The sequence below is a fragment of the Pseudomonas sp. P97.38 genome (genome assembly GCF_001269745.1).
GTDB lineage: Bacteria > Pseudomonadota > Gammaproteobacteria > Pseudomonadales > Pseudomonadaceae > Aquipseudomonas > Aquipseudomonas chlororaphis_E.
Genome location: NZ_LHVJ01000022.1, coordinates 1 through 114,278 on the forward strand (window position 1 = coordinate 1; position 114,278 = coordinate 114,278).

Sequence of the window (114,278 nt, forward strand, 5' to 3'; positions counted from 1 at the left end):
CAAGCTGCCTTCCTGATAAAGCTTGCGCCAAAGGAAAAGCTGGTTGGCATTTATGCCGTTGCGCCTGGCGACCACCGAGACGCTTTGCCCGGGCTCCAGGCTTTCGCGCACCATGGCCAGCTTTTGCTCGGGACTCCAGCGCCGACGGCGCTCCTGGCCAAGCAGTTCGCCGCCACCCTTGTCGTTGCTGTTAGTCATAAACATACCCGTTTGCCTATCCCTTATCCTAAGGGGGAAACGGTGTCCTGTCTTTCAAGGGGCTCGTTCAGACTAGTCCTCCACGTGTCGAAGGATAAGGATGGCTGAACAGAGGAAGGGTCGCTAACCGGCCAGAAGCGGGCAGTCCTTCCGATTAATAAATCCGTCCCCTTTTGTCCGTCCCCTTTTGTCCTGCCTTTTGTCCTTTTGTCCGCTCAACATAGATGCAAGCAGACTCACCGCTATCGCGAGCAAGCTCGCTCCCACAGTTTTTCCAGGCTGTTTACAGGCATTGCATCCGTCATAAATCCCTGTGTGCGAGCTTGCTCGCGATAGCGCCCTAACAGCCGCCACATAACTAACTGACTTCACCTCACGCCATCTCCCTTCCTAAAGCTCGGTCCCCGGCTGTCGATAACCCGATGTATCCGCCAATCATGGACCGATGAAATGGAACTCACCCTTAGCGCCGCCTCTATTGCACCCGCCAACACCCACCTCACCCGCTCCGATCAGACGTTGGTCACTCATCCTCCAACAGGCTCTGTAAAGGAGCTGGCAAGCGCTGGCCCAGCAGCCATCTACCACCCCAGTGAAGAAACCCAGACCGTGGAGCAACCCCTAGTGGCCATTACCACCTGGGTCGGTCGATCCCAATCGCCAGATTTTCCTCGCTATGCCGCGATCGCCGAGAGCGCGAAAAACACGTTGAAAACCTCCTTCGAGGCATTCCAGTCAACGCTGTCGGCAACCCACCCGGATTTGGCCAGCAAGAAATTCGGATTCACCGTCGAGGCCGATGGCAAGCTGAAAGTGCTCAATACCGCCGGGCAGCTCAGCACCTCGGAAACCCAGCGCCTCACCGATCTGCTCAATGAATCCACTGATTTGAAAGCCACTGCCAGCGCCTTGCGCGACGCCTCCATCGACATGGTGGATGCCGACTCGCCTTGGTCTGGCAGCTACCTGGGCCGCTACAATCTGACCAAGGAAAATTTCGCCAGCACTATCGACCTGGCACCGCTGCTCAAGCGTGCCGGTTCGGTGCCGCCGCAGGAATTTTCGGACGGGCTGTTTTTCAACCAACTGGCGCACAAAGGCGAACTGGCGACCCAAGAGACGGAAGCCGCGATGCTTGAACGGCGTGCCGCGCAGCGATTCAGCGCGCAGGCCTGAAAGCCGGCTCTATCGAATCGTGAGGTGAGGTAGCTTGCTCCCGCCGGGCTGCGCAGCGGCCATTCCCATGATCAGCTATGAGCTGGCGGTGCGGTCGGCTTCCTGAAGGTTGTTTGATCACGAGGAGGCGCAAAGCCTCAATCGTGTCCATGATTAAGGGCCTGCGATATCGGCGACGTTGGGACGGAAAAGCCATCTCTAAATCCGTCGGACTACCGTTCAGTCAGAAATATCGCACTTCCTCTGGTTCATTAATCAAGGAGTTCCCCCTCATGAACATCGATTTCACCGGACGTCAGGTCCTGGTCACTGGGTCCACCAGCGGTATCGGTTTTGCGACCGCCAAAGGTTTTCTCGACGCCGGCGCTCATGTAGTCATCAACGGTCGCAGCCAGAGCAGCGTGGATGACGCATTGCAGCGCCTGGGTGGCCTCGCCGCCAAAGCCGAAGGCTTCGTTGGCGACCTCAGCAACGAGGCAGGCTGCCGGGTATTGGTTGCCAAGTACCCGCGCTTCGATGTGGTGATCAACAACCTGGGCATTTTCAAGCTGGAAGACTTTTTCGAAACGCCGGACAGCGAATGGCAGCGTTTCTTCGAAACCAACGTGATGTCGGGCGTGCGGGTTTCCAGGGCCTATGCGCTGGGGATGGTCGAGCGTGGCTGGGGGCGGATTGTGTTTGTGTCGTCGGAGTCGGGCGTGAATATTCCCGCCGACATGATCCACTACGGCTTCACCAAGACCGGCCAGCTTTCAATTGCCCGCGGCTTGGCCAAGCGCCTCGCCGGCACGGGCGTCACGGTGAACTCGGTGTTGCCTGGGCCGACGCTTTCCGAAGGCGTTGCCCAGATGCTCCAGGCCGACGTCGAGCGCACCGGGGACAGCCTGGAAAAGGTCGGCGCGGATTTCGTCAAACAGCATCGGAGTACCTCGATCATCCAGCGGGCGGCGCGTGTCGAGGAAGTTGCCAACATGATCATCTATGTCAGCTCGGAGCAGGCTTCGGCGACCACCGGGGCGGCGCTGCGCGTGGATGGCGGCGTGGTGGACAGCATTGTCTAGCGGGGTGCAGCGGTAGACCTGTGGATAACTGCCGGTTTACGACGGCTGCGCCACCGCCACTTGGTTACGCCCCAGCGCCTTCGCCTGGTACAGCGCCTTGTCCGCGTTGTTCATCAGGCCATTAAGGTCTTTATGCCCCGCCGCCGTGGAGGCAACGCCAAGGCTGGCGGTGATGCGTTGGACGGGGTCGACCTTCAACCCGGCAATCGTCGATACGAGCGTCTGCGCAATGTCGATGGCCACTGCCAGGGAGGTGTTGGGCAGCAAAATGGCGAATTCTTCGCCGCCGAGCCGGCCGTGGATATCCGTGGCACGAAACGACGAGCTGATGACCACGCCCATCTGCCGCAAGACCTGATCCCCCACTTGATGACCGTAGGTGTCGTTGATGTGCTTGAAATGGTCCATGTCCAGCATCACCACGCACAGTTCCAGGTGATGGATCTTGCAGTCGTGGTAGAGCCGCTGGGCGTGTTCGAAGAACGCTCGCCGGCTCTTCAGGCCGGTCAGTTCGTCGGTTTGGGCGGCACGGGTCGAGATGCTGTTGGCCTGCTCCATTTCCCGGGTCAGGCGGAAGGCGGTTTCCAGGGCCTTGGACATTTTCCGGGTGGCGCGGGCGGCGAAGGCGGCGAACACCAGGATCGAAAGGGCCAGGCCCATTTGCATCGTGGACGGCTGGACCAGCAGCCAGGCGGTGCACGGCAACAGCACCAGGCCGATGGAAACGAGGGTCATGTCGCGGTAGGCCGAGTAACAGGCCACTGCGCTGACGGACATGCCGACCGAAAAGAGCATGACCAGCGCCTGGGACAACAGATCGTCCGCCGGCATGATCACGAAGGCCCCGCCCCCCCAGACGCTGGCGGACAGCACCAGCGTGGCCCAATACCGGCGCTCCCAGCGTTGCGGTGTGCGCTCACTTTGGGTGCTGCGGAAATAGGCCACGAACATCGACAGGCGCAGCAGCGTCGTACCGGTCAGGATGCCCAGCCACCAGAGGATGACGCTGTGTTCAAGGCGGTCCCAGCACAACCAGCTGAGCATGATGGCCGCCAGGTAGCTGCCCAATACCGCTGAAACCGATTGGCGGAAGAGTTGCTGTAATCGATCGGTTCGCACCTGCTCGGCGATGAAGAAATCCTGGTCACTCCGAGATCCTAGGCAATCCATGTGATTCACCTGAGCCTGACGCAAAAAAAGAACGATTGTGGCACCTCGCCAGCAACGCAAACAACCGAATTACGCACGTAGCCTGCGCAAAGTCGCGCGGCTGGGAAACCACCTGGGCAAAGGGCGCCGACAGTCAGGCTGGAATCAATCCCGCTTCCTGGTAACTGGCTATCAGGTCATCGAACAGGTCGACGTCCATTCGCGTTCGCGCAATCAACTGCGCGCCCGCGACGGCGGTGTAGATGGCCAAGGCTCGACGCTCGCAGGCTTGCGGGGTGCCGGCGCCGGCATCGACCAGCACTTGGGTCAGCCACGCCACGTTGACGTCCGCATATGCCTTGACCTCTCGCATCACTTCTTCGGGCAGGTCTTCGGATTCGGCCGCCATGAAGCTGGACAGGCACAGCCTGTTGCCGTTCTTCAGCGAGCTGCGAAAAATGGAAGGGTAGCGCCGCAGGCACTCAGCCGGATCGGGGTGGGCGGCGCGTATCTGCTCCAAAGCCTGGCGCGTGTCTTGCCAATAGCGTTCGGCGACCGCGGCACCCAGACCGGCCTTGCTCGGGAAGTGGTAGTAGATGCTCGCATTCTTGATGCCGACTTCTTCGGCAATGCTACGGAAATTGATCCCGCTGTAACCGTGCAGTTGGGCGGCTGATCGGGCCGCCGCCAAAATGGCCTCTCGAGCATTTTCGTTCACGTTTGCCACCTCGCTTCGAGATTCAAATGGATCAGAGGCAGGGATTCTACGCCCATCACCGCTTACCTGCCAATTGTCAGGTAGGGGCTTGACGAGGTAGAAAATAGGGCCCAGTCTTTGCCTACCAACTGACAGGCAGGGACACAATCATGACCGCTCCGCAGCAACGCCGTGACGCTTCTTCAACGCCCGCTACGCTGAAAATCTACGACTGGTTCAACGGCCCCTACCCCGCCCGCGTGCGCATCGCGCTGACGGAAAAGGGCTTGCTGTCGAACGTTGAGTTCGTACCGATCAATCTCTGGACCGGCGAGCACAAGGCACCTGAATTCCTGGCCATCAACTACTCCGGGACATTGCCCGTGCTGGAGCTGGATGACGTGACGCGAATCGCCGAGTGCACGGCCATTACCCAGTACCTGGATGGCCTGGACGGTGAGCCGACGCTGACGGGCAGGACGCCGCTCGAGCAAGGCATCATCCATATGATGACCAAGCGCGCCGAAATCGAATTCCTCGATGCCGTCAGCGCCTACTTCCACCACGCTACGCCGGGCCTGGGCCCGCAGGTCGAGCTGTACCAGAACGCTGAGTGGGGCCGCCGGATGGGCGATAAGGCTGTTCGTGGCATGCGTTATTTCGACAACCTGCTCAAAGACCAACCTTACGTGGCGGGCGACGCGTTTTCGATGGCCGACATTGCCGTGCTGGGCGGCATGATCTTCGCCTCGCTGGTGCAACTCCCCGTGCCCGAGGACTGCGCCGCGCTGCGCGCCTGGCACGCCAGGATGCAACAGCGCCCCAGCGTCCAGGCATGGCGTGCGATGGTCGAGCGCGGTGCCGCGTAGCAATGAAAATGCCTCGTCAGCGGCCACGGGCGAGTTGAGTGCCTGGCTGGCGAGTCGGGTGTTGGATCGCGGGTGAACCCGCCAAAGAAAAACCCGACGCTTACGTCGGGTTTCTCTTTGCGGCTTTTCGCTTGTCCCGCGAATGAGTCACGGGTGCGAAAGGGATGCAGCGCACCGTTGAATGAGCGAGAGCAAGCCCCGCATGCTCATTGTTTTACGGCTTACTCGACTTGCGACAGCTTGGCGTCGTCGCAACCAGCGGCACGGCACTCGCGCTCGACAGCCTTGAGTATGACGATACGCGCCTCGGTCTTCTCATTGGCACAGTCCAGGTAGAGCAGACCATCGTTGGAGCAAGCGCTGTCACGATTTTTGATCCACTGGATTTGCGCGGCTTTCACCTTTTTCTTCTGATCCGGGTTCAGCGCACTCATCGTCTTCTTGTACTGTTCATTGATCTCCTGATCCGACTGAACCATTTTCAGCGACGCGCAATAGGTTCTGTCGTAGGCGTTTCTAGGGTTATCGCAGCTCATCGCGAATGCAGATGCCGATGCCATTGCCAGCAACGCCCCAACCAACAAAGACTTGATCACTCACTTCTCTCCCTGAATGCCCTCTATTGATTAGAGGTCGCGGCGGGGAATCTATCATGAGGGTTGGAGAACAATGAAGTACAACTGCAACGCCCTCGCCGCCGCGCTGCCTGTCGTTACAGCTTTGACGCTCTCGACCAAAGATCGAGGTCGCTGCTGCACGCCGCGACGATGTAGTTCCCACACCAGGAGAATCCGAACGCCCTCACGTGGTCTTTGTAGATCACCGTGCAATCCTTTTGATGACCCTCCATCAGGGCATCCTTGAAGGGTTTGCTTAGAATAAGGCGGTTTTCAGGCCAATCCGGAGAAACCAACTCCAGCCCTTCCCCGGCCATGTTGCCGGTGGGCAAGCCACCGCCCTGTAGGCCACACAGCGGTACGACTTCATCGGCGATCACGCCAATGCCCTGGCAATGCAACCCGAGCTCACTCAAGCCCGCATATTCTTCATAGTCGCGCTCAATTTTTTCTCCTGTGTCGCCGTGCACAACACTCCGACCCGAGCTTGAGACAACCAGCAAATAAGGACCTTTCTGCGAGAAACCTACCGATAGCAGCCCGCCGACGGCTATCGAGGTGACATGAGTCCAACCCTCGGGGTTCGCGTTAACCGGGATCTGGTCGATGAGTCGTATCAAGCGCTTTCGATTGTCTTCGTGTAGTGAATTCATGCGGGCACTCGGGTTAAAAAGGAGCAAGTTCATTCGCGACTGCAATTTGCCCTTTGCCCCTCTTTAGAGCAACGCTACGTATCGGCGCGTCGGATTCGTTCTGGCTGTCGTGTAGCCTTATGGCTTGGCTTTGCCCAGTTGCTTGCCGGTCTCGGCGACGATGGTTTTGAGGCCCTGCTCGTTGATCTTTTTCCAGTCACCGTCGGTGGCCATCTGCATGCTATCGCGCGCAGTGGTAATCACCTCAAGCGGCGCTGCGCCAGGGGTTTCGATTTTCAAGTGGGCCTTGTTGTTCACCGCCACGGTGAATGCACCGGGAGAGAACCACGTCCAGTACTCGATAATGTGCACATTCACCGCTGTGGCGCTCGGCGTTGGCGTTGTCACAACCTGATAGCCGGCCTGCTGATAGGCCGTCGCCACTGCATTGCCCACCAGTTGCGAAACGGTACGACCCGAGGGCAGCACCACATCGCCCAGCCCTTTGCCGAAGCCGTTGCGCTTTCGGCCAATAGCACGATGAGTGACGCTGGTATCGTTCACTTCTTCATCGTTTTTCAGCGAAGGGATATCGGCGCTGGGTGGGTCAATCTGGAAGACCCGTTCGTCCAAGGCGTTGATGTACACCTGCTGACCTTGGGCCGACGTGCCCGCTTGCGGCGCGGGGCCGGTTACGTCGACCTCGGATCGGTTTGTCGCGCATCCCACCAGCGAAGCAAAGGCAATAACGACGGCGGTTGCTTTGAAATAAGACATGGTTGCTCCTGAGTTGTGCTTGTCCTGAATGCCAGGCTTCTACATTGGCCGGGCGAATCTTGGTGAACCACAGCCATTCTGGCACCGTGCCATCATCACAAACAACCGAATGACCGCTGCCGGTGACAGCCAATCCAATGAGATCAACCGTGGCGAGGAGATTTATCCCCGGCGGCAGCATTGCAGCCCCAATCCTCTGAACAACTCACACCCCGTGGCGAGGGAGCTTGCTCCCGCTGGGCTGCAAAGCAGCCCCAACCCTCTGAACAACTCACACCCCGTGGCGAGGGAGCTTGCTCCCGCTGGGCTGCAAAGCAGCCCCAACCACCCTGAAAAACTCCTACAGACAAAACCGCAAAGCCAATTCAAACCCCAAGCGCAAACCCACCTAGTCCCAATTTTCAGGCCAAACCCAAGCCCTGTTTATCCTCCCGCCGCTAACCGACCGCCAGGCTACCCAACCTTGCGTCATTGCCTACAACTACGCCAGAATCCGCCCGCTTGTGCACCTTGCCTCTGGGCTCTATCGTTTTCCTGCCACTGCCCATCAGTGGTCGGGTTTAGTAGCCCGCGGTTGTGTCAGTAAAATGCATGAGCTCTCCATCCAGGCAGGTTCTCACTTTGCCCTTGATGGTGGCTGTGCGCAGGGCGCTTCGGCGCGCCGGCAATGCTGATCTCCCCGGTCTACTAACCTGCGTACAGCCGCCACCCTTCTTTTAGTAGGGAAGAGGTTGCGGCTTAACCATGGAGTAATCAGCACATGTTCAAACCTACACCGAATCCGCCAGAGGCGGACCAAGCTTCCTCGCGAACCAAACCCAAAGCCAAGAAACACGACGAAGCCACCAATCGCGTCTTGGATTATTACCTGCTACCAAAATCAGAAGATGCGTCCCAACCGGGCCAGCTCTTCACCGTCGCAAAAAACGCCGACAACGAATGCCTGCTCGCCAACCTCAGCGAAACCTTGGCGGCAGCCGACGCGATGGTCAGTAACCTGGCCTTCGACCTGGAAGGCTCACGCCGCCACATCGCTCTCGGTATCCAGCAATTGATTGAGTTGAGTTCGTTGCTGGCAAACCGGGTGTTAGATAACGTTGAGCCGCGGTAGCAGGTAAAATCCTACCAAAAAGCAAACCCGGCATCTTGTGTCGGGCTTGCTTCGTTTCATTTGAGTATCTATGTTCTCAACCATAGGGTGGGTCGCATGAAGGAGTAATGACTGTGAAAGCCGCACATTGCGAAAGGTAGATTGCGTCTTAAATTGGTACTAATCTCTACAGGTTGCTTCGGTTACGAAATCACGTTCGGGAATAGGCTATTCAGTAGCCATTTCTTAAACGCAGGTAACTGATAATTTGGCTCCTATCAGGTACCCCTTTGACGGAGTAAATTCCTCGGTTTTAGAGTTTTGCGGGATTTTGGCTACAGCTTGTGTTGATGCAATAGGTATAAATTCTGTTATATTGATTGGACAAGCGAATCATCCTTCAACCACCTAGTCTGCGAGAAAAAATGATATCTATAACACCATACCTTGACGGACTTAAGCTAGGAGATTATCAAGATAAGCTTGTGCATTTATATCAAACTGACTCACACCTAAATCAAAGTGTGCCTGCCTCTATTAGGGAATCCGTGGAGTGGCTCCTGCGGCAGGTAAACTGCTATTACAGCAATCGTATCGAAGGAAATCCTACGCATCCCAAAGAGTTATTGAAAATTCAGGCCCCACAAACACAGCCAATCAATAACCTTCCAGCCACTAGGTCTAAAGCCTTGCAAGAGCTTCTTGCTCATCTAGAAGTTCAGCTCAGGCTTAAGAAAAGACAAACGTCTGCAGACGAAATCACCACGCAGGATTTTATTAAAGAGTTGCACAGATCGTTTTATCAAGGATTGCCTGAAGATCAGTTAGTTGTCAGGAATCAGGATGGCGAAATAGCTTTAGATGAGCAAGGTAGCCCATTATTGGTCGTTCCTGGTGAGTACCGGAAGCATCTTGTGATAGTTGGAGGTCACGAACCACCGCCCGCCAGAGAGCTAACCTCTTATATGGATTGGTTGCAGAGGAGTTTCACTCTTTCGAAAATTCATGGAACAAATCGTGTTATAGCTGCAGCTTCATTGCATCACCGGCTAGCTTGGATTCATCCATTTCTTGACGGAAATGGTCGAGTAATTAGGTTGCTGACAGATTGCTACATGAGACACTCTGGCTTCGGCGGCTACGGCTTATGGTCTATAACTCGAGGTTTCGCCAGAGATACAAAAGCCTATTATAATGCATTGGCACAAGCAGACAAAGTCCGTCAAGGAATGACAGATGGGCGAGGAACACTATCTGACGGTGGGCTGGCTTATTTCATAAAATATTTTATTGATACTGCGCTAGATCAAATATCATATTTCTCTGAGCTGCTTGAGCCAAGGAAACTTAATTTACGAATCGATATATATTTTGAAATGCGTGCAAAGGGAGCTCTGCCGGCCGCGCCTGATGAAGAGCTCCCTCTTCTAAAGTTAGCAGCTCGGGATATATATAAATATCTACTGGACAGAGGCCCGCAGACAAAATCAGATATATGTGCCTATTTGGGAAAAAGCGAGCAGTCTCTTCGTGCAACGTTTAAACAAATGGAGTCTGAACGCCTTATCAATATTAGCAAAGATAAATATTATAAGGCTTCTTTGTCGACGCATGTGATTGAGTACCTATTCCCTCAGCTTTGGTAGTGCTGAGTTCCCGCACAGAAAAGTATGAGCGAGTTTTCTCGAGGACAGAAGAAAATCAGTCCCTTTCCAACATGATTATCCTGAAACTGGGCGCAGATCCTTGGTGAGAACTACGTCATCACCATAGCTTGGCGCGGATGCGACTTGTAACTATTTGGATGACTCCGGGACAAACGTCTCTAAAAATCTGCCCGTCGCCGGCTGAGCTAAGGAAATTTTAGATCGCCATCGGCGTTCGCTTTCGGATAGGCTACGCGCCATTCGCGTTTCTGGAACTGAAATGTCTATAGCTCCCTCCTTCGTTACTCCCCTACGTTACCCTGGCGGCAAAGGTCGTCTAGGGGCTTGGCTTGCTCAGCTCCTCAAGCACAACGCTCTAGACGGCGGACTCTACGTCGAACCCTATGCTGGCGGAGCCGGGGCTGCGATGTACTTGCTCACAAATGAACATGTTGAACGTATCGCCATCAATGATCTTGATCCGGTGGTTCATGCCTTCTGGTGGGCTGTCCTCAATGATACTGAGCGACTTGTCGAAATGATCAAGGAAACACCTGTGACTATGGATACGTGGCATGCGCAACGAGCTATTGTTGACGACGCCGGTGCAGTAGATCGTACGGTTCTGGGCTTTGCCACATTTTTTCTTAATCGGACAAATCGTTCAGGAATGATAAAAGGCGGAGTTATTGGGGGGATTAAGCAAACAGGTAAATATCTGATCGATGCTCGATATAAAAAGGAAAAACTGATCGAGCGAATAATTAGAGTTGCAAATTTTCGTGAACGCATCCAGCTTTTTAATATTGATGCTATGGAACTACTAGCCCACCCTGAGCTAGAAATTGGTCAAAAGTCATTAATCTATCTTGATCCCCCATATTATGAAAAGGGCAGCCAGCTCTATCGCAATCACTACCAACCGAATGATCATCAGCAGATAGCCACGATGGTGATGAATATCAATACACCTTGGTTGGTTACGTATGATAATTGCAGTGAAATCAATACTTTATATAAGCAAGCACGCGGGGTTGAGTTTTCACTTCACTACTCTACCCACATGCTAAGACCGAAGGCCACGGAGGCTATGTTTTATGGAAATATAGAACTACATACTCCTCCAACGCTGAGACGTTAATTTACCAACATTCAATAATGTACTGCTTTAACTCACTCCACATAGAATTTAGAGTCTCTCCATTTGGAAAATGAGCTGTTGAATGAAGATATTTTTGAAGTGTGCTAATTGTTAGCATTCCTCCATCTTCAGCACAGTGCCTTGAAACTACATCCAAGCTGTCTTGGCTTAGCTTGCCGTTTGCATGCATATGCCTAGCCGAACATTTTACTTTTTCCCTAAGTGGCGTATTTTGTTCAAGCCTCCGAATAGCGTTTGGGTTGCTGTTCAGGTAATTATCCGAGCTCAACTCCAGTAGAGCCCTCAAAAGAAACGATACGGATATAGGCGTTCCTTTTGTACCAGAGTGCTTCAGCGTTGCTAGTTCACGTAAAATATCTTGAACTTTGGTTTGGCTAGCAGGAACATCAAGACCATGACCTTTTACGACGAACAATCTATCTCGCGTGCCTGAACGAGGCTTTGCAGGATTCCCCGTTTTTTTCTGTTCGTCTCTTGTTCCTGATTCATTGGGGGATTCGTCCTCAGTCTCAGGGCTACCTATAGTGTTGAGATCAGCTGAAATCGGTTGAGGTGCCTGCTCATCATAATCCTCCCACCTACCAGCAATCTTCAATTCCTTTGCAAAATCCTCACGTTGAGTACGGCTCTTGAGCTTAGTCACAGATGCTTGGCCGCTAGCCATTGCTATCAACATTGTAGCCACTGCGCGATCAAAATACTCCTCATCGGCAATACGGAATACTTCACCCTTCGAAACATGACAACCTAGCTCTTTACGAACAGCAGGTGTGCTCAGCATTCGGTATAAAGTAGTCGCAGATATCTGATCATATTGAGCTGGTGTAACAAGCCCCTTAGATAGCGCATATGAAAGTAGATTCACTGCCGATCGGTTTGTACCTCTACTTCCTAGTCTCGCGAGGAAACTGTCGTACTCTTTCGGGCCCCACGAGGAAATGCCAATGCCGCCATGCTCCCCACCATGCCGCAACTGTATCCAATAAGCCGCCTCTGAAAAATCTTTAAACACCGCAAATTCAACGCGCAATGGTATTTGTGAGGAAGCCCTTTTTTTCAACTGCTCATATTGTTTTCGTAACTTCAAGTCAGGACAAATCTTAGGGTTATTCAAAAACTTAAGTGCTGCAACACGACGATTTCCCTCAACGACAATCCAAGGTTCTTTTTCGGTTTCTTTTGATGGAATCACTCCCATACCATCAAAAGGACTCAAGCCTTTTGTGGCAATGTCTGTTGCTAGCTTTATAACCTTTTGAGCAACAGCCCCAGAGGTCATCCACTTATAGATGTCGCGCTGAGATTGTTTTTCTCCATGCCTAGCATTTTCGGAATCGAGCAAAATGCTATTAATGGAAATGGTTTTTCTCGAGCTCATTTTCCCCACCCCTTGACTGTAATAAGAGACACGCGCTTGATGTCAATTCCGCAATGAGCCAGAACGCCATAGGAGTTCGTTGAACGGGCGCGGAATAGTGGCACCGATGGCTTTCATTCTTGCAGGTTGATGCTGCATCTTCTTGTTAGCTCAGCTGGAGAGAGGCGGAGCCGTCCACGTTTTCGAACAGTCCAGTGGTCCATAAGATATGGAGAGTAGTAAACGTCGGGTCACTGACATGAGTTGATACTCCTTTATGCTCTCAGGAGAGTTGATCATGCCAGCCTTTTGATATCTGCCACAACCACTCCAGATCCGCTCATCAAGTTTCGAGATAACAGCCGTTTTACTTCTATTATGCAGAATCGCTGGACATCCTTGCCCAACTCACGCCAAAGCGACAGTACTGCGCACGTTGCGGATGCGCTGGATTACCTCCCAACACCTTAGAAATGCTTGCGATCATCCTACGACGAGTACCATCTCGCCACGGTCCAGTACTATCTGGGCATAAAAAAACGGGCCTACATTCCCACGCAGCCCCGTTTTTTCACCACCTGATCAGCTCAAAACGCCGGCAATACCGCGCCTTTGTACTTCTCAAGAATAAAAGCCTTCACTTCCGGGCTATGCAGCGCCGCGACCAGCTTCTTCATCGCGTCACTGTCCTTATCATCGTCACGCGCTACCAGGATGTTCACGTAAGGCGAGTCGCTGCCTTCGATCACCAGCGCATCCTTGGACGGATCGAGCTTGGCTTCCAGCGCATAGTTGGTGTTAATCAGCGCCAGGTCGACCTGGGTCAGCACGCGTGGGATGGTCGCGGCTTCCAGTTCACGGAATTTCAGGTCCTTGGTGTTCTCGGTGATGTCCTTGATGGTCGACAGGATGTTGGTCGGATCCTTGAGCGTGATCACTCCGGCCTTGGCCAGCAGCAACAGCGCACGGCCGCCGTTGGTGGCGTCGTTGGGGATGACCACGTTGGCGCCGCCCGGCAGTTCGTCGAGTTTCTTGTACTTGCTGGAGTACGCGCCCAGGGGCTCCAGGTGCACACCGGCCACGCTCACCAAGTGGGTGCCCTTGGCCTTGTTGAATTCATCCAGGTACGGCTGGTGCTGGAAGAAGTTGGCGTCCAGGCGTTTTTCGGCGACCTGTACGTTGGGCTGGATGTAGTCGGTGAAGACCTTGACCTTGAGGTCCACGCCTTCTTTGGCCAATGCCGGTTTGACGAACTCGAGGATTTCCGCGTGCGGTACCGGCGTTGCCGCGACGCTCAGGGTCTCGGCGGCGTGGGCGGAAAAGGCTGCGACGGCAGCGAAGGCAACCAGTAACTTCTTCATTCAGCTAACTCCTTGTGAGTGCCCGCTTGCGGCACCTGCCAGCGAATGGCTGGCTCATGGTTTTGGCACGACGCCTTATTTTCTAGAGAAATGCACAACCAGCTTGTCGCCCACGGTTTGCAGGACCTGCACCAGCACCAGCAGCAACACCACTGTGACCACCATGACATCGGTCTGGAAGCGCTGGTAGCCGAAGCGGATCGCCAGGTCGCCCAAGCCACCGGCACCCACCACACCGGCCATGGCCGTGTAGGACACCAGCGTGATCGCGGTCACCGTAATCGCGGCAAAGATGCCCGGACGGGCCTCCGGCAGCAAGGCGTTGACGATGATCTGCCGGGTCGTTGCGCCCATGGCCTGGGTCGCCTCGATGATGCCGCGGTCCACTTCGCGCAGGGCGGTCTCCACCAGACGGGCGAAGAACGGTGTCGCACCGACCACCAGTGGTGGGATCGCCCCGGCCACGCCCAGGGAGGTGCCAGTGATCAATACCGTGAACGGGATCATCACAATCAACAGGATGATGAACGGCAGCGAGCGCAGGATGTTGACGATCAGCGACAACAGCGCATAAACGCCGCGGGCTTCGAGCAACTGGCGCGGGCTGCACAAAAACAGCAGCACCCCCAGTGGCAGGCCGAGCAGCACGGTGAACAACAGCGAGCCGAACAGCATCAGGAAGGTGTCGCCGGTGGCCAGCCAGATTTCCAGCCAGTCGATGTTTGCAAAGAAATTCGTCAGCAGTTCCATCAGCGCAGCACCTCCATGTGGACATCGGCCGCGGTGAAGCGGGCGAACGCCGCCTCCATGTCACCGCCGGTGATGGCGAGGGTCAGTTGCCCGTAGGGGGTGTCTTTGATGCGGTCGATGCGCCCGGCCAGGATGCTGTAGTCCACCCCGGTTTCCCGGGCGACGGTGCCGAGCAATGGGGCGTAGGTCGCATCGCCCTGGAACGTCAGACGCACGATGCGCCCGGGCACGTGGGCAAAATCGTCGCGCTGTTCGCTTTCGTCGATCTGCTCGTCTTCCTGGACGAAACGCTTGGTGGTCGGGTGTTTGGGGTGCAGGAACACCTGGGCCACCGGCCCCTGCTCGACAATCACACCGGCGTCCATCACCGCCACTTCATCACAGACCCGACGAATCACGTCCATTTCATGGGTGATCAGCACGATGGTCAGCTTCAGCTCGCGGTTGATCTCGGCCAGCAGTTGCAGCACCGAGGCGGTGGTCTGCGGGTCCAGCGCGCTGGTGGCTTCGTCGCACAGCAAGATCTTGGGCTTGGTCGCCAGGGAGCGGGCAATGCCGACGCGCTGCTTCTGGCCGCCGGACAGCTGCGCCGGGTATTTGCGGGCGTGGTCGGACAAGCCTACCCGCGCCAGCAGCTCGGCGACCCGGCGATCGATTTCGCCGCGCGACAGTTCGCCGGCCAGCGTCAGGGGCAGCGCCACGTTGTCGGCCACAGTCTTGGAGGCCAGCAGGTTGAAGTGCTGGAAGATCATCCCGACCTGCTGGCGAAAGCGCCGCAGGCCGCCTGCGTCCAGGGCGGTGACTTCTTCACCATCGACGATGATCTTGCCGCCGCTGGAGTCTTCCAGGCGATTGATCAGGCGCAGCAGGGTACTTTTTCCCGCACCGGAATGGCCGATGAGGCCGAAGACCTGACCGTTCTCAATCGTCAGACTGGTCGGGTGCAGGGCGGGGATATCCTTACCGGCGACCCGGTAGGTTTTATGGACGTTTTGAAACTCGATCACGTAGCGAACCTTGTGGGGCGCGTTGGAAAAAGATCAGCGGTTAGCCGGGCGCGCATTTTAGCCTGTCCGTATAGAGGTTCTTAGCATTTATTTGCGATCTGACCTGTCATTTGGCAATAACGCGATCAAAGGCATAAAAAAGGAACACCGCCTGGCGGTGCAGGTCACTCCTAAAGCAGCCACAGATCGCAAAGAGGAGTGACGCCTGATGAGCACCAACAAGCCCCCGGTCGACAAGAGCCAGTTGGCCGGGACCGACACCCTGGACCGCGGCAACACCAACGCCAAGCTCGATAGCCTGGAAACCTTCCGCTCCGACGCCACCGAACAGGCGTTGCGCACCAATCAGGGCGTGAAAATCGCCGACAACCAGAACACCCTGCGCGCCGGCGCCCGTGGGCCGTCGTTACTGGAAGACTTCATCATGCGTGAAAAGATCACGCACTTTGACCACGAGCGCATCCCGGAGCGTATCGTCCACGCCCGCGGCACCGGCGCCCACGGTTACTTCCAGAGCTATGAAGCCCATTCGGCGCTGACAAAGGCCGGTTTCCTACAAGACCCGAGCAAGAAAACGCCGGTGTTCGTGCGGTTTTCCACCGTGCAGGGCCCACGGGGTTCCGGTGACACGGTGCGGGACGTACGCGGTTTTGCGGTGAAGTTTTTTACCGACGAAGGCAACTTCGACCTGGTAGGCAACAACATGCCGGTGTTCTTCATCCAGGACGCGATCAAGTTTCCCGACTTCGTCCATGCGGTCAAACCCGAGCCGCATAACGAGATCCCTACCGGTGGCTCGGCCCACGACACCTTCTGGGACTTTGTCTCGCTGGTGCCGGAGTCGGCCCACATGGTGATCTGGGCGATGTCCGACCGGGCCATTCCAAAAAGCCTGCGCAGCATGCAAGGCTTTGGCGTGCACACCTTCCGCATGATCAACGCCGAAGGCCGCAGCAGTTTCGTCAAATTCCACTGGCGACCCAAGGTCGGCACCTGTTCCCTGGTGTGGGACGAAGCCCAGAAGCTGGCCGGTAAAGACACCGACTACCACCGTCGCGACCTGTGGGAAGCGATCGAGATGGGCGACTACCCGGAATGGGAGTTCGGCGTACAGATCGTCGCCGAGGAAGACGAGCACAAGTTCGACTTCGACCTGCTCGACCCGACCAAGATCATCCCCGAAGAGCTGGTGCCCATCACGCCCCTGGGCAAAATGGTGCTGAACCGCAACCCGGACAACTTCTTCGCCGAAGTCGAACAGGTTGCCTTCTGCCCTGGGCACATCGTGCCGGGTATCGACTTTTCCAACGACCCGTTGCTGCAAGGTCGACTCTTTTCCTACACCGATACGCAAATCAGCCGACTCGGTGGGCCGAACTTTCATGAGTTGCCGATCAACCGTGCCATCACGCCGGTGCACAACGGCCAGCGTGATGCCATGCACCGCACCACCATCGACAAGGGTCGCACGTCCTACGAGCCGAACTCCATCGACGGCGGCTGGCCGAAGGAAACCCCGCCCGGCCCGCAGGACGGCGGCTTTGAGAGTTATCCGGAGCGCATCGATGCCCACAAGATCCGCCAGCGCAGCGATTCGTTCGGCGATCATTTCTCCCAGGCGCGGCTGTTCTACAAGAGCATGAGCCCGCATGAGCAGGAGCACATCATCGCGGCCTATAGCTTCGAGCTGGGCAAAGTGGAGCGGGAGTTCATCCGGGCGCGGCAGGTCAACGAGATCCTGGCCAACATCGACCTGGAACTGGCCGGGCGAGTAGCGAAGAACCTGGGTCTGCCAGCGCCCACCGCTTGCACCGTGGACGTGCCGACGCCTTCGCTGGAGAAATCCCCGGCGCTGAGCCAGGCGAACCTGCTCTCGGGCGATATCAAGACCCGCAAGGTCGCGGTGCTGGTGGCTGATGGCGTCGATGGCGCGATCATCGATGCGCTCAAACAGGCATTGGAGGCCGAGGGCGCTCACGCCAAGGTCCTAGGGCCGACCTCTGCGCCGGTCACCACCGCCGATGGGCAAACGTTGCCGGTGGACGCATCCATGGAAGGGATGCCGTCGATTGCCTTCGACGCGGTGTTCGTCCCGGGCGGCGCGCAGTCCATCCAAGCGCTGAGTAGCGATGGCGTGGCGTTGCATTACCTGTTGGAAGCCTACAAGCATCTGAAGGCCATCGCCCTCAACGGGGAAGCCCGGCAGTTGCTGGTGCTGTTGAAGCTGGAGGCGGATGCCGGGCTGATTCCCGACGCGGATGCCAGCAAGTTCCAGGCGTTCTTCGACGCGATTGCGCAACACCGGGTGTGGGCGCGGGAGCCCAAGGCCAAGGCGATTCCGGCTTGAGGAGTGTCTGAAAAGGCTCTGTTGCCTGTCAGTACGCCATCGCGAGCAAGCTCGCTCCTACAGGGTCTTGTGATAAATCACTGAACCTTGTGGGGGCGAGCCTGCTCGCGAGGCTTTTTAGGATTTACGCGGTGTAAGAACCACCTGCGCCGGCACGCTGCGCAGGATCTGCTTGCGCAGCTTCAAGTCGAACTCAGGGTCGAGTTTCTTGACCCGCTTGGTCAGCAGTGTCGCCAACCACGGGTAGTCATCGGTGCGTGGTGCCTGGATGCTGATATCGCATTGGTAATTCACCACATCGGCGGCAATGGCATCCAGTTGGCGACGCATTTGCTGCACATCGGCAATGTTCAACGCCACGGTGGTGCTTTCGGCGCTGGGGTCGATCAGCTTGGCGACCGGCTTGGCTTCGGCCGCCTTGAGGGCCGCTTCGGCTTTGTCCAGGTCGGCCTTGCGCGCTTGTGCAATGGCGCTGTTGACCTCGCCGGTAAGCGCTGGGGCCTTGGGCATCAAGGCTCGGGCACGGCTCAGGGCGGTGGCGGCGGCGTTGACGTCACCCTTTTGCAGGTCGATCTGGCTGCGGCGCAGATACGCCTCGGCCAACTGGCGTTGGAAGGGTTCCAGCGACGCATCTTCAGGCGATTGGGCCTGCAAGGTGGCCAGTTGGTCTTCAGCGGTGGCCAGCTCATTGGCGGCCAGGCTTTGTTCCAGCTGCGCGATGGCCGGGCCCCGGGTATCGGGGGCCTCGGTGACCGGCGGCGTACTCTGGCAAGCGCCCAGTAGCACTGAAAGCGCGACAAGGAGCAGATAACGGGAGGCGAACGGCTTCATTCCTGCGACTCTCTATTTGCGCAAAAAGCGAGCAAGTCTACACCCCTCGACGAGGCAGGACAAAACTCAGCAGAAACAGCGCGGCGGCGCTGACCACGATCGATGGGCCGGCCGGAGTGTCCTTGAACCAGGAAAGGGCCAGCCCGCCGCACACCGCGAGCATGCCCAGCAGGCTCGCGCCCAAGGCCATCTGCTCCGGCGAGCGGGCGTGACGTTGTGCCGCAGCCGCCGGAATGATCAGCAACGAAGTAATCAGCAACACACCGACGATCTTCATGGCCACGGCGATGACCACCGCAATCAACAGCATCAAGGCCAGGCGCAACCCCGTCACGGGCAGGCCTTCGACCCGCGCCAGTTCCTCGTGCACGGTGACGGCCAGCAGCGGGCGCCAGAGCGCCACCAGCAGCGCCAGCACCGCGGCACTGCCCCCCAGGATCCACGACAGGTCGGCCGGGCTGATGGCCAACAGGTCGCCGAACAGGTAAGCCATCAGGTCGATGCGCACATCGTGCATGAAGCTGAGCACCACCAGGCCAAGGGACAACGTGCTCGGTGCCAGGATGCCCAGCAGCGTGTCGGACGCCAGCGGCTGGCGCTGTTGCAGCGTCACCAGCACCACCGCCAGCAACAGGCAGCCCACGGTCACCGCCACCGCCGGGCTGACGTCCAGTAAAAAGCCCAGGGCCACGCCGAGCAACGCCGCGTGGGACAAGGTGTCGCCAAAATAGGCCATGCGCCGCCAGACCACGAACGAACCCAGGGGCCCGGCCACCAGCGCGAGGGCCAGGCCTGCGAGCAGGGCATACAACAGAAAATCAGCCATGCTTGCAGCCATCTCCATGAATATGGGGGGTAACCGGTGCGCCAATGACCACCGAACCGTGCAGGTCGTGGGCGTGGTCATGGTGGTGGTGATAAATCGCCAGGCTTTGTGCGTTCTTTCCGAACAGCTCGACGAATGCCGGGTCGCCGCTGACCTGCTCGGGGTGCCCGGAGCAGCAGACGTGACGGTTGAGGCAGACCACCTGGTCGGTGGTGCTCATCACCAGGTGCAGGTCATGGGACACCATCAGCACGCCGCAACCGTGCCGGTCGCGCAAGCGGGTAATCAGGCTGTACAGCTCGGCCTGGCCCGCCACATCGACGCCCTGGACCGGCTCGTCGAGTACCAGCAGCTCCGGCTCGCGCAACAGCGCCCGGGCCAGCAGCACGCGTTGCATCTCGCCGCCGGACACGCTTTGCACCGGGCTGTCGATGACCTGTTCGGCCCCGACTTCGTTGAGCGCCGCCAGGGCGCGCTCGCGATCGACGCCGGGAACCAGGCGCAGGAAACGCAGGACCGACAGCGGCAACGTCGGATCGACGTGGAGTTTTTGCGGCATGTAGCCGATCCGCAGCTTCGGCTTGCGCCAGACGTTGCCGCTGTCGGGCTTGAGCAAGCCCAGCACGGCGCGCACCAGGGTGGTCTTGCCGGCGCCGTTGGGGCCGATCAAGGTCACGATCTGCCCGGGTTCGACGCTCAGGTGGATGTCATCCAGCACGTTCTGCCCGGCGAACTTGACGGCCACCTGTTCGAGGCGGATCAACGCGTCGCTCATCAGGCCTCCTGGCAGCCGGAGCAGAGGCCGACCACTTCGACGGTCTGGGTGTCGACCACGAAGCCGACGTCCTGGGCGCTGGCGATGATCGCATCGCTGATGGATTTCTGTTCCAGCTCGATGGCGGCGTGGCATTCGCGGCAGATCAGGAACTGGCCCTGGTGGGCATGCTCCGGGTGGTTGCAGCCGACGAAGGCGTTGAGCGAGGAAATGCGATGCACCAGGCCGTTTTCCAGCAGGAAATCCAGCGCCCTATACACCGTCGGCGGCGCGGCGCGGCGGCCATCCTGCTCGCTGAGTACCGCCAGGATGTCGTAGGCGCCCAGCGGCTTGTGGCTTTGCCAGACCAACTCCAGCACCCGGCGGCGCAACGCCGTCAGGCGCAACCCTTGGCGCGCGCAGATGGCATCGGCCTCGGACAGCGCGCTGTGTACGCAGTGGGAGTGATCATGGGGGCGACTGGCAAGGGGTGTAATAGGCATGGGCAGCGACGAGTTCAGTGAGAGACGTTATTATGTTACCCGTTCTCGCCTCTTCGAGTGGTCATCGTGTCCCGATTTTTTTTGCTCTTTGTCGCTTTTTTCGCCAATTTCCTGTTGATTGCCCCAGCCCAGGCCGAGGTCAAGGTCCTGACCAGTATCAAGCCGTTGCAACTGATTGCCGCGGCGGTGCAGGACGGCGTGGGCGTGCCTGAGGTGCTGCTGCCGCCCGGCGCTTCGCCCCATCACTACGCGCTGCGGCCCTCCGATGTACGCAAAGTGCAGTCGGTGGACCTGCTCTACTGGATCGGTCCCGACATGGAAGGTTTCCTGCCGCGGGTGTTGAACGGTCGTACGGCGCCTTCTGTCGCGCTGCAGGACTTGCCGGAACTCAAGCTGCGGCATTTCGCCGAGGACAGCCATTCCCATACCGACGAGGACGGTGACGAACACGATCATGATCACCGTCCCGGCACGATCGACGCGCATCTGTGGCTTTCGCCGCTCAATGCCCGAGTGATCGCCGCGAAAATGGCCGCGGACCTGAGCGCGGCCGATCCGGCCAACGCGTCGCGCTATCAAAGCAACCTCGCAGGCTTCAACCAGCGTCTCGACGCCTTGGACACACGCCTCAAGGGCCGTCTGGCCGGGGTCGCGGGCAAGCCGTACTTCGTCTTCCACGAAGCGTTCGATTATTTCGAAGACCACTACGGCCTCAAGCACACTGGGGTGTTCGCCGTGGCGGCCGAAGTCCAACCCGGTGCCCAGCACGTAGCGGCGATGCGTACGCGCTTGCAGGCCGTGGGCAAGACCTGCGTGTTCAGTGAGCCGCCCCTGCGGCCACGCCTGGCTGAAACCCTGGTGGCCGGGTTGCCGGTGAAGCTGGCGGAACTGGACGCACTGGGTGGCTACACGCCGGCGACCGCGCAAGGATACGAGCAACTGCTGGAAAAACTGGGCAATGACCTGGCGGGGTGCCTGGAGTCGCTATAAGGCGACGCGCTCCAGCGGCGTCAGGCTTGTCGATCGAGTTTCTTGATGAACACGGTCATTTCCTTCTCGGCCTGCTTGTCGCCATGGCCCCGGGCAGCGTCCAACCCTTGCTCCCAGGCCGTGCGCGCCGCCGCAAGATCCCCCCGGCCCTGGTGCGCCTTGCCCAGCAGTTTCCAGGCAGCCGAATACTGGGGGTCGAGCTCGACGCAACGTTGCAGGTGCTCGGCGGCACGGGGGAATTCGCCAAGGTCGAGATAGCCCTTGCCCAGGCCGAAGCGCAGCAACGGGTTATCCACACCCTTGGCGAGCATTTTTTCCAGGGAGTCGAGCATGGTTGGCGTCCTTGTGAGTTGTGGCAGGGATTGATCGGCTGCGAATCCTGGATCAGAAAAAGCTCAACCCCACATGGAACAGCTTCTCGACATCGCGAATGTGCTTCTTGTCCACCAGGAACAGGATCACATGGTCGCCCGCCTGGACCACCGTGTCGTCATGGGCAATCAACACTTCCTCATCACGGATGATGGCGCCGATGGTGGTGCCCGGTGGCAGGCCGATGTCGCGGATGGCCTTGCCGATCACCTTGCTGGATTTGGCATCGCCATGGGCAATCGCCTCGATGGCCTCTGCCGCGCCCCGGCGCAGGGAGTGCACGCTGACGATGTCGCCGCGCCGCACATGCGCCAGCAAGGTGCCGATGGTCGCCAGTTGCGGGCTGATGGCGATGTCGATGTCGCCGCCCTGGATGAGGTCGACATAGGCCGGGTTGTTGATGATGGTCATCACCTTCTTCGCCCCCAGGCGCTTGGCCAACAGTGACGACATGATGTTGGCTTCGTCGTCGTTGGTCAGGGCCAGGAAGATGTCGGCGTCGGCGATGTTCTCTTCCAGCAGCAGGTCCCGGTCCGAGGCGCTGCCCTGCAGCACCACGGTGCTGTCGAGGGTGTCCGAGAGGTAGCGGCAGCGGGCCGGGCTCATCTCGATGATCTTGACCTGGTAACGGCTCTCGATGGCTTCGGCCAGGCGTTCGCCGATCTGCCCGCCGCCGGCGATCACGATGCGCTTGTAGCTTTCGTCGAGGCGGCGCATTTCGCTCATCACTGCGCGAATGTTCGCTTTGGCCGCGATGAAAAACACCTCGTCGTCGGCTTCGATCACCGTGTCGCCCTGGGGCAGGATCGGCCGGTCGCGGCGGAAGATCGCGGCCACACGGGTCTCGACATTGGGCATGTGCTCGCGCAGTTGGCGCAGTTGCTGGCCCACCAGTGGGCCACCGTAGTAGGCCTTCACCGCCACCAGTTGCGCCTGGCCTTCGGCAAAGTCGATCACCTGCAAGGCCCCCGGATGCTCGATCAGGCGCTTGATGTAGTTGGTCACCACCTGTTCGGGGCTGATCAGCACATCCACCGGGATGGCTTCGTTGTCGAACAGGTCGGTACGGGTCAGGTAGGCCGCCTCGCGCACCCGGGCGATCTTGGTCGGGGTGTGGAACAGGGTGTGGGCGACCTGGCAGGCGACCATGTTGGTTTCATCGCTGTTGGTGACGGCCACGAGCATGTCGGCATCGTCGGCCCCGGCCTGGCGCAGTACCGTCGGCAACGAGCCCCGGCCCTGCACGGTGCGGATGTCGAGACGGTCGCCCAGGTCCCGCAGGCGTTCACCGTCGGTATCGACCACGGTGATGTCATTGGCCTCGCTGGCCAGGTGTTCCGCCAGCGAACCGCCGACCTGCCCGGCGCCAAGGATGATGATTTTCATCCGGTCACTCCTTTCGAATCGGTCTTAACCGCGCGCGGCGGCGATCTTGATCAGCTTGGCGTAGTAGAACCCATCGTGACCGCCCTCCTGGGCCAGCAACTGGCGGCCATGGGGCTGCTTCAGGCCGGCCTGGCTGGCGATGTCCAGCTCCCGGGCACCGGGGGTGCGGGTGAGGAAGGCCGCGATCACGTCGGTGTTTTCGGTCGGCAGCGTCGAACAGGTGGCGTACAGCAGGATGCCGCCGACATCGAGGGTCTGCCACAGCGCGTCGAGCAGTTCGCCCTGCAACGACGCCAGGGCAGCGATGTCGTCGGGTTGGCGGGTGAGCTTGATGTCCGGGTGACGGCGGATCACCCCGGTGGCCGAGCACGGCGCGTCCAGCAGGATGCGCTGGAACGGCTTGCCGTCCCACCAGGCACCGGTGTCGCGGCCGTCGGCGGCGATCAGCTCGGCGTCCAGGCCCAGGCGCTCGAGGTTTTCCTTGACCCGCACCAGGCGCTTGGCCTCCAGGTCGACGGCCACCACGCCGGCCAGCTTCGGCTCGGCTTCGAGAATGTGGCAGGTCTTGCCACCTGGCGCGCAGCAGGCGTCCAGTACCCGTTGGCCGGGCGCCAGGTCCAGCAGGTCGGCGGCCAGTTGGGCCGCTTCGTCCTGGACGCTGATCCAGCCCTCGGCAAAGCCCGGCAGCGCGCGGACATCGCCAGGGGTTTCCAGGACGATGCCGTCGTGGCTGTACGCGCACGGAGCGGCGGCGATGCCGGCTTCGCCCAGCAAGGCCAGGTAGGCATCGCGGGTGTGGTGCCGACGGTTGACCCGCAGGATCATTGGCGGATGGGCATTGTTGGCCGCGCAGATGGCTTCCCACTGCTGGGGCCAGAACGCCTTCAGGGACTTTTGCAGCCAGCGCGGGTGGGCGGTGCGCACCACCGGGTCGTGTTCCAGCTCGGTCAGCAGGGCTTCGCCTTCGCGCTGGGCGCGGCGCAGCACGGCGTTGAGCAGGGCCTTGGCCCAAGGTTTTTTCAGCTTGTCGGCGCAACCCACGGTTTCGCCGATGGCGGCGTGGGCGGGCACGCGGCTGTAGAACAGTTGATACAACCCTACCAGCAACAGCGCCTCGACGTCCGCGTCCGCACCCTTGAACGGTTTCTGCAGCAGCTTGGCCGCCAGGGCCGATAGCCGTGGCTGCCAGCGGGCGGTGCCGAAGGCCAGGTCCTGGGTGAAGCCGCGATCACGTTCTTCGACCTTGTCCAACTGGGTCGGCAAGGCACTGTTGAGCGAGGCTTTCCCGCTGAGCACGGCGGCGAGCGCCTTGGCGGCGGCCAGACGCGGGTTCATGAGGCGTCCGCCGCTTGGCTCAGCAGGGTGCCGACGGCGAATTTCTCACGGCGACTGTTGAACAAATCACTGAAGTTCAGCGCCTTGCCGCCGGGCAATTGCAGGCGTGTCAGGCACAGCGCCTGCTCACCGCAGGCCACCACGAGACCATCCTTGCTGGCGCCGAGGATTTCACCGGGAGTGCCCTTCCCTGCGCAAAGGCTGGCCGCCAGCACTTTCAGGGCTTCACCGTTCAGGGTGCTGTGGCAGATTGGCCACGGGTTGAACGCGCGCACCAGGCATTCCAGTTCTACCGCCGGACGAGCCCAGTCGAGGCGAGCCTCGTCCTTGTTCAGTTTGTGCGCGTAGGTGGCGAGGCTGTCATCCTGCACCTCGCCCGCCAACGTACCGGCGGCCAGGCCGGCAATGGCCTGGACCACGGCCGGCGGGCCGATGAGCGCGAGGCGATCGTGCAGACTGCCGCCGGTGTCTTCGGCGCTGATGGGGGTGCTGACCTTGAGCAGCATCGGCCCGGTGTCCAGGCCGGCTTCCATGCGCATCACGGTCACGCCACTTTCTGCGTCACCCGCTTCCACGGCGCGCTGGATCGGCGCCGCCCCGCGCCAGCGTGGCAGCAGCGAGGCGTGGCTGTTGATGCAACCCAGGCGCGGGATGTCCAGCACCACCTGAGGCAGGATCAGGCCGTAGGCGACCACCACCATCAGGTCCGGTTTCAGCGCGGCCAGTTCGGCCTGGGCTTGCGCGTCCCGCAGGGTCGGCGGCTGCAAGACCTGGATGCCGTTCTCCACGGCCAGTTGCTTGACCGGGCTGGGCATCAGTTTTTGACCGCGACCGGCCGGGCGATCGGGCTGGGTGTAGACCGCGACGATTTCATGCGGGCTGGCCAGCAGGGCCTTGAGGTGTTCGGCGGCAAATTCGGGGGTGCCGGCAAAGACGATGCGCAGTGGCTCAGTCATGGGAGGCTCTCAGTTACACAGCAGTCGCATAAAGAAAAAGGCTTGCCGTGGCAAGCCTTTGAAGGAGGGCATCAAGCATTCTGGCGATGAAGTTTTTCCAGTTTTTTCTTGATCCGGTCACGCTTGAGGGTCGACAGGTAGTCGACGAACAACTTGCCGTTGAGGTGGTCACACTCGTGCTGGATGCACACCGCCAGCAAGCCTTCGGCGATCAGCTCGTAGGGTTGGCCGTCGCGGTCCAGGGCCTTGATCTTGACCTTCTGCGGGCGGTCGACGTTTTCGTAGAAGCCCGGCACCGAGAGGCAGCCTTCCTGGTATTGCTCCATCTCGTCGGTGAGGGTCTCGAACTCGGGGTTGATGAACACCCGTGGCTCGCTACGGTCTTCGGAGAGGTCCATCACGACGATACGCTTGTGCACGTTGACCTGGGTCGCGGCGAGGCCGATGCCTGGCGCCTCATACATTGTTTCAAACATGTCATCGACCAACTGACGCACTTCGTCGTCCACTACGGCCACCGGTTTGGCGATAGTGCGCAGGCGCGGGTCCGGGAATTCGAGAATGTTCAAAATGGCCATAAGCTTGATAAATGCACGTGTGAGGTAAAGTCGGGTGGCTGGCCTGGCGTGTCTTGGGATGCAGGCTACCGTTGTAAAACGTTGTTCCGAAGCGCCGCCGCTTGAAGCCGCGCGCCTGACGGAGCGAGCCACGGGGGCTCTGGCGTTTTACGCGAACGCACATAATAAAGGGATTCACCGCATGAGGAAATCACTACTCGCCCTGCTGCTCCTGGCCTCGGCCGGTATCGCGCACGGGCAAGTGCAACTTCGGGAAGGTTTTCCCCAGCAATACACAGTGGTGACGGGGGACACGCTGTGGGACATTTCCGGCAAATACCTGCGCGAACCCTGGAAATGGCCAGAACTCTGGCAGGCCAACCCCCAGGTCGAGAATCCCAACCTGATCTATCCCGGCGACACCCTGTCGTTGGTCTACGTCGACGGCCAGCCCCGGCTGACCCTCAACCGCGGCGCTTCGCGGGGCACCATCAAGTTGTCGCCGCGGGTGCGCAGCTCGCCGGTGGCCGATGCCATCCCGAGCATTCCCCTGCAAGCCATCAACAGTTTCCTGCTGAGCAATCGCATCGTCGATCGGATCGAGGATTTCGATAAGGCCCCCTACGTCGTCGCCGGCAATGCCGAGCGGGTCTTGAGCGGCGCGGGTGACCGGGTCTTCGCCCGTGGCACTTTCGACCCGAACGAGACCGCGTACGGCATTTTCCGCCAGGGCAAGGTCTACACCGACCCCGAGACCAAGGAGTTTCTGGGCATCAACGCCGATGACATCGGTGGCGGCGAGGTGGTGGCCAGCGAGGGCGACGTCACCACCCTGGTGCTGCAACGCACCACCCAGGAAGTGCGCCTGGGGGACCGCCTGTTCAGCGGCGAGGGCCGCTCGATCAACTCGACCTTCATGCCCAGTGCGCCTGAATCGGCCATCAACGGGGTCATTCTCGATGTACCCCGGGGCGTCACCCAGATCGGCGCGCTGGATGTGGTGACCCTGAACAAGGGACGCCGCGACGGGCTCGTCGAGGGCAATGTGCTGGCGGTGATGAAGACCGGCGAAACCGTGCGCGACCGCATCACTGGCCAACCGGTCAAGATCCCGGATGAACGGGCTGGACTGCTGATGGTGTTCCGCACCTACGACAAGCTCAGTTATGGCCTGGTGCTGTACGCCTCGCGTTCGTTGGCGGTACTCGACAAGGTCCGTAATCCATAACGTCTCTCACAAGTTACCAACAGAGTTATCCACAGCTTGTTCCCGTTTACGCGGGGCTTATTACGATCAAGGATGATCCGATGTCATTGCCTGAATCTGCTCCGGTTTCCCCGGCGGAACTGGAGGCCCGGCTGCGCCTGCACCGCTTGCCGGAGCTGGGACCCAAACGTTTCATGACCTTGCTGCACGCCTTTGGCTCGGCGTCCAAAGCCCTCAGCGCGCCGGCCAGTGCCTGGCGTGCATTGGGCTTGCCCGTGGCGTGTGCCGAGGCTCGGCGCAACCCCCAGGTGCGTGACGGCGCCGCCCACGCATTGGCCTGGCTAGAGCGTCCGGGCCAGCATTTACGGATGTGGGACCAGGCCGATTACCCGGCCCTGCTGGCGCAGATCAGCGACCCACCGCCGTTGCTGTTCGTCGCCGGCGACGCCTCGATCCTGGAAAAACCCCAGTTGGCGATGGTCGGCAGCCGCCGGGCTTCGCGACCGGGAATGGACACGGCCGCGGCGTTTTCCCGAAGCCTGGCCGGGGCCGGTTTTGTCATCACCAGCGGCTTGGCCCTGGGTATCGACGCGGCGGCGCACCAGGCCGCGCTGGAGGTGGGCGGGTGCACCGTCGGTGTGCTGGGCACCGGGCTGGAAAATTTTTATCCACAGCGCAATCGGCGCCTGGCGGACGCGATGATTGCCCAGGGCAGCGCGGTGCTCTCGGAGTTTGCGTTGGACGCCCCACCCCACGCCAGCCACTTTCCGCGGCGCAACCGGATCATCAGCGGTTTGTCCCTGGGCGTGCTGGTGGTCGAGGCCAGTGTTGCCAGTGGCTCGCTGATCACCGCTCGCCTGGCGGCGGAGCAGGGGCGCGAGGTCTATGCGATTCCCGGCTCCATCCATCACCCCGGTGCCCGTGGCTGCCATCAACTGATCCGTGACGGTGCGGCGTTGGTCGAGACCGTCGAGCACATCCTCGAGGCGTTGCGCGGTTGGCAGCGCTTGCCCCTGGCGGCGGAACCCACGCCGGTCATCCATCCGCTGCTGCGCTTGCTCCATGCCGCGCCACTGAGCAGCGAGGCGCTGGCCGATGCCAGTGGCTGGGGCCTGCCCAGGGTATTGGCGGCGCTGACCGAGCTGGAAATGGAGGGACGAGCCATCTGCGACAGCGGACGCTGGTTTGCCCGCTAGGTTTTATGAGCAAGATGGGTAAACTGCGCACAGCCTTATCTTGTGTTGCGGAGAATCGTTCATGGTCAACAGTTGGCGTGTGCAACAAGCCGCGCGAGAAATTCGCGCCGGGGCGGTGATTGCCTATCCAACCGAAGCGGTCTGGGGCCTGGGGTGCGACCCGTGGAACGAGGAAGCGGTGGAGCGCCTGCTGGCGATCAAGTCGCGGCTGCCCGACAAGGGCCTGATACTGGTGGCGGACAACATCCACCAGTTCGACTTTTTGTTCGAAGACTTCCCCGAAGCGTGGATCGACCGCATGGCCAGCACCTGGCCAGGGCCCAATACCTGGCTGGTGCCGCACCAGGACCTGCTGCCGGAATGGATCACCGGCGTGCACGACACCGTTGCTCTGCGGGTCAGCGACCACCCCACCGTGCGCGACTTGTGTTCACTGGTCGGACCGCTGGTCTCCACCTCGGCCAACCCCCAGGGCCGTCCGGCGGCGCGCACACGGATTCGCGTCGAGCAGTATTTCCGCGGACAGGTCGACCTGGTGCTGGGCGGCAACCTTGGCGGACGCAAGAACCCCAGCGTGATCCGCGACCTGGCGACCGGAAAAGTGGTCCGGCCGGACTGAGCCGAAAACACCCTGCTCACAAGGATGTGGCGGTGGACGCGTATTCCGTGGCGAGGGGATTTATCCCCGCTGGGTGGCGAAGCCGCCCCCGCTTACGAAAAGTGCGTTATGAATCCCCCCCTTCGAAAATTCTTTTTGCTTGGCTCGGTCGCGGATATCGATCCCGTGAGCTATACCAAATGGCCATCATCGCCAAGCAAAGGGAGCCATGCGCCATGAAGGGGGCCTTATTAGCTGTCACCATTGTGTCGATTGCCGGATGCGCCAACCTGAATAGCATCTACCGAACATTTGATATTTCTCATGGGGAAAGCTCCATGAGCGATATTCGACAGAGAGCGATCCTGGTAGCCCCCAATGAGAACATAACAAAAACATACGATTCGACCGGAAAGCTTGTTTCGCAGGAGCACAAAAAGAACGGGATGTTTGTATGTGCCGAACCCAGCCCCGATGCAATGGCCTCTCTTGCTTATGAGGTAGCGGCAAAAGGGGGATATCCAGATAAGGCAAGTGGTGAATTGGCTTTCGCCATGCAGGATGGCGCCGCGTTCACAGGCATTCGTACGCAAAGCATTCAGTTGCTGCGTGATTTTGGCTATCGCCTGTGTGAGAGCTACATGTCTGGCGCGATCAGTGCCCCTCAATATGACCTGCTGATGAGGCGCTTCCAAAAAAACACGGTCGCCCTCTTGGCGATCGAACAACTGACCGGAACGATCAAATCACCCCCCATCGCCCTCACGACAAGCGGGCGGGCTGAAGCGACCAAGTCACTTTCCGAACAAAGAGCTGAAAGAGAGAAGGTCAGTGACAGAATTTCTGCCCTGGAAGCAGAGAAGACAGTTGTCGACAAGAAAATCAGCGACGCCAAAAAAGCGGACCCCAAGGCCGACACATCGGAAATGGATCAAACCGCATCGGGGTTGGCGGAAAAAATAAAAAACCTCAAAGACGACAAAAGTGTCATCGACAGCGCAATCGCCGAGACAAAAGGTGTCATTGCGGACGGAGAAATAAAGGTAAAAATAGAAACCGCCGGCATCGGCAGCCAACGATCAGATGCCCACATACAACAGATAGCCAAAACAGTCGAAGGCATCGTCAATAACATCGTTCTTTCCGATGACCAACAGCAATTGTGTATGTCGGCGCTTTTATTGCCCAACCCAAATACAGGTCAGAAAAATTTCTCGGATTGGTGCATTAAAGAAATGGATAACCAGGCTAATGCCCGGAAAGCCTTGATGGAAAACACAATATTCCAGCTAAAACGAGAGCAGGCGATCTTGCAAAGCGGAGCCAGCGCGCCAAAAAAAGAAGAAGCAAACAAGAAGTTCGATGATCTTCAGAAAGCGCTTGAAAGGTTTGGGAAAGACCCAGGGACATATAGCCTATCCCGACCTCTGCGTTGATCGATAATACAGCCAGAGCATTGCTGGCGATCCGAGCGCGGAATCACGTCGACCCGCGCTCGCCGCAACACCTCCGCGGCGAGGGAGCTTGCTCCCGCTGGGTGGCGGAGCCGCCCCAAAAAAGGCCGACGCGTTGTTCCAGACAAACCGCGTCAGCCGGTTCTCGAGGGCTGCGTACCCTTTGAATCAAGGCAACAGGATGGTCGACCCCGTGGTGCGGCGCGCCGACAGTTCTGCCTGGGCCTTGGCCGCTTCTGCCAGTGGGTAACGCTGGTTGATGTCCACCGTGAGCTTGCCGCTGCTGATCATGCCGAACAGCTCGTCGGCCATGCGTTGCAGGTTTTCGGCGTTGTTGGCGTAGGTCGCCAGGGTCGGGCGGGTAACGTACAGCGAGCCCTTGGCCGAAAGGATCCCCAGGTTCACGCCATCCACCGCCCCGGAGGCATTGCCGAAGCTGACCAGCAGGCCGCGAGGCGCCACGCAGTCGAGGGACGTCAGCCAGGTGTCCTTGCCGACGCCGTCGTACACCACTGGGACCTTCTTGCCGTCAGTCAATTCCAGTACGCGCTGTGCGACGTTTTCCTTGCTGTAGTCGATGGTTTCCCAGGCACCGTGGGCTTTGGCGACGGCGGCTTTCTCGGCGGAACTGACGGTGCCGATCAGTTTCACGCCCAGGGCCTTGGCCCATTGGCAGGCCAAAGAGCCCACGCCGCCGGCGGCTGCGTGGAACAGAATGGTTTCGCCGCCCTTGAGCTCATAGGTCTGGCGCAACAGGTACTGCACGGTCAGGCCCTTGAGCATCACCCCGGCCGCCTGTTCGAAACTGATGGACGCCGGCAGGTGCACCAGGTTGGCTTCGGGCAGCACATGCACATCGCTGTAGGCGCCCAGCGGACCGCTGCCGTAGGCCACCCGGTCACCGACCTTGAACCGTGTGACGCCCGTGCCGACCGCCTCGACCACGCCGGCCCCTTCGGCGCCCAGGCCCGAAGGCAGTGCCGGCGGCGGGTACAGGCCGCTGCGGTAGTAGGTGTCGATGAAATTCAAACCGATCGCCTTGTTGCTGACGCGCACCTGCTGCGGGCCCGGCTCGGCGGGCTCATAGTCCAGGTACTCAAGCACTTCGGGGCCGCCGTGGGAACGGAACTGGATACGTTTGGCCATCTTCACTTTCTCCTTGTCGCGGGACTTTTTACCAAGCCTGCTATCGGACTCCTAAGCCTGACCTTCGTCAACTGTGGCGTAGGCAAGCGCGGTGGTATCCTGTGCGCCCTTTTTGCCGCCGGCTCGTTACGCCGCGTAGCGTAGCCCTGATCAAGGTGATGTCATGTCCACTCGCACCGAGGCCGTGAAAGCCTACCTGCTCGACCTGCAAGACCGTATCTGCGCCGCCCTGGAAACCGAGGACGGTGGCACTCGCTTCGTCGAAGACGCCTGGTCCCGGCCTGCCGGTGGCGGTGGGCGCACCCGGGTGCTCGAAAATGGCACGGTGATCGAAAAGGGCGGCGTCAACTTTTCCCACGTCTTTGGCAGCGGTCTCCCACCGTCGGCCAGCGCCCATCGGCCGGAACTGGCCGGGCGCGGTTTCGAGGCCCTGGGCGTGTCGCTGGTGATCCATCCGCACAATCCCCATGTGCCGACGTCCCACGCCAACGTGCGCTTTTTCATCGCGGAAAAGGAAGGCGAAGAGCCGGTCTGGTGGTTCGGCGGCGGCTTCGACCTGACGCCCTACTACGGCGTGGAAGAAGACTGTGTGCACTGGCACCGCATTGCCGAGCAAGCCTGCGCGCCGTTTGGCCCGCAGGTGTATCCGCGCTACAAGGCCTGGTGCGACAGCTATTTCCACCTCAAGCACCGCAACGAACCACGGGGCATCGGCGGCCTGTTCTTCGATGACCTGAACGCCTGGGATTTCGACACCAGCTTCGCCTTCATGCGCGCCATCGGCGACGCTTACATCGACGCCTACCTGCCGATCATGCGGCGGCGCAAACATGACGCCTTCACCGCCAAGCAGCGCGAGTTCCAGGAATATCGCCGTGGGCGCTACGTGGAATTCAACCTGGTCTATGACCGCGGCACCTTGTTCGGGCTGCAATCGGGCGGACGTACCGAGTCGATCCTGATGTCCTTGCCACCGCAAGTGCGCTGGGGCTACGACTGGAAAGCGGAGCCGGGCAGCGAAGAAGCCCGATTGACCGAATACTTCCTGCAGGATCGCGATTGGCTGGCGACGGCCTGAACGAGGAGCGCTCATGGATCGCTACGTTGTAATGGGTAATCCGATCGGCCACAGCAAGTCGCCGCTGATCCACCGGTTGTTCGCCGAGCAGACCGGAGAGGCGTTGGAATACAGCACGCTGTTGGCGCCCCTGGAGGATTTTTCCGGGTGCGCGCGGGCATTCTTCCGCGAGGGCCGTGGCGCCAATGTCACCGTTCCGTTCAAGGAAGACGCCTTCCGCCTGGCCGACAACCTGACCGAGCGGGCGCAGCGCGCCGGGGCTGTGAACACGTTGAGCAAGTTGGCCGATGGGCGCCTGTTGGGGGACAACACCGACGGTGCCGGACTGGTGCGCGACCTGACCGTCAACGCGGGGTTCAGCCTCCAGGGCAAGCGCATCCTGCTGCTGGGCGCCGGCGGTGCGGTGCGCGGCGCCCTGGAGCCGTTGTTGGCGCAAGCGCCGGCCTCGGTGATCATCGCCAATCGCACGGTGGAGAAGGCCGAGCTGCTGGCCGAGCTGTTCGCCGACCTGGGCCCGGTGTCTGCCAGTGGCTTCGATTGGCTGCAAGAGCCGGTGGACCTGATCATCAACGCCACGTCGGCGAGCCTGTCAGGGGAGGTGCCGCCGATTGCCGCCAGCTTGATCGAGCCGGGCAAGACGTTGTGCTACGACATGATGTACGGCAAGGAGCCGACCTCGTTCTGCCGTTGGGCACGCGAGCACGGCGCGGTGGCGATGGATGGCTTGGGCATGCTGGCCGAACAGGCGGGTGAGGCCTTTTACCTGTGGCGCGGCGTGCGCCCGGACACCGCGCCGGTGCTGGCGGAGTTGCGCCGCCAGTTGGCGCTGTAGGGCGCTGTGGGGGCAGGCCTTGCTCCCACAACGCGAACCGCCTCAATCCTCGAATTGAATCGGGCAGTGCTCCGCCCCCTCCAGCTTCTTCAGCTCTTCCACCACTTGGGGGCGGGCCCGGCGCAGGGTCAGGCTGCGGCCCTGGCTGCGCAGGCGCCGGGCCTCCTGGTGGAGCATTTCCACCCCGGAGTAATCGATGAAGTTGATTTGCTGGGCATCGATGACCACCTGTTGTGCCTGCAATCGCTGCAGTCGCACTTGCAGGAAATGACTGGCGCCGAAAAAGATCGAGCCGCCGACCCGCAGGACCTCCGCTTCCCCTTCGCAATAATGCTGCACTCGCGGTTGGGAGGTGCGCTTGAGGTAGAAAAACAGCGAGGCCAGCACGCCCGCGTAGATCGCGGTTTGCAGTTCCAATAGCAGCGTCGCCAGGCACGTCAGGCTCATGACCACGAATTCGGCGCGGCTCACCCGGTACAGCGCGCGGATAGCACGGTGGTCCACCAGGCCCCAGGCGATCAGCAGAATGCTGCCGGCCATGGCCGGGATCGGAATGTGCGCGATCAGCGTTGCGCCGGCAACGGCGAACAGCGCCACCCACAGGGCCGAGAACACCCCGGCCAACGGCGAGCAGGCCCCGGCCTCATAGCTGAGACCGGAACGGGTAAAGGAACCGGCCGACAATGATCCGGAGAAAAATCCTCCAATGATGTTGGAAAGGCCCTGCGCCCTCACCTCCTGGTTCGCATCGAGCAATTGCCCGGAACGAACCGACAACGAGCGGGCGATCGACAGGCTGGTGACCAGCCCGAGCATCCCCACCGCGACGGCGCCGGGCAGCAGGCGCAGGATCAGCTCCAGGTCCAATGGCAGCGGTGAGAGCGGCGGCAAGCGTCCGCTAAAGGCACTGACCAGTGCCACATGCCCGAACATCGCGGGCCACAGCCAGACCACGAGGCTGCTGATAACCAGGGTTATCAACAGGCTCGGCCAACGCGGCAACGCCTTTTTCAGGGTTATCCCCAGGGCCAGCGTGGCCAAGCCCAGCAGCAAGGAGGGTTTATCCACAGCCCCGATGTGGCTGAGCAGCGCCAGCACGCCCTTCAGGGCCGTGGCTTCGTTCGGCAGGTCCAGGCCCAGCAGGTTTGGCAACTGGCCCAGGGCAATGACCACCGCCGCCCCCAACGTAAAGCCCAGCACCACCGAGTGCGAGACGAAATTCACCAGCGCCCCGAAACGCAACAACCCCAGCAACCACTGGAAAACACCCGCCAGCACGGTCAGCAGCAGGATCAAGGTGACGTAGTCCTGGCTGGCTGGCACGGCCAAGGGGCTGATGCTGGCGTACAGGACAATGGAGATCGCCGCCGTAGGACCGCAGATCAGATGCCAGGAGGAACCCCACAGGCAGGCAATCAGCACCGGCACGATCGCCGCGTACAAACCATATTCGGGGGGCAGGCCGGCAATCAGGGCGTAGGCAATGGACTGGGGCAACGCGAGAATCGCGCCGCTCAGGCCAACGATCAGGTCCCGCCCGACGCTGGCGCGGGTCTGACGGGGAAGCCAGCTCAGGAACGGAAAGAGTGAATGGCGCGTGGGCAATGCCATGGGGCCTCGAGGATGGGGTTTGGCGCAAGAGTAACAGGACAATGCACCGCTCTCTCTGTGGTGAAGATCATATCTGTGGCGAGGGGATAAATCCCCTCGCCACAACGGCCGGCTTTACAGTTTGGCCTTCACCGCCGCCAACGCGTCCTTGTCATCCACGGTCTTCACGCCGTCCAGCCATTTATCCAGCACGGCCGGGTTGGCCTTGATCCAGGCCTTGGCTGCGTCGGCGTTGCTGACCTTGTTGTTCACCACGTCAGCCATGATGCTGTTTTCCATTTCCTGGGTGAAACTCAGGTTGGTCAGCAGCTTGCCGACGTTCGGGCAGGCCTGTGCATAACCTTTGCGGGTCAGCGTATAAACGCTGCCGGTGTCGCCGAAGTACTTCTCGCCGCCCTTGAGGTAATGCATTTTCAGTTGCACGTTCATCGGGTGCGGGGTCCAACCGAGGAAGGTCACGAACTTCTGTTTCTTCACGGCCCGGGAGACCTCCGCCAGCATTGCCTGCTCGCTGGACTCCACCAGCTTCCACTCACCCATGCCGAAATCGTTGGTCTTGATGATCTCTTTCAGGGACAGGTTCGCCGGGGCGCCGGAACCGATGCCGTAGATCTTCTTCTCGAACTTGTCGGCGAACTTGTTCAGGTCGGCAAAGTTATGCACACCCGCCTCCCAGACGTAGTCCGGCACTGCCAGGGTGAACTCGGTTCCTTCCAGGTTCTTGGCCAATTGCGTGACATCGCCGTTGGCGACGAATTTGTCGTAGAAGCCCTGCTGCGCCGGCATCCAGTTACCGAGGAACACATCGACCTGGCCATCCTTGAGGCCGCCGAACGTGATCGGCACCGCCAGCGTATCGACCTTGGGCTTGTAGCCCATGCCGTCCAGCAGAAAACCGGCGATGGCGTTGGTCGCCGCGATGTCGCTCCAGCCCGGATCGGCCATCTTCACGGTTTCGCAGCTTTGCTCGGCCCAGGCCGACGCACTGCTCAATGCCAACAGCCCGGCGGCCAGTACTGTGGATAACTTTTGCATGTGCTTCCCCTTACGTTATTGGTGTTGGCAGGGTTGTGGATAACGGGCCTTGCGCTCCAGGTCATCGAGGTCGATGTGGTTACGCATGTACTGTTGGCTGGCGTCGACCAGTGGCTGGTGGTCCCAGCTCTTGAGTTTGCCCAGAGTCAGCGCCTGGGCGACAAACCGACGGCGCCGCTGGCTGGCGAGCACTTGTCGGTGAATGGCGGGGATGTCCCACTTGGCCCGGGCCTCGGCGAGAAAATCGGCGAACAGGCGCTGATGCTCCGGAGACTGGCTGAGATCCTCCAGCTCTGTGGGGTCATTGTGGACATCGAACAGCAGGCAAGGGTCGTCCTCGCTGTAGATGAATTTCCAAGGGCCACGGCGAATCATCATCAAGGGGCTGACGGTGCCTTCGGCCATGTATTCACCGAAGACTTCGTCATGCCCGCCCTGCCCTTGCAGGTGCGGCACCAGCGAGCGCCCGTCCAGCGGCAGCCCCGGTTCCAGCGTGCCACCGGCCAGTTCCACCAGGGTGGGCAGCAGGTCGGCGGTGGACACCGCCGCACTCACCCGTCCGCTGGCAAATTGTCCCGGTGCGCTGATCAACAGCGGCACCCGTGCTGCCATCTCGTACCAGTGCATTTTGTACCAGAGGCCCTTTTCACCGAGCATGTCGCCATGATCGCCGGAGAACACGATGATCGTGTCTTCCAGCAAACCGGTATCTTCCAGGGTCTGCAGGAGTTTTCCGACGTTGCTGTCAATGTAGCTGCACGCGCCGAAGTAGGCCCGGCGGGCGTCGCGAATCTTATCCACAGGCAGCGGCTTGCCCCACAGGTCATACACTTTGAGCAGGCGCTGGGAATGCGGGTCCAGCTCCGTCTGTGCCGGGGTGAGCGGTAACGGAATGTCGTTGTCGTCGTACAGGTCCCAGAACGCCTTGGGAATGGTGTACGGATCGTGGGGGTGGGTCATGGACACGGTCAGGCAGAACGGCTGGTCGCCGTCCTCGCGAATGTGGTCGAACAGGTATTGCTGGGCCTTGAACACCACTTCTTCGTCGAAATCCAGCTGGTTGGTGCGTACGCAAGGGCCGGCCTGCAACACCGACGACATGTTGTGGTACCAGCTCGGCCGCACTTCGGGTTCATCCCAATTCACGGCCCAGCCGTAATCGGCCGGGTAGATGTCACTGGTCAGGCGCTCTTCATAGCCGTGCAACTGGTCCGGCCCGCAAAAGTGCATCTTGCCGGACAACGCCGTGCGGTAGCCGAGACGGCGCAGGTAATGGGCGTAGGTGGGGATGTCCGCCGGGAAATCCGCGGCGTTGTCGTAGGCGCCGATCTTGCTGGGCAACTGGCCGCTCACCAGGGTGAAACGCGACGGCGCGCAGAGCGGGCTGTTGCAATACGCCGCGTCGAATACCACACCTTCGGCCGCCAGGCGCGACAGGTTGGGCAGCTTGATCGGCGAAGGACCGTAGATCGGCAACATTGGCGCGGCCATCTGATCGGCCATGATGAAAAGAATGTTCTTGCGCTTCATGTATTCGCGGCATTCCATAGTGAGCAGTTATGCGACATTGCTGCGATTGAGCATGTAGCCCCCGGGTTTTGGGGTAAAGCCCATGTAGGATAATGACTAGGATAAGCACAACTTATGTATGACGCCTTGGGTGACCTGTCCCTGGAGTTGTTCCGTGCCTTCGAAGCTGCCGCCCGCCAGCAGAGCTTCACGGCAGCGGCGATTGAACTGGGCACCACGCAGCCCGCCATCAGCCAACAGATCAAGCGCCTGGAAGAACAATTGGGCACGCGGCTGTTCGATCGCATCTACCGCGGCATCGAGCTGACGGAGGCCGGCTCGATCCTGTTCGAGCAAGTCCAGGCCGGCTTGCAGAGCATCGACGCTGGGCTGAGCGCAATCACGGCGCAGCACCAGCACGAGGTGTTGCAGGTGGCCACAGACTTCGCTTTTGCGGCCTACTGGCTGATGCCGCGATTGCATCGGTTTCACGCCGCGAACCCGCAGATCGACGTCAGCCTGGTGACCGGCGAGCGCAACCACAACATGCTCCGCACGGATATTGACGTTGCCGTATTGTTCGGCGACGGTCGCTTCAAACAAGGCGAAAGTCGCTGGCTGTTCAGCGAAGAAGTCTTTCCGGTGTGCAGTCCGCTGCTGCTCAAGGCGCGGCCCCTGCCCTTGCCCGCACCCGCCTTGGCGGAGTTCCCATTGCTGCACTTGCGCGCAGGCAACGGCAGCAACTGGTTTGACTGGAACGGGGTGTTTCGCGAGCTGGGCATCACCTCGCCCCCGGCCCCCGGACAGTTGCGTTTCGACAACTACACACTGTTGATCCAGGCGGCCATCGGCGGCCAGGGCGTCGCCATTGGCTGGCGGCACCTTGTGGATAACTTATTGGCCCAAGGCCTGCTGTGCCGGCCCATTGCCGAAACCGTGTTGTCGCGGTTGGGGTACTACGTGGTCTTGCCCCAGCGCAAACGGCGTGGGGCATTGATCAGGCTGTTCGTGGACTGGTTGATGGAAGAGCAGGCCAACAGCGCCGAATCACTGACCGGGCTGCCCCTGCCCTCCATTGCCGTTTGAACGCGCGGCGCCTTCAGTGGGCGGCGATGAAACTCACGTGCTGGCCCACGTGCAGGTTCAGGCGCAGCTCGTCGGCGATCCCGACCGCCACCCGGTTCAACCGCTCCAGGGCGTCCGCCAGGCCCGGTTCCAGGCTGGTGCTGACCTGGCTGAAGTGTTCGATGCCCAGGCCCGGCGCGGCGTAGGGCGAGTTGATCAGCGTCCACTGCAAGGTGCTGTTCTGCAGGGCGTCGAGCACTTCTTCGGCGGCGTGGCGTTGCAGGTCGTCGTCGCCCTGCTCCTCGTCGAGCACGGCGAAATCACCCACCAGGAACAGCCGCGGAATGTTCACCGCTTCCATCCCGGCAATCAGTGCGTCCACCGCCAGTACTTGTTCCACGGGGCCTGGAATCAGGTTGCGCTCCACCTGCTCGCTGTTCATCGGCAACCCTGGCGCGTTCAGCAGGCAGATGACGGCGCTGGCACCGGCTACGCTTTGCTTGACCCGCTCGGGATCGAACAGATCACCGGGCTTGGTCCGCAGGCCCGGCCGTGGCGCCAGGGCGGTGAGGTCGTCGAGGATGGCGATCACTTCATGCTGGCGGCGCAGCATTTCAGCCATCAATGCACTGCCGAGGCTGCTCATGGCACCATAAAGCACCACTTTGATCACCGGGGTTTCTGCATTTTTCATGGCTTTGTTCCTTTTTTGTCCCACGTGTAAGGCCTCTGACCCGCGACAAACGGCTGGGGTTCGGCCTCTTTTCGAGGAGTGACAGATGCAACGCATCAAGGGCTACCACGCCCACGTGTATTTCGACGCCAGCACCCTCGACCAGGCGCGGGCGCTGTGCGAGGAAGCGGCACAGTTGTTCCCGCTGAAAATGGGCCGCATGCATCAGCGCCCGGTTGGTCCGCATCCGGACTGGAGCTGCCAGTTGTCCTTCGACCCGCAGTACATCGGAGTGGTCTTGCCGTGGCTGGCGCTCTACCGCAAAGGCCTGGTGATTTTCCTGCACCCCAATACGGGCGATGAACTGGCCGATCACACCGACCATGCGATCTGGATGGGCGCCATGCGGCCGTTGGATCTGTCGGGTTTCTAGCCCCACTGCGATCTCTGTGGCGAGGGAGCTTGCTCCCGCGGGGCCATGCAGTAGTCCCAAACCGGGCCGCTGCGCGACCCCGCGGGAGCAAGCTCCCTCGCCACGGTTGTTCTGACGCTTCATCTTCCGAACTCGACATCCGGTTGTTGCGCGAAAGCTGGCTGAAAGCTTGCGCGATTAGGATCGCCTCACTACCGGCAAAAGACCGGTGGCCAACAACGGCTTTCGCCGCGGTCCTGGCCCCTCTACAACAACAATGGTGATTCTGATGTCCGCAACTACCTGTCCCGCCGCGCCCACTCCATCCGTTCGTCCCGAGCCCCGCATCCTGCGCTGACCTGTCCGGTTCGCCCTTGCCCGCCGCGCCACGCCTGGAGTATTTCCTATGCTGACTTTCCTTGGCTTCGCCATGGTCATCACGTTCATGTTCCTGATCATGACCAAGCGCCTGTCCGCGCTGATCGCCCTGATCATCATCCCGATTCTGTTCGCCCTGTTCGGTGGTTTTGCCCCGAAAATCGGCCCGATGATGCTCGAAGGCATCACCAAGCTTGCCCCGACCGGGGTGATGCTGATGTTCGCCATTCTCTATTTTGCCCTGATGATCGACTCCGGCCTGTTCGACCCGGCCGTGCGCAAGATCCTCAAGCTGGTCAAGGGCGACCCGTTGAAAGTTTCGGTCGGCACCGCCGTTCTGGCGCTCGTCGTTTCCCTCGATGGAGACGGCGCGACCACTTACATGATCTGCGTGGCGGCGATGTTGCCGCTGTACAGCCGCATCGGCATGAGCCCACGGATCATGGCCGGCCTGATCATCCTCGCCGGCGGCGTGATGAACATGACGCCTTGGGGTGGCCCGACAGCCCGCGCCGCCAGTGCGCTGCATGTGGATCCGTCCGACATCTTCGTCCCGATGATTCCGGCGATGGCGTTCGGCGTGGTGGCGATCCTGTTGATTGCCTACATGTACGGCAAGCGTGAACGTGCGCGCCTGGGTGAACTGCACCTGGCCGGCGATGAAATCGACCACAGCGAAATCAGCGTTTCCCAGTTCCCGGATGCCCGTCGTCCGAAACTGATCTGGTTCAACGGCGCGCTGACCCTGGGCCTGATGTGCACCCTGATCGCCGGCCTGTTGCCGCTGCCGGTGCTGTTCATGGTGGCTTTCAGTATCGCGATGATCGTCAACTACCCTTGCCTGCAACAGCAGAAAGACCGCGTTGCAGCGCACGCCGGCAGCGTATTGGCGGTGGTCGGGCTGATTTTCGCGGCCGGTATCTTTACCGGCATCCTGTCCGGCACCGGCATGGTCGATGCCATGTCCAAGAGCCTGCTGGCAGTGATCCCGGACTTCCTCGGCCCGTACTTGGCCGTGATTACCGCCCTGGCGAGCATGCCGTTCACGTTCTTCATGTCGAACGATGCATTTTATTACGGGGTGTTACCGGTTCTCGCCGAAGCCGCCAGTCACTACGGCATCACCGCCGTGGAAATGGCCCGTGCCTCGATCGTCGGCCAGCCCGTCCACCTGTTGAGCCCGCTGGTTCCATCCACCTACCTGTTGGTGGCCCTGGCCGGCATCGAATTCGGTGATCACCAGCGCTTCACCCTGAAGTGGGCAGTGCTGGTTTGCCTGTGCATAATGGTTGCCGCCTTGCTGATGGGGATCTTTCCGCTGTTCAGCACTCTATAAAAGCAATGCCCCCTGCCCGGCGCCCCCAGGTTTCTGGCGGCGCCGCGTGGCCTAACACACGCTAAAGGAACTCACATGGAATGGCTGACCAACCCGGAAATCTGGGTTGCCTTCTTTACCCTGACCGCCCTGGAAATTGTCCTGGGCATCGACAACATCATCATGATCTCGATCCTGGTCAGCCGCATGCCCAAGCACATGCAGGCGCGTACCCGGATCTTCGGCCTGGCGCTGGCCATGGTCACGCGGATCCTGTTGCTGCTGTCCATCACCTGGGTGATGCGCCTGACCGCCGATTTGTTCGAAGTGTTGGGCCAGGGCATCTCGGGTCGTGACCTGATCCTGTTCTTCGGTGGCCTGTTCCTGCTGTGGAAAAGCTCCCAGGAGATGTACCACGCGCTCGAAGGCGAGGACGAGAGCAACGACGAGCCCTCGGGCAAGGGCGGCAACTTCCTCTACACCATCATCCAGATCGCGATCATCGACATCGTGTTCTCCCTGGACTCGGTCATTACCGCCGTCGGCATGGTCTCCCATGTCCCGGTGATGGTGGCGGCAATCGTCGTTGCGGTCCTGGTGATGATGCTGGCATCGGGCACCATCAGCACGTTCATCGACAAGCACCCGTCGCTGAAAATGCTGGCGCTGTCGTTCCTGCTGGTGGTGGGTACCGTGCTGATCGCCGAGTCGTTCGACGTCCATGTACCAAAAGGCTACGTGTACTTCGCCATGGCGTTCTCCCTGGCGGTGGAAGCCATCAACATCAAGATGCGCACGGCGATTGCCCGCAAGCGCAGCCAGCAGGACCCGGTAAAACTGCGCAAGGATATCCCGGGCCAGTAAAAGGACAGCGGCAATGAACGAAGGGGCTCCTGGAGCCCCTTTTTCATGCCGGTATGAAAGTGGCCTGGTGCATGACCCGTGGGAGCGGGCTTGCTCGCGAAGAGGCCAGAACAGTCAATCCTGTGTCGCCTGACAGACTGCATTCGCGAGCAAGCCCGCTCCGACAGGGATTGGGGTGTTTTCGAGGGGGCATTTTTTATGACAGTTTTGTTTCAATCGGTTCTTTAGCTGTGCAATGCTGGCGCTCGAACCGTTCGCCAACTACAGCTTAAGTACAACAACGAATCCATGTGGCATCGTCAATTTGTCCCTTTGGGACGCTAACAGGGGGCTTGTCATGCTGACCCTGCTGAATTTGCTCTCCGCGGTGGCCTTGCTGATCTGGGGCACGCACATCGTCCGTACCGGCATCCTGCGGGTCTATGGTTCGAACCTGCGTCATGTCATCGGCCAGAACATGTCCCGGCGCTGGCTGGCGTTCCTGGCCGGCATCATGGTCACCGCGCTGGTGCAGAGCAGCAACGCCACGGCGATGCTCGTCACCTCCTTCGTCGGCCAGGGCCTGATGGCGCTGACTCCCGCCCTGGCCACCATGCTCGGCGCCGATGTCGGCACCGCGTTGATGGCGCGGGTGCTGACCCTGGACCTGTCCTGGCTGTCGCCGCTGCTGATTTTCCTCGGAGTGATCTTCTTCCTCTCGCGCAAGCAGACCCGCGCCGGGCAGATGGGCCGGGTGGGGATCGGCCTGGGGCTGATCATCCTCGCCCTGCAACTGATCGTCGAAGCCGCCGCACCCATCACCCACGCCCAAGGGGTGAAGGTGATCTTCGCGTCGTTGACCGGCGACATCCTGCTCGATGCGCTGGTCGGCGCCCTGTTCGCGATGGTCTCCTATTCCAGCCTGGCGGCCGTACTGTTGACCGCGACCCTGGCCGGCGCCGCGGTGATCAGCCTGCCGGTGGCCATCGGCCTGGTGATCGGCGCCAACATCGGCAGCGGCATCCTGGCGTTCCTCAGCACCAGCATGCAGAACACCGCCGGGCGTCAGGTGGCGTTGGGCAGCCTGTTGTACAAGCTGATCGGCCTGCTGCTGATCATTCCGGTCCTCGACCCATTGGTGGGCTGGCTGGACAGCCTGGACTTCAGTCCCCAGGAAACGGTGATTGGCTTTCACCTGCTCTACAACACCGTGCGCTGCCTGGTGTTGCTGCCCAGCGTCGCGCCGATGGCCAGGCTCTGCGCGTGGTTGCTGCCGGAGCGGCCCGAGACCAACGGCATGGCCAAGCCCCGACACCTGGACCTCACCGCCCTCGCTACGCCGAGCCTGGCCTTGGCGAATGCCGCCCGGGAAACCTTGCGTATCGGTGATCTGATCGAAAGCATGCTCGAAGCCATGCTGGACGTGCTGCATGGCCAGCAGACGGCGGTCACCCAGGACGTGCGACGCATGGGCGATGACGTCGAGGTGCTGTGCGGTGCCATCAAGTTGTACCTGGCGCAGATGCCCCGCGAAGACCTCAGCGAACAGGACAGTCGCCGCTGGGCGGAAATCATCGAGCTGGCGATCAACCTGAAGCTGGCCAGTGACCTCATCGAGCGCATGCTGCGCAAGGTCCAGCAACAGAAAACCGCACAACGCCGCTCGTTCTCCGACGTGGGCCTGGAAGAGCTGGCCGGGCTGCACAGCCAGTTGATCGCCAACCTGCGGCTGGGCCTGTCGGTGTTCCTCAGCGCCGACCGGGAAAGCGCCCGCCAGTTGCTGCGTGAGAAACGGCGCTTTCGGGCGCAGGAACGGCGAATGGCCCACGCCCACGTCAGCCGCCTGCAACGCAAGGTTTTGCAGAGCCTGGAGACCAGCGCCCTGCACCTGGAGCTGATTGCCGACATGAGGCGTCTGAATTCGCTGTTCTGCGGCAGCGCCTACGTGGTGCTGGAGACCGCTGAAATCGGTGCGCTGGCGGCCGATGAGATATCGGACATCACCCATTCGCCTTGAACATCTGGCGCATTGTCCAGTCAGTAGGATTGGACTGTCAGTCGCCAGGAAGCCGTTTATGCGTGGTCTGTTATTCGCCCTTTTCTTGCTCGGCGCCTTGCCTGCAGTTGCCCTGGACCGGTTTCAGGTCGAGGGCTATGCCTTGCCCAACGGGATGCAACTGGTGCTCAAGCCGGGCAGCGAGCGCGGGCATGTGGCCATTCGCCTGGTGGTTGGCGTAGGCCTGGATGACTTCAGCTGCGCCGATAAGGAGCTGCCGCACCTGCTTGAGCATTTATTGTTCAGCGGCGTCGACGAAACGGGCGAAGGCGGCCTGGAGGAGCGCATGCAGAGCCTGGGCGGCGAATGGAACGCTTTCACCAGCAACGCTGACACCACGTTCGTCATCGAGGCGCCGGCCAGCAACCAGCGCAAGGTCCTGGACCTGCTGATGGCGTTGCTGACCCGCACCCGCATCGACGAAAAAGCCCTGGAGGCGGCCAAGCGCGTGGTGGAGCGGGAGGACGGTGGCCATTACACCCACCTGCAACGCTGGCTCGACCGCCAGGACCTGGGACACAAGGCCAGTAACCAACTGGCGGTGGAACTGGGCCTGCGCTGCGCGGAACGGGCCGAGGTCGAGCACCTGACCCTCGCCCGCCTCGAGCACGTGCGCAAGGCCTGGTATGCACCGAACAACATGACGCTGATCGTGGTCGGCGACCTCGATCGGCTGCTGCCGGCCTACCTGGAACGCACCTTCGGCCAACTCGAACCGGTCGAACCCAGCCAGCACGAGCCGCTGCCGCAGATCCGCTACAGCGCGGTCACCAAGCGCAACCTGATCCACGGCCTGGTCGGCAACGGCGCCAAGCTTCACTGGCTGTTCCCCGAACCGGTGCTGGACGAGCAGCACGACGAAACCTTCGATTTGCTCAAGGATTACCTGGACTGGGCGCTCTACCGTCAACTGCGCCTGGCCCGCAGCCTGTCCTACGGGCCGTGGACGGAGCGCGAGGTGTTCGGCGGCGTCGGTTTCTTCAGCCTGAACGCGGACGTGGCTCGCGAGGACCTGCCCCAGGCCGAGGAAGCGCTCGAAGAACTGCGCCAGAACCTGCTCAAGGACGGCCTGGACACCGCCAGTTTCATGCGCATCAAGCGCGCGGCCATCGCGCATCAGTCCTGGGCGGTCCAGGGCAACAGCGCCCTGGCCGATTATTACTGGGGCGCCCTGGGCGATTACGAAGACGGCCGCTTCGCCAACCCGGCGCTGCGCTTGCAGTCGGTGAGCCTGGACCAGGCCAACCTGGCCCTGCGCGAACTGCTCAAGGACCCCGGCTACCTGCGCATCGAGAAGCCGTTGCTCAGCGATGATGAGTTCGTGTGGGGCGTGGGCGCGCTGCTGGCGGTGCTGGTGCTGGGGCTGGTGGCGTGGCGATTGCGCCGCCGGGCTTGAAACTGTTTCCAATGCCACACGGGTCAGATGAAAGGCTGGCGACGCACACCATGATCCTCGCCACACCGCCCCCTGGACGATACTCTGTCAGGGATATTTCCTACGACTTACTGTGAAACCGCCTAATGCAAAGCCTGCCTCGTTTTATCCAGCGCATCCTTGAACTGATGAAGCGCTACCCAGGGGTCATTGCGCTCGGCGGTTTCATCTCCGGCGTCGGCAGTTTCATGCTGGTGGACCGCCAGCAGGGCCTGGCCACTTGGATCGCGGTCATGATGCTGGTGAGCTGGCTCTGGCTGATGGTGGAGAACAGCATGACCCGGCTGTTCACGCGGATTTTCAAGCGGGAGATCCCCCAGCCGCTGTTGCGCTACGCCACGCAGATGATTCACCAGGAAAGCCTGTTTTTTGTCCTGCCGTTTTTCTTCATCACCACCACCTGGAACAGCAGCCAGCTGATTTTCACCAGCCTGCTGGCGGCGGCGGCGCTGATTTCGATCACCGATCCGCTGTACTACAAATGGCTGGCACCCCGGCGCTGGGCGTTCCTGGCGTTGCACACCCTGACGCTGTTCGCCGCCCTCCTCACCGCGTTGCCGGTCATCCTGCACCTGACCACCGACCAGAGCTTCAAGCTGGCGCTGGGCATTGCCATGCTGTTGTCATTCCCGAGCCTGGCGTCGATCTTTCCGATCCGCACGGTGCGCAACGCCTTGGCGATCCTGTGCATCACCCTGGGCATCGGTGCTGCCGGCTGGGTGCTGCGCTCCTGGGTGCCGCCGGCCACGTTGTGGATGACCGAAGTGGCGATCAGTACCCAGGTGGAGGATCGCACCCCCGGCGCCAGCCTCAAGGAAGTCACTGCGGCGCAGATTCGTGGCAACGGCCTGTACGCCTACACGGCCATCAATGCGCCGCGAGGCCTCGATGAGCGGATCTATCACGTCTGGCAGTTCAACGGCAAAGAGGTGGATCGCATTGCCCTGGACATCCACGGCGGGCGCAAGGAAGGCTACCGTGCCTGGACCCACAAGCAGAATTTCCCGAACAACCCGGCGGGCAAGTGGCAAGTGCGGGTGCTGACGGAGAATGGCCAGATGATTGGGGTGCTGCGGTTCAATGTGACGGGGTCGGCAGGTGGTTGAACATCGGGGCGGGGAGCAAGCTCCCTCGCCACAATGAATTTCACCGGACTTGCGTGCTGGCCTCAGCCAAAGAACCAGTAGCAGACCCCGATCGCCGACAAGACCCCGGCCAGCTCCGCCAGCAGCGCGCAACCCACCGCATGGCGCGCCCGCTGGATGCCGACCGCGCCGAAATACACCGCCAGCACGTAGAACGTGGTCTCGGTGCTGCCCTGGATAGTCGCCGCCACCAGCGCCGGGAAGCTGTCCACCCCTGAGGTCTTCATGGTTTCGATCAGCATCGCCCGGGCGGCGCTGCCGGAGAACGGCTTGACCATGGCGGTCGGCAGGGCATCGACGAAACGCGTGTCCCAGCCGGCCCATTGCACCAGGTGGCGAATGCCGTCCAGGCCGAAATCCAGCGCCCCGGATGCCCGCAGCACGCCGACCGCGCAAAGCATCGCCACCAGGTACGGCAGCAGGTTCTTGGCGACGTCGAAGCCCTCCTTCGCCCCTTCGACAAAGGCCTCATAGACCTTGACCTTGCGCAGCGCCCCCACCACCAGGAACAGGATGATCAGGCCGAACAGCGTCAGGTTGCCGAGGATCGACGACAAGCCCGCCAGCGCGGTGGCCGACAACGTGGCCAGCAGCGCCATGAAGCCGCCAAGGGCCAGCGCCCCCGGCACCAGGTAAGCCAGCACCACCGGATCCCATAGGCGCAGGCGTTGCATGAACGCCACCGACAACAGCCCCGTGAGGGTCGAGCCCGTGGTGGCGATCAGAATGGGCAAGAACACCAGGGTCGGATCCGGCGCGCCTTGCTGGGCGCGGTACATGAAGATGGTCACCGGCAGCAGTGTCAGCGACGAGGCGTTGAGCACCAGGAACAGGATCTGGGCGTTGCTGGCGATGGTCGGGCTGGGATTGAGGTCTTGCAGGGCGCGCATGGCCTTGAGGCCGATGGGAGTGGCGGCGTTGTCGAGGCCCAGGCCGTTGGCGGCGAAGTTCAGGGTGATCAGGCCGATGGCGGGATGGCCGGCCGGTACTTCCGGCATCAGGCGCAAGAACAGCGGCCCCAGGGCCTTGGCCAGCCAGTCGACGATGCCGGCCTTTTCGGCGATCCGCAAGAACCCCAGCCACAGCGTCAGGGTGCCGAACAGCAGGACCATCACCTCCACCGACAGCTTGGCCATGGCGAAAATGCTTTCCACCATCGCGGCGAAGATCCCGGCGTTGCCGCCGATTAGCCACTGTCCCAGCGCCGACACGGCTGCCACGATAAAGAAGCCAAGCCACAGGCCATTGAGCATCGGTTAATCCCCTCGGAAGATGCCGCGAATGATAGCGGGGCTGGCAGAAACGACAAACCCCGGAGTGCTCCGGGGTTTGTGTTAATGGCTTTGACCTGGCATGCCCTCAGCGGGTGGAGGTTTCGCCCGCCGGCAGCGGCTCTTTACTGCGCCAGTGCGGCAGGGAGTTCCAGTAGCGCTGACCTTTGGCGTCGTCGTACATGCCTTCCCAACGGGCGATCACCAACACGGCCAAGGCGTTGCCGATGACGTTCAGCGCGGTGCGGGCCATGTCCATGATGCGGTCGACACCGGCGATGAAGGCCAGGCCTTCGAGCGGAATGCCCACGCTGCCCAGGGTCGCCAGCAGCACCACGAAGGACACGCCCGGCACGCCGGCGATGCCTTTGGAGGTCACCATCAAGGTCAGCACCAGCAGCAATTGCTGGCTGATGGACAAGTCGATGCCGTACAGCTGCGCGATGAAGATTGCCGCGATGCTCTGGTACAGCGTCGAACCGTCAAGGTTGAACGAATAGCCGGTTGGCACCACGAAGCTGCAGATTGCCTTCGGCGCGCCGTAGGCTTCCATTTTTTCGATCACGCGTGGCAGCACGGTTTCGGAACTGGCGGTGGAGTAGGCCAGCACCAGTTCGTCCTTGAAGATGCGCATCAGCTTGAGCACCGAGAAGCCGAACAGACGGGCGATAAGGCCCAGCACCACGAAGGCGAAGAACGCGATGGCGACGTAAACCAGGATCACCAGTTTCGCCAGCGGCAGCAGGGAAGCGAAGCCGAAGTTGGCGACGGTCACCGCGATCAGTGCGAAAACGCCGATCGGGGCGTAGTTCATGATCATGTGGGTGACCTTGAACATGCTTTCCGACACGCCCTGGAACATCTTCACCAGCGGCTCGCGCAGGTCCGATTGCAGGCTGGACAGGCCCAGGCCAAACAGCACGGAGAAGAAAATGATCGGCAGCATTTCGCCACGCGCCATGGCGGCAAAGATGTTCGATGGGATCAGGTTGAGGATGGTCTCGATGAACGCGTGTTCGTGCTGGACTTCCGCCGCCGTGGCCTGGTACTTGGAAATATCCACCGTCCCCAGGGTGCTCATGTCGATGCCGTGGCCTGGCTGGAAGAAGTTGGCCAGCAGCAGACCGACGACGATGGCGATGGTGGTGACGATTTCGAAATAGATGATGGTCTTGAGGCCGATGCGCCCGAGTTTCTTCGCGTCACCGACCCCGGCAATGCCGACGATCAGCGAGGAAATCACGATCGGGATCACGATCATCTTGATCAGACGGATAAAGATATCGCCCGCCGGTTGCAGCACATTGCTGATCCACCAGGCCTTCTCGGCACTGAAATGGTTGAGCAGAGCGCCCAGTGCAATCCCGAGGACCAGACCGATGAGGATCTGCCAGGCGAGGCTTAGCTTTGCCTTCTTCATATCGTTACCCTTACTTCAGTTGGACTCGGGCAGCGGCATGGACGATAAACATCCGTGCATCTGCCCCCGTATAAGGTCACCCCGAGCGCGCTAGCGGCTTACTGGCAGGCGAAAAAAGGCGCAACTATTGCGATGCGGGGTAGGCTCGTCTAATGCCGTAAACGCCTACCCTATGCCGAATCGGCATGAGATTTTCCAAACGAAACCCGCGTCCCAACCGGTTCGAGTAGGACATTTGTGCAGGCATAAGCGCCGTGAACCGGCCATTTCAGCGTAGCCGGGCTTCCTCCACAAGGCTTGCAGAACCGATGAGAGGAGCTCGGCCAGACACGTGCTGCAAAAGAAAACTGCCGCCGCGCTTCTCCGATATACGGTCAAATACGGGAAATGACGGGAGTGTCTGGAGACAAAATGCCGCAGTCGCGGGCCGGTGACGGGACTCCACTCACCAGCCGCTCTGGCACAGGCATTTTATAAAAATGAAGCCCTACGCAGGTTCGCCAAGTCGCCGGGACCTTGCGAACCTGCGTCGTAGCTTTTCCTGACCCGGCCCTTTCGCAGGCACCCCTTGTGCCCGTAGGTCACTCCGACTCGATCAGCCAGAACGTCCCAGCCCCCTGGTCATGCATCGGCCCTCTTCGGGCTGTGCAGAAGGAAAAGGCAGGGTTGCCTTTCCCATTTTCAGAATCAGTACCAGTTCGGATCTTTCTTGAGTTGTTCCATTAACAGTTTCTGCATACCTTCATCGGGCTTGCCGAGGAAACGGTAATCGGCATGTCGGGTCGGCGACTTGTCGGCCGGCAGTCCGGCGGGCACTTCCACCAACATGGCGTAGGCTTCGTCCTTGTCAAAGCTGAAGGCGACGATCAGGCGTTTGCTGCGACAGGTCGCCTGGGTCTCGCACAGGGGGCCGACCAGGTACTTGTCGCCGTCTTCCTCGACCGCGTTCATCTGCTCGGCATCGCCCGACAGGTTCATCACCCATTCCGGCAAGCGCTCTTCTTTCTTGACCACGTGCTGCCAGGTCTCGCGGTACTGCGGGTCTGCGGTCAGTAGTTCATTGGCGCGCATCTGCCCGTCATTGGCAGCCATTGCCACGGCACTGCCGCCCAGCAACAGGGCGGCGGCCAGTCCTTTAAGGGAAACGCTCATGGTCAGCCTCGGCCGCGACGGCCAAAGAAGAAGGAAGCGATGAACATCACCAGGAATACGACAAAGAGAATCTTGGCGATGCCCGTGGCGGTGCCTGCGATACCACCGAAGCCGAGTACGGCGGCGATGATGGCAATGATCAGGAAGGTAATTGCCCAGCTCAACATGGTGATTCTCCTTACACTTTTCTATTTAGTTAGGGTCTGGCGGTTGATGGTTCCGGTGCGACAGACGACCGGTCCATCGGGGGTTAAAACACCCAGCGCTCCTGACGGGGCAGGTCGGCCACAGGCTGGGCCTGGTCGACGTCCATCATGCGCATCGAAGCGGCTGCTTCTTTCATGCTCGTGCTGCTGACGGCGCTGAAATGGGTTTGGGGAGCACGTTGAATCGACACATGCGGCGTTTCGGGCTGTTGGCTTTCTTGCCAAAGCAGCCACTGCTGACCGACGACGAGCGTGATCAGCAGCGCCAGCGCGGCCCACAAGCCCTGTTGGATATGCAGGGAAGTCATGCGAAACGAGGCGGCACTTTGACGATTCATCCTGAAATTCCTCCCAGCCGGGTGTCGTGATCGGGTTTCGGCGCTGGAACGCCATGTTGTTCGAGATATTGCAGACGTCATGCCAGAATTTTTAAACGAATAAAAACGTTTAAAATCAATAAGTTATGAAATGTAAAAAAGAGGCAAGAGGCGCATCCTGCACGATGGCCCTGGCGGGAGTCGTGCGTATTGCACGAACGGAAGAGGGGAAGCGTTAGATTCTTTTTGAATTGCCCATCGCAAACCGCTGTCGGAATGAGCGAGCCGAGCCCCTCGAAACCGGCGAAACGGAAAAAAACGGGCTCAAATCAATCTTTTAGCCAACTGACGTCCACAGGGTCCCTCTCGGTGGGTAATATTCCCTCGGAAACGACCATGCAACTTGCCCGATTTTTCTGACACTAACCATCATCATTCATTAAGGAGCGTAGGAAAAATGGAATCCGCCACTGAGCACCAAGGCCGCATTCTGCTGGTAGACGACGAGTCTGCCATCCTGCGTACCTTCCGTTATTGCCTGGAAGACGAGGGCTATACCGTCGCCACCGCCAACAGTGCGGCCCAGGCCGATGCGCTGCTGCAACGCCAGGTGTTCGACCTGTGCTTCCTCGACCTGCGCCTGGGGGAAGACAACGGTCTGGATGTGTTGGCCCAGATGCGTATCCAGGCACCGTGGATGCGGGTGGTGATCGTCACGGCCCACTCGGCGGTCGACACGGCCGTGGACGCGATCCAGGCCGGGGCCGCCGATTACCTGGTCAAGCCCTGCAGCCCGGACCAATTGCGCCTGGCGACCGCCAAGCAGCTGGAAGTGCGCCAGTTGTCGGCCCGCCTCGAAGCCCTCGAAGGGGAGGTACGCAAGCCCAAGGACGGCCTCGACTCCCATAGCCCGGCGATGAAGGTCGTGCTGGAGACCGCTCGCCAGGTGGCCAGCACCGACGCCAACATCCTGATTCTCGGTGAATCCGGCACCGGTAAAGGCGAGCTGGCCCGGGCGATCCACGGTTGGAGCAAGCGTGCGAAGAAATCCTGCGTCACCATCAACTGCCCGTCCCTGACCGCTGAATTGATGGAAAGCGAGTTGTTCGGCCACAGCCGTGGGGCGTTCACCGGGGCCAGCGAAAGCACCCTGGGACGCGTCAACCAGGCGGACGGTGGTACGCTGTTTCTCGACGAGATCGGCGATTTTCCCCTGACCTTGCAACCCAAGTTGTTGCGCTTCATCCAAGACAAGGAATACGAACGGGTTGGCGATCCGGTGACCCGTCGCGCCGATGTGCGGATTCTGGCGGCCACCAACCTGAACCTTGAAGACATGGTGCGCGACGGGCGTTTCCGCGAAGACCTGCTCTATCGCCTGAACGTCATCACCTTGCACCTGCCGCCGCTGCGCGAGCGCGCCGAAGACATCCTGACCCTGGCCGATCGCTTCCTGGCGCGCTTCGTCAAGGAATATGCACGCCCGGCCCGGGGTTTCAGCGACGAAGCCCGCGAAGCGCTGCTTGGCTATCGCTGGCCTGGCAACATCCGCGAACTGCGCAACGTGGTTGAGCGCGCCAGCATCATCTGCCCACAGGAAAAAGTCGAAATCAGCCACTTGGGCATGGCCGAACAACCGGTCAACAACGCCCCTCGCATCGGCGCGCCGCTCAGCCTCGATGAATTGGAAAAGGCGCACATCGGTGCCGTGCTGGCCACCGCCGACACCCTGGACCAAGCCGCGAAGACCCTGGGTATCGACGCCTCCACGCTGTACCGCAAACGCAAGCAGTACAACCTGTGAGCGACACCCTATGAAACTGGCGATGAAGCTGCGTACACGGCTGTTCCTCAGCATCTCGGCCCTGATAACGGTGGCGCTGCTGGGGTTGGTGCTGGGCCTGGTCAGCGTGATGCAGATGGCCCATACCCAGGAGCAATCGGTACGCAACAACTTCATCCTGCTGGACCTGGGGCTCAAGCTGCGCCAGACCCTGGGCGATCAGTTGATGATCATGCTCGACGACAAGCCCGACCTGGCCGCCCTGGAGACGTCCAAGAAACAGTACCTGGCGTTGATCGACGAGGGCATCGCCCATGAGCGGAGCCTGGACGAGGCGCCGGACAACTTCAGCAAGGCCAAGGCCGACTACCTCGACTTCTACGAGGCGTTTACCGCCTCTCGCCAGCAACCGAACCCGCTTTCCGCCATTCAGGAACTCACCGATAAATTCAACGTGCTGCGCAACGGCCTGATCGAGAGTTATCGGCAGGCCTTGAACAACATCAGTGAAACCCAGACGCGTGCCCGCGAGCGGGCATTGTTGATCTCCGGGCTACTCGGGCTGGTGGGGCTGGCGGTGTTGATCATCGGTTTCGTCACCGCCCACGGCATCGCCCGGCGTCTCGGGGCGCCCATCGAGGCGCTGGCCGCGGCCGCGGATAATATCGGCCAGGGCAATTTCGAAGTGACGCTGCCGACGTCTTCCGCCGCCGAGGTCAACCTGCTGACACGGCGCTTCGGCATCATGGCCCAGGCGTTGCGCGAACACCAGGCCACCAATGTCGATGAGTTGCTCGCCGGCCAGCAGCGCCTGCAAGCGGTGCTCGACAGCATCGATGACGGCCTGTTGATGATCGACCGGCAAGGCCGCCTAGAGCACCTCAACCCGGTCGCCCAGCGGCAACTGGGCTGGGATGAGGAGCGCCTGGGCCAGGGCCTGGGCGAAGCATTGGGTCGCCCGGACCTGGATGACGAGCTGCAATTGGTGCTGCGTGGCGGGACGCTGGAGCGTGCGCCCGAGGACCTGAGCATCGAAGTGGACGGCGAGTCGCGGGTACTGACCTACAGCCTCACACCGGTGAGCCATACCCAAGGCCACATCCTCGGCGCGGTGATGGTGCTGCACGACGTCACCGAACAACGCGCCTTCGAGCGGGTCCGTAGCGAATTCGTGTTGCGCGCTTCCCATGAACTGCGCACGCCGGTGACCGGCATGCACATGGCCTTCGGCCTGTTGCAGGAGCGTCTGCATTTCCCTGCGGAGTCGCGCGAGGCCGACCTGCTCGACACGGTCACCGAAGAAATGCAGCGGCTGATGCAGCTCATCAATGACCTGCTGAATTTCTCCCGCTACCAGAACGGCCTGCAAAAGCTGACGCTGGCACCGTGTTCCATCGAAGAGCTGCTGGAAGCGGCCCGGATGCGGTTCGCCGAGCAGGCCAGTGCCAAGGGCATCGAATTGCTCGTGGCGATCCAGGGCCCGCTGCCACGCCTGCATGCCGACGCCGCGCAGTTGGAGCGGGTGCTGGATAACCTGATCGACAATGCCATGAGGCACACCGGCGACCATGGCCAGATTCGCTTGCAGGCCCGCCGCCACGGTGAGCGGGTGATCATCAGCGTCGAAGACAACGGTGAAGGCATTGCCTACGGCCAGCAGGGACGGATCTTCGAACCTTTCGTCCAGGTCGGACGCAAGAAGGGCGGTGCCGGCCTCGGCCTGGCGTTGTGCAAGGAAATCGTCCAGCTTCACGGCGGTCGCATGGGCGTTTACTCCAGACCCGGCCAAGGCACGCAGTTCTACATGGCGTTGACGGTCTGACGGGCTTCAGGCTTCGTCGTCCAGGCGCCGGCCGAGCAAGCGTCGCCCGCGGGTAATCAGCTCGATCAACTGCACCGCACTGAGTGCATGGGCAAACAGCCAACCCTGACCGAACTTCACGCCCTCGCTGCTCAGGTACGAGGCTTGGGCTTCGTGCTCGATGCCCTCGGCGATCACCTTGAGCTGCAACGCGTGGGCCATGCGGATGATGTGCGGGGCGACACCGCTGCTGGCGGCATCGTGGCCCAAGGCATCGATGAAGGCTTTGTCGATTTTCAGGCAATCCACCGGCAAAGTTTGTAGGTACGCTAGGCTGCAATAGCCGGTGCCGAAGTCGTCGATCAGCACTTGATGCCCGTTGTCGCGCAACGATTGCAGGTTGTCCCGGGCCACCAGCACGTCGATCAGCCCGCGTTCAGTCACCTCGAAGGCAATCTGCCGGGCCGAGACCCGGTGCAGTGCCAGCAGGCGGGCAATCACTTCGCCGATTCGCGGCACCATCACGTCGCAGGCCGCCAGGTTGACCGAGATGTACAACTGCGGATTGGCCCTCAGCAACTGGCCCAGCTGATCGAACAGCCGTTGCAGCACAAAATCGGTGATCTGGCGGATCTGCCCGGTGTCTTCGGCCATCGGGATGAACAAGTCCGGGCTGGTCAGGGTGCCATCCGGCCGGCGCCAGCGCAGCAGGGCTTCGGCGCCGACGCAATGGCGGCTGTTGAGGTCGAAGATGGGTTGGTACAACACCTGCAATTCACCGCGCCGTATCGCGCCGTGCAGCTCGGCGTCCATGGATTGTCGCTGGCGGGCCAGCAGCAAGACCTGCACGCCGATGCCCAGCCCTAGCAGCAGGCTGATAGGCAACATCCACCAGGCGTTGGATGGCATGTTGAAACCCTTGCGCGGGGCGATCAGTACCAACTGGTATTCCGGGTTATCGGTCGGCATTCGGTAGATCAGCCGGGTTTGCGTCACTTGCAAGGCGTTGCGGCCTTTCGGCGGCCAGGGCTCCGTGGGCGGCCAATGCTGGTTGGTGCCCAGCACCGGAATGGCCCGCTTGCCGTGATCCAGGACCACCAACAGGCTTCCGCCCGGCGGCAGATCGACCACATCGGTCAAATGCCCGCGGGAGGTGGCCACCCGAAAATTACCGCGCCCCAGCATCAGTGCCGCGCGGTCCTCGTCAGGTTCGGTGGTGGTGTTGAGCCAGTAGCTGTAGGTCGGACCGCGCAGGTCGGGCAGGCGGGTTACCGACAATCCGCTCTGGAGAGGCCGGTTCGAACACGCGCCGCTGCCGTCGACATACACCGCTTCATAAACGAAGCGGTAATTGAAGCTCACCTGCCGCAAGGTCGCGATCATGTCATCGCTACAGCCCCGCAGCGGCTGGTTCTGCAGGTCATCGAGGCCTTCACGCAATTGCCCGAAAAGTTGTTCCAGCCGTTGCAGGAAGCGCTCGCCCTGGGCGTTCATCTGCTCGCTTTCACGCTGCTGGATCTGCTGGACGACCACAAACAGACTCCCGGCCAGCAACAGCACCGTACTCAAGGCAGCCGCCATCGTCGCCAGGAAAAGAGGGCGATGGAGCCAGCTCTGCAACGTTTCACGGGCAGCCGTCATCGTGGGTAATCCTAAAGGTCACAATGAGTTATAGCTGCTGTTTGGGATTTGGCCCTGTTCGTCAGACGGGCGTCATTATTTTGTCTGGTTGAGCACCTGCAAGATCGCCGCGCTTTGCGCGTCGGGCGCGCCATCGAAGCGGGTCGGCCGGTAGTGCATCTGGAACGCGGCCAGCACATGGTGAGTGGCCACGTCCCATTCGCCGGTCTGGGGCGTCGGGTAGCCCAAGCGCGCTAATTGGGCCTGGAACCAGCTGGCGCTGGGCAGTTGTGCGGCGAAGACGGCTTGCTGGCGCGCGACGGCCTGTTCGTCAGGCCAGAGGCCCAGGCCTGCCTGGGCCAGGCGCTTCCAAGGGAAAAGCGGGCCCGGATCCAGCTTGCGCAGGGGCGCGATGTCGCTGTGGCCGATGATGGCGCGTGGGTTGATGCCATTGCGTTGGACAATGTCCTTGAGCAACACGATCAAGGCCTGCACCTGGGCTTCGCTGTAGGGGTACCACAGGCGTCCAGTAGGGGTGTCGACATAACCGGGGTTGACGATTTCGATGCCGATGGAGCTGGAGTTGAGCCAGGTGCGGCCTTCCCACTCGCTTTCCCCGGCATGCCAGGCCCGACGGTTTTCATCCACCAACTGATAGACGGTGGCGTTCTTATCGTCGCCGACCAGGTAGTGGGCGCTGACTTCGCCATGGGTCAGCAGGGCCAGGGAGCGTTCCAGGGAGGCCGAGGTGTAATGCACCACTACGAATTGGATGCGGCTGTCGTGGTTGACCGACGGGTGGCTGGTGTCGAGCCGGGGCCCGCTGGTGCAGCCGGCCAGGAGGAACAGGGAAATGATGAACGGAGCGAATTTCATGGCAGAAGACGTTACACATTGAAAATAACGCAACAGTGTAACGTATCGTTGCGCGATGAGCCGGGCCCGGCCGCAGATTAAACAAATTGGAACAATTGCCTTCAGCCCAGCTCCACCCGGTTACGCCCGGCACTTTTCGCCCGGTACAGCGCCTGATCGGCTCTTTTAAGCACAGAATCGCTGTGTTCTCCGGGTTTGAACGCCGTCAGCCCCATGGACACCGTCACCGTGACAGGCTCGCCCTTGAAGTGGAATGGGCAGGCTTCAATGGCAGCGCGTAGCGCCTCGGCCAACTGGGTCCCGGCTGTCAGGGGCGTGTCGGGCACCAACAGGACAAATTCCTCGCCGCCGAAACGGGCGATGAAATCGCTGCTGCGCAGGCGTTTGCGCAAAACCGAGGCAATCAGTTTCAGCACCCGGTCACCGGCCAGGTGGCCATAGTTGTCATTGATCCGCTTGAAGTGGTCGAGGTCGAGCATGGCCAGCAACAAGCTGTTGCCGTGCTGTTGCCACTCGGCCACTTCCTTTTCAAGACGCTCGCTCCAGGCTGCACGGTTGGGCAACCCGGTGAGTGGATCGATCAGCGCCTTGAGCCGCTGCTCTTCCAGGTTCTCGCGAACGATCAGGGCATCCTGCTCCATCAGCGCTACGCGCTCGGCGAGGCTTTTCAGGCGCGCCGAGACTTCCTGTTCACGCTGCTCGCGTTGCTTCTGGTGCTGGTCCATCGTCCCCAGCAGGCCTTCCAGGTGGTTCTCAAGCACCTGTTTGAGGCTTTCCAGGTCATCGGCCTGCTGGACGCTGCTTTGCAGGCCATCGACGTGCTCGCGAATCTGGATGTCCATGTCCCGGGAGACCGAGAGATTTTCCGCATGGTCTTCGCTGGCGGCCAGCAAGCTGTTCTGGAACGCCTCCAGCCGATCGTTGAGGCGCTGCAAGTAGGCTTCGAATTCGTGCTGGCCGCTGTCGGTGATCGCCAGCATGAGCACCGCCAGATCGTCGAGAATCGGCAGTAACTCGTACCAGTTCAAACCATTTTGCAGCTTTTCACGCATTGCCTCGGCTTGCGGGCGGTGCCGCTCGGGCAGTGTCAGGTCACCCAGCAGGCCCAGCAGGGTGTCCTCGATGTGCCGGGCAACCGAGCTGTAGGACGGTTCGGGGGAGTCGGGCAGGGCGTATTGGGCGTCGGCCGCATCGACAGCGGCCTCGGCGGCGTTGGGCTCTGTCTCTGATTCTGGCTCTGACTCTGGCTCTGTCTCAGGAAGAGGCGCTGGCGTCTGCGGCAGCAGCTCATCGGGGTTTGCAGGCGTCGCTTGCGGGGTAGGCGGTTCAACGGTGGCCGGCTCGGTGGGGTCGCTCGGTTCGCTGGCCGGCTGCGCCTCTTCGGGTGCTGGCGCCGGAACAGGGGGCGCGGCAGGCGCCACGGGGTCAGTTTCCGGCGCAGCGACGGTTGCCGGTTCAGGCCGTACTTGAGCGGCAGGCGCGGGCTCTGCCGAGGGCGCTGGTTCCGAGCTCGGTGTGGGTGCGGGCTGCGGCTCCGAATCCGGCTCGACAGGTGCTATGTCGGTCGCGCGGCGCTGCGGCGTGGGTGCAGCCTGTGCGACGGGTGCCGTGTCGACCTGGGCAGGCTCTTGCGGCGCATCCTCGTGCCCCTGGCCGCCAAACAGCCGCTGCAGCAGGCCGGGACGATGGGCTTCGGCAGGGGGTTCCAGCGCGCTCAGGGCCTGGCCTTGCAAGGTGCTCAGCTCGCTCAGCAACAGCGGGATCTCTCGGGTCTGGCCGACCCGGTCGTCCAGCCGCTTGGAAAATTTCTTCAGGGGCCGGCTGACGTCCTTGGGCAGCGGCAGGGTCTGCAACTGCGCCACCAGGGCCGTCAGTGCGGCGCTCATCTGCTCGACCCGGGTCTCGCGGCGCTGTTCGGAGTCGAGTACGGCTTTCTCCAGGCGCGGCAGCAGGGTGGCAAGGGCCGCATCCATGTCGTCGGTGCGGATCGCCTCACGCATTTCCTTCATGCACTCGTCGACCGCCCGGTCCGAGCCTTCGGCGGCCAAGGTGCTGCGGACCAGGCCGCGACGCAGCAAGTCGAGCCGGGCATCCCAGCGGCGCTCAAGCTTTTCCTGCTGTTCGAGACTCTTGAGGTACTTCTCTCTCCAGCGTTCGGCGTCGTCGCTCATTCATCGGGTCCGCGTGGGGCCGGACTTAACGCAGGGAAGGCGTCGGCCGTGAGCGAACCCGGCAAACGAATCTCGACCGCGACCGGCAGGTGATCGGAAATGGGTTGGGCCAGCACCTCGACGCGTTCGAGGGTCAGGGTCGGGCTCAACAGGATATGGTCCAGGCAGCGCTGGGGGCGCCAACTGGGGAAGGTCGCTTGCAGTTGCGGCGCAAGCAGGCCGAGATCGCGCAGGGGCGAGGTTTGCAGCAGGTCGCTGGCGTGGGTGTTCATGTCCCCCATCAGCACCTGGTGCTTGTAACCGCCGATCAGCTCGCGGATGTAGGCCAGTTGCATCGTCCGGGTACGTGCGCCGAGGGCCAGGTGCATCATCACCACGATGAGCGCCTCCGGGCCTTCGCCGAACCGTGCCAGGATCGCCCCGCGCCCTTTGGGGCCCGGCAGCGGATGGTCTTCGATCGCCCACGGTCGCAGGCGACTCAGCACGCCATTGCTGTGCTGGCCGAAACGTCCGAGGTTGCGATTGAGTTGTTGGTACCAGTAGGGGAAGGCACCCAGTTGCGCCAGGTGTTCCACCTGGTTGACGTAGCCGGACCTCAAGCTGCCGCCATCGGCCTCTTGCAAGGCCACCAGGTCGAAATCCTTGAGCAGGTCGCCGATTTTCTGCAGGTTACCGGCGCGCCCGGTGTGGGGCAGCAGATGTTGCCAGCCGCGGGTCAGGTAATGCCGATAGCGCTCGGTGCTGATGCCGACCTGAATGTTGAAGCTCAGCAACCGCAGGCGGCTGTCGGCAGGCAGGCCCGTGGAGGCGACATGATGTTCGTTGACCCGCGGTTCATGCAGGCCAACGAGGCGTTCGGTACTCCAGCGGGCCATGGGCGTGGGCCGCGCTTAGTTGGCAACTGCCTTGGTCGTCGCCCGTTCCTTGGCGATCAACTGGTCGGCCAGTTGCAAGGCTTGTTCCGCACCGCCGGCAGAGCCGATGTCGAAGCGATACTTGCCGTTGACGATCATGGTCGGTACGCCGGTGATCTCGTACTTCTTGGCCAGCTCCTTGGCTTTGACGATCTGGCCCTTGACGGCGAAGGAGTCGAAGGTCGCCAGGAATTTATCCTTGTCTACGCCCTGGGTTGCCAGGAAGTCGGCCATGTCATTCTTGTCGGTGAGTTTTTTGTGTTCTTTCTGGATCGCGTTGAAGACCGCCGCGTGAACCTGGTGCTCGACGCCCATGGCTTCAAGGGTCAGGAACATCTGGCCGTGGGCGTCCCATGGGCCGCCGAACATGGCCGGGATGCGAACGAAATTGACGTCCTTGGGCAGCTTCTCGACCCATGGGTTGATGACCGGCTCGAACGCATAGCAATGCGGGCAGCCGTACCAGAACAGCTCCACCACTTCGATCTTGCCAGGCGCTGACACCGGAACCGGGTTAGTCAATTCAACGTAAGGGGCCTTCGCCTCGTCGGCGGTGGCTTGGGCAGCCATGCCGAACAGGCTGGCGACGACGAGCGCGGCGCTGGTGATCAGATTACGCATGCTTTACTCCTGGACAATAAGGGGGCCTCGCGAGGTGTGTTTCTCAGACAGACCTTGGCGGGTTCAGTTTCGCTAGTGTAACGGCAGCGGCCACAAAAAAGGGCGGCCAAAGCCACCCTTTTGATGCTTGCATCGACAGATTAATCGAGCGTTAACGTTACAAGCGGTGTACGCCCCTCGTAACGTCGCCCGAGGACCTTAGTGCAGGCCCTGGATGTAGCTGGCGACGGCGGCGATGTCTTCGTCGCTCAACTTGCGAGCGATGGTACGCATGGTCATCGCGTCGCCGTCGTTGGCGCGGCCGGCTTCTTCCTTGCGGAAGTCGGTCAACTGCTTGGCAACGTATTGGGCATGCTGGCCACCCAGGTGTGGGAAGCCGGCAGCGGCGTTGCCGGCACCGTTAGGCGAATGGCAGCCGGTGCAGGCTGGCAGGCCCTTTTCCAGGTCGCCGCCGCGGAACAGCTTCTCGCCACGGGCCACGAGTTTTGGATCGGCTGCCCCGACGCTGCCTTTCTGGCTGGCGAAGTAGGCCGAGATGTCCGCCAGGTCCTGATCGCTCAGGTTGGTCAGCAAGCCGGTCATCTCCAGCACCGTGCGCTTGCCGGACTTGATGTCGTGCAGTTGCTTGTTCAGGTAACGCTCGCCCTGGCCCGCCAGTTTCGGAAAGTTGGGCGCCATGCTATTGCCATCTGGACCATGGCAGGCCCCGCATACCGCCGCTTTCGCCTGACCGGCAGCGGCATCGCCAGCGGCGTGGGCTACACCGGTCATCCCCAAGGTCAACAGCAGACTCACGATCAGTTTGTTCATCAGCTAATCCAACTACGGCTAAGGGTTAAAGAGTTATGGACCGGGATCACTCGCTCATCCACTGGATGATTGCTCGGTAATCCTCGGCACTGCAGTCCATGCACAAACCACGCGGCGGCATCGCCTTGAAACCCTGGGTCACGTGTTGCACCAGCGTCTCCATACCTTTCGCCAACCTCGGCGTCCAAGCTTCCTGGTCGCCCTTGCGGGGCGCTGTGGGGAGTTGGCCGGAATGACAGGCACCACAAACACGGTTGTACACAGCTTCCGGATCCTGTGTAGCCTGAGCGCTGTAAAGCGGCATCAAGACACCGGCAGCTAGCAGCCATTTCGTCATAAAACGACCTTTTCAGGGTTGAGAGCGAGCTGCGTTCTAGTGCGCAATTTCGGTCGATCGCTCCCGTGAGCTTCATCCTACGCTGGGACAAAGCGCACACAAAATCTGCGGCATTATATACTGGCGTCACTGAAACGGAAACGACACAGCTTGCCGCGTCCATTCCCGACGCCGCTCACATCGGAAATCCCATGCAACTGAAGAACCCCATCCTTGGCCTGTGCCAACAGTCCACCTTCATGCTCAGCGCCGCCAAAGTCGACCAGTGCCCTGACGACGAAGGCTTTGAAGTGGCCTTTGCCGGGCGTTCCAACGCCGGCAAGTCCAGCGCGCTGAACACCCTGACCCATGCGAGCCTGGCACGCACCTCGAAAACCCCGGGTCGCACGCAGCTCTTGAACTTCTTCAAGCTAGACGATGAACGCCGTTTGGTCGACCTGCCTGGTTACGGCTACGCCAAGGTGCCGATTCCGCTCAAGCAACACTGGCAGCGCCACCTGGAAGCCTACCTGGGCAGCCGCGAGAGTCTGAAGGGTTTGATTCTGATGATGGACATCCGCCATCCGATGACCGACTTCGACCTGCTGATGCTGGACTGGGCCGTGGCCAGCGGCATGCCGATGCACATCCTGCTGACCAAGGCGGACAAGCTCACCTACGGCGCGGCCAAGAACACCTTGCTCAAGGTGCAGTCGCAAATCCGCAAAGGCTGGGGCGACGCGGTCACCATCCAGCTGTTCTCGGCGCCCAAGCGCATGGGCCTGGAAGAGGCCTACACCGTGCTGGCCGACTGGATGGAACTGGCGGACAAGGGCAGCGAAACGGCCGAATAAGCCAAATCGCAGGCAAAAAAAACCCCGGACTTCGTATGGGGAGGGGGAAGTTCGGGGTCCAAGTTCCGGACCGCTAGGGCGGGGTCCAGATATCTGCCAACACTTAACACAACATAGGAGCATTGAAGGGCTTCACCAGCCATTCAAAATCTCTGAGTGGCAATTCACGGGTTTAGTTCAGATTATTTTTGGAAATAAACGTAGGACTTTTCCGAACCTAAACGTTTTTGCCGGTTGCGCAGTGCTTCCTGTGGCGAGGGAGCTTGCTCCCGCTTGAGCGCGAAGCGCTCACAAAATTTTGGGGGTGGCTGCGCCACCCAGCGGGAGCAAGCTCCCTCGCCACAGGGCCCTTCTAAAAGTCGCGGGGCTACGTCTCAGTGCGCCTCGTCCCAGTTATTACCCACGCCCACTTCCACCAGCAGCGGCACATCCAGCGTGGCGGCGGCGCTCATGTGCTGGCGAATTTCAGTGCTGACCTGGTCGACCAGGTCTTCGCGCACTTCCAGCACCAATTCATCGTGCACCTGCAGGATGACCCGGGCGTCCAGCCCTGAGCTCGACAACCAGCGGTCCACGGCCACCATGGCCTTCTTGATGATATCGGCGGCGGTGCCTTGCATCGGCGCGTTGATCGCCGTGCGCTCGGCGCCTTTGCGCAGGGCCGGGTTCTTCGCGTTGATGTCCGGCAGGTACAGCCGGCGGCCGAAAATGGTTTCGACGAAACCCTGCTCGGCGGCCTGGGCGCGGGTGCGCTCCATGTACTGCAACACCCCGGGGTAGCGGGCGAAATAGCGGTCGATGTAGGCCTGGGATTGCTTGCGGTCCACGCCGATCTGTTTGGCGAGGCCGAATGCGCTCATGCCGTAGATCAAACCGAAGTTGATCGCCTTGGCGCTGCGACGCTGGTCATGGCTGACGGCTTCCAGCTCGACACCGAATACTTCGGCGGCCGTGGCCCGGTGCACATCCAGATTGTTGCGGAACGCGTGAAGCAGGCCTTCGTCCTTGGCCAGGTGCGCCATGATCCGCAGTTCGATCTGCGAGTAGTCCGCTGCCAGCAGCTTGTAGCCTTTGGGCGCGATGAACGCCTGGCGAATCCGGCGGCCTTCGGCGGTCCGGATCGGAATGTTCTGTAGGTTCGGGTCGATGGACGACAAACGCCCGGTCGCCGCGACGGCTTGTTGATAGTTGGTGTGCACGCGCCCCGTGCGGCTGTTGATCTGCTCCGGCAGGCGGTCGGTGTAGGTGCTCTTGAGCTTGCTCAACGAACGGTACTGCATCAGCACCTTGGGCAGCGGGTAATCCTGCTCGGCCAGTTCGGCGAGCACGGCTTCGGCGGTGGACGCCTGGCCCTTGGCGGTTTTGCTGAGCACCGGCAAGCCGAGTTTTTCGTACAGGATCACGCCCAGTTGCTTCGGCGAGCCGAGGTTGAATTCCTCGCCGGCGATGGCAAACGCCTCACGCTCCAGTGCCACCAGCTTCTCGCCCAACTCAACGCTCTGCACACCCAGCAGATTCGCATCCACCAGCGCGCCCTGGCGTTCGATGCGCGCCAGGACCGGCATCAGCGGCATTTCAATGTCATTCAACACCGTGCCCAGGCTCGGCGTGGCGGCGAGTTTCTCCTGCAAGGCCTGGTGCAGGCGGAAGGTCACGTCGGCCCCTTCGGCGGCGTACGGGCCGGCCAGTTCCAGGGCGATCTGGTCGAAGCTCAGTTGCTTGACCCCCTTGCCCGCGATGTCCTGGAAATCGGTCTTGCTCTGGCCCAGGTACTTGAGCGCCAGGCTGTCCATGTCATGGCGGGTCGCGGTGGAATCCAGCACGTAGGATTCGAGCATGGTGTCGAAGGCGATGCCCTGGACGAAGATGCCGTTGTTCTGGTCCCCGCCGATGGCGCAGTTCGCCAGGATGTTGGTTTCGAACTTGGCGTGCTGGCCGATCTTGAGCTTTTTGGGGTCTTCCAGCAGCGGCTTGAGGGCCTTGAGCACGGTGTCGCGGTCCAACTGCTCGGGCACGCCCATGTAGGAGTGGGTCAACGGAATGTAGGCCGCTTCAAACGGCGCCACCGCGAACGACAAACCGACCAGTTGCGAATGCTGGGCGTCGTTGCCGTTGGTTTCGGTGACGAACGCGAACAGCGGCGCCTTGTTCAGCTTGTCGAGCAACGCCTCGAACTGCGCCTGTTCAAGAATGATCTCGTACTGGGCCTCGGCGGCGCCGGGCTGTTCGTCGCTGGTTTCGACAATTTCCTGGCCGGCGCGCTTGGCGTCCCGCTGGTTTTCCTCGAACCAGCTCTTGAACTCCAGCAGGGTGTAGAGCTCGGCGAGTTTCTCGTGGTCCGGCTCGCCCATCTGCAGGTCGTCCAGGCCAACGTCCAACGGCACGTCGGTCTTGATGGTCGCCAGCTCGTAGGACAGGAACGCCATTTCCTTGTGCTCTTCCAGCTTGGCGGGCAGGGTCTTGGCGCCACGGATCGGCAAGGTGGCGACGATGTCCAGTTGTGCGTACAGCTCGGTCAGGCCGCCGTTGACACCCACCAGCAGGCCGGACGCGGTTTTTGGCCCGATGCCCGGCACGCCCGGGATGTTGTCGGAGGAATCGCCCATCAACGCCAGGTAATCGATGATCTGCTCCGGAGCGACGCCAAATTTCTCCTTAACGCCAGCCACGTCCAGCGCGCTACCGGTCATCGTATTGACCAAGGTAATGTGCCCATCGACCAACTGCGCCATGTCTTTGTCGCCGGTGGAGATCACCACCGGGCGATTGGCCGCCGCGCTGCTGCGGGCCAGGGTACCGATCACGTCATCGGCCTCGACGTTGTCCACGCAAAGCAGCGGGAAGCCCAGGGCCTTGACGCTGGCATGCAGCGGCTCGATTTGTACGCGCATGTCGTCGGGCATGCTCGGGCGATTGGCCTTGTATTCGGCGTACAACGCATCGCGAAAAGTCCCACCCTTGGCGTCGAAGACCACGGCGAACGGGCTGTCCGGATACTGCTTGCGCAGGCTCTTGAGCATGTTCAGCACGCCCTTGACCGCACCGGTGGGCAGGCCTTTGGAGGTGGTCAGCGGTGGCAGCGCGTGGAAGGCGCGGTACAGATATGAAGAACCGTCCACCAGGACGAGGGGGGCTTGGCTCATGAGCACGATCAACCTTTTCGGCGGGTCCGGGGCTAGAATAGCGGGACCGTTGACGACAAAGGGACAAGGTTATCATGCGCACACTCAATCGCCTGTTACTGGCTGGCTTGTTTGCAACCGTTCCATTGGCCGTCATGGCCGCGGACGATGCCCCAACGCCAGAGCCGGAAGTTACCATCCGCACGGAAGGGGACAAGGTCATCCAGGAGTACCGCCAAAACGGTTTCCTGTACGCGATCAAGGTTACGCCCAAGAACGGCAAGCCTTATTTCCTGGTGCGTGCCGACGGGACAGATGCAAACTTCATCCGCTCGGACCAGCCGGACATGTTGATTCCGTCCTGGAAAATCTTCGAGTGGAAGTAGTTGCCTAACTTTAATCGGCGCCGCTGCACCGCGGCGCCAGAACTGAGCAGTTTTTAACCATGTCTGTGTTTACCCCCTTGGCCCGGCCCGAGCTGGAAACCTTTCTCGCCCCTTATGGGCTCGGCCGCCTGCTTGATTTCCAGGGGATTGCCGCCGGTAGCGAAAACACCAATTTCTTTATCAGCCTGGAGCGGGGCGAGTTCGTCCTGACCCTGGTTGAACGCGGCCCGGTGCAGGAAATGCCGTTCTTCATCGAACTGCTCGACGTGCTGCACGACGCCGACCTGCCGGTGCCGTACGCCTTGCGCACCACCGACGGCGTCGCGTTGCGGGAACTGGCAGGCAAGCCGGCGCTGCTGCAACCGCGCCTGGCGGGTAAGCACATCAAGCAGGCCAATGCCCAGCATTGCGCCCAAGTTGGCGAATTGCTGGCGCACCTGCACCTGGCCACCCGCGACAACATGATCAAGCGCAAGACCGACCGCGGCCTGGACTGGATGCAGGAAGAGGGCGCCAAACTGCTGTCGCACCTCGACGCCGAGGCCCGCCAGTTGCTGGAGGCCGCGCTGGAAGAAATCGCCCAGCAAAAGGTCGGCATCCTGGCGCTGCCTCGCGCCAACATCCACGCTGACCTGTTCCGCGATAATGCGATGTTCGAAGGCACCCACCTGACCGGCTTGATCGACTTCTACAACGCCTGCTCCGGGCCGATGCTGTATGACGTGGCCATTGCCCTGAACGACTGGTGTTCGGACGACGACGGCGTGCTCGACGGCCCACGGGCGCGAGCCTTGCTGGGCGCCTACGCGGCACTGCGACCGTTCACCGCCGCCGAGGCCGACCTCTGGCCGACCCTGCTGCGCGTGGCGTGCGTGCGCTTCTGGCTTTCGCGCTTGATCGCCGCCGAATCCTTCGCCGGGCAGGATGTGCTGATCCACGACCCGATGGAGTTTCAGCAGCGTTTGGCGCAGCGGCAGGCGGTTCGTGTGATGTTGCCGTTTGCGTTGTAAGGCATTCTCGGTAATCGACTGGGTCTTGGAGTAGTTCAAGGCCTGTCGGTGGTGGAGTGCTTCGAGTCAGATCATGGAGTCGACATCCAGCGCATAGGGTTTGCCAATGGAGTAGCCCTGGGCATTTCTGAGCCCATCACCTTCGGCGTCCCGGGTCGGTGTAGGTGCCCATTGCACCATCCGTCGGTTCTGCGGGTGCGCCTGCCAACGGGTCAGACTTTGCTCCAACTGTTCGGGTCGCTCCGACACGCTGCCGTACACGTCTCTTTCGCTGACCGACGCGGTACGTAAAGTCGCCAGGCGAGCGTGCGTGGTGCGTAGTTTGTCGATCTCGTGGGTAAGTGCATCGTTGATGGGGGTGTGGCTGCGCCCGTTGGGAGCACCCTGTTCCATCGCACGGGTTTCGCTGCGCAGTTGCTGGGTAATCCGTGCCAATGCGTTGGCCACCCATTCATATTCTCGCTTTGTCACCAATGTGTCTGCGGATGCTTGCGCTTGCTGCCATCGACGCAGCGTTGCCCAGCACGCGGGAATATAGCCCGGGAGCATGAAGTGATTGCCGGTATGGACCAGTTGAGCCAGTAACGACGGGCGATCCGGCAAACCATGCCGGTGCTGCAAGGCCACCTGGCAGGCGGCTTGCTGGGTGATGGTGTCGCAACTGGGGGTCCATAGGATCGAGGACTTTTCCTGGCGACCGAATTCAACCGGTAGGAAATGTCGCAAAGTACCGTGGTGCGCGTAGTTTTCGCCTGTCCAGTTGGTGACGCCCGCAACGAACACCGAAAGCCCAACCGGTACGTTGACGAAAGTCAGTGCGGCACCTGTGCCATAAACGCCTGCCCGGGTGTTCATCCAGCTTCCGGGAACGCTGGGTATAGGGTCGTTGTGGTTGACCATGCGGTGGTGCGCAAGGGGCTCGGCATTTTTTGTAAAGGTGGCATCAGCCGCACGGGGTGCGCCGTAAGTGTAGAGCTGGATGCGGTAGTCAAAGCCCGCTCGGCGACGCAACATTTCAGAAAGTAACAGGGCTACGGCACCGCCCAGGCTATGACCGCAAATCAATAACTGTTGCCCGGTATGGAACCGGTCCAGATAACTTGTCACAAAGGCCGCCGCTTTTTTGGCCGCGCCATAGAATCCGCGATGTACTTGGCCATCACCTTCTTCAAATGGCACTTGAAGTGCATCGGCATCACGCAAACCGTCAGCGAGCATTTCCGATGTACCGCGCACGGCAATCAGGATCACTTCGTCATGGTGGGTAATGAACGCTTGAGTATCAGTAGCTTCCTTGCCGAGCGTACGGTCATCCAGAAAATGGACCTTGGCAGGGTGTTCCTGCTCTTCACCCAGTTTCGGGTCGTTCACCGCGTAGAGTTCGATGTCGAACGGCACGATCTCCAGGCGTTTGGAGTAGGGCACATCTTCGTACAGCGGGTAGTAGCAGGGTTCTGGTTGCTCTGGGCCTAGCTTCCAGAGCTCCTCGGATTTGGCCAGGCCATCCGCGAACCAGTTGCCGACGCTGGGTTGGAGAGTGAAGCTTATCGGCGTGTTGATCGGAGGTTGGTCGGGTTTCTGGCCGAAAGGGCAATAGCTCAGTGTCGACATGAGGGCCAACTGGTACAGGTTAAGCGCGCAGAATTCAGGAGTCGTTGATAACAGGGGTCGAAGGGCCCGCAACGGGCGCACTTCCAAAACCGTCTGTTTTTCCGGCATCAAGGCCACGCCGAATTTGCCATGCTCGCCTAGCAGTCGTGCGGGGCCGCCGCGCAGCGGGTAATGACGGTACACCTCGGGAGGCAAGTGAGCGGCGTGTTTGACCAGATGACGTACTTCCACCTGAAAGAAATCGTCCGCACTGGTTTGTGCAGGGTTTTCTCGGGTTCGAGTGGCATTGTTGTTCAGGTGACGGGTTTGTTCGGCACGGACCTGGAGTTCGGTGATTTCCAAGGGGTAGTGATCCCTGCCTTGAAGCGCTAAATAGAGCTCTTCGGGACCTCGATACTTTTGCTCAAAGATCAGGGCAACCGGTCCCGCATGGTGGTCATTGATTCTACCCATGCCGTTGGAGTCCAGGCTGCCCGTATATTTTTGCCCTTCTGAATCGATTGCGACGTAAGCCAGTCCGGCGTAAGGCTCGCCAGAGCCGAACTCATCGACGAGTTGAAATCCAGTCCATTTTCCCTTCACGGGGCAGCTCAGAATGCGACTGCCCAACCGGGATTCCAATTCCAATTGCATTGATGTCATGGTTGATGTCCTTATTCACTGCACCCTGGATAGAGGGTGCATTTCTGTCCGTCCGGCATCTGGAAGCCACTGAAGTCCTTGTGGTTTCCTAAACAGAATGCGTATGGATCCTCAAAGCCCTTGCCGAGGCAGCGCTTCCAGCCGTTAGGAAATTTCACCCAGGTGTCGCGCATGTAGGGCCGTTCCTCTTCCGCCAAGTTGATCCTCATCCTGAGCGTCTTCCCCGGTAGTTGATCCAGGGTATAAGCGGAGAACGGGCGACCAACTTGCAGCTCGCCTTGCGCATTGGTTTCCTTGCAGTCGAGGATCTTGACGATGCGACGCCTGGGCCCTGCGGTTCGGAACAGCCACTGGCATTGACCATAAAAGACACTTTCACCCGTTTCGCTGAAAGTGCCTTTGTATTGCGGCTCCAGCTCATCACGTATGGCCACGGTTGCGGCATCCCCGCTGATATCTCCCCAGTCGTCTCCGTAGGCCGAATTGATTTCGAGCTTGATCCTGTAAATCACCAGCTGGCAGCCGCTGACCCTTCGATACAGGGCGATTTTCGAATCTGGCTGGTAATGCTTTCGCCAGTGCAGGTTGTACCCAACTTCGGTATTTCTTCCACCCGGTACAGTGCAGGTTTGTCCTTTGGCAGGGACATATACGGCAATGGCCTGATAAGCAAAGTCGGGTGGCAGATCAGCGGTGAATGTGAAGGTATTGGAGGGCTTGTAGATGCAGCCAGCCGTGATCGCCAGGCCCAAGCCAAGAATCGTTATCGGGAGGATCGTCATAGCGGTGCGCTTCCTTGCCAGAAGTCCGCCATCAATCGAACCCGGTCAAAATGCTCGTCGGGATCTTCGCCAGGACGTACGTGCCAGTACGGCGGCATCGGTTCGAGTGCGCGCAGGCGCTGGGTCAGCAAAAATTCCAACTGCCCAGGCGCCTGCCAGTTCCACGTCTCGGCCAGATCGAGTACGGATTGCAACCACGTATCAGCGGCCTGCTGTTCGGCGAGTTCGGCATAGGCCTGGAGATGCTCGGCCAACAGGACCCGGTGCGCATTGCGCCGGCGGGCCTCTATCGCTTGCGGTCGTGGGAAGGGCACCTCTAACCAAAGCGGTGAGTCTGGCACCGGGTGCTTATCGGGGGCCGGGTTATCGACATTCTTCCAGTGCGTGCCCTGCCAGTAACACACGCTGATTGCTGGCCCGAGATAGGCGGGATAGGCCTCAAGGGGCAGGTGTTCAAGTGCCCGGCTCAATACCCGATTGTCATGAAAGCGATACAACGCCTGATGAGGGCGCGTTCCGACAATCATTCGCTCACGCCAGTGTTCGACCAGCCGGGAGAGGCTTCCCTTGGGCAGGCTGGCCAGCCATCCCCAGTGGCTTTCTGGCCGTCTGAGCAGTTCGCTGACGTTCGGGTCGTCAGGTTGATCGAAACCAAAGACAAAGGGGCCGGCATCGTCGAGGTCTCTGACCTCGGTTTGGCCATAGACGCTTCGGTACTGATCGGGCCGGCTGTTCTTGAGAAAGGCCTGGCGTGCCGGGCCCTCATTTTCCGAGTCCAGGACAACGCACAAACTGTGGCCGAGGTGTTGGTGCTCACTCAACCATTGATGGGGATAGGTCTGAGTCATGCGGCGACGGCTTCCGTACAGCAAATCCCTGCGCGGCAAGCTTCGCAAATCGGACAGAAGTCCAATCCCATGGCTTTACTGGCGCTCATCAAGGCGCGCTGAGTAGGGGCGAGCGATCGGGGCAAATCTATCAGTGAAACCAGGGGGAGCGTTGTACCGTGCGTGTGTGATGAGGCGGGCGCAGCGGTTAGCGGTGCTGCGCCGATCTGAATTTCACTGCTGCTGTAGATGCCGCCGTGGCCTATGACGATGTGCTGACCTCCAGCATTCAAACTCAGGGTCGTGCCTGCGTGCAGAACCAGATGAGCGCCAGCCGTTATATGCACTTGCTGGCCAGCTTCGACGATCAATGTTTGATCTACGTGGGTATATCGGTTGGCCGCGTGCAGGTGGTCGTCACCCTCCACCCGGATCGTGCGGTTGGAGGCCGTGGTTCGATGTTCCTCGGCACGTAGCACGGTGGTGCTGTTGCCCATGACGGTTTCCAGCCTTTCGTTGCCCACTTCCAGCCGGCTGTCATGTTCAATCTTCTGTTCCATGTCGCGCTGGGCCCGCAGGTAGATCAATTCCTGCCCTTCGCGGTCTTCCAGATGCAGCTCATTGAACCCCTTGCCGCCCGGCGAACTGCGGGAGCGAAGCACCGTGCGCGTCTTGAGTTCGGGCAGGGGATAGGGCAAAGGGTGACTGCTGTTGGTCAGACATCCGCTGATCAACGGCTTGTCGGGGTCGCCTTCCATGAAGGTCACCAATACTTCCATCCCCACTCTTGGAATCGTCACGGCACCGTAACCGTTGCCTGCCCAATTGGACGCGACGCGCAACCAGCAACTGCTGCCATCATCCAGATGATCAGCGCGATCCCAGAAAAACCTGACCTTGACCCGACCGTACTGGTCGCAGTGGATGTCTTCGCCCTTGGGACCGGTAACCACGGCGGTCTGGCTACCCGCTATACAGGGTTTTTGATAGACCCGTCGTGCGCGAAAGATCACATCCCAAGGGGTCGCAACGAAGCGATTGCGATAACCCTGGTCGAAGTCTCCGGCGTGCATGGAGGGGGCGCCAGCGGCGCCTTCTTCCAACACTTGCGGCTGCTTGCCTTCGTGATGCACTTCCGTCAGCAGCCAGAGATCATTCCATTCCTGGCGAGGGTGTTCACTCAGCATCAGGAAGTGTCCGGCCGCCAGCGTGGGCTGACCACTGTGGCCTTCCGCCTGCTGGTAGTCAGCGCGATGGCGTTCCAGGCTGCGCCTGCCCAGCAGTTGACCTCGTTTATCCCGGGTAAAATTGCCGGGATAATCATAGTCCTCCAAGTCCGGACGGACGCTTTCGTGGTCTGCCTGCCAGCTTTTTTCCTGTAGGACCGAGGCTTTTTCGAAATCGTAGTCTCGACGACGGACTTGGCTGGTCCGGGTTTCCAGCCTTAAACCAAAACGTCGTATCACCGGTTCATCGGCGATCATGCCGCTGTGCTGTTTATAAACACCAAGGTTGTCGATTCGGGGAAACACAGTCTGGTCATCGCCAAATACCAGGTAATGGCTCGATTCACTGTGCTGGAAATGATAGTGCAAGCCCTCTTCTTGACACAGGCGCTCAATGAAGTGCAAGTCCGATTCCCGGTACTGCACGCAATAGGCGCGGGGCGCGTAGTGTTCACTCAAGTGAAAGTGATGGGCATCGGAAAGAATGCCATGTTCCTTGAGGATCGATGTGATGATTTGCGGGACGCTGAGGTGCTGGAAGATCCGCTGATTAATGCGATGTGCCAAGTAGGAAAGCTGGGGTTTGAGTTTTATCTTGTAATGAGTGAGCCGCTTGCCGGAGTCACCTTGTGCGGCGCGGTAGATGAGCCCGTGCACACCGCATGTCTGTTTTTCTTGTTGGTCGAATGTAAGAAATGCCTGTTTATGGAGCAGTTTCTCAAGATCGATGTCCTTTCGCTCACTGACGAGTTCAACATCGAACGAATAGGGCTGGCTGATAGCCTCTCTACCTTTGAATGTATGAACTTGAAATTCAGCTTCAAGGCCAGTGATGGCGATTCGGAATTTTGAACGGGCATGGAAGTGAGACATCGATTCGTCCTTGGGTGTGCAGTGACTCCTGAGGACATTGAAGCAGCCTTGAAGGACAAAAACCTCCAAAGATTAAAAAAAAAGAAAAGTATGTAGGAAATTTCTCTTAAATATAAATTCTGTCAACTTGTGTAATGATTTGGCTTTCTTGATGGTTGACGTGGAGTTCGACTTGGTATCAGTGGTGTGATCCGGGTCGGGTTTTTACTGTCTGTTTGTCTTTTTCATTTTGTTCCAAGTAAAAAACGAAATTTCCTACTTTTTTATTTGTTGAACCTTGGCATGCTCTGCTGCGTTCGAGTGGAGGGTAGTTGCTGGGTGTAGTGGCAGTTGTCACCCACGTTATCTGAAATATCCATTGTTTGCTTATGGATAGCCTGCGTCCTGACCTGAATGTCGGACCATAAACCGAATTCATCTAAACAGAGTCGTGAATGTCGTACTCAGGAAAACTTTCCGCCCATTACCTGGCTCTCGCCAAGTCGCCCGTGTCCAAGGACAGTTTTGCGGGTGCGGACGTGCGTTTTTCAAATGAGTACGAAGCGTTGGAAAGCGAGTTGATCAAATCTCGATCGATGTATGAGCACGATCAGGTCGATTGGCTGAAGGTTCTTGAGCAGAGCGAATCGCTACTGCGCCGGCAGTCGAAGGATGTACGGGTCGCTGTCTGGCTGACATGGGCGCTGTATCAGCGTGAATCCTTCCAGGGGCTGCTGGCCGGCCTTTGTCTCTTGCATCACCTTTGTAAAAGCCATTGGGCCGAGATCCATCCCGCCAAGCTTCGAACCCGTGCCGCCAGCATCAACTGGCTGGTGACGCGCCTGGATCAGGTGCTGGGGGATGACGTGGCATTCAAAGAGCAGATGCCGTTGTTCCATCATCTGGCGGCTCAGCTTGAAGGACTCGACGCGATTTTCAGCGCTTATCTGGGCGATGAGGCGCCCTTGCTGTTACCGCTTTGCCGGCGAATCAAACACATGATCCAACGAGTCGCCCAGCACCAGCCGCAACCCGGTGTCATCCATGCGGCAGTTGCCCAGGTGAAACAGACGGCCGCTCAATTGCTCGCCTGCGAGACTCCGATTGAAAGCGAAAAAGAGGCCTGTAGAACCCTGCGCGTCCAGCAGGAAGGTGCCCGTTCACTGTGTGCCTGGTGGCTCAAGCAAAAAGCAACCGACGCTCGGGCCCTGCGACTGAATAGGGCCTTGCTATGGCTCTCGATCGATGTAATGCCCGAGCGCAACGCAGAACAGGTTACTCAATTGCGTGGCGTACCGATGGACAGGCTCAAGAGCTACCAGGAAACCTTCTTGCAGGGCCGCTATGCGGACCTGCTTGTTCAAGTCGAAGCCAGTTTGGCCAAGGCTCCATTCTGGTTCGATGGCCAAAGGCTCGCCTGGGAATGCCTACAAGGCTTGAATGCCGAGCAGGCCATGCGAGAAGTGGAAGTCCATTTTGCGCAGTTCATCCAGCGACTGCCGGGCGTATTGGAACTGCGCTGGCATGACGGCTTGCCGTTTGCCGATCCGGCGACTCGCGCCTGGATTGCCGCTCATGTGATGCCTCATCTGCAAAGCTCCAATGCCCCGCTTGGCATCGATGTCGTCAACAGCGATGCGCCGTGGGACCTGGCCCTCGAAGAGGCTCGGTCGATTCTGCATGAGGATGGCCTCAAGCCTGCTGTCCAGTCACTCAGGGACGGCATGCGAAGCGCTCTTGGCGCTCGTGAGCGATTTCTCTGGCGGTTCGCAATGGCTCGCTTGTGCATATCGGCCAAGAAATACGAACTCGCCAAGATCCAGCTCGAAGCACTGGATCAGAACCTTCAGCACGCCAACTTGAATGGGTGGGAGCCCGATCTTGGGCTTCAGGTACTGCACCAGTTGCATCACTGCTGTGAGCTTCTGCCACAGAGCCACGCCGTACGTGAGTGCAGGAACGAGACCTATCGCAGATTGTGTTACCTCGACCTGGAACGGGTCATTGAATAGGCCTGCGGGTCAAAATCTTAAGGAAAAAACCATGGCCAAAGATGGCTCTGTAGCGCCCAAGGAACGTATCAACATTACGTTCAAGCCCACGACTGGCGGGGCTCAGGAACAGATTGAACTACCGCTGAAATTGGTCGCAATGGGTGATTACACCCACCGTGCGGACGAGCGCAAGGTTGAGGATCGCAAGCCGATCAGCATCGACAAGATGACGTTCGATGAGGTCTTGGCCAAGCAAGCGTTGAAGCTGACGCTGAGCGTGCCGAACCGTCTGCTGGAAGAAAGTGAAACAGAAACGCTAGTTGTGCAATTGAGCGTTAACTCGATGAGGGATTTCAATCCGGCCAGCCTGGTCGAGCAAGTACCTGAGCTCAAAAAACTGATGGAGCTGCGCGACGCGCTGGTAGCCCTCAAGGGGCCCCTGGGTAACGTACCTGCATTTCGAAAAGCGATTGAGGGCGTGCTCGCCGTCGATGAGTCCCGGGCTCGTGTGCTGAACGAGCTGGGCCTTGAAGCTGACCCCATTAGCCAAGGAGGCTAACCCCATGAGCAGCAGCGTAGCGCAGCAGAAAAACAATGAAGCAGTCGAGTACAGCCTTCTCGACAGGATCATCGCTGAAACCAGTCTTTCTCCAGACGACGAGGCCTACGACATCGCCAAGCGTGGCGTCTCTGCATTCATCGAGGAGTTGCTCAAACCGCAGAACAGCGGTGAACCGGTCAAGAAAGCCATGGTTGACCGCATGATCGCCGAGATCGATACCAAGCTCAGTCGTCAGATGGATGAGATTCTGCACGACCCGGAGTTCCAGGCCTTGGAGTCCTCTTGGCGCGGTTTGCAGTTGCTGGTGGATCGGACCAACTTCCGCGAAAACATCAAGGTTGAAATGCTCAATGTCTCCAAGAGTGATCTGTTGGACGACTTTGAAGACTCGCCGGAGGTCATGCAATCGGGCTTGTACAAACATATCTACACCGCAGAGTACGGTCAGTTCGGCGGGCAACCAGTTGGGGCGATCATTGCCAACTACTTCATGTCGCCAAGTTCGCCGGATGTGAAGCTCATGCAATATGTATCCAGCGTTGCGTGCATGGCCCACGCGCCATTCATCGCCGCTGCCGGTCCTAAATTCTTTGGCCTGGAAAGCTTCGCCGGCCTACCGGACCTCAAGGACCTGAAAGATCACTTCGAGGGCCCGCAATTTGCCAAATGGCAAAGTTTTCGTCAGTCGGAAGATGCGCGCTACGTTGGATTGACGGTGCCGCGCTTCTTGTTGCGGACCCCTTATGATCCAGAGGAGAACCCGGTCAAGTCGTTTGTGTACAAGGAGACCGTTGCCAATAGCCACGAGCACTACTTGTGGGGCAATACCGCGTATGCATTCGGCTCGCGTCTGACCGACAGCTTCGCCAAGTTTCGCTGGTGTCCCAACATCGTTGGCCCACAAAGCGGCGGCGTGGTTGAGGACCTGCCTTTGCATCATTTCGCAAGCATGGGTGAGATCGAAACCAAGATCCCGACCGAAGTCCTGGTGTCCGACCGCCGCGAATACGAGCTGGCTGAGGAGGGTTTCATTTCCCTCACCATGCGCAAGGGCAGCGATAACGCCGCGTTCTTCTCAGCCAATTCCGTTCAGAAACCTAAGCTCTTCGGCAACGGTGTCGAGGACAAGCAGGCTGAACTGAACTACAAACTGGGTACCCAACTGCCTTACATGATGATCGTCAATCGCCTTGCTCATTACCTGAAGGTTTTGCAGCGGGAGCAGTTGGGATCGTGGAAAGAACGCATGGATCTGGAGCGTGAGCTCAACAATTGGATTCGCCAGTACGTGGCTGACCAGGAAAATCCGAGCGCCGAGGTCCGTGGTCGTCGTCCATTGCGTGCGGCAAAGATTGTTGTAAGCGATGTGGAAGGCGAACCAGGCTGGTATCGCGTTGGTTTGAATGTGCGCCCGCATTTCAAATACATGGGGGCCGATTTCACCCTGTCGCTGGTTGGCAAGCTGGACAAGGCGTAAGCACGGGTCATGGCCTATGGCAGCCTTTTCGAGCGCCTGGCCGGCGAAGCCCAGATGCGTCACGGTTTGAATGTCGAGGCTTGCATCATGGCATCCGTGGCCGCTCATCTGGCCAGGATGCTCAGCGTCCGCGCAGGCAGTGTGCGGACGCTATCCGATTACGGGCTGCCGGACTTCAATGACATGCGTTTGAGCCTGCATGACGCAAAAAGCCAGGCCCGCCGCGCGATCGAAGCCTTCGTTGAGGCCTACGAGCCTCGTCTCAGCAATGTTTGTGTCACTCCGACGCCGGGTCATCAGGGCCAACTGAGGTTGTCCTTCAGCATTGAAGGCTTGCTGGATGTTAAGGGTTTCAAGCGGCAGGTCAGTTTTCTCGCGTGCCTGGATGGCGACGCTCAGGTCAAGGTCAGACAAGGATAGCGATGCATGGCGTTTAACCATTACTACCAGAGCGAGTTGACGGCGCTTCGTCAGCTGGGTCGACGTTTTGCCGATCGAAATCCGGCGCTGGCTCCTTTTCTGGGGCAGGCTGGCCGGGATCCGGATGTTGAGCGCCTGCTGGAGGGATTTGCTTTTTTGACCGGACGACTGCGCGAGAAGCTCGATGACCAGTTGCCGGAGCTGAGCCATTCGTTGATGCAGCTGCTGTGGCCTAACTATATGAGGCCATTGCCGGCCTTCAGTATTCTGCAGTTTGATTCATTGTCGCGTTCCGGACCCGCACTGCGAGTAGAGCGCGATACACCGGTTGAAAGCAAGCCGATCCAAGGTGTGCGATGCCATTTCCGGACGTGCTATCCAACCGATGTCCTGGCCCTGGACCTGACCCGTTTGAGTTACTCGGTGAAGGGTACCGGCTCGCTGCTGAGCCTGCGCTTGGAGATGCCTTGCGACGGCCACTTGGGTGAAGTGCAGTTGAGCCGTTTGCGCCTGCACTTCACGGGCGAGCGGTATATCAGCCAGATGCTCTATCTCAGCCTCGTACGTAATCTTGAAGGCATCGAGCTGGTCCCATTGAACGGTGCCGGCGAGCCATTCAGCGCCGTAGATGGCAATCCGATGACGTTCAGGATTCCGGCTGAGCGTGTTCAGCCGGTAGGATTTGCGGAGGAGGAAGCGTTGATCCCGTATCCGCTGAATACCTTCCGCGGCTATCGCTACCTGCAGGAGTATTTCGCGTTCCAGGACAAGTTTTTGTTCGTCGACGTCATTGGCCTGGACGTGACCAGCACGTTGCCATTGGACTGCCTGAAACAGGTGCGCGGTTTGGACCTGCGTTTTGATATACGCAAGAGTGGCATCGAGCGCATGCGCCCGACACTGGACAACGTGAAGCTTTACTGCACGCCAATCGTCAATCTGTTCAAGCATGACGCTCAGCCGATCCGCCTGGATGGCAAACAAGACGAGTATCCGTTGCTGCCGGCCGGTTATGACCTGGAGCACTGCTCGGTCTATTCAGTCGACAGCGTCATTGGCTGGCGCCCTGGTGGCCTGGGGTATCAGTCCTATGTGCCGTTCGAGTCGTTTGAGCATGATTCAAGTTTCGACGTCCCCACCGGCCGTCCGTATTACAGCGTTCGCCAGCGTCCCTCGTTATTGAACAGCGGCCTCGATACCTGCCTGGCCTTTGGTATTCAACCAGCCCAGGCCTATGAAACGCTGTCGATCGAACTGACGTGCACCAACCAGGACCTGCCACGCCAGCTCAAGCCCGGCGATATCGATCAACCCGGTGAGAGAACGCCTGAGTCCCTCAGTTTCCGCAATATCGGCCCGGTTACACCCAGCTTCGCGCCGCCATTGAACCGCGATTACCTGTGGAAGCTGATCAGCAACATGTCTCTCAACTACCTGTCGCTGGCGGACGTCAATGCGCTCAAGGTGATCCTCGAAAGCTACGACTTCCCACGTTACTACGACGAGCAAACCGAGAAGGTCAGCAAGCGTTTGCTGGGCAGCCTCAAATCGATCAGGCACCTGCATGTCGATCGGCTGCATCGGGGGCTGCCGGTTCGGGGTGTACGTACCGAACTGATCGTCGACCCACAAGGTTACATCGGCGAAGGCGACCTATTTGTCTTCACTTCGGTCCTCAACGAGTTTTTTGCGCTTTATGCCAGCCTCAATTCGTATCACGAACTGCGGGTGAACAGCACACAGGGAGAGGTGTATCAATGGTCACCCCGCATGGGCCAACAGCCGCTTCTATGAACGTGCTGGCACGAAGAATACGCGAGTACTCGCTGTTCCAAGCCGTGTTGCTGGTCCTGGATCGGCTGCGTGAGGCCCATCCGGGCCTGGATGATGAAGCGCTTTACGATCAGTTGGAATTCCAAGCCAATCCAAGCCTGGGTTTCCCGGCCAGCGATATCGACCGCGTGGAGTTTTTCGAGGAGCAGGGGAAGGTGCGCGCACGTATGCGCTTGAACCTGCTCTGCCTGGTGGGTGCAGGTTCGCCTCTACCGGCGTTCTACGGCGAGCAAGCTTTGCGTGAGGAAGGCGGAAATTCGACTCGCCAGTTCCTCGACATATTCCACCATCGTCTTCAACGACTGATGCTGCCGATCTGGCGCAAGTACCGGTATTGCGCAAGCTTCCAGAGCGGAGCTCGAGACCCGTTCTCCGAGCAGTTGTTTGCCTTGATCGGACTGGGTGGCGAAGAAATCCGCAAGGCCAGCCAACTGAACTGGAAGCGCCTGCTGCCGTACTTGGGCTTGTTGAGCCTGCGTGCTCACTCGGCGGCGCTGATCGAGGCGGTGCTGCGTTACTACTTCAAACACGCCGAGCTGGTTCTGGAGCAGTGCATCGAGCGTCGGGTGGAGATTCTCGACGAGCAGCGCAATCGGCTGGGGAGTGCCAATAGCCTGTTGAGCAACGACCTGGTGCTCGGTCAGCGGGTGCGCGACCGTGGCGGCAAATTTCGTATCCATATCTGTGAGCTGGATTGGCAACGCTTCCACGAATTCCTGCCCGTTGGCCTCGGTTATCGACCGCTGTGCTCGTTGGTGCGATTCACGCTGCGCGACCCCCTCGAGTACGACATCCGCCTGGTCCTGCGTCAGCAGGAAATACGAGCCCTGTGCATTGGAGAACTGAACAGTTGTCGCCTGGGATGGACCAGTTGGCTGGGGCATGAGCGCGCGGACGGCGTGGTGATCCTCGGCAGTAAAACTCATTAGGAAATGGATGACATGATCAACGTAGATCTTCAGCGACTCATACAGGCATTGGATGCCGAAACCCGGGATGATCTGGAGCGTTCTGCCGAGCAGTGTGTGGCGCGTGGTGCCGATAAAGTCCTGGCGGAAGATCTGCTGCTGAGGTTGTTGGAGCGGCCCCGAGGCTTGCTCGAACGCGCATTACAAGATGCTCAGGTAAACGCCCAGGAGCTGTCTGCCACCTTGCAACCGCGGATGGAACATAGCGCGTCCTGTAATCCGGTGTTCGCGCCAGAGCTGGTGCAATGGTTGCAGGATGCGCTGCCGGTGGCGACGCTTGAACTTGAGCAAGAACTGATCGACCAGGCGGCCTTGATCCTGGCATTGCTCCGTAACCCCGCTCGCTATACAGGCCGCTCCTGCAGCATTTTGTTGGCCCGGTTGAACACTGATCGGCTGAAGGATTTCGCCCTTTCACTGCAAATCCGCTCGCGCGACTGTCCGTCCATTCACGCGGCAGGCTCCTCGCTGGAGCGCTTTACCCATAACCTGACCCGGCAGGCCCGTGAGGGTGGCCTTGATCCGGTGCTGTGTCGGGACGGCGAGATCAGGCAGATGATCGACATTCTCGTGCGACGGCGCAAAAACAATCCCATCGTGGTGGGAGATGCGGGCGTCGGCAAGACAGCCATTGTCGAAGGTCTGGCGCTGCGTATTGCAGCCGGAGAAGTGCCATCCGTCCTGGAAGATGTTGAGGTGCTTTCGCTGGATATGGGGTTGCTACAGGCCGGCGCCAGTATAAAAGGCGAGTTCGAACGACGCCTCAGGGGCGTGATTGACGAGATCAGGGCATCATCCGGCTCCACCATCCTGTTCATCGACGAGGCCCACACCTTGATCGGTGCCGGTAGCAACGCTGGTGGCTCGGATGCAGCCAATTTGCTCAAGCCCGCCTTGGCCAGGGGGGAGCTGCGTACTATCGCGGCCACCACGTGGGCCGAGTACAAAAAATACTTTGAAAAAGACCCGGCACTGACCCGTCGCTTTCAACCGGTGCAATTGCATGAGCCGACAGTCAGCCAAGCGGTGACCATTCTGCGCGGTCTCGCCCGGGTCTATGAGAGCAGCCACGGTATCTACCTGCGCGATGATGCGGTGGTCGCGGCGGCTCAATGGTCGGCCCGTTACCTGACCGGACGCCAACTACCCGATAAAGCCGTCGATGTGCTCGATACCGCTTGCGCTCGTGTGCGTATCAGCTTGGCCACCGCACCGCAGAACCTTGAGCGGTTGCGCAGCGAACTGGCCGAAGGTGAGCGTCAGCGCCAGGCGCTGCGTCGCGACGCCGAGGCCGGCCTCTCGATCGATGCTCAGGTCTTGGAGGCACTGGAGGCGCGCCTGGATACCGTCGAAGCCGAGTGCCAGGCGTTGGAAACCCAGTGGACCGAGCAACGCATCCTTGCGGAGCGTCTGCTGTCGCTGCGCCGCCAACTGTTCGGGGCTCGGGAAACCGTGGCTGATCAAGCCCTGAGCATCGAGGCTCTGGAGTCGGCATTGCGCGAAACCCGCGACACCCTGGTGGCTGCACAAGCCCGGGAGCGTCTGGTCAGCTACGAGGTTTGCCCGCGTCTGGTGGCGGAAGTCATCAGTGCGTGGACCGGCATTCCCCTGGCGCAATTGGCGCAAGAGCATGATGTAAACATCGCCAGTTTTGCGACTGATCTGCGGGCCCGCATACGGGGTCAGGAGCAGGCCGTTCAAGCCCTTGACCGTGTAGTCCGCGCCGCCGCTGCCGGCCTGAACAAACCCGACGCTCCGGTGGGCGTGTTCCTGCTGGTGGGGCCGAGCGGTGTCGGCAAGACAGAGACGGCCCATGCGCTGGCCGACCTGTTGTACGGCGGTGATCGTTTTCTAACCACTTTCAACATGACCGAGTTCCAGGAAAAGCACACGGTTTCCCGACTGATCGGCGCGCCACCCGGCTATGTCGGTTTTGGCGAGGGTGGAATGCTGACGGAAGCGGTGCGGCAAAAACCCTATTCGGTGGTGTTGCTGGATGAAGTCGAGAAGGCCGACCCGGATGTGATGAACCTGTTTTACCAGATCTTCGACAAAGGCCTGGCCAACGACGGCGAGGGTCGAGAGATTGATTTTCGCAACACGTTGATCCTGATGACATCGAACCTGGGCAGTGAGCGGATAACTGAACTGTGCGAGAGCGGCGCGCCGCCGAGCACAGAACGCCTCGAGGCGTGCATTCGCCCAATCCTCGGCAAACATTTCAAACCAGCACTGTTGGCACGCATGTGTGTCGTTCCTTACTACCCGATTGGCGGATCAGTCCTGCGTGAATTGGTGGCGCTCAAACTCGATCGCTTGGGCGAGCGGCTGCGTCGTCGTCAGTTGGGCTTCAGCTATTGCACGCGTCTCGTGGATCACCTGGTAGGGCACTGCACTCGCAGCGACAGTGGCGCGCGGTTGATTGACCGTTTGCTCGATCTGCACTTGATGCCGCTGGTGGCCGACCGACTGCTTGTTTCCATGGCGACCGACGAACCGCTGCGGCACGTCCACGCGATGCTCAACAGCGAAGCCAACGTAGCGTGTGAGTTCACTTGAGGTAAGTGTCATGTTCGAGAGTGTTCCGCAACCGCTTGCCTATGCCCAGGCGCTTCTACTGCAGTTTTCCAATCTTTCGCGCCTGGAGGACGAGGCTGTGCTGGTGGGGCATTTCATCCAGGGTGCAGCTCGACTCAGCGGGTGTGAACTGGCCCAGTTGTACTTGCTCGATGCACCCCGTGATCATTTGGGATTGAACGCCGAATGCCTGGAAGGGCATTTGCAGAGACGTGATCAGACACATCTTCCCAGCGACTACAACCACGAGCCACTTTTGCAATTTGTGCTGCGCCAGAACCGTGTCGTATGCCTCGATGCGTTAAGCGACAGCCTCCATGACACCGGATTTCTGCCAAGCCGGGCCACACCGTGGCAATCGATGCTCTGCATCCCTCTCGTCAACTCCCGAGGGAGCGCTGATGGTTTATTGCTGTGTGCCAGCGAACAGCACCTCGACCTCCAGGGGTTTGCCGAGTCCCTGGGGCATCTTGGAACGTTTGCGCTGGGCCAACTCCACCTGTTGCGGCGCCTGCGTCGTTCCGTCGGCGAACTCCAATCCATCAATCGAAGCCTGCCGAGCGCCAATGACTACGGCCTGATCGGCAAGAGTGCCGCGATGCGCAAGACCTGTTCGATGATCAGTAAGGTCGTGCACAGTCCTTTTACCATCCTGCTGCGGGGCGAGACCGGTACTGGCAAGGAGGTAGTGGCTCGCGCCATTCACGACGCCAGTCAGCGCCGGGCCAAGGCACTCGTTGTGCAGAACTGCGCAGCGGTGCCCGAAAACCTGCTGGAAAGTGAGCTTTTCGGCTATCGCAAGGGGGCTTTTACCGGAGCTGATCGGGACCGTGTCGGGCTGTTCGATGCAGCCAACGGAGGCACGTTGTTACTCGATGAGATCGGCGACATGCCATTGTCCCTCCAGGCGAAACTGCTGCGAGTGCTGCAGGAAGGTGAGATCCGTCCGTTGGGGTCCAATGAAACTCACAGCGTCGACGTGCGGATCATTGCTGCTACCCATCGCGACCTGAAGCAGTTGATGAAGGAGGGCAAGTTTCGCGAGGACCTGTACTACCGCCTGGCCCAGTTTCCGATCCAGTTACCCTCATTGCGCCAGCGTGATGGAGACATTATCGAGCTGGCGCGACACTTTGCCGACAAGGCTTGTGCACTTTTGCAGCGCGATCCGGTGAGCTGGTCGGATGCGGCGCTTGACCATCTGAGCGCCTACGGCTTCCCGGGAAACGTACGCGAACTCAAAAGTATCGTGGAAAGGGCTGTGCTGCTGTGCGAGGGCGACGAGCTGCTTGTCGAGCATTTCGGGTTGCGCATCGAGAGCCCGGTGGAGCGCGGTCGTGTAAGTCTGCGAGAGCGGATGATGCAGATCGAGCGAAATCTTTTGATCGATGGCTTGCGCGAATTTGGCGGCAACAAGGCTCGTACCGCCCGTGAACTGGGCCTTCCACTGCGCACGCTGCTTTATCGTCTCGAGCGCCTGAACATTCGGCGCAGTGATTTCGATGACTGATCCTTTCCTTGCCTCGACGTATCCATTGCCGCGTCACCCATTAGCCCTGGAGCCCTTTCCATGCGTGTTTTTTCCTGGTCCGCATTTGCTTTGTCCTGCGTCATGTCCTGCAGCCTTGTCGGGTGCAACAGCAATTACATATTCAACGATAGCGTTTATCGCCCTTTGGGTGATCCACAGGCGCTCAACCGCGGGAAATGAACCCAGGAGCTTCTACAGATGGAACTTGTTCTCGAGATGTTGAACCCCGGCCGACCTGGCGCCGCACTGCATTGCCGGAAAGCTTTCGGGCCGGCCGGAGGTGTCATAGGCCGAGGTGAGGACTGCGACTGGATCATCCCTGACCGCCGGCGCCTGGTGTCCAAGCAGCACGCATTGGTGAGCTTTCGTGAGGGGGTGTTTTGCCTGACCGATCTCAGCGCCAACGGTACGATCGACCGCGAGAGTGGCCTGCCCCTGCCCAAAGGCGAGCCGGTGCGGATAAAGGACGCTAACACCTACATCATGGGGGATTTCCAGATTCGGGTGCGACGTGTCTGCGGACTTACTCGTAGCGTTGCCGAACCAGGCCACCTGGCGTCGGGTGATCAGTTGATCCCGGATGACGCGTTTCTGGATCTGGACCCACTCAAAGCTCTGGATCAACAGGAGCGCACCTCCCTGGACATCGATGAGCTGATAAACCCTGTTGCTCGAACGCGCAACAGGTTCGGGAGCTTGAACCCTGCTCGTCTCGATGTGGAAAACCTGTTGTTGCCCGAGCTGGTCGAGGCTCCGGCTGATATTGAGTTCAAGCGCCATCCGCCTACCGACTATCCGGATGAAAGCTTCTGGGGGCGCTTCGGCCACGCGTTGGGCATGAATCTCAATGACTTGGATAAGGCAGCCCGTGAATCCCTGGCGATCACAGCTGCGCAATGGTTCCAGCGAACTGCCCAGGCCTATGAAGAGCAAGCTCGCCGGATTTCCTCCCCGACTATCGATCGCCACGGATGACGACCATGCCCCGTCTCACGATGTTTTTCTGCAGGACGCTTACAGCTTTTGTCGTAATGCTTTTGTCGAGCGGTTGCGCCGTCTGGTCGCCGTTCTCGACGATGACCAAACTCAATCTCACGCTGGCCGCCAGCGATCAGCTCAATCCCGACCTCAATGGGCGGCCGTCGCCAGTGGTGGTGCGGTTGTTTGAACTCAGGCAGCCAGTTGCGTTTGAGAACGCAGACTTCTTCAGCCTCTATGAGCGCGCGAGGGAAACACTGTCGCCCGATCTGGTGGCCAGTGAAGAATTGGAGATGCGCCCGGGCGACAGCGTCGAGCTCAGGTTGGGTCTTACCGGCGATGGTCGTTACGTTGGCCTGCTCGCGGCGTACCGAGACCTGCCCCATACGCGATGGCGCTACACATTACCGGTTGCGCCGGCGCAGTTGACCGAGGCGAGCCTGATCCTCGCTCACGACGGAATTACCAACCCTCTGGCCAAGGGGGATGACCAATGAATCACGATAAGGTCGTCTGGCAGGAAGGCATGCTCCTGCGCCCGCAACACCTGCAACATAACGATCGTTACTTCGATCACCAGTTGAAGGTCCGCACCCGGTTGTTGAGCCGTTATGCGTGGGGATTCCTGGGCCTGGAGATCGATCTGCAGTTTCTTAACATGGGTCAACTGGTGGTCAGCCAGGCCAGCGGGATCCTGCCCGATGGCAGTCTGTTCGAGCTGGGTGGTCACGCCGAACCGCTGGCCCTGGAAGTCCCTTCCAATACCCGCAATACACCCATCTACCTCGCTTTGCCCCTGGTGACCGGTAATCACATCGAGTCCCGCCGTCCGGAACAGTCCGACGTACTGGCGCGCTACACCGTCTACGATGCACAGGTGGCTGACTCCAATGCCGGAGAAACCGGCGCAAGCCAGATCAGCTGTGGTCGTCCGGACCTGCGTCTGCTGTTGGGGGAGCAACAGAGCGATGACGCGTTCGTGAAGCTCAAGCTGTGTGAGGTACTCGACACCACGGCCGATGGCGTTATCAGGCTCGATCCGGACTTTGTGCCGACCTTCATCCAGGCTGCTTCATCGCCCTATCTGCTGTCTTGCCTCAAGGAGGTCCTCGGCATGCTTGCCCATCGAGGCGATAGCCTAGCCGAGCGGATCGGCGCTCATGGCAAGGCGGGTGGCGCCCAGGTGGGTGATTTCATGATGTTGCAACTGATCAACCGCAGCGAGCTGTTGCTACGTCACTATCTGGACCTGGAGCACGTGCATCCGGAAACGCTGTATCGAACGTTACTGGCGCTGTTGGGCGAACTGGCGACATTCTCGGGCGACAGCAAGCGCCCCTCGCTCAACAACCGTTATCAGCACAGTAACCAAGGCGTGTGTTTTCGCCACTTGATGCAGGCGATTCGTCAGGCGCTGTCGATGGTGCTCGAGCAGCACGCAATCGAGTTGCCAATGCAGGCGCGCCAATACGGCATCACCGTTTCGCCGGTGAAAGATCTTTCGCTGCTGGACTCCGCCTCGTTTGTGCTGGCGGCAAGTGCCAACTGTGACAGTGATGAGCTGCGTCATCGACTGCCGTCGCACCTCAAGATCGGTTCGGTGGAACGCATCCGCCAGTTGGTCAACCTGCATCTGCCAGGCATCAGGATCAGGCCCCTACCGGTAGCGCCGCGACAGATCGCATTTCATGCCAACAAAACCTATTTCATTCTCGAACCGGGCACCGAAGACCTGGCTCAGTTGAGGCGCTCAGCAGGCTTTGCATTCCATGTTTCTGGTGATTTTTCCGAACTTGAACTGAATTTTTGGGCCATCAGGAATTGAACGACATGGAGAAGGAAAATCCTCAAGACGAAGCGACAGTCTTGCTCGACCATCATGGGCAGCGCCCTGCTTCGGGCCCCTTGACCGATGCTGTCGCGTCGCCGCGCATGGAGCACCTGCAGGAACGAATGATCTACGCGGCGCAATTGCCGCCGTCCCAGGTATTCAATGCCAGTCTCAACCCGTTGGTGGCAGCGGCCTCCGAATTGTTATCGCAAGTGGTGCAGCTCAAGTACGGACAGGAACGTGGGGACCTGCTGGCACTCAAGCGCGAGTTGTGCCTGGAGCTGGAGCGGTTCGAGGCTCGTGCCTTACAGGCGGATGTCGAGAGCACACAGTTGATCGCTGCACGCTATGTACTCTGCACCGTGATTGACGAGGCGGTCGTCACCACGCCCTGGGGTCAGGGAAGCGATTGGTCGAAGCTGAGTCTGCTCAGCACGTTCCACAATGAAACCTTCGGTGGCGAAAAAGTCTTCCAGTTGATTGATCGATTGTCGAAGAACCCCGTCAAGCACCTGCCGATGCTGGAGTTGATGTATCTGTGCCTGTCCCTGGGTTTTGAAGGCAAATACCGGGTTCAAGCTCGCGGGGTGCTTGAGCTCGAAGGCCTGCGCGACGCCTTGTACCGGCTGATTCGCCAGGTACGTGGCGACGCTCCCCGCGAACTGTCACCTCACTGGGAAGGCGTAGGTGGCATGCGTCGCCGTCCAATGCGGATCGTCCCGGCCTGGGCGGTGGCGGCCTTTACGGTGTTGTGCCTGGGCGTGATGTATTCGAGCTTCGCCTGGGTGCTGGCCGAGCAACGCCAAAGCGTGCTGCAACCTTACCAACTGCTGGAACCGGTCACCGCCAAGCGGCTGCCTTGAACAGGGATGTGTCATGAAATTGCTTTTCGGAAAAATCGATACCTGGGTTCGTCAAACCTGGGTCTGGTCGCTGCTGCTGGTGCTTTGTGCGTCGCTGCTGGTGTGGTTTGTCGGCCCACTGCTGGCAATCAATGACTACAAGTTCTGGGCGAGCCCTGTCGCCAGGCTGTTGAGTGTCAGCGTACTGACACTGGGGTGGGGCCTGGGTATGGTCTTCGCCAAGGGCCGTGTTGGTGCGCCCGCGACGGTTCAGGAAAGCAACACTGATCAGTCAAGTGGCTCGCATCGCACAAGGCTCGATAACGAGCGGCGCGAAGTGCGCTCGCGCTTCGGTAAGGCGCTAAGAACGCTAAAGTCCGCAGGTCTTTATCCTGGCCAGGGTCAACGCTGGCGTAACGATCTGCCGTGGTACTTGCTGGTAGGTCCGCCCGCCAGCGGCAAGACCAGCCTGCTGGAAGGCTCGGGCCTGGAGTTTCTCGACCGAGGTGAGCGCGCTCCGCCCAGCGAAACGTCGGGTACTCGATATTGCGAGTGGTATTTCACTGAACACGCGGTCTTGGTCGACACAGCCGGGCGCTTTCTCACCCAAAGCAACCGCGATGTCGACAGCAGCTCGTGGACCGTACTGCTTGAGTTACTGAGAAAACGTCGCCGGAATCGGCCATTGAGCGGTGTGCTCTTGATGGTTCCGACCGAACTTTTGCTGCTGGGCGGCGAGGGGGAGGTAACCGCTCTGGCTCGACAGATCCAGGGCCGGCTACAGGAACTCAGGCGACGGCTGCACGTCGATGTACCGGTGTATCTGGTCCTGAGCAAAGCGGACTGTTTGCCTGGTTTCAATGAGTTTTTCGATTCGCTGGCTCGCGAGGAACGTGACCAGGTGCTTGGCGCCAGTTTCAGTCGAGATCACCATGCAAGCGACGTGACCGAGTTGCGCGACAACTTCGAAGCGTTGCTGCAGCGGCTCAACAGCCAGGTCATCCTGCGCATGCATCAGGAGCGCGATACCCGGCGTCGTAGCTGCATTCTTGATTTCCCGCACCAACTTGAGCAACTCGGCGGCAATCTTTGCTTGCTGGTCGAGCAGGCATTCATCGGAAGTAATCGTTGCCTGCGTGGCTTCTATCTAACCTGCGCGCCACGCCCCAGCTTGACCATGAAACCGGCCGTTGGGCAGGGAAATGCTGGCGCTCGGGCCAGCAATGTCCCGTCGGATGATTCGCCTCGATTCATCCGTCACCTGGTCACTCGGGTGATCTTTCCAGAGGCCGATCTGGTCGACCTCGATCAGCGTGAGCGCCGCCTTATCAATTGGGGGCAGCGGACTTCGTACCTTGCCGGATTGATGGTCCTTGGCGTATTTGGGTTGTTGTGGGCGAACGGTTTTTCGACCAATCACGAACGTCTGGAAAGCTTGCGCGCACTGGCGCAGCGCTGGGATCAGCAGCAATCGACCGCTGTGACAGACGATGACTGGGTCGCGATGCTTCGATCACTTGATACCCGTTTCGAAGCCACCGAGGTTTTTCCACCCCTAGCAGCGGTGCCTTTGTATGAACGCGTTGGTTTGTACCAGGGTAAAGCCAGCAATCAAGCGGTGACCGACGCGTATGTGCGGGAGTTGCAGGCTCAACTGCTGCCCAGGGTCGCATTGCGATTGGAAGAGCATATCCGCGACAACCGCCATGATCGCGAGCAATTGTTCAACAGCTTGCGCGCGTACCTGATGCTGAATCTGCGCGAGCGTCGTGACACCGAGTGGCTCAAGGACCGGTTGGGCAAGGATTGGTCTCTTCGCTACGCTGGCGACACTGCGCTTCAAGAGGGCTTGAACAACCATTTTGCGCGTTTATTGGAGTTGCCCTTCTCCCTTGCGCTGGACGAGTCGCTGGTGGCACAGGCAAGGGAGGTCTTGCGCAGTGAGTCCCTGGCCGTTGTCGTGTACAGGATGTTGCATGAACAGGCCAGCCATCTACCGCACTATCGCCTCAGCCACCATCTGGGTTCACAGGGCGCGTTGTTGGTCGGCACCGATCATGTGATCCCTGGCTTCTACACCCGACAAGGTTTTGAGCGGTATTTTTCGACTCAAGGGGCGGTCCTGGTCACTGAACTCTTGCGAGATAACTGGGTGCTGGGTGATGGCGAAAGTCTCAGCCACATGGATATGCGTCGCCTGATGGCCGAGCTGGAACAACTGTATTTTCGCGACTATGCCGACCGCTGGAGTGACGCGATCGGTCGAGTGACCTTGCAGCCGATGACCGGCGCTGGGACAGGAGCCGAGCAACTCGCAGGGCTGGCTTCGGCGCATTCGCCCATTTTGCAGTTGCTGGTGCAGGTGCGTGAAAACACACGAATCCAGATGGGAGCCGAACGAGTAGTCGCTGTGGCGCAAACGGCGGGGGAAGGCGGCTCTGTTGGAAAACTCGCTGTGGCAGTGGGGAACGCCGCTGATTCCCTGACCGAAAAGCTACCAGACACTGCACGAAAATCCTTGCAACGACGTTTCGAACCACTGCATCGGCTGCTGGACGCGGACAATGGCCCGACTGCTGATCTGAACCAGGCCTTGCGGGCTCTCGATGACTTGCAGTTGCAGTTGGCGAGCCTGGCCCGAGTCGGTGCGCCGGAGCACGCCGCGTTCGAGTTGGCCCGAGGCCGCATGGGAGGGGACCGTGATGCATTGAGTCACTTGCGCAGTGCGTCAGTTCGGCTGCCGCGTCCGGTCAGTGCCTGGTTCAACGGGCTGGCCGAGGACAGTTGGCGCTTGGTACTCAGTGATTCGTACCGCTATCTGAACCAGCGCTATCAGAGCGAGCTGTACAGCTTTTACGGCAAGGCGATCGACAAACGGTACCCCTTCAACGCCCACAGCGTCAGTGACGTGGCAATCGATGATTTCCGGGAGTTCTTCAGGAGTGATGGCATTGTCGATCAATTCTTCGAGCGCTACCTGCGGCCTTTCGTCAGTGGTACTCAGGGGCACTACAGGCTGCGCAGCATCGATGGACAAAGTTTGCCGATGTCCAGGGTCTTTCTCGACCAGATGACGACGACGGACACTATTCGCCGCAGCTTCTTCGCGCATAACCCGACTGAACCACAGGTGCAGTTCACACTGGAGCCCTACACCCTCGATCCTACGGTGAGCCGTTCTGAATTCAGCTTTGGCGGCAGGACGCTCGAGTACCGCCATGGTCCGATCCTGCCCCGGACGTTCACCTGGCCCAGCGACGAGCAGAACGGGCGAACGGCTTTGGTGTTGGAGAAAATGGCCGGGCGAGGCGTGGGCATCGAAAAGAATACCGGCCCCTGGTCGCTGTTTCGCATGTTCGACCTGATGCCAACCGAATACCTGAGCGGGCGCGATGTGGCTGTGCTCAAGGCCGATTTGGGCGGATTACGTGCCAACTACCTGCTGACAAGCCAGCGCACACCGAACCCCTTCGACATGGCTGCATTGCGGACATTTCGAATGCCGGTGCAACTCTGATGCAGACCGATGGCCCCTGGCGCAGTGCAGCGCGCACGGATACCGGTAAGGTCCGGACGCGTAATGAGGATGCCTTTCTAGAATGTCCGCAACAGGGGTTATGGGCCGTTGCCGACGGAATGGGCGGATACAGGGGCGGTGACATTGCCAGCCAGCTGATTGTTGCCCACCTGGCCGAGTTACCGATGCATCCAGACCTCCATGAACGCGCCAGTGCAGTGCGTCGGTGCTTGCGCTGGAGCAATCGGCGGCTTAGCCAGGAGCTGACCGTCACCGAGCGTCATCCAGGTATGATGGGCAGCACGGTGGTGGTGCTGCTATTGGAAGGCAACCATGGCATCTGCATCTGGGCCGGCGACAGCCGCTGCTACCTCTGGCGCGGCCGACGGTTGTATCAGCTGTCCAAGGACCACTCCCTGCAACAGCAACTCATCGACACCCAACGCATCAGCCGCGCCGAGGCCTGTGCGCACCCCGCGGGCAAGGCACTGACCCGCGCGGTGGGCGCCGAGCAAGAATTGACGCTGGAGACGTTGGAACTGGCGGTGTATCCCGGTGATACGTTCTTGCTGTGCAGTGATGGCCTGTATCAAGGCCTTGGCGCAGAGGCCTTGGGCGGCGCGTTGGGGCTGGCTTCACCGTGTTCGGCGGTGGAGCGCTTGTTCGACGAGGTTCTGGGTGGCGCGGCGCGGGATAACCTTACGGCGGTGGTGATCCGGCGGTGAGTGTACAGGGCGGCCAGCACACCTATTTCGCCTTCGCCGATGCCCCGCCGGCGGTGGTCGCGACCGAACGCGACGCCAGCCAAGCGCCGCGGGTCCTGGCCGGGCGTTTTCGTCTGGAGCGTTTACTGGGGGCGGGCGGCATGGGGCTCGTGTACCGCGCTCGGGATCTGCTGCACGAACAGTTTGGTGACCCCGAGCCCTACATCGCGCTGAAAATGCTCAGCGAGCCCTTCAACGCATCCCCCGACGCCAGTGCGCTGCTGTTCAGCGAGTTTGCCCTGACCCGGCATTTGCATCATCCGAACGTGCTGCGCCCGTTCAGTTTTGAAGTGGACGCGATCCACCGGCAGGCGTTCATCACCATGGAGCTGATGCGCGGCCAGACCCTCGACCAGCTGCTTTGCGAGCGTCCGCAGGGCGTGCCTTGGCGCGAGTTACAAGCGATTGCCGTGCCGCTGCTCGATGCCTTGGCGTATGCCCACGGGCGGGGTGTACTGCACGGCGACGTGAAGCCCAGCAATGTCATGTTGGGTGAAGCACAGCTGCGTTTGTTCGATTTCGGTTTGGGCCAGGCGCAGAGGGGGCCGTTGACGCGCTTGGCCAACCTTGACCGCAAACGCCTCAACGCCTGGACACCCGCCTATGCCGCGCCGGAACTGCTGGAGGGTTCGGTCCTGTCGCCGGCGGCCGACCTCTATGGCGTGGCTTGTTTGCTGTACGAGTTGGCCAGCGGCAGCCACCCGTTTCGCCGCTTGCCGTCCACCCAGGCCCGCGCTGCTCGCCTGGAACGCCAACTCAAGGCACCGCGCAACCTTCCCGGGCGCTGCTGGCCGGCGCTGCGCTTGGCCTTGGCGTTCGATCCGGGCCAACGGGCTATCGGTGCGGCTCAATTGAGCGATGTTTTCAGCAAGGGGAGGTTGTGGTGGTGAGGGGGCGGCGTTGATCGCTTTCGCGAGCAGGCTCGCCCCCACAGGCGCAGGCGTGAGGATTAGAGCGGCTTGCTGCCGATGCTCACGCCCAGGGTATGGCTGGCGTCGGGCAGCAGCGTCACCACGTCATTCATGACATTCGCCGTTTCGATGCACAGCATGCGCTGCCAGCCGTCGTCGGCCATGTCGCTGAAGGCCTTGGCGCGTTCGGTCCAGGGGTTCCAGATGACCGCCGAGCGCGAGCCGCGGCTGGCCAGTTCGATCCGTCGTTGCCAGTGCGCATCGACGATGTTCAGTGTTGGCGGGGTATCGAGGTAGATGCGGTCGGTTTCGCCGGCAAAGTGCAGGTTGCCGGCCTGGGTGACGGTTTTCCAGTCGTCCAGGGTTTCGATATAGCTCAGGCCGTCGACGCCTTCGACGTGCACGTTGCGCACGTCGCTCACGGCGAAATAGCTGTGCAGCGCCTGGCTGAGGCTGACGGTTTCGCTGCCACGGTTGTGGCTGGTCAGGCTGATGTGCAGCTGCTCGTCCATTTCGATGGTGAGCGTCAGGTCCACCTGGTGAGGCCAGCCCGGCAGGCCGTTCTCGGGGTAAGGCAGCACGAACTCCACCTTGAGGCGCTCGCCCTCGGCCTCGATGCCTTGCAGTTCCCAATCCATCGTCCGCACCAGGCCGTGGGCCGTGGCCGGGTCGTTGCTCACGCGCATGGCTTGCACGCTGTCGGGGTTGCGCGTCAGGTTGCCGAACCATGGCCAGCACACCGGCACGCCGGCGCGGATGCTCTTGCCGGCCTTGAACGTCGCCTGGTCGTTGAGCCAGATCAGCGGCGGCTGGCCGTCCACTTGATAGCTGAGGATATGCGCGCCTTGCTGGGCCACCAGCAACTCGGCCTGACCGTGGCGGATCCGCCAGGCGTTCAGTTCATCCAGTTTGACGGCTTCGACGTTGGGCGTGGACATGGTGCAATCTCGCTCTGGAACAGGGGCTACGATGGACCGCAAAACGGCCGCCGCGTTTAACGCGCGCGTGGCGGTACCGAGCGGGTGCGTCCACTGCCGTCGATGGCGACGAAGACGAACACCGCCTCGGTCACTTTACGCCACTCGCTGGACAGCGGATCGTCGCTCCAGACCTCAACCATCATCTGGATGGAGCTACGGCCGATTTCCAGCGCCTGGGTATAGAACGACAGCTGTGCGCCCACGGCCACGGGCACCAGGAAGGCCATGCGATCGATCGCCACGGTCGCCACGCGGCCGCCGGCGACCTTACTGGCCATGGCGGTGCCGGCCAGGTCCATCTGGGACACCAGCCAGCCGCCGAAAATATCGCCAAAGCCGTTGGTCTCGCGCGGAAGCGCGGTGATTTGCAGGGCCAGGTCGCCTTGCGGGATTGGATCTTCTTGTTCGAGCTCTATCATGCCGAGGGGCCTCTGACCCGTAACGCTGTCTGGTGCTTCAGGTGAATAGCCGTCCTTGTAAAAAACGATTCAGCCCGAAGAGGCTACGTTCATCACGTTTTTCGTAAAGGCGTGCCAAAGGGAGACTCTGCGAAACCGGCTGGTTCTGTCTGGCCCTACACCGCCAACGACGTTTTCGCACAGCAACCCCTTACAGAGTGTTGCAGGTTGCGAGTATATCGGGCGATAGACGTAGAGACGACCACCCGGTGCTGTTTTCGACTGTCAATTACGCGCCTCTATGTGCTTTTTCGAACAATTTGCTATGGTGCCGAACCTGCCCAGGCCCCAACTATCCTCCGGCCGGCAGAATCGACTATAAGAGAAGCCCTTGCCATGACCACTGCGCCTTCGAGCACGGCGACGCCCGCACAACCCGCACGTCCACTGACTCGCAACGATTACAAGACTTTGTCGCTATCTGCCCTGGGCGGTGCGCTGGAGTTCTACGATTTCATCATTTTCGTGTTCTTTGCCACCGTGGTCGGCAAATTGTTCTTCCCTGCCGAAATGCCCGAGTGGCTGCGCATGATGCAGACCTTCGGCATCTTTGCCGCCGGCTACCTGGCCCGGCCGCTGGGCGGGATCATCATGGCTCACTTCGGCGACCTGCTGGGGCGCAAGAAAATGTTCACCCTGAGCATTTTCATGATGGCCGTGCCGACCCTGATCATGGGCCTGCTGCCGACCTACGCGCAGATCGGCATGTGGGCGCCGATCCTGCTGTTGCTGATGCGCGTGATCCAGGGTGCAGCCATTGGCGGCGAAGTGCCGGGCGCCTGGGTGTTCGTATCCGAACACGTGCCGGCGCGCCATATCGGCTATGCCTGCGGCACCCTGACCTCCGGCTTGACGGCAGGCATCCTGCTGGGTTCGCTGGTCGCTACCGCGATCAACAGCCTTTATACGCCCGTGGAAGTGGCCGATTACGCCTGGCGGATTCCGTTCCTGCTGGGTGGCGTGTTCGGGCTGTTCTCGGTGTACCTGCGCCGCTGGCTGCACGAAACCCCGGTGTTCGCCGAGTTGCAGTTGCGCAAGGCCCTGGCCGAGGAAGTGCCGCTGCGCGCGGTGCTGCGCGACCATCGCGGCGCCATTGTCGTGTCGATGTTGCTGACCTGGTTGTTGTCCGCCGCCATCGTGGTGCTGATCCTGATGACCCCGACCGTGCTGCAGACGGTCTACCACTTCGCACCGACCACCGCGTTGCAGTCCAACAGCGTGGCGATTGTGATGCTGACCATTGGTTGCATCCTCGCCGGCGCCCTGGCGGATCGCTTCGGCGCGGGCCGTGTCTTTGTGTTCGGCTGCGCCGCCTTGCTGGCCAGCTCCTGGACCTTCTACCACAGCCTGGCCGAGCACCCTGATTGGTTGTTCCCGCTGTACGCCCTGACAGGGCTACTGGTGGGCACCATCGGCGCGGTTCCCTACGTCATGGTCAAGGCGTTCCCGCCGGTGGTGCGCTTCAGTGGCCTGTCGTTTTCCTACAACGTGGCCTACGCCATTTTCGGTGGCTTGACCCCGATGGTCGTCAGCCTGCTGCTCAAAGAAAACCCGATGGGGCCGGCTTACTATGTGGCGGTGTTGTGTGGGCTGGGGATGGTGGTGGGGGCCTATCTCTGGAAGAAGGGGCGCTAGGTCGGCTCACTTGCTTATAGGTTGACCGACTTCGCGAGTAGGCTCGCCCCCACGGATGCCGTGCAGCCCACTCGCGAAAAGGCCCGTTCAATCAGCCGATGTCTTCGGCGCTGCCAGGGCGTTCAACGCCGCTTTACGCGCCTCGATAGGCAGCCTGCCAAGCTTCTCGACCGCCGAATAGAACGCCTCCCAGTCTCCGTCTTGCTGCCTGTACAGCGCCGCGAACGCTGGGACCCATTGGTCGTACAGGCCGAACGGCAATAAGCGGGCGTTGTTCATGGGCGCATAGACCCAGGCATCGTAGCGCTTGTCGCCCGCCCACTGGCTGTCGCGCAGGTGTTCGTAGTCGCTGCGCAGGCGTTCGAATGCCTGTGCCTTGCGCTGGCGCATTTGCTCGGTTGGCAGTGGCTGGGCGTAGAGGGTCTCCAGCCGTTGCCGGGTGTCGAGCACCAGCTGGGTGAATTGGTCGCGCTGCTGCATCCGCTTGCCGTTGTCCGGCGCCAGGCCGCGGCTGGCGCGCCATTGCCGGGTGCCTTCCTGTTCGACGAAGGTGGCGAAGGACTCATTGAACTCGGTGTCGTCCTTTACATAGAACCGCTGGTGCGCCAATTCATGAAAAATCAGCGTCGCCAGGCGCTCGTCGCCCCAGTGCATCATCGAACTCAGGATCGGGTCGTTGAACCAGCCCAGGGTCGAATAGGCCTCCACGCCGCCAATCGACACGTCCATGCCCTGCAAGCGCTGCAAGGCCGCCTCGCCACGGGCGGCGCCCTGGCTGTAGTAGCCGCGGTAGGCCACGCAGCCGGCGATGGGGAAGCAATGGGTTTGCGGCGCCAGGGAAAATTCTGGCGTGGCGAAGACATTCCAGACCACGAACGGCCGGCCAATGTCGGCGTACAGGCGATAGCTCTTGTTGTCCGGCAGGTGCAGGTGGCTGCTGGCAAACACGCGGGCCTCGCGGGACTGGGCCAGGTGCGCGCGCAATTGGGCGTCGCGAGACGGGTCGGCGATCACCTTGTCGATCGGCTCACGGGCTTGCAGCAAGCGCAGTTGTCCGCCGACCAACTGGCTGTAGTAGCCAGCGCTGGAGCAACCGTTGAGTAACAAAAGCAGGAGGCCTGGAAACAAAATCCGGAAAACACGGTCGAGTAACCGATGGCTTGAACGCGGCCTGATCAATTGGAATCACCTTGGGAGAGTCTGCCCACAAGACTATCTCGCTTGCCTGGAGCTTCGCTATGCGCGTGTTGATGCTGACAAGTGGCCTTTTGCTGCTGACCGGTTGTGCCGGGCTGCCGGACCCCGATCCGTCCCAAGCGTGGATCGACCTGGGAAGCCATCAGGACACCGCGTTGCAAGCGTTGGAGGTCGACGATAAGACCTCCATCGACAAGCGTTATTTCGAAGTGCAGCCTGGCAGCCATGAGCTGACGGTGCGTTATCAATTTGCCGTCGAGCCCGGCAACATCGGCCCGGATGCCGAGCCGCTGTGGCGTGATTGCCGGCTGAACATCAAGTTCAAGGACTTCAACGCTGGCCAGCGTTACCAGTTGCAGGCCGGCAGCATTGGTTTCCGGCCGTGGGCCAAGCTCTACGATCAACAGCGCAAAGTGGTGGGGCAAGGTACGCCGGCGGGCTGCCAGCAAAGCTGATCGGCGCTATGCTCAGGGCCTGATTTTCCAGGACGCTGAACATGCGCGCTCTTATACCGATACTGACGCTCATTGCTCTGGGCGGCTGCGCAATGACCCCGCTTCCCCCGGTTGACCCGAACATGGCCTGGGTCGATTTCGCCATGCCATCGCCGGGTGGCAAGGTCCTGATGGCGCAAAGCCTGGATGGACAACGCCTGCGGGATGGGCGGTTTTTCCAAGTGTCACCAGGCAGCCACGAACTGGAAGTGCGCTTCGACTTCGAGGTGTTCGGTGGTGGCGGGTTGGGGATGTTTTCCGAACCGCAAGAGCGGCTGTGCTACCTGACCGTACGCTACGATGGCTTCGAGGCCGGCCAACGCTATCGCCTGGAGGCCCGTAGCCTGGCCTATAGCCCAAGCGCCAGGCTATACAACGCCAAGCGAGAAGTGGTCGCCGAAGACCGACAAGCCCACTGCCTGATGTAGCGCGGCTAGCGGTCGTTCTTCTGGTAGATGATTTTCTTCGTGCCGTTTTCGCACGTCCCTACCACCATGTTCTGGTCGTGGACTTCATCATTGGTGACGATTTCCAGCGTGTAGGACGTGACACCCTGCGCCTGGATCTTGGCTTCGATCTCGGCCTTGAGCTCTTCGCACGGTTTGGGCGCCGCGAGGGCGGATGTGGCGAAGGCGCAACCAATGACCACCACGGCAAATCGTTTCATGCTCGAAATTCCTCATGGCAGCGCGCACTGCCTGTGCGCAGACCCTGCATACCTTCATTCGACCACAGATTGCTGATGGGGTAACAGGGTAAAAAGACCGCAGCCTGCGGCGGCCCGGAGGCTGCGATCTTCGGTTCGTCAGCTCACCAGGGTTGCGTCCAGGGTGATCTTGGCGTTCAGCACCTTGGAAACCGGGCAACCTTCCTTGGCCTTGTTGCTCAGCTCTTCGAACTGCTGCTGGCTGGCGCCGGGGATCTTGGCCTTGAGCGTCAGTTTCACCGCGGTGATCGCAAAGCCGCCATCGACCTGATCCAGGGTGACGTCGGCGTTGGTGTCGATGGCGTCAGCCTTGAGCCCGGCTTCGCCGAGAATCATCGAAAACGCCATGGAGAAGCAACCCGCGTGGGCCGCGCCGATCAGCTCCTCGGGGTTGGTGCCCTTGCCGCCTTCGAAGCGAGCCTTGAAGCCATAAGGTGCTTCGCGCAACACACCGGTTTCAGTGGAGATGGAGCCGATGCCGGTTTTCAGGTCACCTTCCCAGTGAGCCGATGCTTTCTTAATGATAGCCATGTCTGCCTCCTCAAGGTCCGGCGCGAGGTTTCGCGTCCGTGTTTGTCATTACCAGGGTTGTGAGGATAGACCGGCCAGGAAAGTTCATCCTGTCGATTAGTTGACCAATTTAGTAGGAAAATTCATTGTTGCTATTGAAACTCGGGTATATGCCCACATTGCATAGCACACACCTTTAGAAACGGCAGGCTTTCGCCCTTAGGAAAGCCCGGAACGCCGTTGGAGATCCCGGCCCATGAAACAGTTGTCCGAAGTGAAATTCTCAACCCTGGACCTTGTGCCCGTTCGCGCCGACGGCAATGCCGCCCAGTCCCTGCGCAACTCCCTGGACTTGGCGCAGCACGTGGAAAAATATGGCTACACCCGCTTCTGGGTGGCCGAGCACCACAACATGGATGGCATCGCCAGCTCCGCGACGGCGGTGCTGCTGGGTTACCTGGCGGGAGGCACTTCGACCATTCGTGTCGGCTCCGGCGGGGTGATGTTGCCCAATCATGCGCCGTTGGTCATTGCCGAACAGTTCGGTACCTTGGAAAGCCTCTACCCCGGGCGAATCGATCTGGGCTTGGGCCGGGCGCCGGGTTCCGACCAGATGACCGCCCGGGCGCTGCGTCGCGAGCGCTCCGGCAGCGCCGACGACTTCCCTGATGACGTGGCCGAACTGATGCGCTATCTCGGCCCGCGCACGCCGGAGCAACGCATCATTGCCATGCCGGGCACCGGGACCAACGTGCCGGTGTGGCTGTTGGGTTCCAGTCTGTTCAGCGCGCAACTGGCCGGTGAGCGCGGTTTGCCCTACGCCTTTGCCTCACATTTCGCACCGCGCTTCATGCACGAGGCGATTCGCATCTACCGCAACCACTTCAAACCGTCCGCGGTGCTCGACAAGCCTTACGTGATGCTCGGCGTGCCACTGGTAGCCGCCGACACGGATGAGCGGGCCGATTATCTGGCGACGTCGGTGTACCAGCGGATCCTGGCATTGATGCGTGGGCAGAGCCTGGTGCAGCGCCCGCCGGTGGAGTCCATGAACGGGCTCTGGCTACCTCATGAGAAAGAAGCGGTTGGCGACTTCCTTGGCCTGGCTATGGTCGGTGGCCCGCAGAAGATTCGCGCCAAGCTGGAGGTGTTGATCGAACAAACCCAGGCCGATGAGCTGATTTTCACCAGCGACCTGTATGAACATGCCGATCGCCTGCACTCGTATGAGCTGCTGGCCCAGGTCATGAAAGGCTGAATCGCAGCCATGAAAAAGCCGACGCATTGCGTCGGCTTTTCGTATGCATCAGATCAACCGCGTTTGTAGGTAATCACCTTACTGCCGGCTTCGCAGGTGCCGAGGACCTTGGCGTCAGCCGCTGCGCTTTTTTCGACAATTTCAAGGGTATAACCTGACACGCCCTTGGCATCCAGCTTCGCTGCGATTTCGCTTTTCAGCTCTTCGCAAGGCTTGCCGGCCGCAAATGCGCCACCCGCAAGGCTCAGCAAACCCACGGCTACCATTAACTTTTTCATCGCTTGCACTCCTTGGTCGGATCAAATAGGGCAGGTATTGGAAAGACGTGACACGCAGACAATAGCGCATCGCCAGTCCCTATGGCACTCCGCCAGCGCGCAAGTTCATTGTCCTCAGCTGTTGGCGATGCGGAATCCGACCTTGATGGTCACTTGAAAGTGCGCGGCCCGGCCGTTTTCGATGTGTCCGCGGGTTTCCGTGACTTCAAACCATTCCAGGTGCTTGAGGCTTTTGCTGGCCTCGGCGAGGGCGTTGTTGATGGCGTCCTCGATGCTGGTGGGAGACGAGCCGACCAGCTCGACTTTCTTGTACGTGTGATGATCAGTCATGACGTTCTCCTGTAGGGGTCTTTAACAGCCTAGCAGCGATTTTTCGCCTTACATCTGGCGCCGCTTGCCCCTGGAAAGTTCAGATTTACTGCACTTTCAGAAATGGCTGGAGTCCCAATTCACACCACTCAACCACTGCAGGAGAGAGCCACCATGGCCAGCAATTCGTTACGTAAAGCCTCGTTGCAAAGCATGGAAGCGGAGATCGAGAGTCTGCTCAAGTCGTTGGAAAGCTTGAAGGACGACGCCTCTGATGAGTCGCGCAAGACCCTCAAGACGCTCAAGGCGAATGCCGAAAGTGCGTTGAAACATTCTCGGCACCTGCTCAGCGATGCGTATGAAGAGGTCAAGGTGAAAACCCGCGAAACCGGGCTCGCCACTCGCGATTACGCGCAAGAGCACCCTTGGACCACGGCCGGCGTCGCGGTGGGGGCCATTGGCCTGCTGGCCGCTTACCTGTTGTGCAAACGCGGTGACTGAGCCGGTTGGCCCAACTCATGCCTGAGCCACTGGGCCAACTGACGAGCGCGCCCGTCCGCGGCGCGCTTGGGTAGCCACAACGCCAGTCGCGCCGGGGTTTCACCGAAGCCCCAGGGCGCGACCAGCCGCCCGGCACGTACGTCCTCGGCCACCAACGGCTCGGGGGCGATAGCGACGCCCAGTCCGGCAACGGCGGCCTCCAGCAAATAATACAAATGTTCGAAGCCTTGCCCGAATGTCAGTGCCCGGGGTTCGAGGGCGTTTTGCCGTGCCCAGGTCGGCCACGCCTGGGGGCGAGACGTGGTGTGCAGCAGCGGCTCATCCAGCAGCGCATTGGCCGGGGCGCCTTGCAGCCGGGCGAACCCGGCGTAGTGCGGACTCATCACCGGGCCGATGCGCTCGACCGCCAGTTCATACACCTGCATGTCGGCTGGCCAGGGCGGCTCGGCGAAGACCAGCAAGGCGTCCAGGCCCGGTCGCCTGGGGTCCAGGTCGCCTTCACCGGCGGACAGGTGCAGGCGCAGGTCCGGCAAGTCGGCATTGAGCCGGCCCAGGCGAGGAATGAACCATCGCGCCAGCAGGCTGCCCGAGCAACCCAGTACGAACGGAGCGTCCGCCGTGCTTTGGGTCAGCTCCGCACATACGCTGCGCAGGCGTTCGAAGGCGTCGCTGCTGGCGTCGCGCAGACGTACGCCCGCATCTGTGAGTTTCAAGCCGCGCCCATCCTTGACCAACAGGCTCACGCCCAGGTGTTCCTCCAGTGCTTTGAGCTGGCGACTGACCGCACCGTGGGTCACGTGCAGTTGTTCGGCCGCCTGGCTTACGCTGTTGAGTCGGGCGGTGGCCTCGAAGGCGCGCAGGGCGTTGAGCGGAGGAAGATCGTGGCGCATTTTATCTGTGAGTTTTCCTGACAGGTTGTGGCGATCTTATCGGTTTTCAGCGGGCAATGTCAGGGGTAGAGTGAGCCTCATTGTCTCTCTACATATTTGCCTGGAGCGCCCCGATGACCCAGCCTACGACCCCTTTCAACCTGCGCAGTGGCCCCGATGCCAATGGCCTGTTTGGTGCATTCGGCGGCCGCTATGTGGCCGAAACCCTGATGCCACTGATCCTGGACCTGGCCCGTGAATACGAAGCGGCGAAGCAAGATCCTGCGTTTATCGAGGAGTTGGCCTACTTCCAGCGCGATTACGTCGGGCGTCCGAGCCCGCTCTATTTCGCCGAACGCCTGACCGAATACTGCGGCGGCGCCAAGATCTACCTCAAGCGCGAAGAGCTGAACCACACCGGCGCCCACAAGATCAACAACTGCATCGGCCAGATCCTGCTGGCGCGGCGCATGGGTAAAAAACGCATCATCGCCGAGACCGGCGCCGGCATGCACGGCGTGGCCACTGCTACCGTGGCCGCGCGGTTCGGGCTCGATTGCGTGATCTACATGGGCACCACCGACATCGAACGCCAGCAGGCCAACGTGTTCCGCATGAAGCTGCTGGGCGCCGAGGTGATCCCGGTGGTGGCTGGCACGGGCACCTTGAAAGACGCGATGAACGAAGCGCTGCGCGATTGGGTGACCAACGTCGACAGCACGTTCTACCTGATCGGCACGGTGGCAGGCCCGCACCCTTACCCAGCCATGGTGCGCGACTTCCAGGCCGTCATTGGCAAGGAAACCCGCGATCAACTGCAAGCCCAGGAAGGCCGCCTGCCGGACAGCCTGGTGGCGTGCATCGGTGGCGGCTCCAATGCCATGGGCCTGTTTCACCCGTTCCTGGACGACAAGAGCGTCGACATCATCGGCGTCGAGGCCGCCGGCTATGGCATCGAGACCGGTAAACATGCGGCGAGTCTGAACGGCGGTGTGCCGGGTGTGCTGCACGGCAATCGCACCTTCCTGTTGCAGGACGACGACGGCCAGATCATCGACGCTCATTCGATTTCCGCCGGCCTCGATTATCCGGGTATCGGCCCGGAGCACGCCTGGTTGCACGACATCGGCCGCGTCCAGTACACCTCGGTCACCGATGCCGAAGCCTTGGAAGCGTTCCACAAGTGCTGCCGCCTGGAAGGGATCATTCCTGCGCTGGAAAGCGCCCACGCCCTGGCTGAAGTGTTCAAGCGCGCGCCCAACCTGCCCAAGGATCACCTGATGGTGGTCAACCTGTCCGGCCGTGGCGACAAAGACATGCAAACCGTGATGCACCACATGGAACAGTCCCAGCAGGAGAAACACTGATGAGCCGCCTGCAAACCCGTTTTGCCGAACTCAAGCAACTGAACCGCGCTGCCCTGGTGACGTTCGTCACGGCCGGCGACCCGGACTACGATACGTCGCTGGCGATCCTCAAGGGCCTGCCGGCGGCCGGTGCCGACGTGATCGAGTTGGGCATGCCGTTCACCGACCCGATGGCTGACGGCCCGGCGATCCAGTTGGCGAACATCCGTGCGCTGGGCGCCCAGCAGAACCTGGCGAAAACCCTGCAGATGGTGCGCGAGTTCCGAAAGGACAATAACCAGACGCCGCTGGTGTTGATGGGCTACTTCAACCCGATCCATCGCTATGGCGTTCAGCGTTTCATCGGCGAGGCGCTGGATTCTGGCGTTGATGGCCTGATCGTGGTCGACATGCCGCCTGAGCACAACGCTGAGCTGTGCGATCCGGCCCAGGCAGCGGGGCTGGACTTTATCCGCCTGACGACGCCCACCACCGACGACGTGCGGTTGCCCACCGTACTCAACGGCAGCTCGGGCTTCGTCTACTACGTATCGGTAGCGGGCGTGACCGGTGCTGGCGCCGCCACCCTGGAGCACGTGGAAGAAGCCGTGACTCGCCTGCGTCGTCATACCGATTTGCCCATCAGCATTGGTTTTGGCATCCGCACACCGGAGCAGGCCGCGGCGATCGCACGATTGGCCGATGGCGTGGTGGTCGGTTCGGCGTTGATCGACCATATCGCCAGCGCCGATACCCCGGCCCAGGCAATCGATGGTGTACTGAGTTTGTGTGCCGCATTGGCCGAAGGTGTGCGTAACGCGCGCTGAGTGTTTCAACCAGCGGGACACGAAAAAGGGTTCAGAACCAGGTTCTGAACCCTTTTTTGTTGTGCATGACGTGGTCGGTGGCTGGCTTCAGGGCAACTCCAACCCACCGCCTGCCTTGTGCAGTTTTCGCAGGTGCTCGCCGATCTCTTTGACGTTGGCCTCGCTCGCTGCAATTTCGGCGGCGCGGCTTGGCTCCAGTAATGCCCGGACTTCCTTGTCCAGGTCGCCGGTCAGCGTTTGCAACTGTTTCTGTCGCAAGTTGCTTTCCGATTCCAGGCGCTGCCACTCACTGGGTTGGGGCAATCCGTAGCCGCTTGTGCCCAGCAACTCGGCGGGGCGGCTCAGGAAACCGCTGTTGGCGAGAATCTGTTGCAGTGTGGCATTCGCCCTTTCCATGCCGCCGTTTTGCAGCTCGCGAGCTCCGAGGTAGCGTTGCTTGACTTCGTCCTGGGCCAGCAGCAACTGCCGGCGGTAGCTGGCCTGCTCCAGCAACAGCAATGCCGCGCTGGTGCGCAGATCGGCCTGCTCGAACCAGACGCGGCGCTCGGCGGCATCCAGGGCCAGCCAGTCTTCCACGGTTTGTTGCTTGATGGGCAGGTACTTCTTCAGCACGTTGAACATGGCCTGGTAGCGTTCGCGGAACGAGTCGAAGCGGTAGCCCAGGCGCAAGGCCTCCTTGGGATCGTCCAGCACACGGGTGTCCGCCAGCCCTCGGCCCTTGAGCACTTCCAGCAAACCGTTGGGCATGATGCTGTCCAGGCCGGTGAGTTGCTGGTTGTTACTGCCACTGCGCAGCAGTTTCAAGCTCTCGACTGCGCAGTTGTTGGACAGGAAATAATAGTTGCCGTCGTAGCTCCAGTGCATTTCGGCGGCGTGTTCGACGGTTTCCTCGATTTCACGGCGCGACAGCTTCAGCGGTACCGACGCCAGGCTGCGTAGTTCGGTCTTGGTGTACTCGTCGATCACCTGGGACAGCGGCAACACGAACAGGCGCGACGGGTATTTGCCCACCAGGCCGTCCCAACTGGACAACTGCACATCGCCCACGAAAGCGCGATACGACAGCACCAGGTGTTGGTCCAGGTCCAGCCGGCAGTCGGGGCCACGGGGGCGACCTGGAGCACAGATCACCAGTCGCAGCATGCTGTGGCCCCAGCGGCTGACCCAGTTCTGGTTGGCTTCGGCCAGTAGATAATCGATAGCGTAGACTCGCTCCGGGTCGACCTTGCCCAGCGGGGTCTTGGCGAAGTCGTTGCCGGCGTTGAGGAAGGCGAACGACTTGGCGCAGGCGTCCTTGGCGGCGGGAGCCCAGCCGAAGTGTTCCTGGTAATAACGGTACAGGGCGGGTCGGCGGCAGGCATAGCTTGGGTCCAGGAGGAAGTACTCCATGTTGACCGCGACGAATTCCTTGGGGCTGCTTGTTTCGTAGAGGTCCGGGCTGCGGGCGACCTGGCGATTGTGTTGTTCCCGTTCGCCGCGCCGACCTACGTACTGCGGCCAACCGGCGAGGTCCAGCAAGCGTGGATCATCGCTGAGGGTAAAGCGACGGCCGTTCTGACCGCGGCATTCGTCTGGAAGGCCGATCAGCCCGGCGCTGTCGTTGCGTCGGGTGCAGCGCTGGATCAGCGCGCGTTCGGCATCAGGCCATAGACGCGAACGGTCATAGATGTGGGTCAGTTCATGGAGCACCGTGGCGAGCATCTCTCGCCGCACAGTGCCGTGGGGGCGGTGGGTTTTTTGGGTCGCGGCGCTGCCGTCGGTGAGGCTGTCGAGCAGGTTGCTGTTGAGGTCCAGTTGCGATACTAGCGAAGCCTGGCCGTAAGCATTGGCTGGCATCTGGTCGGTCCAGCCAACATCGATGCGTCGGTCCAGACGCTCGATGAAGCGCGGCGGTAGGGCCTGCATGGCCTCATCGAGCAGCGCCTGGCTGGCCTGCTGTTGTGCGGGGCTGAGCCCTTCGGTGTTGAGGTGCAGTTGCAGGCCGGCCTGGGCCATGCTGCCCATGAGCAACAGGACCCCGGCCGTCAGCCAGGCGGCGAGCCGCCTCACAATGCGAGGATGGCTTCGGCGAGAACCTGGTCGCTGGCGTCACGCGCTTCCGGCACGCGGGTGCGCAAGGTGTCGAAGGCTGCCTCGAGATGAGCGCCACGGATCTCGCCATTGCTGGCGACAAAACTGGCGGCATCGTCGTGGGCTTCGCGGACGATTTTCGAGTCGCGGATCGACGTGGTGGTGTCGGAAGTGAAATCGATCGTGCGCTGGGAGGCGCGGACGATGATGTTACTGGTGGCTACCAGGGTATGTGCCTGGGCCACATCGGCCAGTACCAGCAGGCCAAGGGCGGCAGCAATCAGCGGGCTACGCATGGAACGACTCCGGAGAATAAAGATAACTATTGGACGAGAATTGCCTGTGCCAGTTCAAGGTCGCTGACGTGAAGTTTTGGTTGGGTCCGGCGCAGGTAGTCCAGGGCCGATTCCAATTGTGCACCTCGCAGCTGTCCGTCACTGGCGACAAACGCCGCGGCGTCATCGTGAGCGGCGACGATCAGTTTATGGTCGAAGGGCGCGGAGGTCACCATGCTCGTGGCATATCCGCTGGCCACCACTTGCTGGGTGGACACATCGAAGGCATGGGCCGGAACAGACCAGCATGCCGCTACACAGGCAATTGCGAAGAACAGATCTGAGTAAAAACGCATGGGGCTCGACGATTGACGGTGAACCTGAAGGCTAGCGCAAACCCCCGGCCCAGAGCCAGCGTTGAAACATCGGAACATATTTTGAAGCCCGATGTTTCATGTTGCATCAGATAACCAGGATGGCCTGGGCCAACTGCGCGTCGGTGGCGTTCAACTGAGGTGCCTGTTGGCGGATGTAGTTCAGGGCGCTTTCCAGCTTCACACCGCGAATGACACCTTCGCTGGCCACGAAGCTGGCGGCGTCATCACGGGCCGCCTGGACGATCTTGTTGTCCCGCAGCGACGAGGTGGCATCGGAGGTCGCGTCGGAAGTGGCCTTCAATGCGCCGACGAGGGAGTCGGTCGTGACGATGAAACTGCTGGCGTTGGACTGGGCGGCTACGGCCAGCAAGGCAACTGCACTGAGCAGACGAAGACGGGTCATGATGGAACTCCTTGGGCATTGAGGTGATGTCGGTGCGTGTAGCTGAAAGAGGAGACGCGTGCTCGACTCGCTTCGCCACGGTTGCACCGATATTAGGGCAGAACGAGTCGGCTGGCAGCCCTGCATGACTGATCAGTTCTGATGTCATCGATTCAGTGGCGCCTCTGATGTAACTGTTATGGTTGATTTTTATTGATCTAGAAACTGTTATGTTGCCGCTTTTTCACCCTGTCGAGGACCTGAAACGACAAGACCCGTCGTGGTTCCCACGACGGGTCTTGTTTGTTCAATTCAGTGCTGGCGGTGGACCCGGAGGGTCAGGGCCAGCGACGCTGAGTTAGCGCCAGAACGGCTTGCTCAGCTCTTCGTAGCGTTGTGCTTCGCTGATACCGGCGTCAGCCAGCAGGCGCGAATCCAGACGAGCCAGTTGATGGCGGCTGGCGATGCGGCGCTGCCACAGCATCAGGTTGGCAATAACGCGAAGAGGCAGGGAAGCCTGGTTTTTTGCAGCGTTGTCTTCGAAGAACAGCTCGGAACTGAGTGTACGTTCCATGGTGACATCCTTCCGCTTGTGGCGGGATTAGGTAGTGGTTTGACTGGTGCCCATGATCCTCTCGTTTGGCCAGTCTCTCTAGATACAGTTCATCTGTATTGTGAGAGACCAGTTAACTGTTAAACAGCGGTGTACTGGTCGATATTGAAGCAACTGTACCTATGCGCTCCAACTTGGTGCGAAATTGGATGCCTGGCAAGCGTTTCTAGGAAAAGACTGTAGAAAAACACCGGTACAGCAGTACAGTTTTTTCCGTTAGCGAGCTGAGTTGCCAAGCACGGCCAAACTGTAATTGCCAATAGGCCGATCCAACTGTGTCAAACCGCCAACATGCGCCCGGTTTCTTCCAGATTAACGTGCCAACTCAGTGCATCACGCAGAATGTGCGGGGTATGGCCTCCCAGTTTGCATGCTGCTTCGAAATACTGGTTCAAGGCCTCGCGATAGCTCGGGTGCACACACTTGTCGATGACCACGCGTGCCCGCTCCCTTGGAGCCAGGCCCCGAAGGTCGGCGAGGCCGATCTCGGTCACCAGGATGTCAACATCATGCTCGGTATGGTCCACATGGCTGACCATTGGCACGACGCTGGAAATCGCACCGCCCTTGGCAATCGACTTGGTGACGAAAATGGACAGGTGCGCATTGCGGGCAAAGTCCCCCGAGCCGCCGATGCCGTTCATCATCCGTGTGCCACAGACGTGGGTAGAGTTGACGTTGCCATACAGGTCGAACTCCAACGCGGTGTTGATGCCAATGATGCCCAGGCGGCGCACCACCTCGGGATGGTTGGAAATTTCCTGTGGGCGCAGGACCAGTTTGTCCTGGTAACGCTCCAGGTTCCCGAACACATCGGCATTGCGCCGGCTCGACAGCGTGATGGAGCTGCCCGAGGCGAAGCTCAGTTTGCCGGCGTCGATCAAATCGAACGTCGAGTCCTGCAGGACTTCGGAATACATGGTCAGGTCTTCGAACGGGGAGTCGATCAACCCGCACATCACCGCGTTGGCAATATTGCCGATGCCGGCCTGCAGCGGGCCGAGCTTGTTGGTCAGGCGCCCAGCCGCCACTTCCTGCTTGAAGAACTCGATCAGGTGATCGGCAATGGCCTGGGTGTCGTTATCCGGTGGCGTGACGGTCGAGGGTGAATCGCCCTGATGGGTGATGACGATGGCGGCGATTTTTTCCGGTGGGATCGGGATCGCGGTGTTGCCAATGCGGTCGTCGACCTTCACCAGCGGTATCGGCGTGCGGGTCGGCCGATAGGTCGGAATATAGATGTCATGCAACCCTTCCAGGTTCGGATTGTGGGCCAGGTTGATTTCCACGATCACTTGCCGGGCAAAGATAGCGAAACTGGCGGAGTTGCCCACCGACGTGGTCGGTACGATGTGGCCTTGCTCGGTGATGGCGACGGCTTCGATCACGGCAACATCGGGCAGCTTGAGTTGGGCGTTGCGCAGTTGTTCGACGGTTTCCGAAAGATGCTGGTCGATGAACATCACTTCGCCTGCGTTGATCGCCTTGCGCAGCGTGCTATCGACCTGGAAGGGCATGCGCCGGGCCAGTACGCCGGCTTCGGTGAGCTCTTTGTCGAGGTCGTTCCCCAGGCTCGCACCGGTCATCAGGCTGATCTTCAGCGGAGTGACCTTGGCGCGTTGGGCCAGCGCGTGAGGTACCGCTTTCGCTTCGCCAGCTCGGGTGAAACCGCTCATGCCGACGGTCATCCCGTCCTGGATCAGCAGGGCGGCTTGCTCGGCGCTCATCACTTTGTTCAACAACGAAGGCAGGCGGATGCGATCACGGTACATGGTGTGTTATCTCGGGCTGGAAGCAAGGAGTGCGCAGTCTAGTGAATTCGCGCCATGCCCGACCCGCTACAAAAGTCGCATTTAAGGCGTCTATTACGAGGGTTTCAGGCAAAACATTATTACCGGATCGGTAACGCTGGGCCTTGATACAAATCAAAACGCCCCGACGAGGCGGGGCGTTTTGACGAAGCGGGGGACTTTTTATTCCACGGCTTTGACCATGTCTTCGATGACCTTCTTGGCGTCACCGAAGACCATCATGGTCTTGTCGAGGTAGAACAGTTCGTTATCCAGGCCGGCGTAGCCGCTGGCCATGGAGCGCTTGTTGACGATGATGGTCTTGGCCTTGAAGGCTTCGAGGATCGGCATGCCGGCAATCGGCGATTTCGGATCGTTCTTCGCCGCCGGGTTGACCACGTCGTTGGCGCCGAGCACCAGCACCACATCAGCCTGGCCGAACTCGGAGTTGATGTCCTCCATCTCGAACACCTGGTCATAAGGCACTTCGGCCTCGGCCAGCAGTACGTTCATGTGCCCGGGCATGCGGCCCGCCACCGGGTGGATCGCGTATTTCACCGTCACGCCGTGGTGGGTCAGCTTCTCGGTCAGCTCTTTCAAGGCGTGTTGTGCGCGTGCCACCGCCAGGCCATAGCCCGGAACGATGATGACCGTGTCGGCGTTGGTCAGCAGGAACGTCGCATCGTCCGCCGAACCGGACTTCACCGGACGGGCCTCTTGCGAACCGGCTGGGCCCGCCGCGTCGGCGCTGTTGCCGAAGCCGCCCAACAGCACGTTGAAGAACGAACGGTTCATCGCCTTGCACATGATGTACGACAGGATCGCACCGCTCGAACCCACCAGGGAGCCGGCGATGATCAGCATCGAGTTGTTCAGCGAGAAGCCAATGCCCGCGGCTGCCCAACCCGAATAACTGTTGAGCATCGACACCACCACCGGCATGTCGGCGCCACCGATCGGGATAATGATCAACACGCCCAGCACGAACGCCAGGGCCAGCATCAAGGCGAATGCGCCGAGGTTGCCAGTGAACATGAAGGTCAGGCCCAGGCCCAGCGTGGCCAGGCCCAGGATCAGGTTGAGCTTGTGCTGGCCACCGAACTGTACGGGTGCGCCCTGGAACAGGCGGAACTTGTACTTGCCCGACAGCTTGCCGAAGGCGATCACCGAGCCGGAGAAGGTGATTGCACCAATTGCCGCGCCGAGGAACAGCTCCAGGCGGTTACCGGCCGGAATCGAATCGCCCAGTTGCTTGACGATGCCCAGCGATTGCGGCTCGACGACGGCGGCAATGGCAATGAACACCGCTGCCAGGCCGATCATGCTGTGCATGAAGGCGACCAGTTCCGGCATCTTGGTCATCTCGACGCGCTTGGCCATGATCGAGCCGGCGGTACCGCCGATCAGCAGGCCGACGATGACGTAGCCGATGCCGGCGGTTGCCAGCTCAGCGCCCAGCTTATAAATGAGGCCAACGGTGGTGAGAACCGCCATCGCCATGCCGAGCATGCCGAACAGGTTGCCGCGACGGGAGGTGGTCGGGTGCGACAGGCCTTTGAGGGCCTGGATGAAGCAGATGGACGCGATCAGGTAGAGCGTCGTTACCAGGTTCATGCTCATTACTTGGGCGCCTCTTCTTTTACGGCTTTCGGGGCTTTTTTCTTGAACATCTCAAGCATGCGGCGCGTTACCAGGAAGCCACCGAACACGTTCACGGCGGCCAGGGCCACGGCGAGAGTGCCCATGGTTTTGCCCAGAGGCGTGACGGTCAGCGCGGCGGCGAGCATGGCGCCGACGATCACGATGGCCGAAATGGCGTTGGTCACCGCCATCAATGGCGTGTGCAGCGCAGGTGTGACGTTCCAGACCACGTGGTAACCGACATAAATAGCCAGCACGAAGATGATCAGGTTGTAGATACCGGGGGAGATAAGCTCTTCCATTGTCTGAATCCCTGCTTAGGCGTTTTTGCGGATGACCTGGCCATCGCGGCACATCAGGCACGCGGCGACGATGTCGTCTTCCAGGTTCACGTCGAACTGACCTTCCTTGGTGAAGACCAGCTTCAGGAAGTCCAGCAGGTTGCGGGCATACAGCGCCGACGCGTCAGCGGCGACCTCACCGGCCAGGTTGGTCGGGCCGACGATGGTCACGCCATGCTCGACCACCACTTGATCGGCCACGGTCAGCGGGCAGTTGCCGCCCTGGGCTGCAGCGAGGTCGATGACCACCGAGCCGGGTTTCATCTGCGCGACGGTGTCGGCGCTTAGCAGGGTCGGTGCCTTGCGGCCCGGGATCAACGCGGTGGTGATGACGATGTCGGCCTGTTTGGCGCGCTCATGCACGGCTTGCGCCTGGCGCTGCATCCAGCTGGCAGGCATTGGCCGGGCATAACCCCCCACGCCAACGGCGCACTCACGCTCCTCGTCGGTTTCGTAAGGCACATCGACGAACTTGGCGCCGAGGGACTCGATCTGTTCCTTCACAGCCGGGCGCACATCCGAAGCCTCGATCACTGCACCCAGGCGCTTAGCCGTGGCAATCGCCTGCAACCCGGCCACACCCGCGCCGAGAATCAGCACGCGCGCCGCTTTCACGGTACCCGCCGCGGTCATCAGCATCGGCATGAAACGTGGGTAGTAGTGGGCAGCCAACAGCACGGCCTTGTAGCCGGCAATGTTCGCTTGAGACGACAGCACATCCAGGCTTTGCGCGCGCGAGGTGCGCGGCGCGGCCTCCAGGGCGAACGCGGTAATGCCGCACTCGGCCAGCTTGGCGATGGTTTCGTTGTTGAACGGGTTGAGCATGCCCACCAGAACGGTGCCGCGTTTGATCAACGTCAGTTCGCTGTCGTTGGGGGCGACCACCTTGAGAATCAGCTCGGCGCCGAATGCCTCGCTGGCGCTGCCAATGGTGGCGCCTGCTGCCTCGTAAGCACTGTCGATAACGCTGGCCTTGATGCCGGCGCCGCTCTGGACGGTGACTTTGTGGCCTTGGCCGATCAGCTTCTTGATGGTTTCCGGGGTAGCAGCAACCCGTGTTTCACCCGGTTGGGTTTCGAGGGGAACACCAATGTGCACGTCAAATCTCCTGCGTGATCTTATTGAGTAAACCCATGCACTTCGGATGGTGCGGTTGGGGCGGCGGATCAGCACGGCCCCACTGATTCAGGCGGGGCGCGGCATTTTGCAGGCGAAAATTCAGGCCTTCAAGG

Annotated in this window: 107 protein-coding genes; 49 read left to right on the forward strand and 58 right to left on the reverse strand. The window is 60.4% G+C overall.

What is annotated here, in order from left to right:
- On the reverse strand, positions 1-198 hold a 198-nt coding region (locus AD664_RS17390), incomplete at its 3' end, for a transposase (RefSeq protein ID WP_157061577.1).
- Between the two features lie 450 nt (positions 199-648).
- Here AD664_RS17390 and AD664_RS17395 point away from each other — a divergent pair.
- Together AD664_RS17395 and AD664_RS17400 are read left to right on the forward strand one after the other, a co-directional pair.
- A complete protein-coding gene (locus tag AD664_RS17395) occupies positions 649-1,374 on the forward strand; it encodes a hypothetical protein (protein WP_053148158.1) in 726 nt (241 codons plus the stop codon).
- A gap of 272 nt (positions 1,375-1,646) precedes the next feature.
- The gene (locus tag AD664_RS17400; RefSeq protein WP_053148161.1) at positions 1,647-2,435 is read left to right on the forward strand and encodes an SDR family NAD(P)-dependent oxidoreductase; all 789 of its coding nucleotides are present in this window, start codon (positions 1,647-1,649) and stop codon (positions 2,433-2,435) included.
- A gap of 36 nt (positions 2,436-2,471) precedes the next feature.
- Here the strand turns inward: AD664_RS17400 and AD664_RS17405 are convergent, their stop codons facing one another.
- Together AD664_RS17405 and AD664_RS17410 are read right to left on the reverse strand one after the other, a co-directional pair.
- Positions 2,472-3,605, reverse strand: a complete 1,134-nt coding sequence (locus AD664_RS17405; RefSeq protein WP_053148162.1) for a diguanylate cyclase — start codon at positions 3,603-3,605, stop codon at positions 2,472-2,474.
- Between the two features lie 133 nt (positions 3,606-3,738).
- Positions 3,739-4,302, reverse strand: coding sequence for a TetR/AcrR family transcriptional regulator (locus AD664_RS17410; protein ID WP_053148314.1), 564 nt, complete (start codon positions 4,300-4,302; stop codon positions 3,739-3,741).
- A gap of 149 nt (positions 4,303-4,451) precedes the next feature.
- Between AD664_RS17410 and AD664_RS17415 the strand changes: the two genes are divergently transcribed.
- On the forward strand, positions 4,452-5,150 hold the full coding sequence (locus AD664_RS17415) for a glutathione S-transferase (protein ID WP_053148164.1): 699 nt from the start codon (positions 4,452-4,454) through the stop codon (positions 5,148-5,150).
- A gap of 221 nt (positions 5,151-5,371) precedes the next feature.
- Here the strand turns inward: AD664_RS17415 and AD664_RS17420 are convergent, their stop codons facing one another.
- The 3 genes from AD664_RS17420 to AD664_RS17430 all read right to left on the reverse strand — a co-directional run bounded on the left by AD664_RS17420 (position 5,372) and on the right by AD664_RS17430 (position 7,176).
- Positions 5,372-5,746, reverse strand: coding sequence for a lysozyme inhibitor LprI family protein (locus AD664_RS17420; RefSeq protein WP_080922152.1), 375 nt, complete (start codon positions 5,744-5,746; stop codon positions 5,372-5,374).
- Between the two features lie 116 nt (positions 5,747-5,862).
- Complete coding sequence (locus tag AD664_RS17425) at positions 5,863-6,420, reverse strand: hypothetical protein (protein WP_157061578.1); 558 nt, start codon at positions 6,418-6,420, stop codon at positions 5,863-5,865.
- Between the two features lie 117 nt (positions 6,421-6,537).
- Positions 6,538-7,176, reverse strand: a complete 639-nt coding sequence (locus tag AD664_RS17430) for a hypothetical protein (RefSeq protein ID WP_053148169.1) — start codon at positions 7,174-7,176, stop codon at positions 6,538-6,540.
- Between the two features lie 760 nt (positions 7,177-7,936).
- Here AD664_RS17430 and AD664_RS17435 point away from each other — a divergent pair.
- The 3 genes from AD664_RS17435 to AD664_RS17440 all read left to right on the forward strand — a co-directional run bounded on the left by AD664_RS17435 (position 7,937) and on the right by AD664_RS17440 (position 11,053).
- Positions 7,937-8,287: a DUF6124 family protein gene (locus AD664_RS17435; protein WP_053148171.1), complete on the forward strand. Its 351-nt coding sequence runs from the start codon at positions 7,937-7,939 to the stop codon at positions 8,285-8,287.
- Between the two features lie 359 nt (positions 8,288-8,646).
- The gene (locus AD664_RS27145) at positions 8,647-9,912 is read left to right on the forward strand and encodes a Fic family protein (RefSeq protein ID WP_157061579.1); all 1,266 of its coding nucleotides are present in this window, start codon (positions 8,647-8,649) and stop codon (positions 9,910-9,912) included.
- Between the two features lie 280 nt (positions 9,913-10,192).
- Positions 10,193-11,053 (forward strand): DNA adenine methylase, encoded by an 861-nt coding sequence (locus AD664_RS17440; protein WP_053148173.1) that lies wholly within the window; start codon positions 10,193-10,195, stop codon positions 11,051-11,053.
- Between the two features lies 1 nt (position 11,054).
- On the opposite strand, the gene AD664_RS27555 is transcribed toward AD664_RS17440, so the two are convergent.
- From AD664_RS27555 to AD664_RS17455, 4 genes are all read right to left on the reverse strand, one after another.
- Entirely contained in the window at positions 11,055-12,452 is a 1,398-nt protein-coding gene (locus tag AD664_RS27555) for a hypothetical protein (protein ID WP_157061580.1), read from the reverse strand.
- 566 nt (positions 12,453-13,018) lie between these two features.
- Positions 13,019-13,792, reverse strand: coding sequence for a MetQ/NlpA family ABC transporter substrate-binding protein (locus AD664_RS17445; protein WP_053148175.1), 774 nt, complete (start codon positions 13,790-13,792; stop codon positions 13,019-13,021).
- Positions 13,793-13,867: 75 nt separating this feature from the next.
- Positions 13,868-14,542: a methionine ABC transporter permease gene (locus AD664_RS17450; protein WP_041024679.1), complete on the reverse strand. Its 675-nt coding sequence runs from the start codon at positions 14,540-14,542 to the stop codon at positions 13,868-13,870.
- Positions 14,542-15,549, reverse strand: coding sequence for a methionine ABC transporter ATP-binding protein (locus AD664_RS17455; RefSeq protein WP_053148177.1), 1,008 nt, complete (start codon positions 15,547-15,549; stop codon positions 14,542-14,544). Before AD664_RS17455 ends, AD664_RS17450 begins: the two co-directional genes overlap by 1 nt.
- A 208-nt stretch (positions 15,550-15,757) precedes the next feature.
- Between AD664_RS17455 and katE the strand changes: the two genes are divergently transcribed.
- A complete protein-coding gene (gene katE / locus AD664_RS17460) occupies positions 15,758-17,896 on the forward strand; it encodes a catalase HPII (protein ID WP_053148179.1) in 2,139 nt (712 codons plus the stop codon).
- 117 nt (positions 17,897-18,013) lie between these two features.
- Here the strand turns inward: katE and AD664_RS17465 are convergent, their stop codons facing one another.
- From AD664_RS17465 to zur, 4 genes are read right to left on the reverse strand one after another with little or no spacing between them, the layout of a single operon-like run.
- A complete protein-coding gene (locus tag AD664_RS17465; protein ID WP_053148181.1) occupies positions 18,014-18,727 on the reverse strand; it encodes a PA5502 family lipoprotein in 714 nt (237 codons plus the stop codon).
- A 37-nt stretch (positions 18,728-18,764) separates the two neighbouring features.
- Entirely contained in the window at positions 18,765-19,553 is a 789-nt protein-coding gene (znuB, locus tag AD664_RS17470; RefSeq protein ID WP_042731207.1) for a zinc ABC transporter permease subunit ZnuB, read from the reverse strand.
- On the reverse strand, positions 19,546-20,328 hold the full coding sequence (gene znuC / locus AD664_RS17475) for a zinc ABC transporter ATP-binding protein ZnuC (RefSeq protein ID WP_053148183.1): 783 nt from the start codon (positions 20,326-20,328) through the stop codon (positions 19,546-19,548). Before znuC ends, znuB begins: the two co-directional genes overlap by 8 nt.
- Positions 20,328-20,810: a zinc uptake transcriptional repressor Zur gene (zur, locus tag AD664_RS17480; protein ID WP_053148185.1), complete on the reverse strand. Its 483-nt coding sequence runs from the start codon at positions 20,808-20,810 to the stop codon at positions 20,328-20,330. The genes znuC and zur overlap by 1 nt, the downstream gene beginning before the upstream one ends.
- 66 nt (positions 20,811-20,876) lie before the next feature.
- Between zur and znuA the strand changes: the two genes are divergently transcribed.
- On the forward strand, positions 20,877-21,800 hold the full coding sequence (gene znuA, locus AD664_RS17485; RefSeq protein ID WP_053148315.1) for a zinc ABC transporter substrate-binding protein ZnuA: 924 nt from the start codon (positions 20,877-20,879) through the stop codon (positions 21,798-21,800).
- Positions 21,801-21,820: 20 nt separating this feature from the next.
- Here znuA and AD664_RS17490 read toward each other — a convergent pair whose 3' ends face one another.
- The 5 genes from AD664_RS17490 to def form a co-directional block, all read right to left on the reverse strand.
- The gene (locus AD664_RS17490; protein ID WP_053148187.1) at positions 21,821-22,132 is read right to left on the reverse strand and encodes a tetratricopeptide repeat protein; all 312 of its coding nucleotides are present in this window, start codon (positions 22,130-22,132) and stop codon (positions 21,821-21,823) included.
- A 52-nt stretch (positions 22,133-22,184) separates the two neighbouring features.
- Complete coding sequence (trkA, locus tag AD664_RS17495; protein ID WP_053148189.1) at positions 22,185-23,558, reverse strand: Trk system potassium transporter TrkA; 1,374 nt, start codon at positions 23,556-23,558, stop codon at positions 22,185-22,187.
- Positions 23,559-23,582: 24 nt separating this feature from the next.
- Positions 23,583-24,893, reverse strand: coding sequence for a 16S rRNA (cytosine(967)-C(5))-methyltransferase RsmB (rsmB, locus tag AD664_RS17500; RefSeq protein ID WP_053148191.1), 1,311 nt, complete (start codon positions 24,891-24,893; stop codon positions 23,583-23,585).
- The gene (gene fmt, locus AD664_RS17505) at positions 24,890-25,849 is read right to left on the reverse strand and encodes a methionyl-tRNA formyltransferase (protein ID WP_053148193.1); all 960 of its coding nucleotides are present in this window, start codon (positions 25,847-25,849) and stop codon (positions 24,890-24,892) included. Before fmt ends, rsmB begins: the two co-directional genes overlap by 4 nt.
- A gap of 71 nt (positions 25,850-25,920) precedes the next feature.
- Entirely contained in the window at positions 25,921-26,427 is a 507-nt protein-coding gene (gene def / locus AD664_RS17510) for a peptide deformylase (protein ID WP_042731214.1), read from the reverse strand.
- Between the two features lie 181 nt (positions 26,428-26,608).
- Between def and AD664_RS17515 the strand changes: the two genes are divergently transcribed.
- The 4 genes from AD664_RS17515 (at position 26,609) to AD664_RS17530 (ending at position 30,843) form a co-directional block, all read left to right on the forward strand.
- A complete protein-coding gene (locus AD664_RS17515; RefSeq protein WP_053148195.1) occupies positions 26,609-27,634 on the forward strand; it encodes a LysM peptidoglycan-binding domain-containing protein in 1,026 nt (341 codons plus the stop codon).
- 80 nt (positions 27,635-27,714) lie between these two features.
- Entirely contained in the window at positions 27,715-28,809 is a 1,095-nt protein-coding gene (dprA, locus tag AD664_RS17520) for a DNA-processing protein DprA (RefSeq protein ID WP_053148197.1), read from the forward strand.
- Between the two features lie 61 nt (positions 28,810-28,870).
- Entirely contained in the window at positions 28,871-29,428 is a 558-nt protein-coding gene (locus AD664_RS17525) for an L-threonylcarbamoyladenylate synthase (RefSeq protein WP_053148199.1), read from the forward strand.
- Between the two features lie 179 nt (positions 29,429-29,607).
- Entirely contained in the window at positions 29,608-30,843 is a 1,236-nt protein-coding gene (locus tag AD664_RS17530) for a hypothetical protein (protein ID WP_053148201.1), read from the forward strand.
- Positions 30,844-31,029: 186 nt separating this feature from the next.
- On the opposite strand, the gene AD664_RS17535 is transcribed toward AD664_RS17530, so the two are convergent.
- Positions 31,030-32,007 (reverse strand): NADPH:quinone reductase, encoded by a 978-nt coding sequence (locus tag AD664_RS17535; protein ID WP_042728915.1) that lies wholly within the window; start codon positions 32,005-32,007, stop codon positions 31,030-31,032.
- A 163-nt stretch (positions 32,008-32,170) separates the two neighbouring features.
- Here AD664_RS17535 and hemF point away from each other — a divergent pair, with 163 nt between their 5' ends.
- Both hemF and aroE read left to right on the forward strand, forming a co-directional pair.
- Positions 32,171-33,085, forward strand: a complete 915-nt coding sequence (hemF, locus tag AD664_RS17540; protein ID WP_053148203.1) for an oxygen-dependent coproporphyrinogen oxidase — start codon at positions 32,171-32,173, stop codon at positions 33,083-33,085.
- A gap of 13 nt (positions 33,086-33,098) precedes the next feature.
- Positions 33,099-33,917 (forward strand): shikimate dehydrogenase, encoded by an 819-nt coding sequence (gene aroE / locus AD664_RS17545; protein ID WP_053148205.1) that lies wholly within the window; start codon positions 33,099-33,101, stop codon positions 33,915-33,917.
- Between the two features lie 42 nt (positions 33,918-33,959).
- On the opposite strand, the gene AD664_RS17550 is transcribed toward aroE, so the two are convergent.
- The 3 genes from AD664_RS17550 to betC form a co-directional block, all read right to left on the reverse strand.
- Positions 33,960-35,528, reverse strand: a complete 1,569-nt coding sequence (locus AD664_RS17550) for a SulP family inorganic anion transporter (RefSeq protein WP_053148207.1) — start codon at positions 35,526-35,528, stop codon at positions 33,960-33,962.
- A gap of 114 nt (positions 35,529-35,642) precedes the next feature.
- Positions 35,643-36,563 (reverse strand): choline ABC transporter substrate-binding protein, encoded by a 921-nt coding sequence (choX, locus tag AD664_RS17555; RefSeq protein WP_053148209.1) that lies wholly within the window; start codon positions 36,561-36,563, stop codon positions 35,643-35,645.
- Between the two features lie 15 nt (positions 36,564-36,578).
- Complete coding sequence (betC, locus tag AD664_RS17560) at positions 36,579-38,093, reverse strand: choline-sulfatase (RefSeq protein ID WP_053148211.1); 1,515 nt, start codon at positions 38,091-38,093, stop codon at positions 36,579-36,581.
- Between the two features lie 114 nt (positions 38,094-38,207).
- Here betC and AD664_RS17565 point away from each other — a divergent pair, with 114 nt between their 5' ends.
- Complete coding sequence (locus AD664_RS17565) at positions 38,208-39,158, forward strand: LysR family transcriptional regulator (protein WP_042728909.1); 951 nt, start codon at positions 38,208-38,210, stop codon at positions 39,156-39,158.
- A 13-nt stretch (positions 39,159-39,171) separates the two neighbouring features.
- Here the strand turns inward: AD664_RS17565 and AD664_RS17570 are convergent, their stop codons facing one another.
- A complete protein-coding gene (locus AD664_RS17570; RefSeq protein ID WP_042728908.1) occupies positions 39,172-39,831 on the reverse strand; it encodes an NAD(P)-dependent oxidoreductase in 660 nt (219 codons plus the stop codon).
- Between the two features lie 85 nt (positions 39,832-39,916).
- Between AD664_RS17570 and AD664_RS17575 the strand changes: the two genes are divergently transcribed.
- The 6 genes from AD664_RS17575 to AD664_RS17600 all read left to right on the forward strand — a co-directional run bounded on the left by AD664_RS17575 (position 39,917) and on the right by AD664_RS17600 (position 47,355).
- Positions 39,917-40,243, forward strand: coding sequence for a DOPA 4,5-dioxygenase family protein (locus tag AD664_RS17575; RefSeq protein ID WP_042728907.1), 327 nt, complete (start codon positions 39,917-39,919; stop codon positions 40,241-40,243).
- A gap of 385 nt (positions 40,244-40,628) precedes the next feature.
- Positions 40,629-41,936, forward strand: coding sequence for a CitMHS family transporter (locus AD664_RS17580; RefSeq protein WP_042728906.1), 1,308 nt, complete (start codon positions 40,629-40,631; stop codon positions 41,934-41,936).
- 75 nt (positions 41,937-42,011) lie between these two features.
- Positions 42,012-42,779 carry a TerC family protein gene (locus AD664_RS17585; protein ID WP_047739346.1) on the forward strand — a complete coding sequence of 256 codons (768 nt, stop codon included), beginning with the start codon at positions 42,012-42,014 and terminating at the stop codon, positions 42,777-42,779.
- 337 nt (positions 42,780-43,116) lie between these two features.
- Entirely contained in the window at positions 43,117-44,775 is a 1,659-nt protein-coding gene (locus tag AD664_RS17590) for a Na/Pi cotransporter family protein (protein ID WP_053148213.1), read from the forward strand.
- Positions 44,776-44,833: 58 nt separating this feature from the next.
- Positions 44,834-46,210, forward strand: a complete 1,377-nt coding sequence (locus AD664_RS17595; RefSeq protein ID WP_053148215.1) for a pitrilysin family protein — start codon at positions 44,834-44,836, stop codon at positions 46,208-46,210.
- Positions 46,211-46,335: 125 nt separating this feature from the next.
- Complete coding sequence (locus AD664_RS17600; RefSeq protein WP_053148217.1) at positions 46,336-47,355, forward strand: DUF5924 family protein; 1,020 nt, start codon at positions 46,336-46,338, stop codon at positions 47,353-47,355.
- A gap of 62 nt (positions 47,356-47,417) precedes the next feature.
- Here the strand turns inward: AD664_RS17600 and AD664_RS17605 are convergent, their stop codons facing one another.
- The 5 genes from AD664_RS17605 to AD664_RS17620 all read right to left on the reverse strand — a co-directional run bounded on the left by AD664_RS17605 (position 47,418) and on the right by AD664_RS17620 (position 51,781).
- Entirely contained in the window at positions 47,418-48,647 is a 1,230-nt protein-coding gene (locus AD664_RS17605; RefSeq protein WP_042728901.1) for a nucleoside recognition domain-containing protein, read from the reverse strand.
- Between the two features lie 106 nt (positions 48,648-48,753).
- The gene (gene gltP, locus AD664_RS17610) at positions 48,754-50,085 is read right to left on the reverse strand and encodes a glutamate/aspartate:proton symporter GltP (RefSeq protein WP_053148220.1); all 1,332 of its coding nucleotides are present in this window, start codon (positions 50,083-50,085) and stop codon (positions 48,754-48,756) included.
- 687 nt (positions 50,086-50,772) lie between these two features.
- Positions 50,773-51,237 (reverse strand): inhibitor of vertebrate lysozyme family protein, encoded by a 465-nt coding sequence (locus AD664_RS17615; protein ID WP_042728899.1) that lies wholly within the window; start codon positions 51,235-51,237, stop codon positions 50,773-50,775.
- 2 nt (positions 51,238-51,239) lie between these two features.
- Positions 51,240-51,404 (reverse strand): DUF1328 domain-containing protein, encoded by a 165-nt coding sequence (locus AD664_RS27150; RefSeq protein ID WP_003177151.1) that lies wholly within the window; start codon positions 51,402-51,404, stop codon positions 51,240-51,242.
- Positions 51,405-51,487: 83 nt separating this feature from the next.
- Entirely contained in the window at positions 51,488-51,781 is a 294-nt protein-coding gene (locus AD664_RS17620) for a hypothetical protein (protein WP_053148222.1), read from the reverse strand.
- Between the two features lie 436 nt (positions 51,782-52,217).
- Between AD664_RS17620 and algB the strand changes: the two genes are divergently transcribed.
- Positions 52,218-53,564, forward strand: a complete 1,347-nt coding sequence (gene algB, locus AD664_RS17625; protein WP_042728897.1) for a sigma-54-dependent response regulator transcription factor AlgB — start codon at positions 52,218-52,220, stop codon at positions 53,562-53,564.
- A gap of 10 nt (positions 53,565-53,574) precedes the next feature.
- Positions 53,575-55,365, forward strand: a complete 1,791-nt coding sequence (locus AD664_RS17630; RefSeq protein WP_053148224.1) for an ATP-binding protein — start codon at positions 53,575-53,577, stop codon at positions 55,363-55,365.
- Between the two features lie 6 nt (positions 55,366-55,371).
- On the opposite strand, the gene AD664_RS17635 is transcribed toward AD664_RS17630, so the two are convergent.
- The 7 genes from AD664_RS17635 to AD664_RS17665 form a co-directional block, all read right to left on the reverse strand.
- The gene (locus AD664_RS17635) at positions 55,372-56,985 is read right to left on the reverse strand and encodes an EAL domain-containing protein (protein ID WP_053148226.1); all 1,614 of its coding nucleotides are present in this window, start codon (positions 56,983-56,985) and stop codon (positions 55,372-55,374) included.
- 75 nt (positions 56,986-57,060) lie between these two features.
- Positions 57,061-57,840: an N-acetylmuramoyl-L-alanine amidase gene (locus AD664_RS17640; protein WP_053148228.1), complete on the reverse strand. Its 780-nt coding sequence runs from the start codon at positions 57,838-57,840 to the stop codon at positions 57,061-57,063.
- 101 nt (positions 57,841-57,941) lie between these two features.
- Positions 57,942-60,011, reverse strand: a complete 2,070-nt coding sequence (locus AD664_RS17645) for a GGDEF domain-containing protein (RefSeq protein WP_053148230.1) — start codon at positions 60,009-60,011, stop codon at positions 57,942-57,944.
- The gene (locus AD664_RS17650; protein ID WP_053148232.1) at positions 60,008-60,886 is read right to left on the reverse strand and encodes an endonuclease/exonuclease/phosphatase family protein; all 879 of its coding nucleotides are present in this window, start codon (positions 60,884-60,886) and stop codon (positions 60,008-60,010) included. The genes AD664_RS17645 and AD664_RS17650 overlap by 4 nt, the downstream gene beginning before the upstream one ends.
- 15 nt (positions 60,887-60,901) lie before the next feature.
- Positions 60,902-61,546, reverse strand: a complete 645-nt coding sequence (locus tag AD664_RS17655) for a thiol:disulfide interchange protein DsbA/DsbL (RefSeq protein WP_042732759.1) — start codon at positions 61,544-61,546, stop codon at positions 60,902-60,904.
- Between the two features lie 198 nt (positions 61,547-61,744).
- Positions 61,745-62,356 (reverse strand): cytochrome c, encoded by a 612-nt coding sequence (locus AD664_RS17660; RefSeq protein ID WP_042732760.1) that lies wholly within the window; start codon positions 62,354-62,356, stop codon positions 61,745-61,747.
- 46 nt (positions 62,357-62,402) lie between these two features.
- Complete coding sequence (locus AD664_RS17665; RefSeq protein ID WP_003177141.1) at positions 62,403-62,693, reverse strand: cytochrome c5 family protein; 291 nt, start codon at positions 62,691-62,693, stop codon at positions 62,403-62,405.
- Positions 62,694-62,884: 191 nt separating this feature from the next.
- Here AD664_RS17665 and yihA point away from each other — a divergent pair, with 191 nt between their 5' ends.
- Complete coding sequence (gene yihA / locus AD664_RS17670) at positions 62,885-63,526, forward strand: ribosome biogenesis GTP-binding protein YihA/YsxC (protein WP_053148234.1); 642 nt, start codon at positions 62,885-62,887, stop codon at positions 63,524-63,526.
- Between the two features lie 374 nt (positions 63,527-63,900).
- Here the strand turns inward: yihA and polA are convergent, their stop codons facing one another.
- Positions 63,901-66,669, reverse strand: coding sequence for a DNA polymerase I (polA, locus tag AD664_RS17675; protein WP_053148236.1), 2,769 nt, complete (start codon positions 66,667-66,669; stop codon positions 63,901-63,903).
- Between the two features lie 74 nt (positions 66,670-66,743).
- Between polA and AD664_RS17680 the strand changes: the two genes are divergently transcribed.
- On the forward strand, positions 66,744-67,034 hold the full coding sequence (locus AD664_RS17680) for a DUF2782 domain-containing protein (RefSeq protein WP_053148239.1): 291 nt from the start codon (positions 66,744-66,746) through the stop codon (positions 67,032-67,034).
- Positions 67,035-67,093: 59 nt separating this feature from the next.
- Positions 67,094-68,044, forward strand: a complete 951-nt coding sequence (locus AD664_RS17685) for a homoserine kinase (RefSeq protein ID WP_053148241.1) — start codon at positions 67,094-67,096, stop codon at positions 68,042-68,044.
- A 66-nt stretch (positions 68,045-68,110) separates the two neighbouring features.
- Here the strand turns inward: AD664_RS17685 and AD664_RS17690 are convergent, their stop codons facing one another.
- Genes AD664_RS17690 through AD664_RS27160 form a run of 4 tightly spaced genes read right to left on the reverse strand, consistent with a single transcriptional unit; the run spans position 68,111 to position 74,005 of the window.
- A complete protein-coding gene (locus AD664_RS17690) occupies positions 68,111-70,297 on the reverse strand; it encodes a lipase family protein (protein WP_053148243.1) in 2,187 nt (728 codons plus the stop codon).
- Between the two features lie 11 nt (positions 70,298-70,308).
- The gene (locus AD664_RS17695) at positions 70,309-71,079 is read right to left on the reverse strand and encodes a hypothetical protein (RefSeq protein WP_053148245.1); all 771 of its coding nucleotides are present in this window, start codon (positions 71,077-71,079) and stop codon (positions 70,309-70,311) included.
- Positions 71,076-71,927, reverse strand: coding sequence for a DUF4123 domain-containing protein (locus AD664_RS27155; RefSeq protein WP_083454218.1), 852 nt, complete (start codon positions 71,925-71,927; stop codon positions 71,076-71,078). The genes AD664_RS17695 and AD664_RS27155 overlap by 4 nt, the downstream gene beginning before the upstream one ends.
- Positions 71,924-74,005: a type VI secretion system tip protein VgrG gene (locus AD664_RS27160; RefSeq protein WP_083454219.1), complete on the reverse strand. Its 2,082-nt coding sequence runs from the start codon at positions 74,003-74,005 to the stop codon at positions 71,924-71,926. Before AD664_RS27160 ends, AD664_RS27155 begins: the two co-directional genes overlap by 4 nt.
- Positions 74,006-74,439: 434 nt before the next feature.
- On the opposite strand from AD664_RS27160, the gene tssA reads away from it, so the two are divergent.
- The 16 genes from tssA to AD664_RS17795 are packed head-to-tail and all read left to right on the forward strand — an operon-like array spanning position 74,440 to position 94,168.
- The gene (gene tssA, locus AD664_RS17725) at positions 74,440-75,996 is read left to right on the forward strand and encodes a type VI secretion system protein TssA (RefSeq protein ID WP_053148257.1); all 1,557 of its coding nucleotides are present in this window, start codon (positions 74,440-74,442) and stop codon (positions 75,994-75,996) included.
- Positions 75,997-76,027: 31 nt separating this feature from the next.
- Positions 76,028-76,537 carry a type VI secretion system contractile sheath small subunit gene (tssB, locus tag AD664_RS17730; protein ID WP_053148259.1) on the forward strand — a complete coding sequence of 170 codons (510 nt, stop codon included), beginning with the start codon at positions 76,028-76,030 and terminating at the stop codon, positions 76,535-76,537.
- A gap of 4 nt (positions 76,538-76,541) precedes the next feature.
- Complete coding sequence (tssC, locus tag AD664_RS17735) at positions 76,542-78,017, forward strand: type VI secretion system contractile sheath large subunit (protein ID WP_053148262.1); 1,476 nt, start codon at positions 76,542-76,544, stop codon at positions 78,015-78,017.
- Positions 78,018-78,026: 9 nt separating this feature from the next.
- Positions 78,027-78,437, forward strand: coding sequence for a type VI secretion system baseplate subunit TssE (tssE, locus tag AD664_RS17740; protein WP_053148264.1), 411 nt, complete (start codon positions 78,027-78,029; stop codon positions 78,435-78,437).
- A 6-nt stretch (positions 78,438-78,443) separates the two neighbouring features.
- Positions 78,444-80,231 (forward strand): type VI secretion system baseplate subunit TssF, encoded by a 1,788-nt coding sequence (tssF, locus tag AD664_RS17745; RefSeq protein ID WP_053148265.1) that lies wholly within the window; start codon positions 78,444-78,446, stop codon positions 80,229-80,231.
- Positions 80,195-81,199, forward strand: coding sequence for a type VI secretion system baseplate subunit TssG (tssG, locus tag AD664_RS17750; RefSeq protein WP_053148267.1), 1,005 nt, complete (start codon positions 80,195-80,197; stop codon positions 81,197-81,199). Before tssF ends, tssG begins: the two co-directional genes overlap by 37 nt.
- 12 nt (positions 81,200-81,211) lie before the next feature.
- A complete protein-coding gene (gene tssH / locus AD664_RS17755; protein WP_053148317.1) occupies positions 81,212-83,797 on the forward strand; it encodes a type VI secretion system ATPase TssH in 2,586 nt (861 codons plus the stop codon).
- Positions 83,798-83,807: 10 nt separating this feature from the next.
- Positions 83,808-85,325, forward strand: coding sequence for a sigma-54-dependent Fis family transcriptional regulator (locus tag AD664_RS17760; protein ID WP_053148270.1), 1,518 nt, complete (start codon positions 83,808-83,810; stop codon positions 85,323-85,325).
- Between the two features lie 60 nt (positions 85,326-85,385).
- Positions 85,386-85,526, forward strand: coding sequence for a type VI secretion protein (locus tag AD664_RS27930; RefSeq protein WP_083454220.1), 141 nt, complete (start codon positions 85,386-85,388; stop codon positions 85,524-85,526).
- Positions 85,527-85,544: 18 nt separating this feature from the next.
- Positions 85,545-86,321, forward strand: a complete 777-nt coding sequence (gene tagH, locus AD664_RS17765) for a type VI secretion system-associated FHA domain protein TagH (RefSeq protein WP_053148271.1) — start codon at positions 85,545-85,547, stop codon at positions 86,319-86,321.
- A 5-nt stretch (positions 86,322-86,326) separates the two neighbouring features.
- Entirely contained in the window at positions 86,327-86,821 is a 495-nt protein-coding gene (tssJ, locus tag AD664_RS17770) for a type VI secretion system lipoprotein TssJ (protein WP_053148319.1), read from the forward strand.
- Complete coding sequence (gene tssK / locus AD664_RS17775; protein ID WP_053148273.1) at positions 86,818-88,149, forward strand: type VI secretion system baseplate subunit TssK; 1,332 nt, start codon at positions 86,818-86,820, stop codon at positions 88,147-88,149. The genes tssJ and tssK overlap by 4 nt, the downstream gene beginning before the upstream one ends.
- 5 nt (positions 88,150-88,154) lie before the next feature.
- Complete coding sequence (icmH, locus tag AD664_RS17780; protein ID WP_053148275.1) at positions 88,155-89,018, forward strand: type IVB secretion system protein IcmH/DotU; 864 nt, start codon at positions 88,155-88,157, stop codon at positions 89,016-89,018.
- A gap of 13 nt (positions 89,019-89,031) precedes the next feature.
- Positions 89,032-92,514, forward strand: a complete 3,483-nt coding sequence (gene tssM, locus AD664_RS17785) for a type VI secretion system membrane subunit TssM (RefSeq protein WP_053148277.1) — start codon at positions 89,032-89,034, stop codon at positions 92,512-92,514.
- Positions 92,514-93,239: a PP2C family serine/threonine-protein phosphatase gene (locus AD664_RS17790; RefSeq protein ID WP_053148279.1), complete on the forward strand. Its 726-nt coding sequence runs from the start codon at positions 92,514-92,516 to the stop codon at positions 93,237-93,239. Before tssM ends, AD664_RS17790 begins: the two co-directional genes overlap by 1 nt.
- 53 nt (positions 93,240-93,292) lie before the next feature.
- A complete protein-coding gene (locus AD664_RS17795) occupies positions 93,293-94,168 on the forward strand; it encodes a serine/threonine-protein kinase (protein ID WP_256207108.1) in 876 nt (291 codons plus the stop codon).
- 59 nt (positions 94,169-94,227) lie between these two features.
- On the opposite strand, the gene AD664_RS17800 is transcribed toward AD664_RS17795, so the two are convergent.
- The gene (locus AD664_RS17800) at positions 94,228-95,127 is read right to left on the reverse strand and encodes a D-hexose-6-phosphate mutarotase (RefSeq protein ID WP_053148283.1); all 900 of its coding nucleotides are present in this window, start codon (positions 95,125-95,127) and stop codon (positions 94,228-94,230) included.
- Positions 95,128-95,183: 56 nt separating this feature from the next.
- Positions 95,184-95,588: an acyl-CoA thioesterase gene (locus AD664_RS17805; RefSeq protein ID WP_003177184.1), complete on the reverse strand. Its 405-nt coding sequence runs from the start codon at positions 95,586-95,588 to the stop codon at positions 95,184-95,186.
- Positions 95,589-95,963: 375 nt separating this feature from the next.
- Here AD664_RS17805 and AD664_RS17810 point away from each other — a divergent pair, with 375 nt between their 5' ends.
- Entirely contained in the window at positions 95,964-97,262 is a 1,299-nt protein-coding gene (locus tag AD664_RS17810; RefSeq protein ID WP_042730559.1) for an MFS transporter, read from the forward strand.
- An 87-nt stretch (positions 97,263-97,349) separates the two neighbouring features.
- On the opposite strand, the gene AD664_RS17815 is transcribed toward AD664_RS17810, so the two are convergent.
- Positions 97,350-98,441, reverse strand: a complete 1,092-nt coding sequence (locus AD664_RS17815; RefSeq protein ID WP_053148285.1) for an aminopeptidase — start codon at positions 98,439-98,441, stop codon at positions 97,350-97,352.
- Between the two features lie 59 nt (positions 98,442-98,500).
- Here AD664_RS17815 and AD664_RS17820 point away from each other — a divergent pair, with 59 nt between their 5' ends.
- Both AD664_RS17820 and AD664_RS17825 read left to right on the forward strand, forming a co-directional pair.
- Positions 98,501-98,914, forward strand: a complete 414-nt coding sequence (locus AD664_RS17820) for a hypothetical protein (RefSeq protein ID WP_053148288.1) — start codon at positions 98,501-98,503, stop codon at positions 98,912-98,914.
- Between the two features lie 41 nt (positions 98,915-98,955).
- Positions 98,956-99,381 (forward strand): hypothetical protein, encoded by a 426-nt coding sequence (locus tag AD664_RS17825; RefSeq protein WP_053148290.1) that lies wholly within the window; start codon positions 98,956-98,958, stop codon positions 99,379-99,381.
- A 5-nt stretch (positions 99,382-99,386) separates the two neighbouring features.
- Here AD664_RS17825 and AD664_RS17830 read toward each other — a convergent pair whose 3' ends face one another.
- Entirely contained in the window at positions 99,387-99,620 is a 234-nt protein-coding gene (locus tag AD664_RS17830; protein ID WP_047739321.1) for a DUF1161 domain-containing protein, read from the reverse strand.
- Positions 99,621-99,758: 138 nt separating this feature from the next.
- Positions 99,759-100,190, reverse strand: coding sequence for an OsmC family protein (locus AD664_RS17835; RefSeq protein WP_042730554.1), 432 nt, complete (start codon positions 100,188-100,190; stop codon positions 99,759-99,761).
- Between the two features lie 235 nt (positions 100,191-100,425).
- On the opposite strand from AD664_RS17835, the gene AD664_RS17840 reads away from it, so the two are divergent.
- On the forward strand, positions 100,426-101,427 hold the full coding sequence (locus AD664_RS17840; protein ID WP_047739320.1) for an LLM class flavin-dependent oxidoreductase: 1,002 nt from the start codon (positions 100,426-100,428) through the stop codon (positions 101,425-101,427).
- A gap of 53 nt (positions 101,428-101,480) precedes the next feature.
- On the opposite strand, the gene AD664_RS17845 is transcribed toward AD664_RS17840, so the two are convergent.
- A complete protein-coding gene (locus AD664_RS17845; protein WP_053148292.1) occupies positions 101,481-101,705 on the reverse strand; it encodes a DUF1161 domain-containing protein in 225 nt (74 codons plus the stop codon).
- 114 nt (positions 101,706-101,819) lie between these two features.
- Positions 101,820-102,035, reverse strand: a complete 216-nt coding sequence (locus AD664_RS17850) for a dodecin (RefSeq protein ID WP_042730551.1) — start codon at positions 102,033-102,035, stop codon at positions 101,820-101,822.
- A gap of 153 nt (positions 102,036-102,188) precedes the next feature.
- On the opposite strand from AD664_RS17850, the gene AD664_RS17855 reads away from it, so the two are divergent.
- Positions 102,189-102,515, forward strand: a complete 327-nt coding sequence (locus AD664_RS17855; RefSeq protein ID WP_042730550.1) for a YqjD family protein — start codon at positions 102,189-102,191, stop codon at positions 102,513-102,515.
- Here AD664_RS17855 and AD664_RS17860 read toward each other — a convergent pair.
- Positions 102,488-103,405 (reverse strand): LysR family transcriptional regulator, encoded by a 918-nt coding sequence (locus AD664_RS17860; protein ID WP_053148294.1) that lies wholly within the window; start codon positions 103,403-103,405, stop codon positions 102,488-102,490. The genes AD664_RS17855 and AD664_RS17860 overlap by 28 nt on opposite strands.
- A 113-nt stretch (positions 103,406-103,518) precedes the next feature.
- Between AD664_RS17860 and trpB the strand changes: the two genes are divergently transcribed.
- The gene (gene trpB / locus AD664_RS17865; protein ID WP_053148296.1) at positions 103,519-104,751 is read left to right on the forward strand and encodes a tryptophan synthase subunit beta; all 1,233 of its coding nucleotides are present in this window, start codon (positions 103,519-103,521) and stop codon (positions 104,749-104,751) included.
- Complete coding sequence (trpA, locus tag AD664_RS17870; RefSeq protein ID WP_042730547.1) at positions 104,751-105,557, forward strand: tryptophan synthase subunit alpha; 807 nt, start codon at positions 104,751-104,753, stop codon at positions 105,555-105,557. Before trpB ends, trpA begins: the two co-directional genes overlap by 1 nt.
- A gap of 87 nt (positions 105,558-105,644) precedes the next feature.
- Here the strand turns inward: trpA and AD664_RS17875 are convergent, their stop codons facing one another.
- From AD664_RS17875 to AD664_RS17915, 9 genes are all read right to left on the reverse strand, one after another.
- Positions 105,645-107,606, reverse strand: coding sequence for a DUF4105 domain-containing protein (locus AD664_RS17875; RefSeq protein ID WP_053148298.1), 1,962 nt, complete (start codon positions 107,604-107,606; stop codon positions 105,645-105,647).
- Positions 107,603-107,923, reverse strand: coding sequence for a DUF2388 domain-containing protein (locus tag AD664_RS17880; protein WP_003187020.1), 321 nt, complete (start codon positions 107,921-107,923; stop codon positions 107,603-107,605). Before AD664_RS17880 ends, AD664_RS17875 begins: the two co-directional genes overlap by 4 nt.
- Before the next feature lie 26 nt (positions 107,924-107,949).
- A complete protein-coding gene (locus tag AD664_RS17885; protein WP_053148300.1) occupies positions 107,950-108,258 on the reverse strand; it encodes a DUF2388 domain-containing protein in 309 nt (102 codons plus the stop codon).
- A gap of 106 nt (positions 108,259-108,364) precedes the next feature.
- Entirely contained in the window at positions 108,365-108,682 is a 318-nt protein-coding gene (locus AD664_RS17890) for a DUF2388 domain-containing protein (RefSeq protein ID WP_053148302.1), read from the reverse strand.
- A gap of 337 nt (positions 108,683-109,019) precedes the next feature.
- Positions 109,020-109,235 (reverse strand): DUF1127 domain-containing protein, encoded by a 216-nt coding sequence (locus tag AD664_RS17895; RefSeq protein ID WP_042730562.1) that lies wholly within the window; start codon positions 109,233-109,235, stop codon positions 109,020-109,022.
- Positions 109,236-109,552: 317 nt separating this feature from the next.
- The gene (locus AD664_RS17900; RefSeq protein WP_053148304.1) at positions 109,553-111,046 is read right to left on the reverse strand and encodes an acetyl-CoA hydrolase/transferase family protein; all 1,494 of its coding nucleotides are present in this window, start codon (positions 111,044-111,046) and stop codon (positions 109,553-109,555) included.
- 201 nt (positions 111,047-111,247) lie between these two features.
- Positions 111,248-112,684 carry an NAD(P)(+) transhydrogenase (Re/Si-specific) subunit beta gene (locus AD664_RS17905; RefSeq protein ID WP_053148306.1) on the reverse strand — a complete coding sequence of 479 codons (1,437 nt, stop codon included), beginning with the start codon at positions 112,682-112,684 and terminating at the stop codon, positions 111,248-111,250.
- On the reverse strand, positions 112,684-113,007 hold the full coding sequence (locus AD664_RS17910; RefSeq protein ID WP_003187010.1) for an NAD(P) transhydrogenase subunit alpha: 324 nt from the start codon (positions 113,005-113,007) through the stop codon (positions 112,684-112,686). The genes AD664_RS17905 and AD664_RS17910 overlap by 1 nt, the downstream gene beginning before the upstream one ends.
- A 15-nt stretch (positions 113,008-113,022) precedes the next feature.
- Positions 113,023-114,144, reverse strand: coding sequence for a Re/Si-specific NAD(P)(+) transhydrogenase subunit alpha (locus AD664_RS17915; protein ID WP_042731839.1), 1,122 nt, complete (start codon positions 114,142-114,144; stop codon positions 113,023-113,025).
- Positions 114,145-114,278: the final 134 nt, after the last annotated feature.

Bases quoted from the DNA above. Each gene is read 5' to 3' on its own strand.
- AD664_RS17395 (WP_053148158.1), top strand. From the start codon at position 649: ATGGAACTCACCCTTAGCGCCGCCTCTATTGCACCCGCCAACACCCAC.
- AD664_RS17400 (WP_053148161.1), top strand. From the start codon at position 1,647: ATGAACATCGATTTCACCGGACGTCAGGTCCTGGTCACTGGGTCCACC.
- AD664_RS17405 (WP_053148162.1), bottom strand. From the start codon at position 3,605: ATGGATTGCCTAGGATCTCGGAGTGACCAGGATTTCTTCATCGCCGAG.
- AD664_RS17415 (WP_053148164.1), top strand. From the start codon at position 4,452: ATGACCGCTCCGCAGCAACGCCGTGACGCTTCTTCAACGCCCGCTACG.
- AD664_RS17425 (WP_157061578.1), bottom strand. From the start codon at position 6,420: ATGAATTCACTACACGAAGACAATCGAAAGCGCTTGATACGACTCATC.
- AD664_RS17430 (WP_053148169.1), bottom strand. From the start codon at position 7,176: ATGTCTTATTTCAAAGCAACCGCCGTCGTTATTGCCTTTGCTTCGCTG.
- AD664_RS17435 (WP_053148171.1), top strand. From the start codon at position 7,937: ATGTTCAAACCTACACCGAATCCGCCAGAGGCGGACCAAGCTTCCTCG.
- AD664_RS17440 (WP_053148173.1), top strand. From the start codon at position 10,193: ATGTCTATAGCTCCCTCCTTCGTTACTCCCCTACGTTACCCTGGCGGC.
- AD664_RS27555 (WP_157061580.1), bottom strand. From the start codon at position 12,452: ATGAGCTCGAGAAAAACCATTTCCATTAATAGCATTTTGCTCGATTCC.
- AD664_RS17445 (WP_053148175.1), bottom strand. From the start codon at position 13,792: ATGAAGAAGTTACTGGTTGCCTTCGCTGCCGTCGCAGCCTTTTCCGCC.
- AD664_RS17450 (WP_041024679.1), bottom strand. From the start codon at position 14,542: ATGGAACTGCTGACGAATTTCTTTGCAAACATCGACTGGCTGGAAATC.
- katE (WP_053148179.1), top strand. From the start codon at position 15,758: ATGAGCACCAACAAGCCCCCGGTCGACAAGAGCCAGTTGGCCGGGACC.
- AD664_RS17465 (WP_053148181.1), bottom strand. From the start codon at position 18,727: ATGAAGCCGTTCGCCTCCCGTTATCTGCTCCTTGTCGCGCTTTCAGTG.
- znuB (WP_042731207.1), bottom strand. From the start codon at position 19,553: ATGGCTGATTTTCTGTTGTATGCCCTGCTCGCAGGCCTGGCCCTCGCG.
- znuC (WP_053148183.1), bottom strand. From the start codon at position 20,328: ATGAGCGACGCGTTGATCCGCCTCGAACAGGTGGCCGTCAAGTTCGCC.
- zur (WP_053148185.1), bottom strand. From the start codon at position 20,810: ATGCCTATTACACCCCTTGCCAGTCGCCCCCATGATCACTCCCACTGC.
- AD664_RS17490 (WP_053148187.1), bottom strand. From the start codon at position 22,132: ATGCTCGACTCCCTGGAAAAAATGCTCGCCAAGGGTGTGGATAACCCG.
- trkA (WP_053148189.1), bottom strand. From the start codon at position 23,558: ATGAAAATCATCATCCTTGGCGCCGGGCAGGTCGGCGGTTCGCTGGCG.
- rsmB (WP_053148191.1), bottom strand. From the start codon at position 24,893: ATGAACCCGCGTCTGGCCGCCGCCAAGGCGCTCGCCGCCGTGCTCAGC.
- fmt (WP_053148193.1), bottom strand. From the start codon at position 25,849: ATGACTGAGCCACTGCGCATCGTCTTTGCCGGCACCCCCGAATTTGCC.
- def (WP_042731214.1), bottom strand. From the start codon at position 26,427: ATGGCCATTTTGAACATTCTCGAATTCCCGGACCCGCGCCTGCGCACT.
- AD664_RS17515 (WP_053148195.1), top strand. From the start codon at position 26,609: ATGAGGAAATCACTACTCGCCCTGCTGCTCCTGGCCTCGGCCGGTATC.
- dprA (WP_053148197.1), top strand. From the start codon at position 27,715: ATGTCATTGCCTGAATCTGCTCCGGTTTCCCCGGCGGAACTGGAGGCC.
- AD664_RS17525 (WP_053148199.1), top strand. From the start codon at position 28,871: ATGGTCAACAGTTGGCGTGTGCAACAAGCCGCGCGAGAAATTCGCGCC.
- AD664_RS17530 (WP_053148201.1), top strand. From the start codon at position 29,608: ATGGCCATCATCGCCAAGCAAAGGGAGCCATGCGCCATGAAGGGGGCC.
- AD664_RS17535 (WP_042728915.1), bottom strand. From the start codon at position 32,007: ATGGCCAAACGTATCCAGTTCCGTTCCCACGGCGGCCCCGAAGTGCTT.
- hemF (WP_053148203.1), top strand. From the start codon at position 32,171: ATGTCCACTCGCACCGAGGCCGTGAAAGCCTACCTGCTCGACCTGCAA.
- aroE (WP_053148205.1), top strand. From the start codon at position 33,099: ATGGATCGCTACGTTGTAATGGGTAATCCGATCGGCCACAGCAAGTCG.
- AD664_RS17550 (WP_053148207.1), bottom strand. From the start codon at position 35,528: ATGGCATTGCCCACGCGCCATTCACTCTTTCCGTTCCTGAGCTGGCTT.
- choX (WP_053148209.1), bottom strand. From the start codon at position 36,563: ATGCAAAAGTTATCCACAGTACTGGCCGCCGGGCTGTTGGCATTGAGC.
- betC (WP_053148211.1), bottom strand. From the start codon at position 38,093: ATGAAGCGCAAGAACATTCTTTTCATCATGGCCGATCAGATGGCCGCG.
- AD664_RS17565 (WP_042728909.1), top strand. From the start codon at position 38,208: ATGTATGACGCCTTGGGTGACCTGTCCCTGGAGTTGTTCCGTGCCTTC.
- AD664_RS17570 (WP_042728908.1), bottom strand. From the start codon at position 39,831: ATGAAAAATGCAGAAACCCCGGTGATCAAAGTGGTGCTTTATGGTGCC.
- AD664_RS17575 (WP_042728907.1), top strand. From the start codon at position 39,917: ATGCAACGCATCAAGGGCTACCACGCCCACGTGTATTTCGACGCCAGC.
- AD664_RS17580 (WP_042728906.1), top strand. From the start codon at position 40,629: ATGCTGACTTTCCTTGGCTTCGCCATGGTCATCACGTTCATGTTCCTG.
- AD664_RS17585 (WP_047739346.1), top strand. From the start codon at position 42,012: ATGGAATGGCTGACCAACCCGGAAATCTGGGTTGCCTTCTTTACCCTG.
- AD664_RS17590 (WP_053148213.1), top strand. From the start codon at position 43,117: ATGCTGACCCTGCTGAATTTGCTCTCCGCGGTGGCCTTGCTGATCTGG.
- AD664_RS17595 (WP_053148215.1), top strand. From the start codon at position 44,834: ATGCGTGGTCTGTTATTCGCCCTTTTCTTGCTCGGCGCCTTGCCTGCA.
- AD664_RS17600 (WP_053148217.1), top strand. From the start codon at position 46,336: ATGCAAAGCCTGCCTCGTTTTATCCAGCGCATCCTTGAACTGATGAAG.
- AD664_RS17605 (WP_042728901.1), bottom strand. From the start codon at position 48,647: ATGCTCAATGGCCTGTGGCTTGGCTTCTTTATCGTGGCAGCCGTGTCG.
- gltP (WP_053148220.1), bottom strand. From the start codon at position 50,085: ATGAAGAAGGCAAAGCTAAGCCTCGCCTGGCAGATCCTCATCGGTCTG.
- AD664_RS17615 (WP_042728899.1), bottom strand. From the start codon at position 51,237: ATGAGCGTTTCCCTTAAAGGACTGGCCGCCGCCCTGTTGCTGGGCGGC.
- AD664_RS27150 (WP_003177151.1), bottom strand. From the start codon at position 51,404: ATGTTGAGCTGGGCAATTACCTTCCTGATCATTGCCATCATCGCCGCC.
- AD664_RS17620 (WP_053148222.1), bottom strand. From the start codon at position 51,781: ATGAATCGTCAAAGTGCCGCCTCGTTTCGCATGACTTCCCTGCATATC.
- algB (WP_042728897.1), top strand. From the start codon at position 52,218: ATGGAATCCGCCACTGAGCACCAAGGCCGCATTCTGCTGGTAGACGAC.
- AD664_RS17630 (WP_053148224.1), top strand. From the start codon at position 53,575: ATGAAACTGGCGATGAAGCTGCGTACACGGCTGTTCCTCAGCATCTCG.
- AD664_RS17635 (WP_053148226.1), bottom strand. From the start codon at position 56,985: ATGACGGCTGCCCGTGAAACGTTGCAGAGCTGGCTCCATCGCCCTCTT.
- AD664_RS17640 (WP_053148228.1), bottom strand. From the start codon at position 57,840: ATGAAATTCGCTCCGTTCATCATTTCCCTGTTCCTCCTGGCCGGCTGC.
- AD664_RS17645 (WP_053148230.1), bottom strand. From the start codon at position 60,011: ATGAGCGACGACGCCGAACGCTGGAGAGAGAAGTACCTCAAGAGTCTC.
- AD664_RS17650 (WP_053148232.1), bottom strand. From the start codon at position 60,886: ATGGCCCGCTGGAGTACCGAACGCCTCGTTGGCCTGCATGAACCGCGG.
- AD664_RS17655 (WP_042732759.1), bottom strand. From the start codon at position 61,546: ATGCGTAATCTGATCACCAGCGCCGCGCTCGTCGTCGCCAGCCTGTTC.
- AD664_RS17660 (WP_042732760.1), bottom strand. From the start codon at position 62,356: ATGAACAAACTGATCGTGAGTCTGCTGTTGACCTTGGGGATGACCGGT.
- AD664_RS17665 (WP_003177141.1), bottom strand. From the start codon at position 62,693: ATGACGAAATGGCTGCTAGCTGCCGGTGTCTTGATGCCGCTTTACAGC.
- yihA (WP_053148234.1), top strand. From the start codon at position 62,885: ATGCAACTGAAGAACCCCATCCTTGGCCTGTGCCAACAGTCCACCTTC.
- polA (WP_053148236.1), bottom strand. From the start codon at position 66,669: ATGAGCCAAGCCCCCCTCGTCCTGGTGGACGGTTCTTCATATCTGTAC.
- AD664_RS17680 (WP_053148239.1), top strand. From the start codon at position 66,744: ATGCGCACACTCAATCGCCTGTTACTGGCTGGCTTGTTTGCAACCGTT.
- AD664_RS17685 (WP_053148241.1), top strand. From the start codon at position 67,094: ATGTCTGTGTTTACCCCCTTGGCCCGGCCCGAGCTGGAAACCTTTCTC.
- AD664_RS17690 (WP_053148243.1), bottom strand. From the start codon at position 70,297: ATGACATCAATGCAATTGGAATTGGAATCCCGGTTGGGCAGTCGCATT.
- AD664_RS17695 (WP_053148245.1), bottom strand. From the start codon at position 71,079: ATGACGATCCTCCCGATAACGATTCTTGGCTTGGGCCTGGCGATCACG.
- AD664_RS27155 (WP_083454218.1), bottom strand. From the start codon at position 71,927: ATGACTCAGACCTATCCCCATCAATGGTTGAGTGAGCACCAACACCTC.
- AD664_RS27160 (WP_083454219.1), bottom strand. From the start codon at position 74,005: ATGTCTCACTTCCATGCCCGTTCAAAATTCCGAATCGCCATCACTGGC.
- tssA (WP_053148257.1), top strand. From the start codon at position 74,440: ATGTCGTACTCAGGAAAACTTTCCGCCCATTACCTGGCTCTCGCCAAG.
- tssB (WP_053148259.1), top strand. From the start codon at position 76,028: ATGGCCAAAGATGGCTCTGTAGCGCCCAAGGAACGTATCAACATTACG.
- tssC (WP_053148262.1), top strand. From the start codon at position 76,542: ATGAGCAGCAGCGTAGCGCAGCAGAAAAACAATGAAGCAGTCGAGTAC.
- tssE (WP_053148264.1), top strand. From the start codon at position 78,027: ATGGCCTATGGCAGCCTTTTCGAGCGCCTGGCCGGCGAAGCCCAGATG.
- tssF (WP_053148265.1), top strand. From the start codon at position 78,444: ATGGCGTTTAACCATTACTACCAGAGCGAGTTGACGGCGCTTCGTCAG.
- tssG (WP_053148267.1), top strand. From the start codon at position 80,195: ATGGTCACCCCGCATGGGCCAACAGCCGCTTCTATGAACGTGCTGGCA.
- tssH (WP_053148317.1), top strand. From the start codon at position 81,212: ATGATCAACGTAGATCTTCAGCGACTCATACAGGCATTGGATGCCGAA.
- AD664_RS17760 (WP_053148270.1), top strand. From the start codon at position 83,808: ATGTTCGAGAGTGTTCCGCAACCGCTTGCCTATGCCCAGGCGCTTCTA.
- AD664_RS27930 (WP_083454220.1), top strand. From the start codon at position 85,386: ATGCGTGTTTTTTCCTGGTCCGCATTTGCTTTGTCCTGCGTCATGTCC.
- tagH (WP_053148271.1), top strand. From the start codon at position 85,545: ATGGAACTTGTTCTCGAGATGTTGAACCCCGGCCGACCTGGCGCCGCA.
- tssJ (WP_053148319.1), top strand. From the start codon at position 86,327: ATGCCCCGTCTCACGATGTTTTTCTGCAGGACGCTTACAGCTTTTGTC.
- tssK (WP_053148273.1), top strand. From the start codon at position 86,818: ATGAATCACGATAAGGTCGTCTGGCAGGAAGGCATGCTCCTGCGCCCG.
- icmH (WP_053148275.1), top strand. From the start codon at position 88,155: ATGGAGAAGGAAAATCCTCAAGACGAAGCGACAGTCTTGCTCGACCAT.
- tssM (WP_053148277.1), top strand. From the start codon at position 89,032: ATGAAATTGCTTTTCGGAAAAATCGATACCTGGGTTCGTCAAACCTGG.
- AD664_RS17790 (WP_053148279.1), top strand. From the start codon at position 92,514: ATGCAGACCGATGGCCCCTGGCGCAGTGCAGCGCGCACGGATACCGGT.
- AD664_RS17800 (WP_053148283.1), bottom strand. From the start codon at position 95,127: ATGTCCACGCCCAACGTCGAAGCCGTCAAACTGGATGAACTGAACGCC.
- AD664_RS17805 (WP_003177184.1), bottom strand. From the start codon at position 95,588: ATGATAGAGCTCGAACAAGAAGATCCAATCCCGCAAGGCGACCTGGCC.
- AD664_RS17810 (WP_042730559.1), top strand. From the start codon at position 95,964: ATGACCACTGCGCCTTCGAGCACGGCGACGCCCGCACAACCCGCACGT.
- AD664_RS17820 (WP_053148288.1), top strand. From the start codon at position 98,501: ATGCGCGTGTTGATGCTGACAAGTGGCCTTTTGCTGCTGACCGGTTGT.
- AD664_RS17825 (WP_053148290.1), top strand. From the start codon at position 98,956: ATGCGCGCTCTTATACCGATACTGACGCTCATTGCTCTGGGCGGCTGC.
- AD664_RS17830 (WP_047739321.1), bottom strand. From the start codon at position 99,620: ATGAAACGATTTGCCGTGGTGGTCATTGGTTGCGCCTTCGCCACATCC.
- AD664_RS17835 (WP_042730554.1), bottom strand. From the start codon at position 100,190: ATGGCTATCATTAAGAAAGCATCGGCTCACTGGGAAGGTGACCTGAAA.
- AD664_RS17840 (WP_047739320.1), top strand. From the start codon at position 100,426: ATGAAACAGTTGTCCGAAGTGAAATTCTCAACCCTGGACCTTGTGCCC.
- AD664_RS17845 (WP_053148292.1), bottom strand. From the start codon at position 101,705: ATGAAAAAGTTAATGGTAGCCGTGGGTTTGCTGAGCCTTGCGGGTGGC.
- AD664_RS17850 (WP_042730551.1), bottom strand. From the start codon at position 102,035: ATGACTGATCATCACACGTACAAGAAAGTCGAGCTGGTCGGCTCGTCT.
- AD664_RS17855 (WP_042730550.1), top strand. From the start codon at position 102,189: ATGGCCAGCAATTCGTTACGTAAAGCCTCGTTGCAAAGCATGGAAGCG.
- AD664_RS17860 (WP_053148294.1), bottom strand. From the start codon at position 103,405: ATGCGCCACGATCTTCCTCCGCTCAACGCCCTGCGCGCCTTCGAGGCC.
- trpB (WP_053148296.1), top strand. From the start codon at position 103,519: ATGACCCAGCCTACGACCCCTTTCAACCTGCGCAGTGGCCCCGATGCC.
- trpA (WP_042730547.1), top strand. From the start codon at position 104,751: ATGAGCCGCCTGCAAACCCGTTTTGCCGAACTCAAGCAACTGAACCGC.
- AD664_RS17880 (WP_003187020.1), bottom strand. From the start codon at position 107,923: ATGCGTAGCCCGCTGATTGCTGCCGCCCTTGGCCTGCTGGTACTGGCC.
- AD664_RS17885 (WP_053148300.1), bottom strand. From the start codon at position 108,258: ATGCGTTTTTACTCAGATCTGTTCTTCGCAATTGCCTGTGTAGCGGCA.
- AD664_RS17890 (WP_053148302.1), bottom strand. From the start codon at position 108,682: ATGACCCGTCTTCGTCTGCTCAGTGCAGTTGCCTTGCTGGCCGTAGCC.
- AD664_RS17895 (WP_042730562.1), bottom strand. From the start codon at position 109,235: ATGGAACGTACACTCAGTTCCGAGCTGTTCTTCGAAGACAACGCTGCA.
- AD664_RS17900 (WP_053148304.1), bottom strand. From the start codon at position 111,046: ATGTACCGTGATCGCATCCGCCTGCCTTCGTTGTTGAACAAAGTGATG.
- AD664_RS17905 (WP_053148306.1), bottom strand. From the start codon at position 112,684: ATGAGCATGAACCTGGTAACGACGCTCTACCTGATCGCGTCCATCTGC.
- AD664_RS17910 (WP_003187010.1), bottom strand. From the start codon at position 113,007: ATGGAAGAGCTTATCTCCCCCGGTATCTACAACCTGATCATCTTCGTG.